The organism is Hydrogenophaga atypica (assembly GCF_042665215.1).
Lineage (GTDB): Bacteria > Pseudomonadota > Gammaproteobacteria > Burkholderiales > Burkholderiaceae_C > Hydrogenophaga > Hydrogenophaga defluvii_A.
This window is the reverse complement of the sequence record NZ_JBHTCA010000002.1, coordinates 217,044-326,476: the sequence shown is the minus strand read 5'-3', so window position 1 is coordinate 326,476 and position 109,433 is coordinate 217,044. Positions and strand designations below refer to the sequence as shown.

The window sequence follows — 109,433 nt, the reverse complement described above, 5'->3', positions numbered from 1 at the left end:
CCGGGCTGCGAGCGCACGGTGGACATGAAAGACGGCAAAACCGACTTCTGCCCACACTGTGGTCTGTGCCTGTTTGACCGCTGTGGTCACTGCAGCACACGCAAGAACGCGTTTGCTCGTTACTGTTTTTCGTGCGGTACCTTGTCCGAGGCGCCTGTCGCGGCGCGGGGCGTGTTGTCGACTGAGGATGCCAGCGCGGTTTGAGTGCGCCGGTTCGCAGCCCTCATTCAGCGGATACGAGGGGCTCTTCTGGGTGGGCGCGGTTGAACTGCGCCACATCGCGGATGTTCTTCTGCACCGCCACGGCGCCAAACAGCGCGAGCAGGAAGGCCATGGCGTAGAACCCCTTTTCGCTGGCGGCCAGCGTGGCGTTCCACAGCCCCACTGTCAGCAACAACAACGCAAGGGCCAGCGAAACCCAGCACAGGCCGTAGTAGATGCCGGTGACGGGGATGCCTTCGATGCGGTCGCGCACAGACTTTTGCAGCGACACCGCCGAGAACAGGCCATACATCAGCAAGGTGAAGTAGTAGCCTTTTTCGTTGAGCAACATCCGCGCATTCCACAGACCCGTGAGGTACACCACCGCGCCCACCAGCAGGGCGGCCCAGGAGGCCCCGATGAAAGCCCCGGTGGGGCGTTGGGCAACGTAAGCGGGTGCGGGCATGGATTTTTCCTCCTGATTTTTTTGAACGATGCGGGACTTTAGCGGATGCCAGCGCCCACCCACCGTGGCCACGCGCACTGGCACGTCGAGCGATGGTCCACAAAAGAGCGCTGTTTCCATGTGTGTCGGAAACAGACGCTCATCGGACCCGCCAAGTCAGTCCTCTGCGGCGGAAGCCAGTGCGGGTTCGCTCTGCGCCGGCTCGAACTTGAGGTGGCCCACATATTGCAGCGTCTGTTGGGTTCGCACCGAGGGCACATCGCCCTCGCGCATGTGCAGCAGGTCGGCGGGGTTGACCAGCAGCGGGTCCACCGTGGTCAGCGGCAATTGGGCCTGCTGGTAGGCGGCCAGCACAAACTGGGAGCAAAAAAACCGGTCGTTGCGCGCGGCCCCCAATTGCACCGCGGCGAGACCGCGCAGACAGAAATCACGCACCAGTCCTGGCAGGATGGGCAGCTCGCAGTACTGGCGTTGCAGCGTGAAGGGGGCCTGCAGCACGATGCCGAGGGTGTTGTACTTTTTACCTTCTTGGGCTTGGGCAAACCCGCGCATGGCTTGCGCGTGCTCTGGGCGCAAACCAGGGTGACGGAAGGCGACGATGGTCGATTCGTCGGCCATGAACGCACCAATGGGTCGTATGCGAACACCCGAGCCCACGGCTTCGGCGATTTGGCCATCACCCAGGTAGAGGGCCGCATGGCTCACGGGCGCCAGCGTCAGCAGCCGGATGCCAACCGACACCAGCCCGGCCGTGTTGGACAGGACCATATCGCCCGCCTGCAGTTCGGTGGGGGCAATGTGCTGGCCACCATTGGCGGGTGTGAGCAGCAAGCGTTTTTGCAGTTGCACCGGGGACTGGCCCTGGGCAAGGGCCCCGGGATCGAAGCGGCTGGCGCAGCCCGCCAGCGCCACAAGCACCAACGCCATCAGCGTGGCGGCGCTTTTTGAATACATGTTGTTGTCTCCCTGCCCTCGAAACTCAGATGCCGCGCGCGCGCTCCGCCTTGAAGCGCGCGCGGAAGGCGCTGAACTGGCCCGCATCCAGCGCCTCGCGCACCTCGCGCATGAGGTTGAGGTAGTAGTGCAGGTTGTGGATGGTGGTCAGCATGGGGCCGAGCATTTCGCCGCAGCGGTCCAGGTGGTGCAGGTAGGCGCGGCTGAAGCCGTCACGCCCGCCGTCGTTCCACGGCACGCCGCTGCCACCGGCGCAGGCGTGGCAGGTGCAGCTGGGGTCCAGCGGCTGCGGGTCGGCCTTGTGGCGGGCGTTGCGGATTTTCAGATCGCCGTGGCGGGTGAAGATGGTGCCGTTGCGTGCGTTGCGGGTGGGCATCACGCAGTCGAACATGTCGACGCCGCAGGCCACGCCCTCGACCAAATCCTCCGGCGTGCCCACGCCCATCAGGTAGCGCGGCTTGTGGGCCGGCAGCCGGTGTGGCGTGTGGGCCATGATTTGCAGCATCTGCTCTTTGGGCTCGCCCACGCTCACGCCGCCAATGGCGTAGCCGGGGAAGTCCATCTCCACCAGCGCGTCCAGCGATTCCTGGCGCAGGTTTTCGAACATGCCACCCTGCACGATGCCGAACAGCGCGTTGGGGTTGCCCAGGCGCTCGAACTCGGCCTTGGAGCGCACGGCCCAGCGCCGGCTCATCTCCATGCTCTTGCGCGCCTCGGCCTCGGTGGTGAGGTGGCCCTTGGTCTCGTAGGGCGTGCACTCATCGAGCTGCATCACGATGTCGCTGTTGAGGATGGTCTGGATCTGCATGCTGACCTCGGGCGACATGAACAGCTTGTCGCCGTTCACGGGCGAGGCAAAGTGCACGCCTTCCTCGGTGATCTTGCGCATGGCGCCCAGGCTCCAGACCTGGAAGCCGCCCGAGTCAGTGAGGATGGGCTTGTTCCATTGCTCGAACTGGTGCAGCCCGCCAAAGCCTTTCATGATGTCCAGGCCGGGGCGCATCCACAGGTGGAAGGTGTTGCCCAGGATGATTTGTGCGCCCATCTCGTGCAGGCTGCGCGGCATGACGCCTTTGACCGTGCCATAGGTGCCCACGGGCATGAAGATGGGCGTTTGCACCACGCCGTGGTTGAGCGTGAGGGTGCCTCGGCGGGCGTGGCCCTCGGTCTTGTGAACTTGGAACTGGAGCATGGTGTCGATTGTCCACCATGGCCCGCTCACGGTGGGGTCAGCGGGCCGGGTGGTCGGCGAACAGCTGAGCCACCTGGGTGCGCAGCCACTGGTGCCCTGGATCGCGGTGCTGGTGCTCGTGCCAGAGCTGGCAGATGGTGCTGTCGGGCAACCGCAGGCGCAACGGGCGCGCGACCAGGCCGAAGGGCGCGGCCGCCCGATCCGCAAACCGCTCGGGTACGGTGGCCACCAGCTGGGTGCTGGCCAGCACATGGCCCAAGGCCACGTAGTGCGGCACGGTGAGCTGGATGTCGCGCTGCAGACCCAGTTGTGCCAACGCATCTTCCACCCGCCCGTGGCCGGTGCCTTCGGCCACCACACGCACATGCGCGGCGCGCTGGTAGGCGGCTGCGCTCAGGGTGCTGTGGCGCGCCAGCGGATGTGTGGCGTTCATCAGCGCCACATAGCGCTGGCGGAACAAGGCCTGTTGGTAGAAGCCGGCCTGAAGCTGGGGCAGCAGGCCCAAGGCCAGGTCCACCCGGCCACTGCCCATGTCGTCGCGCAGGGTGGGGGTGCCCACCGGCACACACAACAGTTTCACGCCGGGCGCCTCGCGCGCCAGGGCGTCCATGAGCACCGGCAGGAAGTAGATCTCCCCCACGTCCGTGAGGGCCAGGGTGAAGCGCCGCGTGCTGGTGCTGGGGTCGAACGAGGCGCGCACGTTGAGCGCTGCGTGCAGGGCATCCAGCGCCTGAGCCACCGGCGCCGCGAGCTGTTCCGCATACGGCGTGGGCCGCATGCCCGTTGGTGTACGCACAAACAGCTCGTCGCCCAGCAGTTGCCGCAGGCGGCGCAGCGCGTTGCTCACGGCCGGTTGGCTCAGTTGCAGCTCCTGCGCGGCACGCGACACCTGGCGGGTTTGCAGCAAGCGATGAAACACCACCAGCAGGTTGAGATCGACGTCGGCCAGTTCCATGGCTCGCATTATTTCATCGGTGAATGAGGCGTATCACCGAGATTCGATTGATGGATGTGCGTCGGCCCGCCATCATCTGCGCTGGACACCCCTTGAGGAGACACACATGACCACCCACACCGGCGCAGCCGGCCCCGACGCCCTGGCCTGGGAGCGTGAGGACAGCAGCCGCATTCCGTTTGCCGTGTACACCGACGAAGAGCGTCACCGCCGTGAGCTGGAACGGTTCTTCTACCGTGGCCACTGGTGCTACGTGGGCCTGGAGGCGGAAATTCCGAACGAAGGCGACTTCAAGCGCACGGTGGTGGGTGAGCGCTCGGTCATCATGAGCCGCGCCGCCGGGGGCGAGATCCATGTCGTCGAAAACGTCTGTGCCCACCGTGGCATGCGGTTTTGCCGCGAACGCCATGGCAACCGCAAAACCTTTGTCTGCCCCTACCACCAGTGGAGCTACGCCCCCGACGGTGAATTGCGCAACGTGCCCTTCCGCCGTGGCCTGCGCCAGGGCGACCAGCTCAACGGCGGAATGCCACCCGACTTCGACATGTCACAACATGGGCTCACCAAGCTCAAGGTGGCGCGCCGGGGTGGGGTCGTGTTCGCGTCTTTCGACCACGAGGTCGAGTCGCTGGAAGACTACATGGGGCCCACCATCCTGGGCTACTTCGACCGGCTCTTCAACGGCCGGCAGCTCACCTTGCTGGGCTACAACCGCCAACGCATCCCGGGCAACTGGAAGCTGATGCAGGAGAACATCAAAGACCCGTACCACCCCGGTTTGCTGCACACCTGGTTTGTCACCTTTGGCCTGTGGCGGGCCGACAACCAGTCGCAACTGCGCATGGATGCCCATGGACGCCATGCCGCCATGATTTCCACCCGCGGCTCTGGCGGGCAGGCCGGTGGCGAGGCGGCTCAGGTGACACAAGTGTCCAGCTTCAAGGCCCGCATGCAACTGGAAGATGCGCGCTTTCTGGACATCGTGCCGGAGCCCTGGTGGAACGGGCCCACGGCGGTGATGATGACCCTGTTTCCCAGTGTGATCTTCCAGCAGCAGGTCAACAGCGTGTCCACCCGCCACATTCAGCCCGACGGGCACGGCCATTTCGATTTTGTCTGGACCCATTTCGGCTTTGCCGACGACACACCCGAGATGACCGAGCGCCGGCTGCGCCAGGCCAACCTGTTTGGGCCCGCCGGTTTTGTGAGTGCCGACGACGGCGAGGTGATCGAGTTTTCGCAGCAAGCCTTCGACAGCAAGCCCGGGCACCGGGCCGTGGCCGAACTGGGTGGCCGCGAGGCGGGCGACACCGAGCACATGATCACCGAAACGCTGATTCGGGGCATGTACGACTACTGGCGCAAAGTGATGGAGGCATGACGGTGGCTGATTTTCTGCAACTGGACTTCGACACCCACCAGGCACTGACGCGCCTGTACGCCGACTACGCCCACGCGCTGGACAGCGCTGAGTGGGACCGATGGCCCGGCTTCTTCACCGAACGCTGCCTGTACCAAGTGCAGCCGCGCGAAAACCACGAACGGGGCTTTGCGCTGGCCACCTTGTCGTTCGACAGCCAGGCCATGCTGCGCGACCGCATTTACGCCATCCGCGAGACGCTGTTCCACGACCCCTACTACCAGCGCCACGTGGTGGGCGCCCCGGTGGTGCGCCACATCGACGCGCGAGGCCTGCATTGCGAGGCCAACTACGCGGTGTTTCGCACCAAACTCGATGGTCCCAGCACCGTGTTCAACGTGGGCCGCTACCTCGACGTGGTGGTGCGCACGCCCGAGGGCCTGCGTTTTGCCGAGCGGCGTTGCATCTTTGACAGCGAGATGATCCCCAATTCGCTGATTTACCCGATTTGACGTCGCTTTACAATTCGGTCTTGCTTTACTTTGTGGATCGCTTTACATTGAGGCGGTTCAAGGAGTTTCACCATGCAAGCCGATCTTGTGGTTTCAGACGCCGTTGTGTCCAGCAAAGGGCAGGTCACGTTGCCGGCCGCCATGCGCGCGCAATTGGGCATAGGCCCGGGTTCGCACATCCGTTTTGAGTTGCGCGGTAAGGAACTGGTGATCAAGCCCGAAGTGCCCATCAGCGCCTACCGTGGCATTCTCAAGCCCTACAACCTGGACCCTGCCGACCTGGAGATCCCCAAGGAGAAAGACCGGGAGTTTCTGTGAACGTGGTGGATTCATCGGGCTGGATCGAGTATTTGCTGGACACGCCCCGGGCCAATCTGTTCGCTGAGCCCATTGAGCAGCGCGCCGATCTTCTGGTACCCGTCATCGCGCTGTACGAAGTCCACAAAATCCTCAGCCGCAAAGTGGCACCCGACATGGTGCGCACCTGTCTGGACGTGATGCGCCTGGGCCGCGTGCTGGCGCTGACCGACGCGCGTGCGGTGGCCGCCGCCGAGGTGTCGGCACGGCACAACCTGGCCATGGCCGACGCGGTCATGTACAGCCTGGCGCTGGAGCACGGCGCCACCTTCTGGACGCAGGACATCGACTACCAGGGCCTGCCCGGTGTTCAGTGTTTTGCGAAGTCCTGACGCTCCAGCAGCATCGCGTCGCCATAACTGAAGAAGCGGTAGCCCTGCGCGATGGCGTGCCGGTACAGCGCCATGATGTGCTCGTAACCCGCAAAGGCGCTCACCAGCATCATGAGCGTGCTTTTGGGCAGGTGGAAGTTGGTCAACAGCAGGTCAATCACCTGGAAGCGGAAGCCCGGCGTGATGAAGATTTGGGTGTCGCCGTCGGCTTGGCCGAACGCGGCCCAGCTCTCCAGCGTGCGCACGGTGGTGGTGCCCACGCCCAGCACGCGGCCGCCGCGCGCGCGGCAGTCGGCAATGGCTTGCTGGGTTTCGGGCGGCACGCGGTACCACTCGGCGTGCATGGTGTGTTCGGCGATGTTTTCGGTCTTGACCGGCTGGAAGGTGCCGGCGCCCACGTGCAGCGTGACCTCGGCGGTGTGGATACCACGCGCCTTCAGCTCGGCCAGCACGCTTTCGTCGAAGTGCAGCGCCGCCGTGGGCGCGGCCACCGCGCCGGGGTGCTTGGCGAACACGGTTTGGTAACGGCGCTCGTCCTCGGCGTCGTCGCAGTGGGTGATGTAGGGCGGCAGCGGCACGTGGCCGTGCGCGGCCATCAGGGCGTGGGGTTCGCCTGAGAACTGGAAGCGGAACAGCTGGCCGTCTTCGTTGGGCCAGCGCCCCACCAGCGTGGCCGTGAAGTCGCCCACCATGTGCAGCACACCGCCCGCCAGGGGCTTTTTGCTGACCTTCATGTGGGCCACCACCTCGTGGTTCTGCAGCACACGTTCCACCAGCAGCTCCACCTTGCCGCCGGTGGACTTTTCACCAAAGAGCCGGGCCTTGACCACCTGGGTGTTGTTGAAGACGACCAGATCACCTTCGCGCAGCAGGCCGGGCAATTCGCGGAACACGCGGTCCACCGGCGTGGCGGCGCGGCCATCGAGCAGGCGCGAGGCGCTGCGTTCGGGCGCGGGGTGTTGGGCAATGAGTTCGGGGGGCAGAGCGAAATCGAAGTCGCTCAGGGAGAAAGTGCGCGTTGCAGCGGTCATGTGCTTGAGGGCCGGACAGACCCGTTCCAAGAAATTCGGGAAGGCACAATTGTCCCATGCCCGATGTGTCCACCGCCCCCAAACCCCTGTCGCCAGCCCAGAAGGCGATGCGCAAGCTGGGCCTGGTGCGCGACATCGACCTGGCCCTGCACCTGCCCCTGCGCTACGTGGACGAGACGCGCCTGCAGCGCATTGCCGATGTGCGCGATGGCGAGATGGGGCAGGTGGAGGGCACGGTGGTGCACAGCGGTGTGATGCCGGGCGCACGCCGCCAGTTCAAAGCCTTGATTGAGGACAACAGCGACACGCTGGAGCTGCGTTTTTTCACTTTCTTCCCTTCACACCAGAAGGCGCTGGCCGAAGGCAACCAGGTGCGCGTGCGTGGCGAGATGCGCGGCGGTTTTGCTGGCCGCCAGATGCTGCACCCCACGGTGATGCCTGCGGGCGGGCCGCTGCCGCAGTCGCTCACGCCCGTCTACCCCACCAGTGCCCAGCTGCCCCAGGTCTACCTGCGGCGCGCCGTCGAGCGCGGTCTGAGTCGGGCCGAATTGTCCGAGACCTTGCCACCCGAAGCCCTGCGCGACCTGCCCGGTCGCGAAACGCGTGGCTGGAACCTGCGCGAGGCCTTGCGCTACCTGCACCATCCCACGCTCGACGTGTCGATGGCGGCACTGGAGGACCAGAGCCACCCGGCCTGGCAGCGCCTCAAGGCCGAGGAACTGCTGGCCCAGCAACTCTCGCAACTCACGGCCAAGCGCGCCCGCGATGCCTTGCGCGCGCCGGCCCTGCACACCCGCCCCGGTGGCCTGCACGAAAAGCTGCTGGCCGCCTTGCCCTTTGCGTTGACCGGCGCCCAGCGCCGCGTGGGCGAGGAAATCGCCCGCGACCTGGCCCGCCGGGTGCCCATGCACCGCCTGCTGCAGGGCGACGTGGGCTCGGGCAAGACCGTGGTGTCGGCCTTGGCCGCCGCCATCGCCATCGACAGCGGCTGGCAGTGTGCGCTGATGGCGCCCACCGAAATCCTGGCCGAGCAGCACTTTGCCAAGCTGGTGGGCTGGCTGGAGCCGCTGGGCATCACCGTGGCCTGGCTCACCGGCAGCCAGAAGACCAAGCAGAAGCGCGACATGCTGGCGCAAGTGGAGAGCGGCGCCGCCCAACTGGTGGTGGGCACCCACGCGGTGATCCAGGACAAGGTGAAGTTCAAGAACCTCGCTTTGGCGGTGATCGACGAGCAGCACCGCTTTGGTGTGGCGCAGCGGCTGGCTTTGCGGGAGAAGATGAGTGAAAACGGCCAAGAGCCGCACATGCTCATGATGTCGGCCACGCCGATCCCGCGCACGCTCGCCATGAGCTACTACGCCGACCTCGACGTCTCCACCATCGACGAGTTGCCGCCCGGGCGCACGCCCATCGTCACCAAACTGCTCAGCGACAGCCGGCGCGACGAGCTGATCGAACGCATCGGCGCGCAACTGGCCCAGGGCCGGCAGGTCTATTGGGTGTGCCCGCTGATCGAGGAAAGCGAGGCGCTGGACCTGAGCAACGCCACCGCCACACACGCTGAGTTGTCTGAAGCGCTGCCGGGTGTCATGGTGGGCCTCCTGCACTCGCGCATGCCGGTGGCCGAGAAAAAGGCGGTCATGCAGTTGTTCACCGAAGGCGTGATGGGCGTGCTGGTCAGCACCACGGTGATCGAGGTGGGCGTGGACGTGCCCAACGCCTCGCTCATGGTCATCGAACACGCCGAGCGTTTTGGCCTCAGCCAGCTGCACCAGCTGCGCGGCCGCGTGGGGCGCGGCGCGGCGGCTTCGGCCTGTGTGCTGCTCTACAGCACGCCCGACGGCGGCCGCCTGGGCGAAACCGCCCGCGAACGCCTGCGCGCCATGGCCGACACCAACGACGGCTTCGAGATCGCCCGCCGCGACCTGGACATCCGTGGCCCGGGCGAGTTTTTGGGCGCCCGCCAGTCGGGCGCGCCCCTGCTGCGTTTCGCCGACCTGGCCACCGACACCCACCTGCTGGAATGGGCCCGAGCTTGGGCGCCCCGGATGCTGGACCAGCACGCCCATTTGGCGCAACGCCACACGGAACGCTGGTTGGGGGGAAAATCCGACTATCTGAAGGCATAAGCTGATAGGCGGAGACATGACACTGACCGAACTGAAGTACATCGTCGCCGTGGCGCGTGAGAAGCATTTTGGCCACGCGGCCGAGGCCTGCCATGTCTCGCAGCCCACGCTGAGTGTGGCGATCAAGAAGCTTGAAGAAGAGCTGGAGGTCAAGCTGTTCGAGCGCAATGCCAGCGAGGTGGCCGTGACGCCCTTGGGCGAAGAAATCGTGCGCCAGGCGCAGACCGTGCTGGAGCAGGCGGCCAGCATCAAGGAGATCGCCAAGCGCGGCAAAGACCCGCTGTCGGGCCCGCTCAAGCTGGGCGTGATCTACACCATCGGCCCCTATTTGTTGCCCGATCTGGTGCGTCAGGTCATCGAGCGCTCGCCCCAAATGCCGCTGATGTTGCAGGAGAACTTCACCGTCAAGCTGCTGGAGCAGTTGCGCCTGGGCGAGATCGACGCCGCCATCCTGGCCGAGCCTTTCCCCGACACCAACCTGGCCCTGGCGCCGCTGTACGACGAGCCGTTTTACGCGGCGGTGCCGGTGTCGCACCCGCTGGCGCAAAAGGGCAGCGTGACGGCCGAAGAGCTGAAGCAGGAAACCATGCTGTTGTTGGGCAACGGCCACTGCTTCCGCGACCACGTGCTGGAGGTGTGCCCCGAATTCGCGCGTTTTTCCAACGAGGCCGAGGGCATACGCAAGAGTTTCGAGGGCTCCTCGCTGGAGACCATCAAACACATGGTGGCCGCCGGCATGGGCATCACCCTGGTGCCACGCCTGTCGGTGCCGCGTTCGGCCTTGTGCACCGACGGCGCACAGACGCAGGGCCAGGACTTTGGTGACTCGGCCTACGTGCGCTACCTGCCCTTTGCCGGTGAAGCGCCCACGCGCCGCGTGGTGCTGGCCTGGCGGCGCAGCTTCACCCGCTACGAGGCCATCGCTGCCCTGCGCAACGCCATTTATGGCTGCGAACTGCCTGGCGTCAAACGCCTTTCCTGATCAACATGCTGGACCGACTGAACCTGTACCTCGACCTGATTCGCTGGAACCGCCCCGCCGGCTGGCTGTTGTTGCTGTGGCCCACGCTGGCGGCACTGTGGGTGGCGTCCGGTGGCTTTCCGGGTTGGCATCTGCTGGCCGTGTTCACCCTGGGCACCATCCTCATGCGCAGCGCGGGCTGCTGCATCAACGACGTGGCCGACCGTGAGTTCGACAAACACGTCAAGCGCACCGCCCAGCGGCCCATCACCAGTGGCAAGGTGGGTGTAAAGGAGGCCCTGGCGGTGGGCGCGGTGTTGGCGTTGGCGGCGTTCGGGTTGGTGCTCACCACCAACGCCGTGACCATCGCCTGGTCGTTTGCGGCGCTGGCGGTCACGCTGGCCTACCCGTATGCCAAGCGGTTCGTTTCCATGCCACAGGCGGTGCTGGGCGTGGCCTTCAGCTTTGGCATCCCCATGGCGTTTGCGGCCACGCAGGGCGAGATCCCGCCGCTGGCCTGGGGCATGCTGCTGGGCAACCTGTTCTGGGTGCTGGCCTACGACACCGAATACGCCATGGTCGACCGGGACGACGACCTCAAGATCGGCATGAAGACCTCGGCCATCACCCTGGGGCGCTGGGATGTGCCTGCCATCACCGCGTTTTATGTGATCTACCTGGCGGTGTGGGCCGCGTTGCTGGCACCGCTGATGCCTTCAGCCGGCCGCTGGCTGATGTGGGCTGGCTTGGCTGTGGCCCTGGGCCAGGTGGTCTGGCACGTGTGGCTGATCAAGGACCGCAGTCGGGAAGGCTGTTTCAAGGCCTTCCGGCTCAACCACTGGCTGGGCTTGTCGGTGTTTGTGGGCGTGGCCGTGTCATCCGCCCTGGCTTGATCAGGCGCCGAACTCGTCGCCCAGTTCTTTGGCGCGCACCTGCGCCGCGTGCATGGCCGCCACAAAAGCGACCTTGATGCCCGCCGATTCCATGGACGTGAGGGCAGCAAAGGTGGTGCCGCCCTTGGAAGTGACGCGTTCGCGCAACACTTCGGGCGGTTCGTCCGAGGCGGCGGCCAGGGCAGACGCGCCGACAAAGGTGCCAATCGCCAGCTTTTGGGCGGTGGCTGCGTCCAGCCCCATGTGTATGCCCGCCTCGCGCATGGCTTCCAAGAAATAAAACACGTAGGCAGGGCCGGAGCCGGACAGGGCGGTCACGGTGTCCAGGTCACTTTCCCGCTGCAGCCACACATGGGCGCCGGTGGTGGCCACGACGGCCTCCACCTGGGCGCGGTCGCTGGCGCTGGCGCCGGGGCGGGCGTACAGGCCGGTCATGCCCTGGCCCACCAGGGCGGGGGTGTTGGGCATGGCGCGCACGATGCGCTCGGTGCCCAGCCAAGTGGCCATGCTGTCGCTGCGTATGCCGGCGGCCACGCTGAGGTGCAACGCGCGGGCGGTGTGGGGTGCAGAGGCCAAGGCGGCCTCTTTGAAGGTCTGCGGCTTGACGGCCCAGACCACCAGGCCGGCGCGCGCCAGCGCAACGCCAGGGGCCTCCAGCACGGTGATGCCCGGAAACTGCTCGCGCAGCTTGTCTCGCTGGGGGCCATAGGGCTCGACGACGTCAATCAGTGCGGCGGGCAGCCCTTGTTTGAGCAAGCCGCCGATGATGGCGCTGGCCATGTTGCCGCCGCCGATGAAGGCCAGGGGAGAGGGGGACGTTGGGGTCATGTGGTGTGTGGCGCAAGGGGTTGGAGCAGGCCGGCATTGTCGCCGCTGCACATTTTCTGCGCAGCCGCTTGACAGAGTCTTGACGCGCTGCAATAATCACAGGCTTCGTTCTGAAAAGACCGAAGTTTTCTGCCCACCGAAGCGTGTCGGGCTCGTCTGTTCTGAGTGAATGGGTGGGTGATGCGCAACGACGGGCCCAAGACTGATCGCCTGCGGCCGTGGTGGCTGCCGGGATTCAAGTTGGGACTTAAATCAAATGATTCAAACGCAATCTCGACTCGATGTTGCCGACAACACGGGTGCCAAGTCCGTGATGTGCATCAAGGTGCTGGGCGGCTCCAAGCGTCGCTACGCCAGCGTGGGCGACATCATCAAAGTGAGCATCAAAGAAGCCGCTCCGCGTGGCCGCGTCAAAAAAGGCGAGGTCTACAGCGCTGTGGTGGTGCGCACCGCCAAGGGCATCCGTCGCAGCGACGGCGCGCTCGTCAAATTCGATGGCAACGCCGCTGTGTTGCTGAACGCCAAGCTGGAGCCTATCGGCACCCGCATCTTCGGCCCGGTGACGCGCGAGCTGCGTACCGAGAAGTTCATGAAGATCGTGTCGCTGGCCCCTGAGGTCCTCTGAGGAATCGCCATGAACAAGATTCGTAAAGGTGACGAAGTCATCGTGATCGCGGGCCGCGACAAGGGCAAGCGTGGCAAGGTTGTCCTGCGCTCTGACGAAGAGCGTCTGGTGGTTGAGGGTGTGAATCTGGTCAAGAAGCACGCCAAGCCCAACCCCATGAAGGGCATCACCGGCGGCATCATCGACAAGACCATGCCCATCCACCAGTCCAACGTGGCCATTTACAACCCGGCGGCTGGCAAGGCTGACCGCGTGGGTATCAAGGTTCTGGCAGACGGCAAAAAAGTGCGCGTCTTCAAGTCCAGTGGCGAAGAGATCAAGGCGGCTTGAACATGACACGCTTTCAAGAAATCTACCGCGACAAGGTCGCGCCCTCGCTGGTCGAGAAGTTTGGTTACAAGTCGGTCATGGAAGTGCCGCGCATCACGAAGATCACCCTGAACATGGGTGTGAGCGAGGCTGTGGCTGACAAGAAAGTCATGGACAACGCTGTGGGTGACCTGACCAAGATTGCTGGTCAGAAGCCTGTGGTCACCAAGGCCCGCAAGGCCATCGCTGGTTTCAAGATCCGCGAGCAGCAAGCCATTGGCTGCATGGTGACCCTGCGTGGCGCCAAGATGTATGAATTCCTGGACCGTTTCGTCACCGTGGCCCTGCCCCGTGTGCGTGACTTCCGTGGTATCTCGGGCAAGGCGTTTGATGGCCGTGGCAACTACAACATCGGCGTCAAAGAACAGATCATCTTCCCCGAGATCGAGTACGACAAGATCGACGCCCTGCGTGGTCTGAACATCAGCATCACGACGACCGCCAAGTCCGACGACGAGTGCAAGGCACTGCTGGCTGGTTTCCGTTTCCCGTTCAAGAACTGAGGTAGCCTGTGGCAAAACAAGCTCTACTCCAGCGCGAAGTCAAGCGCGAAAAACTCGCCGCTCAGTTCGCCAAGAAATACACGGAACTCAAGGCCGTGTCCAAGGATGCCAAGCGCTCTGACGAAGAGCGCGACGCTGCCCGTCTGGCACTGCAAAAGCTGCCCCGCAACGCCAACCCGACCCGCCAGCGCAACCGCTGCGAGATCACCGGTCGTCCGCGTGGCACCTTCTCTCAATTCGGTCTGGGTCGCATGAAGATCCGCGAGATGGCGTTTGCGGGTGAAATCCCGGGCGTCACCAAGGCCAGCTGGTAAGCCCTAGGAGAACATCAAATGAGCATGAGTGATCCTATCGCCGATATGCTGACCCGCATCCGCAACGCCCAGATGGTGGCGAAGGAAGCGGTGGTCATGCCCGCCTCGAAAGTCAAGGCCGCCATTGCGCAGGTCCTGAAAGACGAAGGCTACATCGATGGCTTCCAGGTCAAGACCGACGGTGGCAAGAGCGAACTGCACATCGCCCTCAAATACTACGCCGGTCGCCCGGTGATCGAGCGCATCGAGCGCGTGAGCCGCCCTGGCCTGCGTGTGTACAAGGGCCGTGATGCCATCCCTCAGGTCATGAACGGCCTGGGGGTGGCGATCGTGACGACACCCAAGGGTGTGATGACCGACCGCAAGGCCCGCGCCACTGGCGTGGGCGGCGAAGTTCTGTGTTACGTCGCCTGACGCGGGCATTGAGGAGTTTTTGAAATGTCTCGTGTAGGAAAACTGGCTGTGGCAATTCCGCAAGGCGTGGAAGTTGCCCTGAATGCCAACACAATCAGTGTCAAGGGTGCCCTGGGTGCCCTGGAAATGAACAACAGCGTTCTGGTCAAGGTCGAAAACAACGCCGGTGCGTTGTCGTTCACCCCGGTGGATGCTTCGCGTGAAGCGAACGCCATGTCCGGCACCGTGCGCCAGTTGGTCAACAACATGGTGTTGGGTGTGAGCAAGGGCTTCGAAAAGAAGCTGAGCCTGATCGGTGTGGGTTACAAAGCCCAAGCCCAAGGTGCCAAGCTCAACCTGACGGTGGGTTACTCCCACCCGGTGGTGATGGACATGCCTGCTGGTATCAAAGTCGAAACCCCGACCCCGACCGAAGTGGTGATCAAGGGCGCTGACCGTCAGCGCGTGGGTCAGATTGCTTCGGAAGTTCGCGCCGTTCGTCCGCCCGAGCCCTACAAGGGCAAAGGCATCCGCTATGTGGACGAAAAGGTCGTGATCAAGGAAACGAAGAAGAAGTAAGGACCACAGATCATGTTGACCAAAAAAGAGCAACGTCTGCGTCGGGCCCGTCAAACCCGTGTGCGCATCGCGCAGCAAGGCGCCGTGCGCCTGACCGTGAACCGCACCAACCTGCACATCTACGCCAGCGTCATTTCTGCCGACGGCTCCAAGGTGTTGGCCTCCGCATCGACCGCTGAAGCCGAAGTGCGTACCCAGCTGGGTGCCGCAGGCAAGGGTGGCAACGCCGCCGCTGCCAGCATCATCGGCAAGCGCATCGCTGAAAAGGCGAAGGCTGCTGGCGTCGAGAAAGTCGCTTTCGACCGTTCGGGCTTTGCCTACCACGGCCGAGTCAAGGCCCTGGCAGACGCCGCGCGTGAAGCCGGCCTGCAGTTCTGATCAGACGGGATAAACGAAATGGCTAAATTTACGGCTAACGTTAAGAACGAAGCGAACGACGACGGCTTGCGCGAAAAGATGATCGCGATCAACCGCGTGACCAAAGTGGTCAAGGGCGGTCGCATCCTCGGTTTCGCAGCACTGACCGTGGTCGGTGACGGCGACGGCAAAGTGGGCATGGGCAAAGGCAAGGCGCGTGAAGTGCCGGTTGCTGTCCAGAAGGCCATGGAGCAAGCCCGTCGCAACATGATCAAGGTCGCGCTGAAGAACGGCTCGCTGCACCACGCGGTGCACGGTGAGCACGGCGCTTCCAACGTCATGATGCTGCCGGCGTCCAAGGGTACCGGCATCATTGCCGGCGGCCCGATGCGCGCGGTTTTTGAAGTGCTGGGCATCACCGACGTCGTGGCCAAGAGCCATGGCTCGAGCAACCCGTACAACCTGGTGCGCGCCACGCTGGACGCACTGAAGCAATCCAATACGCCTGCCGAAGTGGCTGCCAAGCGCGGCAAGTCGGTGGAAGAGATTCTGGGTTGATTGGAGCTGACATGACCCAAAACACCAACACCGTCAAAGTCCAGCTGGTTCGCAGCCCCATCGGCTGCAAGGAATCGCACCGCGCCACCGTGCGTGGTCTGGGCCTGCGCAAACTCAACAGCACCAGCGAACTGCAGGACACGCCCGCAGTGCGCGGCATGATCAACAAGATCAGCTACCTGGTCAAAGTGCTCTAAGCAGGACTGTAGAACATGGAACTCAATACCATCAAACCGGCCGCTGGCGCCAAGCACGCCAAGCGTCGTGTGGGCCGTGGCATCGGTTCGGGCCTGGGCAAGACCGCAGGTCGTGGCCACAAGGGCCAGAAGTCGCGTGCCGGCGGCTACCACAAAGTGGGCTTCGAAGGCGGTCAAATGCCTATGCAGCGTCGCCTGCCCAAGCGTGGCTTCAAGTCGCAGCAGATCAAGTTCAACGCCGACGTCACCCTGACCGACCTGAACACCCTGGCAGCTGGTGAAGTCGACCTGGCCACCCTCAAGCAGGCTGGTCTGGTGGGCGAACTGGTGCGCAAGGTCAAGGTCGTCAAAACCGGCGAACTGACCAAGGCCCTGACGCTCAAGAGCATCAACGCCACCGCAGGCGCACGCCAGGCGATCGAAGCCGCTGGCGGCAGCCTGGCCTGACCGGCCGCAACCGCACAACGGAACGGAAACACTCTGTGGCAACCGGAGCAGCAACACTGGCCAAAACAGGCAAGTTCGGCGATCTGAAGCGCCGGCTTGTGTTCCTGTTGTTGGCCCTGGTGGTCTACCGTGTCGGCGCACACATTCCTGTGCCCGGCATCGACCCTGCACAACTTGAACAGCTGTTCAAGGGCCAGCAGGGTGGCATCCTGAGCTTGTTCAACATGTTCTCCGGTGGCGCCTTGTCGCGCTTCACGGTGTTCGCGTTGGGCATCATGCCCTACATCTCGGCTTCCATCATCATGCAGCTGATGACGTACGTGGTCCCCACGTTCGAGCAGCTCAAGAAGGAAGGCGAGGCGGGTCGCCGCAAGATCACCCAGTACACCCGTTTCGGCACGCTGGGGCTGGCCATCTTCCAGGCGCTGGGCATTGCCATGGCACTGGAAGGTCAGGCTGGCTTGGTGATCGACCCCGGTTTCGCTTTCCGCTTCACGGCGGTGGTGAGTCTGGTGGCCGGCACCATGTTCCTGATGTGGTTGGGTGAGCAGATCACCGAGCGCGGTCTGGGCAACGGCATCTCCATCCTGATTTTTGCAGGTATCGCCGCTGGCTTGCCGAGCGCGATTGGGGGCTTGCTGGAGCTGGTGCGCACCGGTGCGATGAACATCCTGGTGTCCATCCTGATCGTGGCGCTGGTGATTCTGGTGACCTACTTCGTCGTGTTCGTCGAACGTGGTCAGCGCAAGATTTTGGTGAACTACGCACGCCGTCAGGTGGGCAACAAGGTGTACGGCGGTCAATCGTCGCACCTGCCGCTCAAGCTGAACATGGCTGGTGTGATTCCGCCGATTTTTGCCTCCAGCATCATCCTGCTGCCCACCACCGTGGTGAGCTGGGTGAGCACCGGTGACGGCACGCGCTGGTTGCGCGACATCGCCTCGATGTTGTCGCCTGGCCAACCCATTTATGTGGCGTTGTACGCGGCGGCCATCATATTCTTCTGCTTCTTCTACACGGCGCTGGTCTTCAACAGCCGCGAAACCGCCGACAACCTGAAGAAGAGCGGCGCGTTCATTCCAGGCATTCGCCCGGGTGACCAAACCGCGCGTTATATCGACAAGATCCTGTTGCGGCTGACTTTGGCCGGTGCGGTGTACATCACTTTGGTGTGTTTGCTGCCCGAGTTCCTGATCCTGCAGTACCAGGTTCCGTTCTACTTTGGTGGCACCTCGCTGCTCATCATCGTGGTTGTCACCATGGACTTCATGGCCCAGGTGCAGAACTACATGATGTCCCAGCAGTACGAGTCGCTGCTCAAGAAGGCAAACTTTAAGGCGGCACCAGGAGCCTGAGCGTGGCGAAGGACGACGTGATCGAGATGCAGGGGGAGGTCGTAGAGAACCTCCCGAATGCAACCTTTCGCGTGAAGTTGGAAAACGGCCATGTTGTCCTCGGCCACATATCAGGAAAGATGCGGATGCACTACATCCGCATCCTTCCGGGCGACAAGGTGAAGGTCGAGCTGACTCCGTACGATCTGAGTCGGGCCCGCATCGTGTTTCGATCGAAGTAAGATTTTTTCGAATTTTTAGGAGAGAGCAATGAGAGTTTCGGCGTCGGTCAAGAAAATGTGCCGCAACTGCAAGATCATTCGGCGCAAGGGCGTGGTGCGGGTCATCTGCACCGATCCCCGTCACAAGCAGCGCCAGGGCTGATTGAGTTTTAGAGGACCACCATGGCACGTATTGCAGGTATCAACATTCCGCCGCACAAGCACGCCGAAATCGGCCTGACGGCGATCTTTGGCATCGGTCGCACCCGCGCTCGCAAGATTTGCGAAGCCTGCGGCATCGACTACGCCAAGAAAATCAAAGATCTGTCCGACGCAGAACTCGAAAAGGTTCGCGACCAGGTGGGTCTGTTCACGATCGAGGGTGACCTCCGCCGTGAAACCACCATGAACATCAAGCGTCTGATGGACATTGGCTGCTACCGCGGCTTCCGTCACCGCCGTGGCCTGCCGGTCCGCGGCCAGCGCACCAAGACCAACGCCCGCACCCGCAAGGGTCCGCGCAAGGCCGCGCAGTCGCTCAAGAAGTAACCGGCTCGAAGGACACATATGGCTAAGTCTCAAAACAGCGCTGCTTCCGCCCGCGTTCGCAAGAAGGTCCGCAAGAACATTGCCGACGGCATTGCACACGTGCACGCATCGTTCAACAACACCATCATCACCATCACCGACCGCCAGGGCAACGCACTGTCGTGGGCTTCGTCGGGTGGTCAGGGCTTCAAGGGTTCGCGCAAATCGACCCCCTTCGCAGCCCAGGTGGCTTCCGAAGTCGCTGGCCGCGCCGCCATCGAACAGGGCATCAAGAACCTCGACGTCGAGATCAAGGGCCCCGGTCCTGGTCGCGAGTCGTCGGTGCGTGCCCTGGGTGCTCTGGGCATCCGCATCGTGTCGATCTCCGACGTGACGCCGGTCCCGCACAACGGCTGCCGCCCCCAGAAGCGTCGTCGCATCTGATTTCTCTCTGCTCTCTCCGTCGGTTGCCAGCGGAAACGCCGGCAACCCTTTTTCATTAAGCCCACCGCCAAGCTGAATTCTCGGCATGGCTCCTGCGGCAGACCCGCAGCAGATTCAAGGACAACACCGTGGCACGTTACCTCGGCCCCAAGGCCAAACTCTCCCGCCGTGAAGGCACCGACCTGTTGCTCAAGAGCGCACGCCGCTCGATCAGCGACAAGGCCAAATTCGACAGCAAGCCTGGCCAACACGGCCGCACCTCGGGCCAGCGCACCTCCGATTTCGGCGTGCAGCTGCGCGAGAAGCAAAAGGTCAAGCGCACCTACGGCGTGCTGGAGCGCCAGTTCCGCCGCTACTTCGCTGAAGCCGATCGCCGCCGTGGCAACACCGGTGCCAACCTGCTGTTCCTGCTGGAATCGCGCCTGGACAACGTCGTTTTCCGCATGGGTTTTGCCTCTACCCGTGCCGAAGCCCGTCAGATCGTGTCGCACAAGGCGATCGAAGTGAACGGCAAGAGCGTCAACATCCCGTCGTACTCGGTCAAGGCCGGTGACGTGATCGCTGTCCGTGAAAAGTCCAAGAAGCAGGCCCGCGTGATCGAGGCACTGGAACTGGCCAAACAAATCGGCTTCCCCGCCTGGGTTGAAGTGTCGGTTGACAAGGCCGAAGGCGTCTTCAAGAAGACCCCCGACCGCGACGAATTTGCCTCCGACATCAACGAGTCGCTGGTCGTCGAACTGTACTCGCGTTAATCCCCGTTCCCGGTGGTGGCTTTGCCGCCGCCGGGGTTCTGTGCTCCATCGGCCTTATCGGTGTAACGAGCCGAGGGTATTGAAGGAAGTCTGAATGCTGAACAATTTGCTGAAACCCAAATCCATCAACGTCGAGCAGGTGGGCGTCAACCGCGCCAAAGTCACGCTGGAGCCGTTCGAGCGTGGCTATGGCCACACGCTGGGCAACGCCCTGCGCCGCGTGCTGCTGTCGTCGATGACGGGTCACGCACCGACCGAAGTCACCATCGCTGGCGTGGTGCACGAATATTCGTCCATCGACGGCGTGCAGGAAGACGTGGTCAACATCCTGCTGAACCTCAAGGGCGTGGTGTTCAAACTGCACAACCGCGACGAAGTCACGCTGAGCCTGCGCAAGGACGGCGAAGGCCTGGTCACCGCCGCCGACATCCAGACGCCCCACGACGTCGAGATCGTCAACCCCGAGCACCTGATCGCCACCCTGTCGGCCGGTGCCAAGCTGGACATGCAGATCAAGGTCGAAAAGGGCCGTGGTTACGTGCCCGGTAACTTGCGCCGTGGCGATGAAGCTTCGCGCTCCATTGGCCGCATCGTGCTGGACGCCTCCTTCTCGCCCATCAAGCGCGTGAGCTACACGGTGGAGAGCGCCCGCGTCGAGCAGCGCACCGACCTGGACAAGCTGGTCATCGAAATCGAAACCAACGGTGCCATCGGCCCCGAAGAGGCCGTGCGTGCTTCCGCCAAGATTTTGGTCGAGCAATTGGCTGTCTTCGCCCAGATTGACCCTGGCTTCATCGACGACGTGGGTGCAGGTGCTGGTCAGAGCAGCCGCTCGCAGCAGTTCGACCCCATCCTGCTGCGCCCGGTGGACGAGCTCGAACTCACTGTGCGTTCGGCCAACTGCCTCAAGGCCGAAAACATTTACTACATCGGTGACCTCATCCAGCGCACCGAAAACGAGCTGCTCAAGACCCCCAACCTGGGTCGCAAGTCGCTCAACGAAATCAAAGAAGTGCTCGCTTCGCGTGGCCTCACGCTGGGCATGAAGCTTGAGAACTGGCCACCGGCCGGCCTCGACAAGCACTGATTTAGAATACTCGGTTTCCCGTAAAAAAAGACGTCCAGCGGTACCTGATCCGGCCGCTGCAATTCAAATCGAAAGGATAAAACTATGCGTCACGGACACGGCCTCCGCAAACTCAACCGCACCAGCGAGCACCGCCTCGCCATGCTGCGCAACATGATGAACTCGCTGCTCACGCACGAAGTCATCAAGACCACGGTGCCCAAGGCGAAAGAACTGCGCCGCGTGGTTGAGCCCATGATCACCCTGGCCAAGGAACCCACGCTGGCCAACCGCCGCCTGGCTTTTGACCGCCTGCGCGACCGCGACGTGGTCGTCAAGCTCTTCAACGAACTGGGTCCTCGCTTCAAAGCGCGTCCCGGTGGCTACACCCGCATCCTGAAGATGGGTTTCCGCGTGGGCGACAACGCGCCCATGGCTTTGGTTGAATTGGTGGATCGTGCTGAAGAAAAAGCAGCCGACGCGCCCGCAGCCGAATAAATAGGTTATACTTTAAGGCTTGTCGCGCGGTGGAGCAGCCTGGTAGCTCGTTGGGCTCATAACCCAAAGGTCGCAAGTTCAAATCTTGCCCGCGCAACCAACCATTCAGGCTTCGTGCCTTCAGCAAAACGCCCACTTCATGTGGGCGTTTTGCTTTGTGCGCTCAACGCTGTGCAACTGGCCAGTGCGTCTGACTTGTGCTGCAGGCAGACGCGTCACAATCGGGCAAGCACTCACACGTCCTGACCGCCCATGGACCTCCAATGGATTGAAGACCTCATGGCGCTGGCGCGCACTGGCAGCCTGACACGGGCGGCCGCGCTGCGGCATGTGACGCACCCTGCGTTCGGGCGTCGCATACGGTCGCTGGAGGCGTGGGCCGGTGTGGCTTTGATCGAGCGCGGCAGCAAGCCCCTGCGCCTGACGCCGGCCGGTCAGCGCATGTTGTCCCAAGGCGAGGAAAGCCTGCGAGGCTTGCTGGATGTGCGCGAAGAACTGCGCACGGCAAACACCGAGCAGCAGCGCGTGCTGACGCTGGCCACCGGCCGCACCTTGGCGCGCACCTGGGTGGCCGAATGGCTGCCCACTGTTGTTGCGCTGGGCCAACCGGCCTTTGTGCGCGTGAAAACCGGCGCGCTGGCCGACACACTCAACTGGCTGGAGCACGGTGAAGCCGATTTGCTGGTCGTTTACCACCACCTGTCCATCAGCGACCGGCCGCAAGGGCGCGGGTTTTTGCAGAAAACCCTGCAACAAGACCGCCTGCTGCCGGTGGCGCGGCGCCAGATTCACCCTGGTCGAGCCGGTCCACGGCAGGTTGACAAGCCCATGCCCTACCTCGCGTATGCGCCGAGCCTCGCTTTGTCGGGGCTGGTGCGCGACCACCTCCAACACAACCCGCCACCGATGCGCCTGCAGAAGGTGCTCGAATGCGACTCGGCGGATGCGCTGCTCGAATACGCGCTCAAAGGCATGGGCGTGTGCTGGCTGCCGGGCTCGTTGGTGGGCAACGCTTGCCGCCAAGGCGCGCTGGCGCCTTGCTGGGACGAGCGCATGGAGATACCGTTCCAGGTGCGCCTGGTGCGCCCGCGTCGCCGGTTGAGCGACGTGGCAGAGGCGGTTTGGCGCGGCACGCCCAGCAGCAGCAGCGTTTGATGGGGTGCTGAATTGGCACCTGTGTGTGCCCAAACGGCACAATGGGGCGCCGCCGGATTTCGACAATGGTTGGCGTCCATTCACCCTCAAGGAGCCCCCACATGACATCCTTTCCCTTGTGTCGCGTGCTGCGACCTATGGCACTCACTGCCCTGGCGTTGAGCAGCACCGGTCAGCTTGCCTTTGCGCAGACCGACTACCCCAGCAAGCCCATCACCATTGTGGTGGGCTACCCGCCCGGCGGCAGCACCGACCTGACCGGGCGGGTGGTGGCCACCGAGCTGGGCAAAAGCCTGGGTGCCAACGTGGTGGTGGAAAACATCGGCGGCGCGGGGGGCGCCATCGGCGCGCAGAAGGTGCTGAACGCCGCACCGGATGGCTACACCTTGCTGGTGGGCGCCAACAACGAAATTGCCATCAACCGCCTGGTCTCATCGGCCGTCAAATACCAGTGGCAGGACTTCACGCCCATCGGGCTGATCGCCTCTCAGCCGATGGTCTTGGTCGCGGCGCAGAAGACCGGTGTGAAGAGCACCGACGAGTTCATCAAGCTGGCCAAGGCCAACCCGGGCCGCTACAGCTACGGCAGTTCGGGCGTGGGCACGGCCTTGCACCTGGCGGGCGAAATGATCAAAGAGCAGTCGGGCCTGTTCATGACCCACATCCCCTACCGTGGCGTGGCGCCGCTGGCCAACGATTTGTTGGGCAACAACATCGAATTTGGTGTGTTCGTGTTGTCCAGTGGCCTGCCCCACATCCGCGCAGGCAAGGTGGTGGCCCTGGGCACGACCGAAAAAAAGCGGTCTGCGGTCACGCCAGACATCCCGGCCTTGGCCGAACACCCGGCACTGAAGCACATCGACATGAGCTCGTGGTTCGCGCTCATGGGCCCGGGCAAGCTGCCGGAGCCGGTGGTGGCCAAGCTCAAGAAGGCATTGGCCGACGCGCTGCAATCCCCCGAGTTGCGCAAGAAGCTGGAGGCCTCGGGCTCCGCCATCGCGCCGCTGAACGTGGACATGCCCCGGTTCTTACGCGACGAAACCGCCAAGTACCAGAAGATTGTTGACTTCGCCAAGATCCGCGAATGAGTGCGCCGGTGTTTGAACTCCCTCCCCCGGACATCAGCGCCTGGCGTGCCGGCAACACCGGCGTCGAAGGCGTGTGGCGATTCGATTCGGGTCGCCCCGGCCGCGACGTGATGATCAGCGCCCTGGTGCACGGCAACGAGCTGTGTGGTGCCTGGGCACTCAAGGGCCTGCTGGACGCTGGCGTGCGGCCGGCGCAGGGGCGGCTCACACTGGTGTTTGCCAACCTCGCCGCCTTCGACCGTTTCGACCCGGCCAACCACGACGCTTCGCGCTTCGTGGACGAAGACCTCAACCGCCAGTGGTCCGTCGAACGCATGGGTGCCGCCACCAGCCTGGAACGCCGCCGTGCTGCCGAACTGCGGCCGTTGGTGGAACAGGCGGACTGGTTGCTGGACATCCACTCCATGCACGAGCGCGCCGCGCCGTTGCTGCTGACGGGCATGCAGCCACGCAACCAGACGCTGGCGCGCGCCATGGGCAACCCCGAGCACATCGTGGTGGACGCGGGTCACAAAGACGGTGTGCGCATGCGCGACTACGGGCGATTTGGCTTGCCGGACGACCAGTCGCCAGACACACGTTCCTTGCTGGTGGAGTGTGGCTTCCATGGCGACCCGAGCAGCCGCACCGTGGCACACGACATGTGCGCGCGTTTTCTGGTCGCGTCAGCGGCGCTGTCGCAAGCCGATGTGGACCAGGCCTTGCCAGGTTGGACCCAGGCGGCTGCCGCGCGGCAGTGGGCGCTGGAGGTGACCGGGCCGGTGGTGGCGCGCAGCGCGGGGTTCCGCTTCAACCAGCCGTTTCAGGGTCTGGAGTGCATTGCGCGGGCCGGAACGGTGATTGGTGACAACGACGGCGAGCCTGTGGCCACGCCCTACGACAACTGCGTGCTTGTCATGCCGTCGGTGCGGCAGGCACGCGCCGGCGTGACCGTGGTGCGCTACGCGCGGCAACGGCCGCTGTGACCACGTGCCGCCTGTCCGTCTCGGGACCGACAGGCGGCAAGCATCGCGGCACAATGCGCGCATGACCGATCGCCCCACTCCCGACGGCCGCCCCGACGAGGCGGTGCCGGAAACCGCCTCAGCGGCCCCCACCCTGATCTACCCCTGCGGCGACGCACCCGAGCCTGGCAGCGTGCGCGAAATCGCGCCCGGTGTGTTGTGGTTGCGCATGCCGCTGCCGTTTGCGCTCAACCACATCAACCTCTGGGCCCTGGCCGATGAGGATGAACAGGGGCCAGGTTGGGCCATCGTGGACACCGGCACCAAAACGCCCGAGGCGCTGGCCGCGTGGCGGCAGCTGATCGCGCCTGACGGCCCCCTGGCGGCCACGCCACAAGGCGCCCGCATCACCCGGGTGATGTGCACCCACATGCACCCCGACCACGTGGGCATGGCGGGCTGGCTCACGCGCAAGTTCCAGTGCCGGCTGTGGATGACCCGTCTCGAATACCTGACCTGCCGCACGCTGGTGGCCGACACCGGGCGCGAGGCGCCGGTGGAGGCCATCCGCTTCTACTGTCAGGCGGGGTGGAGCGAAGAAGCGCTGGATGTCTACCGCACCCGCTTTGGTGGCTACAGCAAGTACATGCACGCCATGCCAGACGGTTTTCGCCGCCTGAGCGAAGGCGAGGTGCTGCGCATCGGCGCGCACGGCTGGCGCGTGGTGGTGGGCCGAGGCCATTCACCCGAACACGCCTGCCTGGTGTGTGACGACCTGGGGCTGATGATTTCGGGCGACCAGGTGCTGCCGCGCATTTCGTCCAACGTCAGCGTGTTCCCCACCGAACCCGACGCCAACCCGCTGGGCGAGTGGATCGAAAGCATCGCCCGTCTGCGCGCCACACTCAGCGACGACTTGCTCGTGCTGCCCGCACACGGCGAGCCCTTCCGTGGCTTGCACGCACGGCTCGATCGCTTGGCCCACGGCCACGAGCGGGGCCTGGAGCGCCTGCGACGCAGCCTGGCCGAAGCGCCCAAACGCGCCATCGACGTGTTTGGCGCCTTGTTTGCCCGCCCCATCGGCAGCACGGGTGACCTGCTGGGCATGGCCACCGGCGAGAGCCTGGCCCACCTCAACTGCCTGCTGGCCCTGGGCGAAGTGTTGGTGGAGCCCGACGCCGACGGCGTGCGGTGGTACCGGCTGCGCACGGCCTGAACCCACCCCGCACGGGGTGTTTGCCGAAAGTGTGAATTCGATGGTTTTCTTTTGTCACCTTTGCGCCCATCGAATGTGAATTTGCTGGGCTTTGTTTCGGACACTTCCTAGAATCAGTGTCAACGGATCGCCAAAAAACAGATCCGCAGGGAGTGTGAAATGAAAACAATGCAAAGGGCGGGTGCGCGGCCGGCGCAGCCATGGGCGGTGTGGCGCAGCTTGGGCGCGCGGCTGGTGCTGCTGGCGGGGCTGGTCAGTGTGGGCGTGGCGGCGGCGGTGGGCGTTACGCGGTATGGGGTGAGTGGCTCGGGGCCCGGCTGGCTCGACGTGCTGGTGAACGCGCTGGTACCGGCGCTGCTGTCGGCGGGTGCCGTGCTGGGGGTGCTGCATCACCAGGTGTTGCGCAGGCTGCGTGGTGTGGTGGTTGACATTCGGGACATGGCCGAACGCACCTTTCCGCACACGCGGCACTGGCCCGGCTGGGCCGCCGATTCCGGAGACGATGTCGATCTGGTGTCGCAGGTGGCGCGTTTCACCTCGGGGCAGGTCGCGTCGCTGGTGGGCCAGTTGCACGAAGCCAATGCCCACCTGCGTGAGCAGCTCGTCGAACAAGGCAAACACCTGCGCACCATGTCGCTGCTCGAAGAGGTGGTGGTCGAGCTCGACCCTCAGCTGGGCATCACCCAGGCGTCGGACGGCTGGGCCCGCGTGTTGCCGGTCCTGGCTCAACTCAGTGGCAAGAACCTGCGCTGTCTGCTGGTCCGCGACGAGGACCTTACGCGGCTGCGCGACATCGTGCGGAGCTTCGAACACGGCGAAACACAGGCGGAAAGCCGGCCCCAATCGCTGCGGTTTCTCTTCAGCGGTGAGGCCCAGCGGCACCGCTGGATCGAGTTACGCGTGTTGCCCCGTCTCGATGACGCGGGCCAGTTGCAGGGCTACATGGGTGTGTTGCAGGACGTGACCCAGCGGCAGGATTTCGAGGTCATGATCGCTCAGCTCACCCTGCGCGACCCGCTCACCGGCCTGCCCAACCGCGCCCTGTTGGAGGACCGCCTGCGCACGGGACTCAAGGCCAGCCAGCAGGGGCAGCGTCGCCTGGCGGTGCTCTCGCTGGACATCGACAACTTCAAGATCATCAACGACGCCCTGGGCCACAAAACCGGTGATCGCCTGCTCATGGCACTGGGCAAACGCTTGCAGAACGAGGCCGGCGGCGATGAAACCGTGGCCCGCTGGGGCGGTGACGAGTTTTCGCTGATCTGGCCCAACGTGACGTCCACCAGCGATCTGGCCGCTCGCGTGGACGCGTTGCAGCAGCACCTGCGGCGCGACTACGGCGTGTTCGGTGAACAGGTCACGCTCACCACCAGCCTGGGCGTGGCCCTGTACCCCGACGATGGCGACAGCGCCGAGGCCTTGTTGATGGCCGCCGACCGCGCCAAGCGCGCCGCCAAGGCACAGGGGCGCAACCAAGTGGTGTGGGCAGAGGAGCTGCGCGGCCAACACGCCCAGCGACAGACCGCGCGCATGCGCCAGCGCCTGATGAAAGCGGTGGAGCGGGGCGCCATCCAAGCGTGGTTCCAGCCCATCGTGCGCAGCGACTCGCGCCAGTGCGACATGGTGGAGGTGCTGGCGCGCTGGCACGACGAGGAACTGGGCTGGGTCAGCCCCGCCACCTTCATCCCCATGGCCGAGGAGTCCGGGCTGATCACCGCCATTGGGCAGTCGATTTGGGAGCAGGCGGTGCGCCAGCAAGTGGCCTGGCGCGCGCAGGGCATTCGCATCCGCGCGGCGGTCAATGTGTCCAGCCGCCAACTGTACCGGCAGGACTTCACCGACCAGATGCTGGCCACCTTGCGCCAGCACGGTCTGCCGCCCGACGCCTTTGTGCTGGAGATCACCGAAAGTGTGGCCTTGCAAGAGGTGGTCGACGCCCCCCAACGCCTGCAAGCGCTGCGGCAAGCGGGTTTCCGTTTGGCGCTCGATGACTTTGGCACCGGCTACGCGTCCTTGTCGCAACTGCACGACATGCCGCTCAACGAACTCAAGATCGACATGTCTTTTGTGCGCCGACTCGACACCGAGGTGGGCGCCTCCATGATCGCCGCCATCGTCAAGCTGGCCGAGGTGATGGGCCTGCAGACCATTGCCGAAGGTGTGGAGACCCACGAGGCCGCTGACCAGCTGGAGCAATTGGGCGTGACGCGCCTGCAGGGTTATGGATTTGGGCACCCCATGAACAGCCAGGCCATGAGCGCCTGGTTCACGCGGGAGGCGCTGGCCGAGACCTGCTGACCCTGTTCAGGCGGGCGGCGCCAGCGCTTCAGGAAACTGGCGCGGGCCCAAGGGTTGGAGGTTGACCACGCGGTTGCGGCCTTCGGCCTTGGCGCGGTACAGCGCCTCATCGGCCTCGATCATCAAATCCTCCACCAACGTGGCGCGGTTGGCCAGTTGGGTGGTGCCGATGGAGATGGTGAAACTCAGGGTGTCGCCGTTTTCCAGCTCAATGCGGATGGCCTCCACGGCGCCGCGCAGGCGCTCGGCGGTGTCGCGTGTGGCGCGCTCGCCGGCCAGTGGCAGCAGGGCCGCAAACTCCTCGCCCCCCAGGCGGCCCAACACATCGGCATCGCGCAGCGTGGCGCGCATGGCGTTGGCGCACGCGATGATGGCTTGGTCGCCCACCGCGTGCCCGTACCGGTCGTTGATGGATTTGAACCGGTCGATGTCCAGCATCAGCACGGCGCAATCCTGTTGGTGGCGCCGGCAGTGCTCCAGCAGGGCGGTGCTTTTTTCGAGGAAGGCGCGGCGGTTGTCCAGGCCACACAAAGGGTCGCTGGCCGCCAGCTCGCGCAGTTGGGCTTCCAGGCGTTTGTGGGGCGTGATGTCGAAACTCCAGATCAGGTGGCTGAGCCGGCCATCCACCTCGATGAGGCGGGCCGACACCGAACACCAGGTGGGCGGGTTGTGCCCCAGCAGCGCTTCCAGGCCCCCCACCTCGCCGTAGCGCTCCAGTTCGTCGCTCAGTTGCTGGCACTGCGCCGGGTCTTGCAGCAGCTCGCTTTTGGGCAGGTGTTTGGGCGGGGCCGCCAGGTTCAGGCGGCGGATGAGGCTCTGGTTGATGAAGATCACCTCGCTGTTGTCGGCGCCGATCAGCAACACGTCGCTGGGGCTGGCGTCGAGGATGAAGCTGAGCAACTGGCGGCCTTCCTCGATCTGCCGCGTGCGTTCGGCCACCCGCGACTCCAGCATCTGGTTGGCCTGGGCCAAGGTGCGCGAGAGGTGCCGCGCCCGCCGCGCCTCTTGCGCCAGGTGCCGGATCAAGGCCGCCGTGCCCAACAACAACCCGGCCAGCAGGGCGCTCAGCAGCACAAAACGCTGGTGGAGGCTTTGCCGCGTGGCGTCGTTTTCTTCGGTGACGGCCACATGCACGTCGGCCACCGCCATGCGTGTTTGTTGTTGCAGGCCGTCGGCCCAGCTCAGCACATCGCGCGCCACGCGCTCGCCAGATGCGCTCGGGCGGGGTGTGAGGGTGTGCAACCAGGCGTCCACGTGGTGCGACAGCTCGCGCATGGTGGCCGCGGTGTGGGGCAACTGGTGGTGCAGGCGGTCGCTCAACGAGGTCAGGGCTGAGGTTTTGTCCAGCACGCTGTACAACACCTCCAGGCGCAAGAGCAACTCCTGGGCGGAGGCCTCGCCGGCCAGCAGTTGGTGCGACACCTGGCGCACCCGCGCCAGTTCGGAGTTGACGCTGGCGACGTACCACAGGTCGGCGTGCTGGTTGGGGCGCCCCAGCTCGCGGGCCTGCTGCAGCGTCAGCCACAGCGCGGTGGCCGAGGCCACGGCCATCAGCACCACCAACAGCAACAGCCAGCGCACGGAAGGCAGGCGCAGCGGGTGTGCGCCACCCAGTTCCATGGCGTTCATGTCCGCCCTCACTTGAAGGTGATGGCCTGGATGTGCCAAATGGAACGGTTCAGGTACTGCTGGGTGTCCAGCGTGGGGTGGGCGTCAAACGGGTAGACCAACATCAGTGGCCCCTTTTCGCGCACGCTCAGCGGCACGCCGTTGCGCTGGTGGGCCACGATGGGGTCGTAGCGCTCCAGGTCGCTCCAGGGCACGGTCACGGCGTAGTCGTTGAGGGCGGCGAGCCGCAGGTCGTGGCCCGGCGTGGCGCCCATGCGTTGCGCCAGCAGACGCAGCGACACGCCTTGCCACCGGTGTGCGCCGGGTGGCCCCAGGCCCGTGGGCAGCGAGGTCACGAGTTCCCGCTGTGGCAAGGCCTGCAGGGCTGCGATGTCGCAGGTGGCCTGGCGGTTGGGTCCCAGGGCGCTGAGCCGCAGCACCAGCAGGCTGTTCGATGGCGGGCACAGCGCCATCTGGCGCTCCGCCTGATCAGCGGCGTGGCCGACAGACGTTGCCAGCACACTGATCACCAGCGCGCCGGTGACCACGCGACGCTGGTTGAGCCCGGATATTTCCATGGCCGACTCCCTGATGAACCGATTGTTGTGGATTCATTCTAGGACCAGTCGTCTGACGAAAACCTCGGGGCCTGCCCGCCCGCCATCCGTTGATCGGCCGATGTGTGGCCGAGGGCCTGTTCACACCCGGAAAAACAGTGTGAACAGGCCTTAGTCTTGTTGCGCCAGCAGCGTGAAGTCGCCCATGTGGTCGCGCAGCCGGGCGGCCACGTTGGCGCGTTGTGCGGGCGAGCTGCTGTTGTGCAGGGCGGCGATCAGAGCGCAGCCTTCGCGCTGCCACTGGCGCGACGCGTTGCGGTAGGTGCTGGACGGGGAGTCGAGCGAGCGTTGCACCACCGCTTGCACCAGGGCGGCTCCTTGTGCGGGTGTGGCTTGCAGGGCGGCGACGGTCTGCCGCACGTCGTTCTGCCGCCGTTCGCGTTCGGCCAGTGCCACCGCGCCATCGAAGCTGCCACGGGCGAGGTGCTCGCGCACCAGCTGCCGCTGCGTTGGGTCCAGCCTGCCGTAGAACATTTCAAGCCGGTCGATCAGGCGGTCGACACGCTGGTCCAGCCCGTTTTGGGGCGCCTCCACAAAATCCTGCCGAAAACGCTGGTTGTCCTTGGCCTGCTGGCGGCGCAGGTGATCAACTTGCGCTGGCGAGAGGGACTGCCCCAGTTGCGCCAAGGGCTGGGCGCTGCGTGTGGCGATGGGCATCAGCAAGGTGCGCGCCGCTTCAAATTGCTCGCAGGCCTGGGCGGGTGTGATGTCTTGTGCGGCCAGTTGTTCCCAGCGTTGCAACAGCGCGGCGTACTGTGGCAGGGCTTCGCGGCGGTGCCAGCGGTGCAGCGCGTCCAGGTCGGTGCGCAGTTGTTGGCTTTGGGCCTCATTCAGGTCCAGCTGGCTGTCCAGCCACCAGTAGCCCAGAGTGGCGGCGCGGTTGTAGCCCAGGGTCAGGGTGCTGCAGGCCTGCAGCAGCAACAGGGCCACCAGGCCCACGAACCCGATAATCCTCAGCTTGAGCGCCGCTGCATCGGTGCGGCGCTTGTCCAATGGAGCAATCATGAGTCAGGGTGTCAACGTGGATGTGGTGGTGATGGCGGCCGGCAAGGGCACACGCATGAAAAGTGCCCGGCCCAAAGTGTTGCACCGTTTGGGTGGGCGTGCACTGGCCGTGCATGTGCTCGACTGCGCCGCGCGGATATCGGCGCGCCAGGCGGTGGTCATCACCGGCCACGGCGCCGATCAGGTGGAGCCCGCACTGGCCCACGCCGTGCCCGGGCTGCCCCTGCGGTTTGCCCGCCAGGAACCCCAACTGGGCACCGGCCACGCGGTGCAACAGGCGCTGCCCTTGCTGGCCGACGACGGCGTGACCCTGGTGCTCTCGGGCGATGTGCCCCTGACCCAGCCCGACACCCTGCTGGCCCTGCTGCGCGCCTGCGATGGCCAGCACCTGGCCCTGCTCACCCTGGACCTGCCCGACCCCACTGGCTACGGCCGCATCGTGCGCAACGCCGCCGGCGACGTGCTGGCCATCGTCGAACACAAAGACGCCAGCGAGGCGCAGCGCGCCATTGGCGAGATCTACAGCGGCATCATGGCCGTGCCCACCCGGCTGCTGCGCGGCTGGCTGGCCCGGCTGGACAACCAAAACGCCCAAGGCGAGTACTACCTGACCGACGTGGTCAAGTTCGCCGTGGCCGATGGCATCACCGTCAAAGCCCACCGCATCACCGACGCCGTGCAGGTCGCCGGCGTCAACAGCCCGGCGCAACTGGCCGAGCTGGAGCGCGCCCACCAACGCCGCCTGGCCGAGGGCCACATGGCGGGCGGCGTGCGCCTGGCCGACCCGGCGCGGTTCGACGTGCGCGGCGAGCTGGTGTGTGGGCTGGACGTGGAGATCGACGTCAACTGCGTGTTTGAAGGCCGGGTGCTGCTGGGCGACGGTGTGCGCATTGGTGCGAACTGCGTCATCGCCAACGCCGTGATCGAAGACGGCGCGGTCATCCACCCCTTCACCCACATCGACGGCGAGAAGGCCGGTGTCACCGTGGGCACCGGCGCGCTGGTGGGGCCGTTTGCCCGGCTGCGCCCCGGCGCGCGGCTGGGTGCCGAGGTGCACATCGGCAACTTTGTGGAAGTGAAAAACAGCACCCTGGCGGCCGGTGCCAAGGCCAACCACCTGGCCTACCTGGGCGACGCCACCGTGGGCGAGCGCGTGAACTACGGCGCCGGCAGCATCACCGCCAACTACGACGGCGCCAACAAACACCGCACGGTGATCGAGGCCGACGTGCACGTGGGCAGCAACTGCGTGCTGGTGGCGCCGGTCACGCTGGGTGCGGGCGGTACCGTGGGCGGGGGCTCCACCATCACCAAAGACACGCCGCCCGGCGCCTTGAGTGTGGCGCGGGGCAAGCAGGTGAGCATCCCGAACTGGAGCCGCCCCCAGAAAAAGGGCTGAGCTGTTCGGGGCGGGGGCTTATTTTCCTTTCGCTAGCCACACGATGGCCGACAGCACCACCGCACCCCCCACCAACTGGATGGGCGCCAGCGTCTGCCCCAGCAGCCCCCAGCCCAGCAGCAAGGACGCCACAGGTTCGATGTTCATCACCGGCGCGTTCTCCGCCATGTTCAGGCGCGGCAGCGTCACAAACAACACGCTGAACGCCACCCCATAGAGCAGCATCAGGCTGGCCAGGCCCACCCAGCCCGGGGTGCCTTCTGGCCAGCTCATGCCACCAGGCACCAGGCCGGCGGCACCCGCCAGGCCCATGCTGCTGACCACAATGGCCATGGTCATGAAGCTGCGCACCGGGCCACGCAGGCTTTTGAGCTTGTGGTCGGTGATCCACAGGCCCAACGCAAACACCGTGGCCGCCACCATGGCAAAGGCCACACCCGCCCACCAGCGCGGGTCGCTGCCGTCCACACCGGCCAGGCGGGTGGGCAGGTCGAGCACCAGCACCAGGCCCACCAGGCACACGGCCATGATGGCGGCGGTGCGTTTGCTGGGCGGTTGCCCGCCCAGCACCCACGTGATGAGGGCCAGCAGGATGGGGAAGGTGTTGGAAATCAGCAGCGCCAGCGCCACCGGGATGCGCGCCACCGCCGAGTACAGGCACAGGCTTTGCACCGCGATCAGCAGCCCCAGCAGCAGCTGCCAGCCGGCCGTGCCGGGGGGCAGGCGCAGGGTTTCGCGTTGCCACCACACCAGGCCGGCCAGCACCAGCAGTGTGGCGCCCGAGCGGCACAGGATGGCGAGCAACAAACCGGCCCCGTGGTCGAAGGCAAAACGGGCCGCCACGTGGTTGGCGGCAAACGCGCAGGCCACGCCCATGATCACGAAGATGGCGATGTGGCGCGGAAACAAAGCGGGGGTGGCGTTCATTGGGGTGGGCGGTGCAGGGGCAGGCTGGGGGCGAACTTGGCGCGCTTGACGCTGAAAAAGGCCTTGACGTTGCGCACATTCGCATCGGCCGTGAACAGGCGCTGCGTGAGCGCCAGGTAGGCCGGCATGTCAGCGCAGTGCAGCACCAGCATGAAGTCGGGGCCGGGGCTCACGCGGTAGCACTGCTGCACGGCGTCGTCGGCCACCACGCGGGTTTCGAAGCGGTCCAGCGCTTCGGCACTTTGTTGGTCCAGGCTGATTTCCGCCAGCGCGGTCAGGCCGTGGCCCAGCACCGGGGCCAGGCGGTCGGGGTTGAGCAGGGCGATGTCGCGCTCGATCACCCCCAGCTCGCGCAGGCGCTTGATGCGCCGCAGGCTGGTGGGCGGCGAAACGTTGGCCATCTCGGCCAGGGCGTTGTTGCAGCGCGAGGCGTCGCGTTGCAACAAGTCCAGCAAGCGCATGTCGATGTCGTCAAGTTCCAAATGTTCCATAAATTGTCAAACAATGGAATAAAAATTCATCACAGCATCATACTGAAATAATCATTCATGAAAGTAAAAAACGAGATGATTAATTTCAACAAACCCTGTCTACCATCCGCCACCTCAAGACACGAAAGGGCCTGCTCATGTGTGGCATCGTCGGCGCGGTTTCCGCGCACAACAGCGTTCCGGTTCTGGTGCAGGGCTTGCAGCGGCTCGAATACCGGGGGTACGACTCCTGTGGCGTGGCGGTGCACACCGGCACGGGTTTGCTGCGCGCGCGCAGCACGGCGCGTGTGGCTGAGCTGCAGACGCAGGTGACGCAGGAGGGCCTGAGCGCCGGCACCGGCATTGCCCACACCCGCTGGGCCACCCACGGCGCGCCGGTGGTGCACAACGCCCACCCCCACTTCAGCCATGGCCCCGGCGATGCCGACCAACGGCCTGCCCGCGTGGCCCTGGTGCACAACGGCATCATTGAAAACCACGAGGCCTTGCGCGCCGAACTGCAAGCCAAAGGCTATGTGTTTGCCAGCCAGACCGACACCGAGGTGATTGCCCATCTGGTGGATGCCCTGTACGACGGCGACCTGGCCCACGCGGTGCAGGCCGCCGTGGCGCGCCTGCACGGCGCCTACGCCATCGCCGTGTTCCACAAAGACGAGCCGCAGCGTGTGTTGGGTGCGCGCGCCGGCTCACCGCTGGTGCTGGGCGTGGGGGCCGAAGGGGCGCATTACCTGGCCAGCGACGCCATGGCCCTGGTGGGCGTGACCGACCAGATCGTCTACCTGGAGGAAGGCGACGTGGCCGACCTGCAACTGGGCCGCTTCTGGATCACCAACACGGCGGGCCGTCCCTACACCGCCGAGCAACGCCCCGTGAAAACCGTGCGAGCCCACAGCGGCGCGGCCGAGCTGGGGCCGTACCGCCACTACATGCAAAAAGAAATCTTCGAGCAGCCGCGCGCCATTGCCGACACGCTCGAAGGCGTGCAAGGCATCGCGCCCGAGCTGTTCGACGGCGTGGGCCCCGACGGCGAGCCGGGCGAAGCCGCCTGGCGCGTGTTCAAAGACATCGACCGCGTGCTGATACTGGCCTGCGGCACCAGCTACTACAGCGGCTGTACGGCCAAATACTGGCTCGAAGACATTGCCCGCATTCCCACCCAGGTGGAGGTGGCCAGCGAATACCGCTACCGCCACAGCGTGCCCGAGCCGCGCACCCTGGTCGTCACCATCAGCCAAAGCGGCGAAACCGCCGACACCCTGGCCGCGCTGCGCCACGCCCAAAGCCTCGGCCTCACACAAACGCTGACCATCTGCAACGTGGCCACCAGCACCATGGTGCGCGAATGTAAGCTCGCCTACATCACCCGCGCCGGGGTGGAAATTGGCGTGGCCAGCACCAAAGCCTTCACCACCCAACTGGCCGGCCTGTTTTTGCTCACGCTGGCGCTGGCGCAAGCCAAAGGCCGGCTCACCGAGGCGCAAGAAGCCGAACACCTGCGCGCCATGCGCCACCTGCCCGTGGCCCTGCAAGCCGTGCTGGCGCTGGAGCCCCAACTGGTGGACTGGGCCGAACAGTTTGCCCGCAAGGAAAACGCGCTTTTCCTAGGCCGTGGGCTGCACTACCCCATCGCGCTGGAAGGTGCCTTGAAGCTCAAAGAAATCAGCTACATCCACGCCGAGGCCTACCCTGCCGGCGAACTCAAACACGGCCCGCTGGCCCTGGTGACCGCCGACATGCCCGTGGTCACCGTCGCGCCCAACGACACCCTGCTGGAAAAACTCAAAAGCAACATGCAGGAAGTGCGCGCGCGCGGCGGCGTGTTGTACGTGCTGGCCGACGCCGACACGCAGATACAGAGCAGCGAAGGCCTGCACGTCATCCGCATGCCTGGGCACTACGGCCAACTCAGCCCCTTGCTGCACGTGGTGCCGCTGCAACTGCTGGCGTACCACACCGCGCTGGCGCGCGGCACCGATGTGGACAAGCCACGCAACCTGGCGAAGTCGGTCACGGTGGAGTAGTGAGGCCGGTGGCCGCCGGTCACATGATTTCCTTTATTTGCCTTGTTGTTCCACTGGTTGGGCGGTGCGCTGCGTGCGCCCACCACCACCCTATTGCGCTTTCGATGATTCTGAAATTGACGCCTGCCGGTGAGCAGGCCATTTGGTCCTGGGTGTGCTCGGTCGCCAAAAATGCCGATGCCTTGAATCGCCAAGTTTGGCTGGCCGCTGCGCACAAGCAGGTCAACTTGAGCGGCAACGACTTTGATGGGCGCTATCGCATCTGGATCAGCGGCGCCGAGTCCGAGAGCGGGCATTTGCAGGCCCTGGTGTTGCAACACGGGTGGTTCCGCGTTTTGCCCAAACCACAACACGCGCCCACGGGCGGTTTGATGATGGTGTGATGGCGCCCGCCCTGCCGCCAGCAGCGGCAGCAGCGGCAGGCACCCACCGCTCAAGGCCGCAACTGCAGCATCGCCTCGCCCGACACCGGGTCGGTCACGCCCAGGCCGTTGCCCAGGTCTTCCAGCAAGGGGCGCAGGCGGTCGAGGTTGCCGATCATGGCCGCGCGGGCATTCACCAGGGCCGACAGGTCGTCCCACTCACCAATCACACAAAAGCTGCGCTCGCCGGTTTGCAGGAGGGAGAACTGCCGCAGGCCGGGCAAATTGCCGTCCATGGCCCGGTGGGTGTCGACAAACGCGGTCTCTTGGCCTGGCTTGACGCGAAAACGCACAACGTTGAATGCGGTCATGGTCGCCTCCTGCAAAAAAGGGGGCTGTGAGTGTGGCGCTGTTTGGGGCGGGCGTCTACGCCCAACGGGCGGGTGGCGCGGCTGGCTAGCCGAGCAGGCCGTCGAGCCCACCCGCATGCCACACCACAAACCCCGCCATGTTGAGCAACACCGTGGCCCAGAACAGGGCCACAAACGCCGGCTTGGCCGTTTTGTGCCGCATCAACTGCTGCGCCACCAGCCCGCCCGGCCAGCCGCCTGCCACGTCCAGCAGATGCAGCGTTTTTTCGGCCGTGCGCCAGCGCCCGCGCTCGGCGGCGGTCTTGTCGAGCACATAGGCAAAAAACGAGAGCACGCTGAGCCCCCCATACACCAGCAGCACGCGCGGCTGCAACCCCCAGCGCCAGAACACATAGGCCGCCAGCAGCCCAAACGCCGGGATGGCCAGCAGGCGCGGCCAGGTCCAACGAGCCGGCGCTTCCGCACGGGCGCGCGCCCTGGGCGCCGGGCGCGGCCGGGCGGCAAACTGTACCCCCGCCGCCCGCTTCTTGCCGTTGGGCCCCATTTCCACGCGAAAGTTGAGCGCCTGGCCCACTTGCGGCCGGCCCGTGCCGGGCGGAAAGGCCTTGATGTGCACAAAAATCTCTTGCCCACCTTGCGCCGGCGTGATGAAGCCAAACCCCCGGTCGTCGTGCCAGGTGCTCAGCGTGCCGGCGATGTGCGCGGTGGCGTGCGATGCGCGCACGCCGTCACTTGCGTGCCGCATCCGCTTCCTTTTTGTACGTGTCGTAAGACGTGTTCGCGTCTTTCAGGCAGCGGTCGCGCGCGGCGGCGTCGGCCTGCTTCAGGCACTCAGAACGCTGGTTGCTGCGGCCGGCTGCGTAGAACTGTTCGGTGGAGCAGGCGACAAGCAGCAGCGTGCCGAGGACGAGTGTGAGCGTGGTGCGCATGGGTGTGGTGGTTGGTTGGGTTATTCGGGTTGATGGCAGGCCACACACAGCTTGTTGCCGTCCGGGTCGCGAAAGTACGCGCCGTAGTAGTGGGCGTGGTACTGCGGGCGCAGGCCCGACGGCCCTTCGCAGGTGCCACCGTTGGCCAAGGCCAGGGCGTGAACGGCGTCCACCTGCCGGCGCGACGCCGCCAGAAAAGCCACCATTTGGCCATTGCCCGGCTGGTGGGCTTGTTGGTTGTGTGGGCGGCCAATGAGAAACAGCGGCCGGGGATCGGGCGCCGACTGCCAGCCCGCCCAGGGGCGGGTGTCGTCTTGAAACCGGAACTGGACGCCCAGCGCACCAAGCACGGGCTTGTAAAACGCCAGCGCGCGCTCGAAATCGCTGACGCCGACCATGATGTGTGAGAACACCGTCTGTTTCTTTCTCTGCGCGGGGTGGTACAGCGATATTAGCTGTGGGTTTGGCCTGTGTTGTTCGCGCGGTGCCACGGCAATGGTTTTCACGAGCAAGCGCTTGGGAGTAGTCCATAAGGCGGCTGTATTGCTGTTTGTTGGCTTCCTGCCGAGAACCCAGCTTGGTTACTGCATCAGTCCAATAACGTGTTTTTTATCATTTATGGCGTGATTGATATGAATCAAGGTGAAAAATATCGAAATTTGTTAAATTCGACGTGTTGTTTTTCACTTTGATGAAGTGCTGCTCCCTTCTGGGTAGTCCCTTGTTTCGTATGGGTATTGATAGGGCTCGATAGTTCGTCTCTAAAAATCTTGACGACTGATAGGGTTATTTCGCTGCATGGACCGTTTGTCAAAATTGCCGCACACGAAATCTGGCCGGTTTGCCGCATGGTTGATGGCTGGCAACGTGGCCGTGGCCGTGGTGTTGGTGTGGGCGACGTGGCACTACTTGTCGGACACCCGTCAAGCAGAAAGGCACCTGGCGGAGCAGATCGCAGACAACCTCGCCGTGAGTGTGAGCGCCGAGGTGGCGGCCGAGCTTCGATTGATCGACAACGCCCTGCAAAGCATCCAGCAGCGGCTGCCCGCGGTGTTGGACGTTGGTGACGCCGAGTTCAGGACCCGGCTCGGACTGGCCTTACGCGACCAATCCTTGTTGCTTCCGTTTGTTTACGCCATCCGGTTCGCCGATTTGCGCGGGCAGGTTAACGACGGGCGTGGGCAAGTGGACATCAACGTGGCGGATCGCGCGTATTTTCAACAGGCATTGACGTCAAACGGCGTGGTGGTGTCTGAGCCCATGGTGAGCCGGGTGTCCGGTGAATGGGTGATCATCCTGGCACGCCAAGTCAAGGGCGCAGATGGCAAGCCTTTGGGTGTGGTGTATGCCGCGGTGCTCTCCAAACACTTCAACACGCTGTTTTCCCGTTTTGCTTTGGGTTTGGGCGGTGCGGTGGCCCTGCGAACGGATCAGCTCACCCTGGTTGCGCGCTTTGCTTCGGGAGAGCCCGCCTCAGATGCAGAGCTCGGGACGCAGCGCGTTTCCCCGGCTTTGCATCAGGCCTTGGCGAACAACCCAGCGAAGGGGCTATTGACCACTCGCACGGCTCTGGATGGCATCGAGCGTGTGAACGCCTACCGTCGTATCCCAGAGATGCCCCTGGTATTGCTGGCGGGCTTGAGCACCGAGCACTTCGTCAGCAATTGGAGTCGCGACGCCACGCGCGTCTGGGGCATCGCCGCGCTGATCCAGCTCATGTTGATGGGGGGCTCAATTTACGCTTTTGTGCAGCATGGGCGAGAGCGACGGCTCAGTGCGGTTGCGACGGAGCTTGCCAAAGAGCAATCGATGGTGATTGACAACAAGTGGATCGGTGTCGCTCGCTTGAAAGATCGGAAGATCACATGGGCAAACGCCGCCATAGGCAACATGTTGGGCGTTCCTGCCTCGGAGATGGTGGGCAGGGAGAGTCGTGTCTTCTATGGCGATGCCGACGGTTACGCCAAAGTGGGGCAGGAAGGCTACGGGCAACTTGCTGACGCAGGCTCCTACCATGCCCAAGTTCAATTGAAGGCAGGGGATGGCGGCATCCTCTGGGTGGATATGACCGGGGTTGCGTTGTCCAATGGTGAATCCGCTTGGGTGCTGGTGGACATCACCAACCTCAAACATCGGGAGTCACAAGCCCAACACCAGGCCATGCACGATTCGCTCACGGGTCTGGCGAACCGCCGCTTGTTCAGCGAGCAGATGAAACTGGTTCGGGCGCAAAGCGAGCGCAGCCGTGCTGGCTGGGCCCTGTGTTTTCTGGACCTCGATGGCTTCAAGCCGGTGAACGACACCTTCGGACACGAGGCCGGCGACGAAGTCCTCAAAACGGTGGCAGACCGGCTGCGATCAGTCACCCGAACCAGTGACTTTGCCGCCCGCATGGGAGGCGACGAATTTGCCCTGTTGCTGACGGGCGTGAGTGATGCCGAGGAGGTCAAATCGACCGTTCAGCGCTGTTTGGATGCCATATCGCGTCCCATCGAGCTGGCGAGCGGCGTCACTGTGACAGTCGGCAGCAGCGCGGGTATCGCCATCAGCCATGACGGACAAGCCGACCCTCACGAACTGTTGGTCGCAGCCGACGAGGCCATGTACGAAGTCAAACGAAGCGCCAAGGGGCATCTCGCAGTCGTCACGTTCGGTGACGACGCAGTCAAACCTGGCATTTGATTGAATGTGCCGGCTGAGGTGGTTGCTCGGCGGCAAGGCGCTTCGAATTCATTGGCTGGGCCGACAGCCGGGATAATCCCCCCTTCCCCCAGACTTCCCCCCAAGCGGACCCGCCCGATGACTTTCGCCCCTCTGCAGAACGACACCTTCCTGCGCGCCTGCATGCGCCAGGCCACCGATCACACGCCCTTGTGGCTGATGCGCCAGGCCGGGCGGTATTTGCCGGAGTACTGCGCCACGCGGGCCAAGGCGGGGTCGTTCATGGGGCTGGCCACCAACGTGGACTACGCCACCGAGGTCACGCTGCAGCCGCTGGAGCGTTACCCGCTGGACGCGGCGATTCTGTTCAGCGACATCCTCACCATTCCAGACGCCATGGGCCTGGGCCTGTCGTTTGCGCAGGGCGAGGGGCCGAAGTTTGCCAAGAACGTGCGCGACGAAGCCGCCGTGGCCGAGTTGGCCGTGCCCGACATGGACAAGCTGCGCTACGTGTTCGACGCGGTCACCAGCATCCGCAAGGCGCTCAATGGCCGCGTGCCGCTGATCGGTTTTTCGGGCAGCCCGTGGACGCTGGCCTGCTACATGGTCGAGGGCGGTGGCTCGGACGACTACCGCGCCGTCAAGACGCTGATGTACCGCCGCCCCGACCTGATGCACCGCATGCTGGCCATCAACGCCGACGCGGTGGCGCTGTACCTCAACACGCAGATTGACGCCGGCGCGCAGGCGGTGATGGTGTTCGACAGTTGGGGTGGTGTGCTGGCCGATGGCAACTTCCAGGACTTCAGCCTGGCCTACACGCGCCGCGTGCTGGCGCAGCTCAAGCGCACGGGGGTGGACGGCCAGGTGGTGCCGCGCATCGTGTTCACCAAGGGCGGCGGCCTGTGGCTGCAAGACATGAAGCCGTTGGACTGCGAGGTGCTGGGCCTGGACTGGACGGTGAACCTGGGCGCCGCGCGCGCGCTGGTGGGCAGCGGCGAACACGCCAAGGCCCTGCAAGGCAACATCGACCCCAACGTGCTGTTTGCCGAACCGGCGCAAATTGCCGCCGAGGCCGAGCGTGTGCTGCGCAGCTTTGGCGCCCCGCACACCGACAAAACGACCACCGGCCCCACCCACATCTTCAACTTGGGCCACGGCATCAGCCAGTACACGCCGCCCGAGAGCGTGGCGGCCCTGGTGGAGGCCGTTCACCGCGTCTCCAAGCAGATGCGGGCGGGCGCATAGCACAAAAATGGGCCGTTTTGGAGACTTGACAACGCGACTTATGCACACTTTTGATGCTGCGGCGCGTCACAGTATCCATTTGTAAGTTGCTCACGTTTCATCCCGTGCAAAGCGGCTAAGTGGTTGATTTGTATAGGGTTTGAATGTTGCTTTTTTTGCGGGCAATCTAACAAAGTCCTTGATTTAAAAGGGCTTGCGGGCCAGAAAAGGCAACTATCAACAAAGTTATCCACAGAAAATTGGGACATCGTCCAAAACGCTGTCAAATCAACCACTTAAGCCACAAACCGCAAGTGCGACAGCAAAAAACCCAGCCAACATGAGCCACCTGCTCCCCGTGGTGGTGGCCACCCCGGCCTACGCCGGGCTGGGTGCCGCCCTGACCTACGAGCACCCCGAGGTGCTGGCGCCGGGCACCCTGGTGCGGGTGCCGCTGGGCAAACGCGAGGTGCTGGGTGTGGTGTGGGACGGCGCCCCCCTGGACACCGGCGCCGACCTGGCCACCCGCCCCATCACCGAGGTGTTCACCCCCCTGGCGCCGCTGCCGGCCAGTTGGCGGCAGTTGGTGGGTTTTGCCGGGCGCTATTACCAGCGCAGCCTGGGCGAGGTGGCCCTGGCCGCCCTGCCGCCGCAGTTGCGCGAACTCAACGGCGTGCAACTGGCCCGCCGCCTCAAGCGCCAGCCGGGGCCGGCCACCGCGCACACGCCGCCGCCCGTGCCCGAGCTGAGCCCCGAGCAGACCGAGGTGATGGTCCGCCTGCACACCGCCCGCCAGCCGGTGCTGTTGTTTGGCAGCACGGGCAGCGGCAAAACCGAGGTGTATTTGCGCAGCGTGCAGCGGTTGCTCGATGCCGACCCGCAGGCCCAGGCGCTCATCATGGTGCCCGAGATCAACCTCACGCCGCAGCTGGAAGAGCGCTTTGGCGAGCGTTTTGGCGCCGACGGTGTGGTGGCCATGCACAGCGGCATGACGCCGCCGCAGCGCCTGGCCAGTTGGCTGGCCGCGCACAGCGGCGCGGCGCGCATTGTGCTGGGCACGCGCATGGCGGTGCTGGCCAGCCTGCCGCACCTGCGCCTCATCGTGGTGGACGAAGAACACGACCCCAGCTACAAAAGCCAGGAAGGCGCGCGCTACTCGGCGCGCGATTTGGCCGTGTACCTGGCCAAGCAGGTCAACGACAGCCACCCCACCCCTGACGGTGAAGCCAGCCACTGCCGCGTGCTGCTGGGCTCGGCCACACCGTCGCTGGAAAGCTGGCACGCGTCCGAAACCGGCCGTTATCTGCGCCTGGCCATGCCCAGCCGCATCGGCGGCGGCAGCCTGCCGCGCCTGCGCCTGGTGGACATGAACCACCAGCCGCGCAAAACGCTGCTGGCCCAGCCCCTGCTGGACGCCATCACCGAGCGCATTGGCCGGGGCGAACAAAGCCTGCTGCTGCTCAACCGCCGAGGCTACGCGCCCGTGCTGGCCTGCCACGACTGCGGCTGGAAAAGCGAATGCGCGCACTGCAGCGCCCACCGCGTGTTCCACAAGATCGACCGCACCCTGCGCTGCCACCACTGCGGCTTCACCGAGCGCGTTCCGCGCGCCTGCCCGGCCTGCGGCAACCTCGACATCGCCCCGCTGGGGCGGGGCACCGAGCAGATCGAGGAGCACATCATCGAACGCCTGGCCGGCGTGTTGCGCCCCGACGGTCAGCCCGCCCAAGTGGCCCGCATGGACGCCGACAGCACCCGCCTCAAAGGCAGCCTGGAGCAGCACCTGGCCCGCATGCACAGCGGCGAGGTGGACGTGTTGGTGGGCACCCAAATGGTGGCCAAGGGGCACGATTTCCGCCGCATCACCCTGGTGGCCAGCGTCAACGCCGACGCCGCCTTGTTTGCCAGCGACTGCCGCGCGCCCGAACGCCTGTTTGCCCTGCTGATGCAAGCCGCTGGCCGCGCCGGGCGCGACGCCAGTCTGGGCACCGGCAGCGAAATGTGGGTGCAGACCGGCTACCCGCAGCACCCCCTGTTTGCTGCCCTGCGCCAGCACGACTACCCCGCCTTTGCCGCGCAAGAGCTGAAGGACCGCGAGGCCGCCGCCATGCCGCCCTTCGCCTTCCAGGCCCTGGTGCGGGCGGAGGCGCGCAGCCAGGAAACCGCGCAGGGCTTTCTGAATGAAGCGGCCGCACTGGCCACCGAGTTGCCCGGCGCCGATCAGGTGACGGTGTTCCCCGCCGTGCCCATGACCATCCAGCGCGTGGCCAATGTGGAGCGCGCCCAGATGCTGTTGGAAAGCCCCACCCGCGTGGCCCTGCAGCGTTTTCTGGCCGCGTGGCAGCCGGTGTTGCTCGACACCCGCCAGGGGCCGGCTGGCAAAGGCTTGATCCGCTGGGCGATTGACGTGGACCCGCTGAACCTCTGACCCTTCTCTGGCCGGCTTCAGGGTTGAAGCTGTGTCCAGCGGGGCAGCTGAAACCGGGCGAAATCGGCGTCGAACGTGACCAGTCGCAACCCCGCCGTTTGCGCAGTGGCGGCCAGCCAGGCGTCTGTCCACAGGCGCGGAGGCAAGTTCGCTGCCAACAGCTGGGGCAGAGCGGCGTCGACGGCTTCGGTATCCGACACAAAGGCCACGCCCGGCTGGGCGCGCAGGTCGCGGTACACCTGATGGGCTTGCACCAGGCTCAACGCCGCATCGCCCATCAGCTTGGGCTGGCTCAGCAGGCGCACCAGGCCCAGCATGGTGGGGCGGCAAAAACACAGGCGCTGGCCTTGGTTCATGGCGTCTGCCATGCCGTCCCAGTATCGGCGGGCGGCCGCGTGGTGCGGGTGTTCCGGGATGACCAGCGCCAGCCAGACGTTGAGGTCAGGCAAGTCGCCTTGCAGGGGCGGGTGGGTGTCTGTCAGCCAGGTGGCGGGCGGTTCGGCCACTCGCAGCGGTTTGGCCACCACGTCACTCCTCGGCCAAGGCGCTGAGGTCGGCGTGGTTGAGCTGCGCGGGCGCCAGCGCGAGGGGGCGGCCCAGCCTGACCACGGGCAACGGCGCGGGGGTGGGTTGGGCGGCAGGTGCCTGTAAACCCCGGGTGACCAGTTCCAGCACCAGGTCGCGCAGGCTGCGCCCCTCCAGCGCCGCACGGGCTTTGAGGTGGCGCATCAGCTCGTCGGGCAGGTCCAAGGTGGTTCGCATGAAAGCATATTTGTGCAGATGTGCCAGTCTGTCAATGCCGCTGACACAAAAAACCGCCCAGCGGCAGGTGCCGGTGGGCGGTGGTTGCGGCCGCAGTCAGGCCGGATGTCAGCTATCCATACCGCGAACGCGGCACCCGCGACGCATGAAACGGTCGAACCGGGAGACACCGCCGGGCCGGCTTTGCCGGACGGCTGGTGTCGCCCCTTGAGGGGGATGCGGCCACGCGAAGCGGGCAAGCGACGGGGTGGTCTGTTTCACTTCAGGCCAGGTCGAAGCGGTCCAGGTTCATCACCTTGGTCCAGGCTTTCACGAAGTCGCGCACGAACTTCTGGCCGTTGTCGCTCTGCGCGTACACCTCGGCAATGGCGCGCAACTGCGAGTTCGAGCCAAAGGCCAGGTCCACGCGGGTGGCGGTCCACTTCACGGCGCCGGTTTGGCGGTCGCGGCCTTCGTAGCTGTTGTCGCCTGTGGGCTTCCAGGCGGTGGACATGTCCACCAGGTTGACGAAGAAGTCGGTCGTCAACTGGCCGGGGCGTTGGGTGAACACACCGTGTTGCGAGCCGCCATGGTTGGCGCCCAGCACACGCAGCCCACCCACCAGCACCGTCATCTCGGGCGCGCTCAGGGTCAGCAGTTGCGCCTTGTCGAGCAGCATCTCTTCGGGCGAGACGCTGAACGCCTTTTTGCGGTAGTTGCGGAAGCCGTCGGCCACGGGTTCCAGCACGGCAAAGGAGTCGGCGTCGGTCTGCGCCTGGGTGGCGTCGGTGCGGCCGGGGGCGAAGGGCACGTCCACCTTGTGGCCGGCGGCCAGGGCGGCTTGTTCCACACCCACGTTGCCGGCCAACACGATCAGGTCGGCCAGCGACACTTTTTTGCCACCAGCGGCGTTGAAGCCGCGCTGTACCTCTTCCAGCACCGCCAGCACTTTGGCCAGCTGGGCCGGCTGGTTGGCCTCCCAGTCTTTTTGAGGGGCCAATTGGATGCGGGCACCGTTGGCGCCGCCCCGCATGTCCGAACCCCGGAAGGTGGACGCGGACGCCCAGGCGGTGGACACCAGTTCGGCCACGCTGAGGCGGGACGCAGTGATGCGGTCTTTCAGCTCGGCGATGTCGCGGGCGTCGATCAGCGGGTGCTCGGGCGCAGGCACCGGGTCTTGCCAGATCAGGTCTTCGGCCGGCACCTCGGGGCCCAGGTAGCGGGCCTTGGGGCCCATGTCGCGGTGGGTCAGCTTGAACCAGGCGCGGGCGTAGGCGTCGGCAAACTCGTCGGGGTTGGCCAGGAAGTGGCGCGAGATTTTTTCGTAGGACGGGTCGAAGCGCAGCGAGAGGTCGGCCGTGGTCATCACGGGCGGGTGTTTCTTGCTGGGGTCGTGGGCGTCCACCACCATGTCTTCGGGCGCCACGTTTTTGGCGCGCCACTGAATGGCGCCGGCGGCGGTGGTCATCTGCTCCCACTCGTACTTGAACAGCACCTTGAAGTAGCCCATGTCCCACTGCGTGGGGTTGGGTTTCCAGGCGCCTTCAAAACCGCTGGTGGTGGTGTCGCCGCCCTTGCCCGTGCCGTGTTGATTGATCCAGCCCAGGCCCATTTCTTCCATGGGCGCGCCTTCGGGTTCGGGGCCCACCAAGGCGGCGTCACCGGCGCCGTGCATTTTGCCGAAGGTGTGGCCACCTGCCACCAGGGCCACGGTCTCGTAATCGTTCATGGCCATGCGGGCGAAGGTTTCGCGCACGTCCTTGCCCGAGAGCACGGGGTCGGGGTTGCCGTCCGGGCCCTGCGGGTTCACGTAGATCAGGCCCATCTGCACGGCGGCCAGCGGGTTTTCCAGCTCGCGCTCGCCGCTGTAGCGGCTGTTGGGTTTGTCGCTGGTGGCGAGCCATTCCATTTCGGCGCCCCAGTAAATGTCTTCCTCGGGTGCCCAGATGTCGGGACGGCCGCCAGCAAACCCGAAGGTCTTGAAGCCCATGGTCTCCATGGCCACGTTGCCGCAGAGGATGAACAGGTCGGCCCACGAGATGGCGTTGCCGTATTTCTGCTTGATGGGCCACAGCAGGCGGCGGCCTTTGTCGAGGTTGCCGTTGTCGGGCCAGCTGTTGAGCGGCGCAAAACGCTGGTTGCCGGTGTTGGCGCCGCCCCGGCCATCTGCCGTGCGGTAGGTACCGGCCGCGTGCCAGGCCAGGCGGATGAACAGGCCGCCGTAGTGGCCGTAGTCGGCCGGCCACCAGTCCTGGCTCTGCGTCATCAGATCAGCCAAGTCTTTTTTGAGCGCCGCGTAGTCCAGCTTCTTGAAGGCCTCGGCGTAGTCAAAGTCCGGGTCCATGGGGTTGGACACGGCCTGGTGCTGGTGCAGGATGGACAGGTTGAGCTGGTTGGGCCACCAGTCGGCGTTGGACTGGGCGCCATGGGTGGCACGGGCGCCGCCTGCGGCGTGGAAGGGGCACTTGGCTTCAGAGGATGCTTGTGTCATCGCGGGTCTCCTGTGGGTGACAAAACGGCTCAGCTGGCAGACGCCAGCGCGGCGAGGCGCTCCAGCCACTCGGCCGGCAGACACAGCGTGGAGAAGGTGTTTGACGCTGTCATGTCGGGCTCCGGTGGGTGGTGGAGTCCTCACTTTAGGTTGGTGCAAAGAATTGCGCAAACCAATTGTCGGTATCTTTGCAATAGCAATTGGCTATTCGATGGGGCATTGACGACTCAAGCGACACGGCCCAGCCGGCCCCGGTGTGGGGTCGGCTGGGCCGGGGTGGTTGGGTGGCGTGAGGCTCAGTTGGTGGGCACGGGGGCGCCGTTCACCCGGCTGCTGGCCAGCAGTTCCAGCACCGTCTGCACCCCGTTGCCATCGGCAGTCAGCGAGCGCACAGGTGTGCCGGAGGTTTTGGCGATCCAGTTGGTGCTGGTGCCGTTGGCATCGGAGCGCTCGAACTTGCAGGCGTTGAAGGTGCCCGCCGGCACGGTGATCGATTCCTGACCCCGGTAGGTGATGGTGTAGGTGATGGCGGTGTTCTGGTCGGGCACGGGCACGCCCAACCCACTGATGGAGGTGGTGGTGTTTTGTGTGACGGTGAAGGACTCGTCCAGCCCCAGGCTGTACTGGCGGTCGCGCACCGGCGGGCTGATGACATTGGTGGTGGTGACGGTGGCGCCACCGGCGGTGGCGGTCTGGCGCGAACCGTAGAAGATGAAATCGGTGCCGTCCACATCCTCAAAGATGCTGTTGGTGGCGGTCACGGTGCCAGCGGCCGCCAGCGTGGGTGGTGCGCTGTAGTTGGTGGTGATGGTCTGGGCGATTTCAATGAGGTTGTTTGTGCCGGCAAAGCTGGTGCGGGGTTTCACCACGCTCTCGCTGCTGGAGCTGCCAGTGGCTGCTCCGCTGATCTGGTAATCCAGCTTCCAGCTGGTGCCCTCCGTGGCGTACACCAGGTTGACGCATTCGCTGGCCGAACCCGCGCTGGGCGCGGGCGCAGGCGTCGGTGCTGGGGCCGGCGAGGGCGAGGGCGAGGGCGAGGGCGAGGGTGCCGGCGCTGGCGAAGGAGCCGGGCTGGGCGATGGGGTGGCAGTGGTGTCGCTGCCACCACCACACGCGCTCAAGGCAACGGCGGCAAACAGGGCGCTCAGGAGCGGGAGGCGGGGGTTCGTCATCTGGGGTTCCTTGCGGTGCAGGCGACCCAGCGGCGGTGGGTCGGCGGATCGATGGGGGTTTGCGGCTGCAAACGGCAACCCGACGGGTTGCCGAAACAAAATGTAATAAAAATGTGAAGCTGCCGCAAGCCGCTGCGGCCTGCACCCGCCCGGGACGATCCGCCCGACGCTTCAGGTGAGCAGCGACACCGCGCCCGAGAACGTAAGAAAGGCCGCCGCCGTGGACACCAGGATGATGCGGGCGATGCGCCCGTTGTCGGCGCCCAGGCGTTCGGCCAGCAGCGACACGTTGCTGGCGCTCGGCAAGGCCGCCACCAGCACCATCACCTTGAGCGCGAACGGGTCCAGCGGCACGCCCAGCTGGATGGCGCTCAGGCCCGCCAGCAGCACCAGCAGCGGGTGCAGCAGCAGCTTCATCAGCGCCACCGGCAGGTAGTCGCTCAGGGGCATGGGGTGGTTGGACGTCATCTGTGAGCGCGCCAGCACCGCGCCGATGGTGAACAGCGCCACGGGCGAAGCCGCATCCGCCAGCAGCCACACGGTTTTTTCCACCGGGCCGGGCAGTGTGAATTCCACGGCCGAGGCCACCGCGCCCAGGATGATGGCCCAGGGCATGGGGTTGGCCACCACGCCCTTGAGCGCGTTTTTGCCCGCTTGTGCCGCGCCACCCGGGCTGTCCAGCCGCGAGAGCGCCACACACAACGAGCTGGTGATGATCATGTCCACCACGATGGTGACGATGACCGTGCCCACCGCCTGCGATCCCAGCAGCGCGGCAATCAGCGGCACGCCCATGAAGCCCGTGTTGGGGAAGGCCGCCACCAAGGCGCCCAGCGAGGCGTCGTTCCAGCGGATGCGCCGGTTCAGGCTCATGGCAACGGCAAAACCCACCATGACCAGCGCGCACACCAGGTAGATGCCGGCCACCGAGCCATCAAGCAGCGTGGCAATCGGCGTGGTGGAGCCGAAGCGGAACAACATGCAGGGCAGGGCGAAGAACAGCACAAAACCGTTCAGGCCCGGGATGGCCTCCAGCGGCAACATGCGACGGCGAGCCGCGATGTAACCGGCCAGCACGAGGGCGAAGAAGGGGAAGGTGACGAGGAGGACTTGCAGCACGCGGGGGATTGTCGCAGTTGCGCGAAGCTGACTTTCTCCGTCGAAATGTTTATACTCAGTTTAAACATCAGGAGTTAGCCATGCCCGAAGCCGTGCTGTCCATCAAACACTGGGGCAACAACCTCGGGGTGCGTTTGCCGCAGAGCGTGGCGCGCGCGGCGCAACTGCACGCCGATCAGCAGGTACGTGTCACTGTAGAGGCGGGCCGCGTGGTGATAGAACCCTTGCCGACGACCCCCCTGAGTCTGGCCGAGCGCCTCAAACGCTTCGATCCGCAGCGCCATGGCGGCGAGGCCATGCCCATCCAGCCGATGGGTGCCGAGCGGTGGTGACGCGCCGGCCCACATCGCAACCGGCTTCTCGGTCTGCTGGCTGGGTACCGCAGCGACAGGACATCATCTGGATCGACTGCAACCCCCAGGCAGGGCGGGAAATGCGCGACGTCCACCCCTTCCTGGTCTTGTCGCCCGCCGCCTTCAACGAGCGCACCTCACTGGTGATCGGTCTGCCCATGACCACGGCGGCCTACAACGCCGACAACCCGTTTGCCGTGGTAGCCGGTCAGGCGGGTGGGGCCAAGGCGGGGCTGACCAGCTATGTTTTGTGCCACCAGCCCAAGTCGTTTGACTGGCGGGTGCGGCAAGCGGCGCCACACCCGATGAAACGCCTGCACGACGCAGCCTTTGCCGAGGTCTGCGGCGTGCTCAACCAGATCATCGCGCTGGCCTGACCCCGTCACTTCAACGACAGAGCGGCGGCCTCGGCCGCGCAGTCCTTGGTCGTGGTGGGGCCGTTTTTGCGCAGTGCTTGGAGCTCTGCTCTGGCCAGTTGTTGCTGCGCCTGGAAGATGGGGTCGCCTTGCAACATGGCGTAAGTGGCCGCACCCATGGTGCGGCCCGCTTCCACGTCGCTGGCCCAATGCACGCCGCAGACCAGGCGGCTGTCGCCGTAGGCATAGGCACGGGTCAGCACCGCGTCGGCACGGTCTGGCGCCAAGCTGGCCAGCACCAGCCCCCACACCCAGCCCAAGGCCGCGTGCCCCGACGGGTAGGCGCCGTCCTTGAGCAGACGGGCTTCGCCAGCAGGGTCGCAGGTGGCCTCCTTGTGTTGCACAAAGGGCCGAACCCGCTGGTAGTGGTCTTTGGCTTTGTAGGTGGCCAAGCCGGCATCGGTCATGCTGCGGCGCATCAGCGTGGCCAGGTGGGGCGCGCGTTTGGCATCGATGTCCACGCCGAGTGCGCAGGCGAAAACCTGCCCCGCTTCGGGGTAGATGTAGTTGGCGTCCTCGCGCGCCAGCGCGCCGCGTGGGGAATCCTTGAGGCGGCGTGTGCGGCGGTGGTGCGCTTCATCGGCTGCGGCCTGCGCGGAGCCGGCCGCCGGTGCCGGGGGCAACAGGCTCAGGCTGTTGGGCAGCGACTCGCGCGGGAGGTAGCCTTTGAGCACACGGCTGCCCGCCCGGACCTCGCCGATTTCGGCATCGACCGTGCTGGGTGGCGGTGTGGGTGTGGCGCAGGCCATGGCGGTCAGGCCCAACAGCACCGCGGTGAGGGCCTGTGTCAGCCGCCGGGCAGGACCGTGGTCGACCGCTGTTGGATGGGCTGGCGCGCTGCGGGCGCAGGTGTGCGGCTGTTGTGCCATGTGATGTCTCCCTGTGTGTTGTGTTTCGGACAAGTCCGCGTGAATTCTCAAACGGTTGCGGCGCGTTTGCCAAGCGTGCAGGGGATGTGGCGTGTCGCTTATGGGACGACGGCCCCACGCCCATCGGTATGATCGGGCGCTTTGCCCAAAGCCCCCATGTCCGCCGGCCTGAACATCGCCCAACAAGACGCCGTCAACCACCTGGGCGGCCCCTGCCTGGTGCTGGCCGGTGCCGGTTCGGGCAAGACGCGGGTCATCACCCACAAGATCGGCAAGCTGGTGCAGGCCGGGCTGGAGGCCAAGCGCATCGCGGCCATCACCTTCACCAACAAGGCGGCGGCCGAGATGCGCGAGCGCGCCAAGGCCTTGATTGGCAAGCCGGCCAAGGACGTGCTGATCTGCACCTTCCACGCGCTGGGTGTGCGCCTGTTGCGCCAGGACGGCGCGGTGCTGGGGCTCAAACAGCAGTTCAGTATCCTCGACACCGACGACATCACCAGCATCCTCAAGGACTGCGGCGCCACCAGCGACACGGCCACGGCGCGCCAGTGGCAGTGGGCCATCAGCGCCTGGAAAAGCGCGGGCCTGAACGCGGCCGAGGCGCTGGCGCAAGCCACCAACGACAACGAGCGCCACATCGCGGTGCTGATGGGCCGCTATGAGGAACGCCTGAGCGCCTACCAGAGCGTGGACTTTGACGACCTGATCTCGCTGCCACTCAAGCTGCTGCGCGATCACGCCGAGGTGCGTGAGAAGTGGCAGAAGCAGATGGGCCACGTGCTGGTGGACGAGTACCAGGACACCAACGCCACCCAGTACGAGCTGCTCAAGCTGCTGGTGGGCGAACGTGCGCGTTTCACGGCCGTGGGCGACGACGACCAGAGCATTTACGGCTGGCGCGGCGCCACGCTGGACAACCTCAAGCGGCTGCCGCAGGACTTCCCCGAGCTGCGCGTCATCAAGCTGGAGCAGAACTACCGCTCCACCAGCGCCATCCTGCGCGCGGCCAACAACGTCATCGGCCCCAACCCCAAGCTCTTTCCCAAGACGCTGTGGAGCGACCTGGGCGAGGGCGAACCGGTGCGTGTGGTGGACGCCGATCACGAGGACCACGAGGCCGAGCGCGCGGTGGCGCGCATCCAAAGCCTGCGCGCCAATTCCAGCCACAAGGAGTTCAAGGACTTCGCCATCCTCTACCGCGCCAACCACCAGGCGCGGCCCTTCGAGACCGCGCTGCGGCGCGCGCAGATTCCGTACAAAGTCTCAGGCGGGCAGAGCTTTTTTGACCGCGCCGAGATCAAGGACCTGTGCGCCTGGCTGCGCCTGATCACCAACAACGACGACGACCCGGCTTTCATGCGCGCGGTCACCACGCCCAAACGCGGCATCGGCCACACCACGCTGCAGGCGCTGGGCAACTTCGCGTCGCAGTACAAGCTCAGCCTGTTCGAGTCGCTGTTCTCACATTCGCTGCCCAGCGCGGTGTCGGCGCGCGCCGTGGGTGGGCTGCACGAGTTCGGCCGTTACCTCAACGAGCTGGAGCACCGCGCCCGCCACACCCTGGGCACCGAGGCGGCACGCACCTTCCTGAACGATTGGCTCAAGGACATCGGCTACGAAAAACACCTGTACGACGCCGAGGACAGCGAAAAGCTGGCCGCCGCCCGCTGGAACAACGTGCTGGAGTTTTGCGACTGGATGGCCGGCCGTTGTGGTGGCGAGGTGGACGAGAGCACAGGCATCGCCGACGAGCGCAAGAGCATGCTGGAGGTGGTGCAGACCATCGCACTCATCTCCACGCTGAGCGAACGCGAGCAGGACCAGAACGTGGTCACGTTGTCCACCCTGCACGCCTCCAAGGGCCTGGAGTGGCCACATGTGACCCTGGTGGGCGTGAACGAGGGTTTGTTGCCTTTCAAGCTGGACGATGCCGACAACGACCTGAGCGCCGAGGCCTTGGCCCAGCGCCTGCAGGAAGAGCGCCGCCTGATGTACGTGGGCATCACCCGGGCCCAGCGCACACTGGCGGTGAGCTGGCTCAAGCGCCGCAAAAAGGGCCGCGAGACGGTGCCCGGCACACCCAGCCGCTTCATCAAGGAGATGGCGCTGGACCAGACAACCATCAAGGAAGACCCGCGCGAAAAACTCAAGGCCTTGCGCGCCGAGTTCGCGCAACGCGCGCAGGCCGCAGCGGCAGCTGACAAGCCCTGATTCAGTGCGCCCCGCAGTGGGCAAACAGGTTGCGCGCGTCGCTGCGCACCTGTGTCTCCACATCGGCCAGGCCCAGCAGGCTGTGGAACAGGTGGTCGTGTGAGAGCGGCTGCTTGGCTTGGCTGGCCAGGCAATCGTGGACCCAACCGCGCGTCTGGCGCAACGCCGGCGACACCCACGTGACCATGGGCACGTGTTTTTGCGTTTCGGGTGCCATCGCGTAAGGCAGGCCGTGCAGGTAGAGGTTGTTTTCGCCCAGCGACTCGCCGTGGTCGGACACGTAGACCATGGCGCTCGGTTGTGCGTGCTGCTTGAGCCAGGTCACGGTTTGGGCCAGCACGTGGTCGGTGTAGCGGATGCTGTTGTCGTAGGCGTTGACCACCGCTTGCCGCTCGCACTTCTGCAGGGCATTGGTGTCGCACTCGGGCGTGAAGTGTTTGAGCGCGGCCGGCGTGCGTTTGAAGTAGGCCGGCCCGTGGCTGCCCATCTGGTGCAACACCACCACCACGCCGCGCGCGCGTTTGACCGGGTCCAGCGCGGCGATGCGTTCGTCGAGGCCGTGCAGCATGACCTCGTCAAAACACGCGCCATCCGGGCACAGGCCGGGCAGGTTCAGTGCGCGGGTGTCCACGCTGGGCACGCGATCACACACACCTTTGCATCCGGACTGGTTGTCCACCCACAACACGGCCAGCCCGGCGTGTTGCAGCACATCCAGCAGGTTCTCAAAGCGGTCCTGGCTGCCCACAAAGGCCTCGCGTCCCAGGTGCGAAAACATGCACGGCACCGACGCCTGGGTGCTGGTGCCACACGATGTGACCTGGCTGAAGTAGGTCAGGTCGCCTTCTTGTGCCAGGCGCGACAGCTCGGGGTTGGTGTCGCGTGGGTAGCCACCGAGCGCGAAGTTGGCCGCGCGCGCGGTTTCGCCCAGCACCAGCACCAGCAGCGGGGCGGGTGCACGCGGGTTGCTCGGGTGGGCGTCGGTGCCCAAGGGCTGCAGGGGCGCCAGCGTGGCCGGCCCGGCCAGCGCCCGGCTGGTGGACCAGGCGGCGTTGAAGGGGTTGACCATGTAGCGCAGCGACTTGTGGTTGCGCATCAAGGGCGCCAGGTCTTGAAACCCCAGCACCAGCAAGCCGCCGGCCACCAGCAGCGCGGCCCCCAAGGCCAGCAGGTTGTGTTGGAGCTGGCGTGGCCACGGCAGGCGCGCCACCGGCTGGCGCAGCAGCCAGACCCCCGGCAGCAGCAGGCCCCAGGTGAAGGTCCACAACAAGCTGGGCGAGAGCAGGTCGCGCACTTCGCGCAGGTCGGTCTGCAGGGTATTGGTCATCATGCCGGGGTCGATCACCACCCCATAGGCCAGCATGAAGTGGCTGCTGCTGGCGGCGGTGGCCAGGCACAACAGGGCCAGGGGCTTGGTCAGGCGCGGCCAGCTCAGCGGGGCCAGCACCAGCCACAGGGCGGCGGCGATGAACAGGGCGGTGCCGGCGATGAACAGCCCACCCCGCCAGCCGGCCAGATCGGGCAGTGCCCACAGCGCGCGCCACAGCGGCAGGTTGCCCAAGGTGGCCAGCCACAGCGCCAGGGCGCCACTGAGCCACAGGGGGTGGCGTGCCGGGCGGGCGGGCGGGTGCGCGGTGGGCGATGCGGATGTCATGAGCGCAGTGTCTGGCGCTCAAATTAACCTTCCCTTAACCGTTTGCCGCCGCCGGGGTGGGCCAGGTGATGCGCCAGCCGTGTGACCATTCGGCGGTGGGGGGCGCGGGTTGCAACTCGGCGTCGTGTTCGGTGGCGATGCGCCGCACCAGGGTCAGGCCAATGCCGAGGTTCTGGCCAGGCTGCGCCGGGGCGGATGCGTTTGTGGGACCACCCCCGTCATCAAGCACATCGATGCCGTAGGCGTTGGCGCTGCGCCAAACGCGCACCAGCACCTGGGTGCCGCGCGGTGTGTGGCGCAGGGCGTTGTCCACCAGGTTGCGCAGCGCCAGTTCCAGCATCAGCGGGTGGCCGTGGGTTTGTTGGCCCGGTGCGTCGTCTTGCAGGCCCAGCTCGCGCCCACCTTCAAACGCGGCCTGGGCGTGGTCGGCGATCACGGCGGAGGCCAGTTCGGCCAGTCCCACCGCCACCATGCCTTGCCGGTTGAGGCCCTGGGCACGCGCCAGTTCCAGCAACTGCGACAGGATGCGGCCGGCGCGCAGGGCGTCGCGTTCCACCTGTGCCAGCGCCTGCGCACGTTCGGTGGCGTCGCCGCTGCTGCGGGCCAGCTGGGCCTGCCAGACCAGGGCGGTCAGTGGCGTGCGCAGCTCGTGTGCCACGTCGGCCGCAAAACCGCGCTCGCGCCGCACCTGGTCTTGCAGGTTCTGCACCAGGGTGTTGATGGCGTGCACCGTGCCCTGGAGTTCCACAAAACGGCGTTCATCGGGCAGGTGCTTGCCGCTGTGCAGATCGAGTGCTGCCACCTGGCCCGCCAGCCGGCGCAAAGGGCTGAGGCCCCGCTTGAGGGCCCAGGCCAGCAGCAGCGCCACCAGTGGCAGCAACACCAGGGCGGGGCGCACGATGTGTTCAGCGATGTCGCGGCCCAGCGCCGCGTGCGCTTGTGTGGGCACCAGCACCACGGCGCGGCGCGGCGTGCCGTGGTCGGTCGCGTCCTGCACCCACATGCGCCATTCGCCGGGCAGGCCGGGCAGGCGCAGGCGTTGCAGGCCGGCGCGCAGGTCGGTGGGCAGTTGGGCCTGCAGGCCGTGGCTGTCCAGGCGCAGGCTGGGGCCGCTCCAGAGCAGCACGGCCCACTCGGTGGTGTAAGCCTCTTTGTGTCGGGTCAGTGCGGTGGCGTCGCGCGGGGGGCTGGTAGACGCGGCTTCGGGCCACTGTGCCGCCGGCAGCGCCAGCCAGTGGCTGGCCACCGATTTCAGCTGACCCTCTGCGATTTCCTCGGCTTCGTGGTGGCCGGTGTAAAAGGCCACGCCCGCGAGGGTGAGCCACACGGCGGTGGTGGTGCCCAGCACCCACCACCACAGGCGAAGCCACAGGCTCTGGGGGCGCGACGTCATCCCACGTCCTTGGGCATGAAGTAGCCGACGCCGCGCACGGTTTTCACGATGCCCTCGCCCAGCTTGCGCCGCAGGTGGTGGATGTGGACCTCCAGCGCGTTGCTCTCCAGCCCTTCGTCGAAACCGTAGAGCGATTGCTCCAGCCGGTCGCGGCTGAGCACCTGGCCACGCGCCTGCCACAGGGTCATCAGCACCGCCCACTCCTTGGTGCGCAGTTCCACCGGCTGGCCGGCGCGCGTCACATGCCGCGTGGCGGGGTCGATGGCCACCTCGCCGATGTGGATGAGCGGGTTGGCGCGGCCGGCGCTGCGCCGCAGGGCCACGCGCATGCGGGCCAGCAGTTCATCGGCGTCGAAGGGTTTGACCAGGTAGTCGTCGGCGCCCTGGTCAAGGCCGGCAATGCGGTCGGGCACGGCGTCGCGGGCGGTCATGATCAACACCGGCAGGTCGGGGTGGGGCAGGCGCTCCTGCCCAGGGATGGGCGGCGGTTGGCGGCGCAGGCGTTGCAGCAGGTCGCCGCCGTCGCCGTCGGGCAGGCCCAGGTCGAGCAGCATCAGGTCAAAGGCCTCGGTCTGCAGTGCCGACCACGCGTGGGCCACGGTGGCGCAGTGGTCCACCGCATAGCCCACGCCCTTGAGCATGGCCACCAGGCCGCCGGCAATGCCGGCATCGTCTTCCACAATCAGCACGCGCATAGGGGCAAAGGGTAGGCGTTGTAGGGTGTCAGTGTAGTCACCCGGTATTCGAGCCTGCCTGGGTTAAGCCCGGCTTAATCGCGGTCGCTTGCAATCCGCGCATGCGTTGGAATTCCTTCTTGTCTGTGCCCGTGGTGCGTGCCGGTGGGCTGCTGTTGGTGGCCGCCTTGCTGTGGGATCTGGGCGGGCAGGACGTGGCCGTGATGCACTGGTGGGGCGACGCCAGCGGCTTCGCCTTGCGCCACCACCCCTGGCTGGAGCGCTATGCCCACGATGGTGTGCGCCGGCTGCTGGTGGCCGTTTTGCTGATCGGCCTGGTGGTGCTGGCGCTGGGTCGTGGGCCGGTGCGCGGCTGGTCCGGCCGCGAGCGCCTGTCGGTGGGCCTGGGCGTGCTCGCGGCTTTGTTGGTGGTGAACGTGATCAAACGCGCCAGCCTGACCAGTTGCCCTTGGGACCTGGCCGAATTCGGCGGACCGGCGCAGTACGTGTCGCACTGGATGCTGGGCCTGGCCGACGGCGGCGGGGCGCACTGCTTTCCGGGCGGGCATGCCTCGTCGGCGTTGGCCTTCGTGGGCGTGGCCTTGCCCTGGCTGAGCGGCCGGCGTGGCACCGGCTGGACGGGGGCGCTGCTGCTGGTGGCGCTGTTGTTGGCCGGCGCTGCGCTGGGCGCAGTGCAGACGTTGCGTGGCGCCCACTACCCCAGCCACACCCTGTGGACCATGGTGATTTGTTATGCCGCCAACGCTGCCGTGTGGTGGGCGGTGCATCGCGGTGCGGCCGCCCGCGAACAGCGTTACCAGCCCAGCCCGATGTGAAGGGGCAGGTAGACCGCCATGCCGCTGAGGATGGTGCCCAGCACCCCACCGCGCCAGAAAAACCAGGCCGCGCCCACGGCCGCTGCGTACAGGCGGGCGTCTTGCCAGGTGTTGACCAGCACGCCGTGTGTGGTCAGCACCTCAGGGGCCACCACGGCTGACAGGGCCGCCACCGGCGCGTAGCGCAGACCGCGCTGGGCCCAACCGGGCAAGGTCCAGGGGCTGTCGGAGATGAAGAACAGCGAGCGGGTGACCACGGTGATCACCGCCATGCCGACGATGCTCATCAGCGAGGTCCAGGTGATGTCAAACATGGCGGGCCTCCTCATGCGGGCCGGTTTTGCCCGTGGCCTCCAGCACCAGGCAGATGGCCACCGCACTGGCGATGGCGACCAGGATGTTGAGTTTGAGCGGCAGGGCATAGGCCACCACCGCCGCGCTGGCCGCCACACCGGCCGACACCGCGCGCAGCCGGGACGTGACCAGCGAACAGCCCACGCCCAACAGGGCCAGGATGCCGGCAAAGCCCAAACCCCAGGCCGTCGGAATGACGTTGGCCAGCGCCACACCCAGCAGGCTGGACACCATCCACGCACCGTAGTTGATGGCGCAGTTGCCGGCCAGGTAGGCGTGTTGCGCCACCTGCTGCGCTTCGTTCTGCGGGGCGTGGGGGTAGCGCCTGGCAAAGTACACGTAGGTCAGGTCACCGGTGAGGTAGCCCGTGACCAGGCGCTCCCAGCGGGGCAGGTGCATCATGTGTGGCCGCAGGTGGACCGAAAACACGATGAAGCGCAGGTTGACGCAGAAGGCCGTGGCCAGGATCACCCAGATGGGCGCACCGGCGCCCAGCAACGGGATGGCGGCGAGCTGCGCGCTGCCGGCGTAGACCAGCAGCGTCATCAGCGAGGCCTCCAGCGGGCTCAGGCCCGACTTGACCATGGCCACCCCCGTCATCAGCCCCCAGGCGGCGATGCCCATGGCCACCGTGGCCTGGTGTTGCAGCCCCAGCCGGTACTCGGGGTGCTCGCGGTAGATGCGCTTAAGAAACATGGTCGGGCCCGGTGGCGCCCAGGCGTTGGCCAGGGTGCAGGTCGGCCCCTTGCAGGAAGGCGGTGGCGGGCAGGCGTTTGCCGCCGGCGCGCTGCAGTTCCGTCAGCCGCAGCACACCCTGGCCGGTGGCCACACGCACCCCTTGTGCGCTGGCTTCGAGCACGGTGCCTGGGGGGGCGTCGGATGCGCCGGGTTCAGCGAAGGCCGCCCAGATCTTGAGGTTTTCTTGGCCTTGGTGGGTGAGCGCGCCCGGAAACGGGTCGAAGGCGCGCACCCGGCGCGCCAGCACCTCCGCCGGCAAGGTCCAGTCGATCAAGGCCTCGTGTTTCTCAATCTTGTGTGCGTAGGTCACGCCTTCGGCGGGCTGGGGCGTGCGCCTCAGCTGATCCAGGCGCGCCAGCGCGTCCACGATCAGGCGGCCACCCAGCGCCGCGAGCTTGTCGTGCAGGCGGGCGGTGTTGTCGTCGGCGGCGATGGGCAGGGTTTCCATCAGCAGCATGTCGCCGGTGTCCAGGCCAGCGTCCATTTGCATGATGGTGACGCCGGTTTGGGTGTCACCGGCTTCGATGGCGCGGTGGATGGGCGCCGCACCCCGCCAACGCGGCAGCAGCGAGGCGTGGATGTTCAGGCAGCCTTTGGCCGGGGTGTCCAGCACCCATTGGGGCAAGATGAGCCCGTAGGCGGCCACCACCATGGCGTCCAGGCCGGCGTCGCGCAACAGCCACTGTGCGGCCTGGGCGTCGTCGGGGTATTTGCCGTCCAGGCGCAGGCTGCGCGGTTGGGCCACTTGCAGGCCGTGGTCCAGTGCCAGCAGTTTCACGGCCGATGCCTGCAGCTTCATGCCCCGGCCAGCCGGGCGGTCGGGCTGGGTCAGCACCAGCGGGACTTCGTGGCCGGCTTCCAGCAAGCGCTGCAGGGCCACGGCGGCAAATTCCGGCGTGCCGGCGAATGCGATTTTCATGGGGCGTTGGTTTGACAGCTCACTCGACGAAGCGCTCGGACGGCTCGAATTCGGGTTCGTCGGTGGTCAGCAGCTGGCGCACAGTGCCACCCGGATCCAGGTGCACATGCAACTGCCTGCGGCGCATATTGTCCAGGAAGCGGTAGGTCCAGATTTCCCCTTCGAAGCGCGCCACGCGCTCGACCAAGGCCGGACGACCGTAGCGCATCAGCACGTCATCGCGGCGCCAGCTACCGACTTGAATGTGGGCGAAGTCGTTGGGTTCCAGCACCTGTTGCGTGTGGGTCAACCGGCCGTTGGCATCGAAGTCGAGGTTGTGCACCCAGGGGCCGGCGGGCTGGTAAGAGTATTGCAGGCGCTCGCCATCGGGCAGGCGGTGCACCGCGCTGGGCGGGCCGAGTCGGGCCAGGGTGTCGTCGCGGCTGCTGCCCAGGGGCATGCGGTCTGGCGTGGCGCAGGCGGCCAGCAGCGCGGCGAGCATCGCCAGCACAGGCCACAGCAGCCAGCGCCTGGGCGTCATTCGCGGGCCTCGCGTTCGGCCTTGAGCAGCTTGGTTTTGATGCGGTTGCGCTTGAGCGGCGAGAGGTATTCAACGAAGACCTTGCCCATCAGGTGGTCCATTTCGTGCTGAATGCACACGGCCAGCATGCCTTCGGCCTCGATGGTGCGCGGCTGGCCTTCGCCGTCCAGCGCGCGCACGCGCACCGCGGTGGAGCGCTCCACGCCGTCGTAAATGCCAGGCACCGACAGGCAGCCTTCCTCGCCCTTGCGGGTTTCGGGGCTGGCCCACTCGATCTCGGGGTTGATGAGCACCAGGGGCTGGTCGCGTTCTTCGCTGACGTCGATCACGATCAGGCGCTGGTGCACGTCCACCTGGGTGGCTGCCAGACCGATGCCGTTGGCTTCGTACATGGTGGCCAGCATGCGCGGGATGAGCGCACGCACGGACTCGTCCACTGCGGCCACGGGTTTGGCGACGGTGTGCAGGCGGGGATCGGGGTAACGCAGGATGGGGAGCAGGTCGGCGGACGGCATGGTGAACAAGGCAAAAAAGTGTGAGCGCGCCAGACGGCGGTTCCCTTCAAATGGGGACGCTGGCGCGGATTTGTAGCTATTTTCGCCACTTTTGAGTCTGGCCGAGTGGGCGCTCGGGCCTAATCATTGCCTAATCAAGGGCTTGGGCGCAAAATCAAACGCAAATTGTCAAGAAATGGTGGGCGCCGACGTGCCTGGGTGCCGCCCGCCAGCAACAGGGCTTCAACATGCCGTTTTCCCCTTTTTGTACGCGTCCGACCGCCCGCCATGCGGCGCTGGCCCTCGGCACGGCGGCTTGGCTGGCTGCCGGTGTGGTGCAGGCCCAGTCGGCCACCCAGCGTTATCCCATCACGCCACAACAACGCGACACCGCGCAACAGGTGGCGCAGGCCGGCGTGGCGCTGAGCGAGTTGGCGCCCAACGCGCCCAGCAGCCACACGGTACAACGCGGTGACACCTTGTGGGGCATTTCGGGCCTGTTCCTCAAGAGCCCCTGGCGTTGGCCCGAGCTGTGGGGTATGAACCTGCAGGCCATCCGCAACCCGCACCTGATTTACCCTGGCCAGAAGCTGGTCCTGGACACCTCCAGTGGCCGCGCCATCCTGCGTTTTGCCCAAGACGGCACGGGTGGTGTGCCCACAGTCAAGGTGTCACCGAGGGTGCGCTCCGAGAGTTTGGCCGACAGCGCCATCCCTGCGCTGTCACCGCAGCAGATCGAGCCCTTCCTGACCGAAGCCATCATCGCCGATCAGGACTCGCTGGGCGACGCACCGCGCATCGTGGCCGCCCAGGAGGGCCGCGTGTTGCTCAGTCGCGGTGACCGGGCCTATGCCCGTGGCCTCACCGGCTATGGCACACAAGGCACGGCGCTGAGCATGGACCCGGGTGAGCCGCGCGCCTTCCGCGTGTTCCGCAACGTCACGCCCTTGAAAGACCCCACCACCGGCGACGTGCTGGGTTATGAGGCCAAGTTCCTGGGACGTGCCACGTTGGTGCGGCCCGAGGAAATGCGCGAGACCCCGGGCAGCGGCGGCAAGTCCACGCTGGAGCTGGTGCCCGCCACCATCGACATCGTGCAGACCAAGGAAGAAATCCGCGCGGGCGACCGATTGCTGCCCGAGCCGCCGCGCGCTTTCCGCAACTACGTGCCCACCGCAGCGCCAGCCGATGTGAATGGCCAGGTGGTGTCGGTGTATGGCAACGCCGTCACCTACGCCGGCCAGAGCCAGGTGGTGGTGATCAACCGTGGAACAGAACACGGCCTGCAGCCGGGCCACGTGCTGGCGGTGTTGCTCAACAGCACCAAGGTCACCGACACCACCGACAAGCAGCGCGTGCAAATCCAGTTGCCCGGTGAGCGCAATGGCCTGATGATGGTGTTTCGCACCTTCGAGCGCGTGTCGTACGCGCTGGTGCTGGAAATCGCCGACGGTGTGACCGTGGGCGCCCGGGTGATCAGCCCCAACCCCAGTCCCTGACAGGGCAGGCTGAGCGCACAAGACAAAAAAGACATCGCAGGGAGGCGCCGTGGAGCGCGACGAACTGGGCGCCTGGTTGCGCCTGCTGCTCACGCCTGGCGTGGGCAATGCCACCGCACGCCAGTTGCTGGCCGCTTTGGGTGGCCCCCATCAGGTCTTTGAGCAATCCCCCGCCGTGCTGGCTTCGCTGGTCGGGCCGCGTCTGGCCGATGCGCTGTTGGCGCCACCGCCCGAATGGGGCCGCCAGCTCAGCACGACCTGGGCTTGGTTGCAAGCCGGTCCGGCCCACCATGTGCTGAGCTTGGCGGACGCAGGCTACCCTCCCGACTTGCTGCAGATGCCCGATCCGCCCACGCTGCTCTTCGTGCAGGGCAGCCTGGCCGCGCTGGCCCACCCGCAGCGGGTGGCTGTGGTGGGCAGCCGCAACCCCACACCCCAGGGCCAGCTCAATGCGCGCGAGTTCGCGCGCGCCTTGGGCCACGCTGGTGTGTGTGTGGTGTCGGGCCTGGCCCTGGGGGTGGACGGCGGCGCCCACGAAGGCGCGCTCGATGCCGGCGCCCCCACCGTTGCCGTGGTGGGCACCGGGCTGGACCGCGTGTACCCCGCACGGCACAAGGCGTTGGCGCACCGCATTGCCGCCACTGGCGCGCTGATCAGCGAGTACCCGCTGGGCACGCCGCCGCTGGCACCCCACTTTCCCAAGCGCAACCGGCTCATTGCCGCGCTGGGGCAGGGCACGCTGGTGGTGGAGGCGGCGCTGCAGTCGGGTTCGCTCATCACCGCCCGTTTGGCGGCCGACATGGGGCGCGATGTGTTTGCCATTCCCGGCTCCATCCACTCGCCGCAGTCGCGCGGCTGCCATGCACTGATACGCCAGGGCGCCAAGCTGGTGGAGTCGGCGCAGGACGTGCTGGAAGAGTTGCACGTGTTGCCGCCGGCCGATGCCGCTGCCCCCGCCGATGAGCCCCCCGAGGTGCCCGCAACAGGCGATGCGGCTTTGCTGGCGGCACTGGGTCACGACCCGGTGGGCCTGGACGCGCTGCAAGCTCGCACCGGCTGGCCCACGGCGCAGCTGCAGGCGGCGCTGTTGGAACTGGAGTTGGTGGGCGAGGTCGGGCGCTTGCCTGGCGGGCTGTTTCAACGCGTGGGCCGCGTCTGAGCCGCTGTTTAAGAAATTCTTAGGGAAGCGTTAAGCGCAATTTAGCAGCGCGCTGGGGGCCACATTTTTAGACTGCATGGCAGGCACGGAGGCGCACGGTGCGCCACCGCCCACCCGGAGTTTTTCATGCAATTCAACGCCCTCGAAATCAGTGCCGTGGCCCTGTCGGCCGCCACCGCCACCGCCACCGCCCCCCGGCTCGACCTCTACGCCGGTATCCACAAGGCCTTGCGCGCCGCCATGAGCGATGCCTTGCTCACCCTTGGCCGCTGCGACACGCAGGACCCCGTTGAGGTGTCCGCCATGGCGACCACCCTGCGCGAACTGCTGTTTTTCTGTGAACAGCACGTGCTGCACGAAGACCGCTTCATGCACCCCGCCCTGCACGCCCGCGCGCCGGGGGTGAGCGACCACGCCGCCGACGACCACCACGGCCACCTGGAGCACATTGCCATGCTGCGCGCCGAGGTCGACGCGCTGCTGGCGCGTGCGCCCGCCCACCGCGAGTCCGCAGCCCTGGCGCTGTACCGCCGGCTGTCGCTGTTCGTGGCCGAGAACTTCGAGCACATGCTGATCGAGGAGACCCGCCACAACGCCGCCCTGTGGGCGCACTACAGCGACGCCGAGCTGGCCGCTCTGCACGACGCGCTGCTGGCGTCGGTTCCGCCGCAAGAGATGATGGCCACGTTGCGTTGGCTGGTGCCCTTCGTGGCGCACGCCGAGCGCTGCGCCTTGCTGGCCGACATGCGTGCCCACGCGCCGGCGCCGGCCTTCGAGGCGGCGTTGGGTGTGGTGCGGCCGCACCTGAGCGAGCGCGACTGGGGCAAGCTGGTTCAGGCCCTCGGCCTGCCCGCCTGAGCGCCATCACCCCTGGGTCAGCACCACCTGCCCTGACACGCAGAGGCGGAAGCGGCCGCGGCCGGTTTTCTCCAGCCGCAGGCCCACGTTCTGCTCCAGCAGGCGGCGTTGCAACAGCAGCAGCCGCGCCTCCAGGTTGTCCACCACATCGGGCAGGCCCAGGCTGGGGTCCAGCCGCAACTCGCGGTTGGAAAACTCGGTGCGGCCGTGCGCGGCATGGTCGCGCAGCAGCTTGCACAGGATGGCGCCTGCCACCCCTTTGATGAGGTAGCTGCCGTTGACGAACACGCTGTGGTGGGCCAGAAAGCAACGCACCTGCAGCACCGCCGGTGTCTGTGGGCAGGGGCCGGTGTCGGTCGGGGGGGCTTCCGGCGCATCGCCATGGGCTTGGAGGTGGGCCAACGTGGCGCCCACCTGGCCGGCCAGCGCCACCAGCATGTCTTCGTCTTCAAAGCTGAAGCGCATGTCCTGCCCGCTTTCCACGAACAGCACGCCCAGCAGCCGGCCCGCGCAGCGCATGGGCACCGCCATCTGACTGCGCGGCTCGGGCAGGCCGGGGTAGGGGATTTCCTGGCCCGGCGCCGCATCGGCTTCGCCCAGTCCGCTGCGCACCGCCTGGCTGTAGCGGTAGGCGCTGGTCAGGTGGTTGACGCGCACGGCGGTTTGCTCCTGCGCGGCCACGCCGATGACGCCGTCGCCCAAGGCAATTTCTGACCCCACACCGGACAGCGGGTAGCCACAACTGGCCACGGTGTAGAGCGAGCTGCCCGCTTCGTCGCACAACAACACCATGGCGTGGGGCATGTCCAGCGGGCCACGCAAGGTGTCGATCAAGGTGTTGAGCAGCGCGTCCAGCGAGGTGCTGCGGCTGAGCTGGTCGCTCGCGCGCCGCAGCAGCGCCAGTTGGCCGCTGCGCTCCGGTGGCGCAGGCAGGGGCTGGCCGTCCACGGCTTCGATGCCCAGCACCGCGTAGATGTCGGACCCGCGCAGGCGGAACACCTCGGCCAGGCCTTCGTGTGAGGCGATGCCGGCCAACTGCGCCTTCATGCCTTCGAACACCGGGCCGCTGGTTTCGGTGCGCAGGTAACGAAGGTGCAGGCGGTAGAACTGCGCGGTCTGCGGGTGCAACACCAGCACCGTGGCCTGGGGCTGGGCCAGGATGTTCTGGCGCGTCTTGTTGAAAAACTGGAAGGACAGCGCCACGTGCGCCTCGTCCACGTAGAACACCTGTGACAGGTAGGCCACGTTGGGCGTGCCGTCGGCCGAACAGGTGGCCATGGTGGCGGGGACCGCACCTTCCATGCAGGGGCGCAGGGCGCTCAGCGTCAGGCTCATGTTCCCACCCCCGGCGTCATCAACGGTATGCCGGCGCGTGGCCCGGGGCTTTGGTCGAAGGCCTGTTCGGGGCAGAAAACGATGGCCACCACATCGTCGATGCGGTGGGCCAGCATGGCCTGGGTGAAGGTGGGCGGGAAGCCCACCGCACCGACCTCACGTTCCATGGATTCGCGGTAGCGCTGCAGGATGGGCAGGTCGCTCACCGCCATGGGGCGCAAGTTGACCTGACGGCTCTTGAGCTGCAGCGTCTGGTGGCTGGCCGGTGAACTGAAGACCACCGCCACCTGGCCGGTGTGGGCGATGTCATCGAGCAACTGGCCGGCCTGACTGCGCGACACGTAGACCGTGACCTCGCGCCCACCGTCGGCCACATGGCTGCCCACCGCACGCATGAGGCTGGGCACACGTGTCGCACTGGCAGATGCGACGATCACCGACACCCCCCGTGCCATCAGTGCGAGGTATTCAGGGGGCAGCAGGGGGGTGGCGTCGGTCATGGTGAGGGACGCTCGGTGGCTCAGGCGAGCAGGCGTTCGGGGTTGGCGTCGAGCTTGTTGAGTGCGTCGCGGGTGGCGCGCAGCGTCAGCGTTTCGGCTTCGCAGGGCTTGAGCAGGCCGGCTTCGAGGTAGCTGGCCACACGGCCTTGCTGCAGCAAAAAGCTGCGCCGCTCGGGGCCGGCAAACAGGAAGAGCTGCTTGTGTGGGCTGCGCCACGAGAGCTGCACCAGGCTGGCAAAGCCGTTGTGACTGAGCTCGAACCAGGCGCCGCGCTCCAGGCCCTTGGCCCAGGCCCGCAGCGCGGACGAGACTTTCTGTTCGGTGTCCGGCACCACCACGATGTCCGAGGCGTCCACGCCGGTGATCATCTCGATGCTGTACTGGTCGAGCTTGATCTGCTCGACCTCGGTGTCGGCCAGGTAGGCGTCGAGGCTGCCCAGGCGCTGGGTCATGTCTTGCAGCCACTGGTCGGACAAGGGTTGGGTGCGGGCCATGAAGGCCTCCACCAGCGCGTCGCTCACGTGTTTGATGTGTTGGTCCTGCAGCGCGGCCGTCAGCCCCAGCAACGTCATGCCTTCGCGCAGCCGCGCCATCAGGCCGGGCAGGCGGCCAATCACCTTGGCGCGTTCGGCGCGGGTGGGCTTGGCGCTGGCCATCCACAGCAGTTCGCCGGCCACGGCACGGAAACCGGTGGACACGGCGTGCTGCGCCCCATGACGCACCGTGGCCACCGCCAGCACCTCGGTCCAGACGTGGAACAGGAAATCGCGCACCGGTTCGGCCACCGGCGCCTGGCCCAGCAGCTTGCGCAGCTCGATGGTGAACTTCACCGTCAGCGTTTCCTTGAGCTCCACCTGCTCGGCCAGGTTGGCCAGCTTCTGGGTTTCGCCGCGCTCCAGCAGGTGCTGCGAGAGGAAAGCCTCGAACTCCTTGTGAACGATCTCGAACACCTTGCGGCCGGTCTCGGGGTATTGCTCCACCACCTGCACGATGCGGCGCATCTCCGCTTCCAGCGGCTCCAGCGAGACGCTGGCGTCAAAGCCCATCACGCAGGCGCCCATGCGGTCGAGCAGCAGGCGCGCCGGGTGGTCGGTGCTGCCCAGGAAATCCGCGTCCACCAGGGCCACGCGCAGCACCGGCATCTGCAGCCGCGCAAACCACACGCGGATGCTGGGCGGCAGGCGCTCCTCGGCCAGGATGCTGTCGAAAATCAGCGCCACCACTTCGATGACGGCTTTGTCCTGCTGGCTGGACGCGGCCTGTTTGAGCGCGCGTGTCTGCTGCCGCAATTCGGCCACGCCGGCCTGGTAGGCCTCGGGTGCGATGGCACCGGCGTCGGCCGCACGCAAGGCGCCTGGCGTGGGCGGGTGGGGCATGGCCACCATCAGGGTGGTGGCGTCGGCACGGGCCTTGTGGGACGGCGCCGAACCGCCGCCACCCGGTGCGCCAGCGCCAGGCCCGCCCGCAACACCTGGTGTGGGGGTGCCCGCGCCCATCCAGCGCGCCGCCGCCGGGATGTGATCGGCCAACAGCTGGCGCATGCGCTGCGTCATGTCCTGCAGCTTGGCGGCCACCGGGCTCATGCCCGCAGCGGGCGCGCCCGGCGGTGGGTGGGTGGGTGCTGGCCCGGTGGCGGCCGCGGCCCCATGGGCGGGCAGGGGGGCGCCGTCACGTCCACGCCGCACCAATGCACGCAAATCGATGTGAGGCAGCACCCCTTGCTGCAACAGCCAGGCGTTGGCCAGGTGGCAGGCTTCGTTGAACACCTGGGCCAGGCGGCGCTCCACCACTGGCTGGCAGTGGAGCCAGTCGTCGCGCGTCAGCCCGACGTCCGACCACGCCCCGAGCATGGCCTGTGTGATGTGTGCGGGCTGCACCGTGTCGTTGTGGGCCAGCTCGTGGGTTTGCTCCAGGTGTTGCAAGCGCAGCCGCAGGTCGTTGAACTCGTCCTGTGCTGGGGCCGCCAGCGTTTGGGCCAGCCGCCCCGCGAGGATTTGTATCTCCATGTCCTCTTCTTCGAGCAGGCGCAATTCGCTGCCCAAAGGTGTGCCCGAGGTGGAACTGGGTGCCTGCTCGAGCAGGCGCTGCCCGGCGGCGCGCTGCCAGGGTAGGGCGAGTGTCAGCCAGCTGCGGCGCAGGTTGTCTGCCAGCTGGACTTTGTCGCTGCTGGCACCCGGTTCGGGCAGCTTGTCCAACAGGGTGGCGATGTCCTTGACCACATCGGGCAGCGCCTTGAGCACATGGCGCAGCAGCAGGCGCCTGGCCTGCTGTGCGTGGGATGTGTGTGTGGCGGCGTCTGACACTTCAGCTGTGGTTCAGGGTGTGGGCCTCGATTGTCCCCGAGAAGCGCGAGCGTGCGCCGCCCCCGTGTGTCAGACCACGGCGCCCGCGTTCGGGTCGTTGGGGTCTTCCTTCTTGCCGCCGCCGCCGCCGCCACCCTTGATCAGGTCTTCGCGCTTGATGCCCAGCCACATGGCGATGGCGGCGGCCACAAACACCGAGGAGTAGATGCCGAACAGGATGCCGATGGTCAGCGCCATCGCGAAGTAGTGCAGCGTGGGGCCGCCGAACAGCAGCATGGACAACACCATGATCTGGGTCGAACCGTGGGTGATGATGGTGCGGCTGATGGTGGACGTGATGGCGTGGTTGATCACCTCCACCGTGTTCATCTTGCGGTACTTGCGGAAGCTTTCACGGATGCGGTCGAAGATCACCACCGACTCGTTGACCGAGTAGCCCAGCACCGCCAGCACGGCGGCCAGCACCGCCAGCGAGAACTCCCACTGGAAGAAGGCAAAGAAGCCCAGGATGATGATGACGTCGTGCAGGTTGGCGATGATGGCCGAGACCGCGTACTTCCATTCGAAGCGGATGGCCAAGTAGATCATGATGCCCAGGATCACCATGCCCAGGGCCTTGAGGCCGTCTTCCACCAACTCCTGGCCCACCTGCGGACCCACGAATTCGGTTCGACGCAGCTGCACCGCCGGGTTCTGGGCCTTGAGCGCGGCCAACATCGCCTCGCTCTGCTGGCCCGATGTCTGACCCTGCATGGCCGGCAGGCGCATCAGCACGTCGCGCGAGGTGCCGAAGTTCTGCACCGGCACATCGGCGTAGCCCAGGCCCTCGACCACTTTGCGCACCGCTTCCAGGTCGGCCGGTTGTTCGTAGGCCACCTCCATCACCGTGCCACCGGTGAATTCCACTGACAGGTGCAGGCCACGCGTGACCAGGAAAAACACCGCCAGTGCGAAGGTGACAAATGAAACCACGTTGAAAACCAACGCGTGTTTCATGAAAGGGATGTCCTTGCGGATCTTGAACAGTTCCATCGCGTGTGCTCCGCTTCAATCGGCCTTGACGGCAGGGGTCTTGACGGCGTCGTCCGAAGGTTTCCACACGGTGCCGATGGACACCGACTTCAGGCGCTTTTGGCGGCCATACCAGAGGTTGACCAGGCCACGCGAGAACAACACGGCCGAGAACATGCTGGTGAGGATGCCGATGCAGTGCACCACCGCAAAACCGCGCACCGGGCCGGAGCCAAACGCCAACAGCGCCACACCGGCGATCAGGGTGGTGATGTTGGAGTCCAGGATGGTGGCCCAGGCGTGTTCGTAACCGGCGTGGATGGCCGCCTGCGGCGACGCGCCGTTGCGCAGTTCTTCGCGCACACGCTCGTTGATCAGCACGTTGGCGTCGATGGCCATGCCCAGCGCCAGCGCCATGGCGGCGATACCGGGCAGGGTGAGGGTGGCCTGCAGCATGGACAGGACGGCCACCAGCAGCAGCAGGTTCAGCCCCAGCGCCAGGCTGGAGAACACGCCGAACAGCGCGTAGTAGACGCACATGAACAACACGATGACGGCAAAGCCCCACATCACGCTGTTGAAGCCTTTTTCGATGTTCTCGGCGCCCAGGCTGGGGCCGATGGTGCGTTCTTCGATGATCTCCATGGGCGCGGCCAGCGAGCCGGCGCGCAGCAGCAGGGCGGTGTCGTTGGCCTCCACCGTGCTCATCTGGCCCGAGATCTGCACCCGCCCGCCGCCAATTTCGCTGCGGATCACCGGTGCGGTCACGACCTCGCCCTTGCCCTTTTCGAACAGCAGGATGGCCATGCGTTTGCCCACGTTCTCGCGGGTCACGTCGCGGAACACGCGCGCGCCTTTGGCGTCCAGCGTCAGGTGTACGGCGGCTTCCTGGGTCTGGCTGTCAAAGCCGGCCTGTGCGTCGGTGAGGTTCTCGCCGGTCAGCATCGCTTCGCGTTTGGTGATGACGGCGCGCCCTTCGCGGTCTAGGTGGCGTTCCGAGCCAAACGGCACCGGCCCGGTGCCACGCTCGGCGGCGCGGCCTTCGGCGCTTTCGTCCACCATGCGCACTTCCAGCGTGGCGGTGCGGCCCAGGATGTCTTTGGCCTTGGCCGTGTCCTGCACGCCCGGCAACTGCACCACGATCCGGTCGGCGCCCTGCTGCTGGATCACCGGTTCGGCCACGCCGAGTTCGTTGATGCGGTTGTGCAGGGTGGTGATGTTTTGTTTGAGCGCCTGTTCCTGCACACGGCGGGCCGCTTCGGGGCGCATGCTCACCCGCACCACCAGGTCATCGCCAGGGGTGGCTTCGGCCACCAGCAGGTCGGGGAAGGTGTCTTGCAGCAGGTTGACCACCGGCTGGCGCGTGTCGGCTTCGCGCAGGCGGATTTCAATTTGCTGGCCGCTGCGCGAGAGGCCACCGTGGCGCAGGCCCTTGTCACGCATGGCGGTGCGCAGGTCGCCCACCAGGGTTTCGACGCGCCGGTCCAGCGCTGCCGCCATGTCCACCTGCAGCATGAAGTGCACGCCGCCACGCAAATCCAGGCCCAGGTACATGGGGGCGGCGTGCAGCGACGCCAGCCAGGCGGGGGTGCGCGGCAACAGGTTGAGTGCCACCACATGGCTGGGGTTGGCCGGGTCGGTGTTGAAGGCCCGTTCCAGCGCATCGCGCGCCTTGAGCTGGTCGTCGGTGCTGTTGAAGCGCGCCTTGACCGAGTTGCCGTCGAACTGCACCAGCGCGGCTTGCAGGCTGTTCGCCGCCAGCGCCTCTTCCACCTTGGTGACGGTGCCGGTGTCGACCTTGACCGTGGCCTTGCCCGCCGACACCTGCACCGCAGGCGCTTCACCAAAGAAGTTGGGCAGGGTGTAGATCACACCGATCAACAGCGCAACCACCAGGATCGCGTATTTCCAGAGCGGATAACGATTCATAAGAGAGCAAACCTCAAAAGCCGGCGCGCGGGGAATTCATCCAAGGGCACCGCAGATCCGGCTCCGCCGGTCTGCCAGTGCCGCCCCCTTGAGGGGGTGACGCGCCGCAGGCGCGGCGCGGGGGGAGTCAGAATTTGACGGTGCCTTTGGGCAGCACGGTGGCCACCGCGCTGCGTTGCATCTGGACCTCAACGCCGCTGGCAAGTTCCACACTGATGTAGGTTTCGCCAATTTTGGACACTTTGCCCAGCATGCCACCGGCGGTCACCACCTCATCGCCCTTGGCCAGCGCGTCCACCATGGACTTGTGCTCTTTTTGTTTCTTCATCTGCGGGCGGATCATGACGAAGTACAGCACCACAAACATCAACACCAGGGGCAGCATGCCCAGCAGCGTGTCTTGGGTGCTGCCGCCAGCGGCGGCTTGGGCGTAGGCAGAAGAAATGAACACAGCGGATCTCCAGTTCGAATCAATGAGGGCTCAAGCGAAACGCACGGCCCAGCCGCTGCCCCGCTTGAAGGCAACCGGGGATTGTATTCGGCTGGGTTGTCGGTGGCCGAATGACCCCGCCAGGGCGCGGCGGGGTCACGGGTTTGTCGCTTGTCAGGCGGCCTGGCGCACCGCCGGGTCACGCCACTGGGCCATCAGGCCGTCCCACCGGCTGCGGGCGGCGCGTGCGTTGCGTTCCTTCACATGGCCAAAGCCCTTGATCTGTTCGGGCAGGCGGGCGATGTCCAGGGCCAGGGCGTGGTTGCCGGCGTTCAGGCCACGCAACACCTCTTCGATGCTGGCGCGGTAGTCGGCAATGAGTTGGCGCTCCATGCGGCGCTCCTCGGTTTTGCCGAACACGTCCAGCGCGCCACCACGCAGGCCCTTGAGCTTGGCCAGCCATTTGAACGCGGTCAGCATGGCCGGGCCGTACTTTTGTTTCTGCAGCTCGCCCTTGTCGTTTTTCTTGGCCAGCAGGGGCGGCGCCAGGTGGTAGTTGAGCTTGTAGTCGCCCTCGAACATCTGGGCAATGCGCTCATGGAAGGCCGGGTCGGTGTGCAGGCGGGCCACCTCGTACTCGTCCTTGTAGGCCATGAGTTTGAACAGGTTCTTGGCCACGGCCTCGCTCAGCGTGGTCTTGCCCAGGGCGTTTTCGGCCTGCTGCACCTGCGCCACGAAGCTGCGGTAGGTGTCGGCGTAAGCCGCGTCCTGGTAGCCGGAGAGGAACTCGGCGCGGCGCGCCACGATGCTGTCCAGCGTTTCGCGCTTTTTCAGTTCGATCACCTGGGCCGGCGTCAGCAGGGCCTGCACGCGCGCCCAATCGTGGGCGGCCTGGCGGCCCCACTCGAAGGCGGTCTTGTTGGCTTCCACCGCCACGCCGTTGAGTTCGATGGCGCGGTAGAGCGAGGCGCGCTCCAGTGGCACCCAGCCCTTTTGCCACGCGTAGCCCAGGATCATGGGGTTGACGAAGATGGTGTCGCCCATGAGTTTGCTGGCCACGGCGTCGGCGTCGAACAGGCCCAGGTTGGCCGGTTCACCCACGGCCTGCGCCACGTTGGACACACACTGCTCGGCCGGGTTCTCCCAGTTGCCGTTCTTCACGAAGGCGGCGGTGGGCGTGCTGTGCGTGTTGAGCGCCACGTGGGTGCGGCCGGCACGGATGCGCAGCGTGGTTTCCTTGTTGGCGGCCACGATGGGGTCGCAGCCGATGATGAGGTCGCCCCCGGCCATGCCCACGCGGGTGGTGCGGATGTCGTCCTGGCGGTCGGCGATCAGCACGTGGCTCCAGGTGGCGCCGCCCTTTTGGGCCAGGCCGGCAGCGTCCTGCGTGACGATGCCTTTGCCTTCCATGTGGGCGGCCATGCCCAGCAGCTGGCCGATGGTGATGACGCCGGTACCGCCCACGCCCGCCACCACAATGCCCCAGGCCTGTTCGGTGGGGGGCAACACGGGCTCGGGCAGGGCGCCCAGTTCCACGGGCGAGGCTTTGGCCGCGCCTTTGGCTTTCTTCTTGAGTTGGCCACCTTCCACCGTGACGAAGCTGGGGCAGAAGCCCTTGGTGCAGGAGTAGTCCTTGTTGCAGGTGCTCTGGTTGATGGTGCGCTTGCGGCCGAATTCGGTTTCCAGCGGCTCCACGCTCAGGCAGTTGCTCTGCACGCCGCAGTCGCCGCAGCCCTCACACACCAGCTCGTTGATGACCACACGCTTGGCCGGATCGACCAGGGTGCCGCGTTTGCGGCGGCGGCGCTTTTCGGTGGCACAGGTCTGGTCGTAAATGATGACCGTGGTGCCCTTGATCTCGCGGAACTCGCGCTGCACCGCGTCCAGCGTGTCGCGGTGCTGGATGGCGATGCCGGCGGGCAGGCCGCTCACGCCGGCGTATTTCTCCGGCTCGTCGGTGACGATGGTGATCTTGGCCGCGCCTTCGGCCCGCATGCTCTGCGCGATCTGCACCACGCTGTGGCCTTCGGGGCGCTCGCCCACCTGCTGGCCACCGGTCATGGCCACGGCGTCGTTGTAGAGGATTTTGTACGTGATGTTGACGCCGGCGGCGATGCTCTGGCGCACCGCCAGCAAGCCGCTGTGGAAATAGGTGCCGTCGCCCAGGTTGGTGAACATGTGCTGGTCGTTGCTGAAGGGCTGCTGGCCCACCCAGGGCACACCTTCACCGCCCATCTGGGTGAAGCCCACGGTGTCGCGGTCCATCCAGATGGTCATGAAGTGGCAGCCAATGCCGGCCATGGCGCGCGAGCCTTCGGGCACGCGGGTGCTGGTGTTGTGCGGGCAGCCGCTGCAGAACCAGGGCTGGCGTTCGGCGCTGCTCAGCACCGGCACCGCTTTCATGGCGTTTTCCTTGGCCTCCAGAATGGCCAGTTGGGCGTCGATGCGGGCGGCCATGTCGCCGTCCACGCCCAGCTTTTTCAGGCGCTTGGCGATGGCGCGCGCGATGATGGCCGGTGTCAGGTCGGCGTTGGCGCGCAGCAAGGTGTTGGCGCTGGGGTTGGGCACGCTCCATTCGCCGCCCGAGAAGTCGCCCTCCACCTCGTCGAACTTGCCCAGCACGTTGGGGCGCACGTCGCCGCGCCAGTTGTACAGCTCTTCCTTGAGCTGGTATTCGATGACCTGGCGCTTCTCTTCCACCACCAGGATCTCGCGCAGGCCGGTGGCGAATTCGCGTGTGGTCTGTGCTTCCAGCGGCCACACCACGGCCACCTTGTGCAAGCGGATGCCCAATTGGCGGCAAGCGTTGTCGTCCAGGCCCAGGTCCAGCAGGGCCTGGCGGGTGTCGCTGTAGGCCTTGCCGCTGGCGATGATGCCCAGGCGGTCCCCTTTGCCGCCGTTATGGCCTTCAATCACGTTGTGGTTCAACCGGTTGGCGCGGATGTAGGCCAGGGCCGCGTACCACTTGTAGTCGAACAGGCGGGCTTCCTGGTCCAGCGCGTGGTCGGGCCAGCGGATGTGCACACCGCCCGGGGGCATTTCGAACTCGGGCAACACGATCTGCACCCGCTCCGGGTCGATCATGGCGGTGGCGCTGGATTCGACGATTTCCTGGATGGTCTTCATGCCCGCCCACACGCCCGAGAAGCGGCTCATGGCAAAGGCATGCAAGCCCAGGTCAAGGATTTCCTGCACCGAGGCTGGGAAAAACACCGGCAGGCCGCAGGCCTTGAAGATGTGGTCGCTCTGGTGGGCGGCCGTGCTGCTTTTGGAGATGTGGTCGTCACCGGCCACCGCGATCACACCGCCCCAGGGTGTGGTGCCGGCCATGTTGGCGTGTTTGAACACATCGGAGCAGCGGTCCACGCCTGGGCCTTTGCCGTACCAGATGCCGAACACGCCGTCGAACTTGTTGCTGCCGGGCGGCGCAAAACCCAGTTGCTGCGTGCCCCACAGCGCGGTGGCGGCCAGTTCTTCGTTCACGCCCGGCTGGAACACGATGTTCTGCTGCTTCAGGTAGGGCGCGGCCTTTTGCAGCGCCTGGTCGTAGCCGCCCAAGGGCGAGCCCCGGTAGCCGCTGATGAAGCCGGCGGTGTTTTTGCCCACCAGAGCGTCGCGCTGGCGCTGCAGCATGGGCAGTTTCACCAGGGCCTGCACCCCGCTCATGAAGGCGCGGCCGTGGTCCAGGCTGTACTTGTCGTCCAGCGTGACGGTTTCCAGGGCTTTGCGGATGTGTTCGGGCAGCGGTGCGTTCAAGACAGTCTCCTGCGTGGGCGCCAGCCTTGTGGGCCGGTGTTTTTTGGGGGGCTTGGCCTGGGTGTGGCCGGGTTGAAATTGAACGCAAAGTGTATGTCTCGTTGCCAGATATGTCTTTGCGTTTCATGCCTCCAAAAACGCGACTTGACAAAGATTCTTGCGCCTCCATTGACAAATTGACAAATTTCTACAGAATTCGCGCACCTGGGGCCTGGGTGATCCGGGCCCCTTCTTTTTGCCTGTCATTTTTGCGCTCTCTGTCCTTGCCTCCTTTGTTTGTGATGCCCGCCCTCGCGCTGGCGTATGCCGCGCTGGGCTGGTTGTCCCTGCGGGTGACCATCGCGCCCGACCACGTGTCGCTGGTGTTTGTGCCGGCCGGCCTGGCGTTTGTGGCGGCGCTCACCTGGCGCCGCACCGGGCTGGTGGGGGTGGCCCTGGGCTCCCTGCTGCTCAACGGACTGACCAATGGGCAAAGCGGTGGCGATGTGCTGAACTGGAACCTGCTGGTCACGCCACCGGCCGCGGCGCTGCAGGCGGGGTTGTCGGCCTGGATGGTGCGGCGGTGGGTGGGCTACCCCAACGCACTTGACAACCCGGGCCGCGCGCTGGCTTTGTTGGCGCTGGGCGGCCCCGTGGCCTGCCTGATCAACGCCAGTGTGTCGGTGCCGGTGCTGGTGGCCTTGGGTGTTGTGCCCGAGCCGGAGGCCTGGTTCAGCTGGTGGAACTGGTGGTTGGGCGACGCGCTGGGGGTGGTGTTGAGCACGCCCTTGTTGCTGGTGCTGTGGGGCCAACCGCGCGAGGCCTGGGTGTCGCGGCGCACCACCGTGGCCTTGCCCATGTTGGTGGCCATGGCCCTGGCCAGCGCCACCGTCTACCAGGTGCGCGACGGCGAGGAGCGCGCGCTGCGCGACCAGTTCGAGGTGGAAAGCCGCGAGCTGGCCCGGCAGCTGCAACGCCGGCTGGATGCCCAGTCTGACAGTGTGATGGCGGTGGCCAAGCTGATGGAGCTGGCCTCGCTGACCCGGCCGGAGGATTACCGCGAGGCGGTGATGCCCTGGCTGCGGCGCTACAGCGGCACCCAGAATTTTGGCTGGAGCCCCCGAGTGACCGAAGCGCAGCGCGCGCAGTTCGAGGCCGAACAACGCGCCGCCGGGCGGGCCCACTTCAGCATCCTGGGGCGCGATCCGCAGGGCGCGACCTTCCCCGCCTTGCCGGCGGCCGACCATTTGCCCATCACCCTGGTGGAGCCCCTGGAGACCAACCGCAGCGTGCTGGGCCTGGACGTGCTGGTGCTGCCGGCCACGTCCGAGGCCGTGATGGCCACCCAGATCTCGGGTCGCCCGGAGGTGACGCAGGCCATCCGGCTGGTGCAAGAGACCCGCCAGCAGCGTGGCGTGGTCATGTACCAAGCGGTGTTCCACCCGCGGCCCGACGGCCGACCGTATGGCGAACTCAAGGGCGTGGTGTCGGCCGTCTTCCGCATGGACGATGTGTTGACCGCCGCGCTGGGCCCCGTGGCCCCGCAGCGCTTGCAACTGTGTCTGATCGACCCGCAGGGCCGGGCTGGCAACCAGCGGCTGGTGGGCGCGGAGGGCTGCGAGCTGCAGGCGGTGGCCGGGCGCACCATGTCCATGGAGTTGCCGGTGCGTTTCAGCGACCGTTTCTGGGAATTCCGCCTCACCGAAGGGCCAGGCTACCGCGCGGAACAACGCAGCTGGACCGCCTGGGCCACGGTGGCGCTGGGGATGGGGGCTGTGGGCATGTTGGGTGTGTTCCTGGTGGTCATCACCGGCCACGGGCGGCGCACCCAGCTGCTGGTGCAACAGCGCACCGAGGAGCTGGCCGGCAGCAACGCCCGCCTGGTGCAGCTGGCGCATTTCGACCCGCTGACTGGGCTGGCCAACCGCAAACACTGGATGGACCAGGCCCAGGCCACGTTGGAGGCGGCACGTCGGCACGGCGACCGGCTGGGGGTGATGTTCATCGATCTGGACCGGTTCAAACACGTCAACGACAGCCTGGGCCACAGCGCAGGCGACCGCCTGTTGGGCACGGTGGCGCTGCGGCTGCGCGAATGCCTGCGTTCGCGCGACGTGCTGGCGCGTTTGGGTGGCGATGAATTTGTGGTGCTGCTGCCACGGCTGAAGGAGCGTGACGGTGCTGCGGTGGCGGCGCGCAAAATCATGCAGTTGCTGGTGGCGCCGGTGTTCATCGACCAACACGAAGTGACGGTGTCGGCCAGTGTGGGCCTGGCCTGCTACCCCGAAGATGGCGACAGCATTGAAACCCTGCTGCGCCACGCCGACACCGCCATGTACGCGGCCAAGGACGCCGGACGCAATGGCTGGCGTTTCTTCTCCTCCGAGATGAACGAGCACCTGTCGCAGCGCATGTTCATCGAAACCGGGTTGCGCCGCGCGCTGGCGCAAGGCGAGCTGTTTTTGCAGTACCAGCCGCAGGTGGACACCCGCAGCGGCCGGCTGGTGGGGGCCGAGGCGCTGGTGCGCTGGGCGCACCCAGAGCGCGGATTGATCGCGCCCGACCAGTTCATTGCCGTGGCCGAAGATTGCGGCCTCATTGAGCCGCTGGGGCGCTGGGTGTTCACCGAGGCCTGCCGGCAACTGCGTGCCTGGGAGGACGAAGGTCTCAGCGGCCTGCAACTCGCGGTCAACATCTCGGCGCTGGAGTTCAACCGGCCTGGGTTTTTGCCGCAGGTGCGCGACATCCTCAGCGCCTCGGGTGTGAACCCCGCGCAGATCGAACTGGAGATCACCGAAAGCCTGCTCATGCAGTCGTTGCCCGAGCTGAGCGAGCGCCTGGGCGAGCTCACCGCGCTGGGCCTCAAGCTCGCCCTGGACGACTTTGGCACCGGCTACTCCAGCCTGGGCTACCTCAAGCGCCTGCCGCTGTCGCGCCTGAAGATCGACAAGTCGTTTGTGGCCGGCGTGCCCGGCAGCCCGGAGGGCGAGGCCATCATCCGGGCCAGCCTGTCTATGGCACACGACCTGGGGCTGGACGTGGTGGCCGAAGGCGTGGAGGCCGAAGACCAGCGCGACTTCCTGCTCAGCCACGGCTGCGACCGCCTGCAGGGCTACCTGATCGCCCGGCCCATGGGGGCCGACGCCTTTGGTGACTGGTGGCGCCAACACCTCCACGTCCACGGCAAGGCCATGGCACCCTCGCCCTGAACATCCCCGGGTCAATTGCATGGAACACCTCGACAAATTCGACATCGCCATCCTGCGTGAACTGCAGGCCGACGGCCGCCTGACCAACGCCGAGCTGGCTCAGCGCGTGGGCTTGTCGGCCGCGCCCTGCTGGCGGCGGGTGCGTGCGCTGGAGGAGTCTGGCTACATCCGGGGCTACCGCGCCGAAATCGACCGCCACAAGATCGGCCTGGGTGTGCTGGCCTTTGTGCGTCTGCACGCCGAGCGCAACAACGGCGACAACATCCGTGCGTTGGAAGAAGCGGTGCGCGCCCTGCCCGAGGTGGTGGCCTGCCACTACATCAGCGGCACCGGCACGTTCGAGCTGCAGGTGGTGGCGCAAGACCTCGACAGCTTTTCGCGCTTTGCCCAGCAGCGGCTGGTCAACCTGCCCAATGTGAAAGACCTGCAGACCAGCTTTTCATTGGGGGAGGTGAAGGCGGGCGGGGCGCTGCCGTTGGGGCACCTCAGCGGGCGCTGATCGGGCGCTGACTCAAGGCCTCAAGGGCGTGCTGGCAAGCCGAACAAGCGTGCGCCATTCCCCCAAGCAATGGCACTGGCCACATCCGTGGGCAGCCCGCCCAGCCACACGCGGTAACCCTGCATCAGCGCGTCGTATTGTTCCCAACGTCCATTGACCCAGGTGTCCGATCCGATCAGAAAACGCCCCGGGTACTTGAGCATGAGCGCGCGCCATTCGGGGCACAGCTGCCCACCCTCGCAGGTCAGGCCGGGGCGGTAGGAGAGTTCGCCCATCAGGCCGGGGTAACGCGCCAGCAGCGCCTCCACCCGCGCCACCGGCGTGCCGCCAATGCCGGTGTGGGCCCAAATCAGTCGCAGCTTCTTGCCTTGGCTGGGGGTGTGTGCCATCAGCAGGTCGATGGCCGCGTCGTCCACATGGGCCAGCACCACCAGGTCGCGTTCCTCGGCCAGGCGCAACAGGCGCCGAGCCGTGGGGCCGTTGGCGGCGGGGCTCTGGTACAGGTGGAATTCGCCCAGGCCTTGGTACGGCCCGGCTGCGGTGCCGGCGGCCAGTTCGGTGTTCACCATGTCCACGATGCTGGCGTCGGTGGGCCAGCCTTCGTAGTCGGCGCGGTTGCGGTAGAGGCGAACGAAGGGCACCACGGTGACGCCGGCTTTCTGCGCCGCCTCGGTGGCGGCGGCCAGCGCCTTGGTGCCGTCGTTGGGGCGGCTGTTGGCCAGCACCGCGCGCACGCCGTTGCGCTGCAAACGCGCCAGCACGTCGGCCAGCGGGTAGGGGCAGGCGGCGCTGGCCTGGTGCACACAGGCCTCGTCGTTGTAGTGCAGGTGGGCGTCGAACAGCGGGCCGCTGTAGGGCGCGGGTTGGGCGAGCGCCGAGCCGGCGACTGCCAGTGCAATGAACGCCAGCCAGTGCCACATGGCCGTCAGCCCAGGTGCTGGGCGAAGAAGGCCAGCGTGCGTTCGCGCGCCAGTTCGGCCGACGGCTGGTGGTACGAGCCACGCTGGTCGCAGTTGAAGCCGTGGTTGGCGCCGTACACGTGCACCGTCACGCCGGGCTGGGCGGCGCGGAAGGCCTCCACCGTGTACAGCGGGATCCAGTGGTCCTGGTCGCCAAAGTGGGCCATCACCGGGCACAGCGGCTTGCGTCCGGCATCGCCCTCTGCGGTCATGCCGCCGCCGTAGTAAGGCGCGGCAGCGCTGATGCCGCTCAGGCCGCAGGCCGCGCGCCAGGTCAGCAGGCCGCCCCAGCAGTAGCCGACGATGCCGACCTTTTTGCCACTGACCGCTGCTGCGTGGTCAACGGCCGCCTGGATGTCCTGCATCACGCCCGGGGCGGGCAGGGCTTCGACCGCCATCTTCAGGCCGAAACCGGCCTTCATGTCGTCTTCGGTGTAGCCCAGTTCAACGCCTTGCTGCACGCGGTGGAAGGTGCTGGGCGCCACGGCCAGGTAGCCGGCGGCGGCGTAGCCATCGGCCACCGAGCGGATGTGGCTGTTGACGCCAAAAATCTCTTGCAGCACCACCACGGCGCCCTTGGGCGCGCCTTGTGGTTGGGCCACGTAGGCGGGGAAGCTGAAGCCGTCGGCGGCTTTCAATTCAACAAAAGAACCCATGTCACTTTGCTCCGAGTTGGTGTTGCAGAAAATCGAGCCGGTCCTGGCCCCAGAAAATTTCGCCGTCGAGCACGTAGCTGGGCGCACCGAACACGCCGCTGTCGATGGCGGCCTGGGTGTGGGCCTGGCAGGCAGCGGCCACGGCAGGTGTTTGCGATTGCGCCAGCCGCTCGGCCGGCAGGCCACAGGCGTGCAGCAGGTCGGCCAGCGTGGTGGGGTCGGCGATGTCGCGGTCCTGCGCCCAGCAGGCGGCCAGCACCGCGCCGGTGAGGGCCAGTGCGGCGTCGCTGCCGTCGAGTTCGTCCACCGTGACGATGAGCTGCGACGAGGCGTCGCCCTTGACCGGGAAAAACGCCGGCTGCAGGTTCAGGGGCAGCTGCAGCCTGTCGGCGAATCGGCGCAGTTCCACCAGCCGGTAGGCCTGGCGCTGGGGCGCGCGTTGGGGCAGTGGCAGGCCGCCCGACACCGGGAACACCTGGCCCAGGTCCATGGGCCGCACACGCACGGTGGCCCCGGCCTCGCGGGCGATGCGCACAAACCGCGCGTGGCCCAGGTAGGTCCAGGGGCTCATGGGGGCAAAAAAGTAATCGACGCAACGGGGCGCTTCGGTCATGCTGTCTCCGGTTTTGGTTTAATCGGGCGCCTTCAGGCGAGCTGCGAAGCTTAAGCCTCCTCCCGTTTGTTTGCTGAAAGGTCTGTGCATGTCCCGAGTTCTGTTGGTCACCGGTGGCGGGCGCGGCATCGGCGCGGCCACCTGCCTGCTGGCGGCGCAGCGTGGGTACGCGGTGGCGGTGAATTACCAGGCCAATTCGCTGGCGGCTGACGAGGTGGTGCGGCAGATCCGCGCCAGCGGCGGCACGGCGATGGCGGTACAGGCCGACGTGGCCGACGAGGCCCAGGTGCTGCGCATGTTTGCCCAGGTCGATGCCAAGCTCGGCCGGCTCGATGCCCTGGTCAACAACGCCGGTGTGGTGGACGTGGCGCAGCGGGTGGACGAGATGGACGTGGCGCGCTGGCAGCGCATGTTCAACACCAATGTGATCGGCAGCATGTTGTGCGCGCGCGAGGCGGTGCGCCGCATGAGCACGCGGCATGGCGGCCAGGGTGGCGCCATCGTCAATGTGTCGAGCGTGGCCGCCAAGCTGGGCTCGGCCGGGCAGTACGTGGACTACGCCGCCAGCAAGGCCGCCATCGACACCTTCACCCTGGGCCTGGCGCACGAAGTGGCCACCGAAGGGGTGCGGGTGAACGCGGTGCGCCCCGGCATCATCGACACCGAGATCCATGCCAGCGGCGGCCAGCCCGACCGGGCACAACGCCTGTCGCACCTCATTCCCATGCAACGCCCCGGCACGGCGCAGGAGATCGCGGCGGCCATCATGTGGCTGCTGTCGGACGAGGCCAGCTACACCACCGGCGCCGTGCTGGATGTGGGCGGCGGGCGCTGAAAGCTGACCATGGACCTGAAACCCCTCATCACCCTGCTGGCGCTGGTCAATCCGCTGGCCATCGTGCCCTTCTTCATCCACTACACCCAGGGTTTCTCGCCCGCACAACGCCAGCGCACCATCACCATCGCGTCCATCAGCGCGTTTGCGGTGATCGCCCTTTGTGCGCTGGTCGGCCTGCAAATCCTGGACTTCTTCAGCATCTCGCTGGCCAGCTTTCAGGTCGGCGGCGGGCTGCTGCTCATGACGTCGGCATTGTCCATGCTCAACGCCCAGCCGGCCGAGGCCAAAACCACGCAGGGCGAGGTGGAGGACGCGTCCTCGCGCGCGTCGATTGCGGTGGTGCCGCTGACCATCCCCTTGCTCACCGGCCCGGCCACCATGTCCACCGTGGTGATTTACGCCGACCGCGCACAGACCTTCTGGCAACACGCGGCCCTGGTGGGGTACGGCGTGGTGATCGCGGCGGCCACGGCCGTGTGTTTCACCCTGGCCGAGCCGATCGCGCGTTTTTTGGGGCAGACCGGCATCAACGTGATGACGCGGCTCATGGGCCTGATCCTGGCCGCGCTGTCGGTGGAGGTGATGGCCAGCGGGCTCGTGAAGCTGTTCCCCGCTTTGGCTGGCTGATCAGTACAGGCCCTTGGCCTGCGCATGCACGCGCGCCAAGCCCATCAGCGCCCGGGTGAAGGGCATGGCGGTGGTGGTGAGCTGGCCCAGCTCGATCACCGCACCCAGCAAGGCGTCCAGTTCCACTGGCCGGCCGGCTTCCACGTCTTGCAGCATGGAGGTTTTGAACGCGCCGAGTTTGGCGGTGACCGCGTGCCGGTCCTCCGGTTCCTGCTCGATCGGCAGGCCGATTTTTTCGCCCACGGCGCGGGCCTCCAGCATCACGGCCGAGACCATGGCGCGCAGATCGGGGTCGCCCAGGATGCGGTCGGTGGTGGCGCCGGTGAGCGCCGACATGGGGTTCATGGTCATGTTGCCCCAGAGCTTGAACCAGATGTCGCGCTGGATGCGCGACGAGGTTTCCAGCTCCAGCCCACTGCGTTGCAACAGGGCCTCCAGGGCTTGCAGGCGCGGTGAGGTGCCGCCCGCCGGCTCGCCGATGATGAGCTTGTTGCCGAAGTGGCGCCGCACCACACCGGGCGCATCGGTGGAACAACTGGCGTGCACCACACCACCGATCACCCGTTCGGGTGCGATGGCCGCTGCGATGTCGCCCGTGGGGTCCACCGAGCGCAGCGCGCGCTGTTTCAATGGCGTGTTCAGCCCGTGCAGAAACCACCAGGGCACGCCGTTCATGGCGGTCAGCACCACCGTGTGGGGCCCCAGCAGGGCTTGCACCTGGGGTGCAACCGCCGCCAGCGCCGGTGCCTTCACCGCCAGCACCACCAGATCGGGTGTGCCCAGGTCGGCCGGCTGGTCGCTGGCCCGCAGTTCGTGGCTGACTTCCTTGTCGGCCTCGCGCAGCCGCAGGCCATGGCGTTGCAAGGCCTGCAGGGTGGCGCCTCGCGCCAACAGGCCCACATCGGCACCCGCCTTGTGCAGCGCCGCCGCCAGCCAGCCGCCAATGGCGCCAGCACCCACCACCACCACCCGTTGAATCACCACGTTGTCTCCCATGCTGTGCTGTGCCGGCTGTGACACCGGGCTCTGGTTCACGCGGTTCCGTCGGCTTCGCCGGTCTCGAAGTCGTTGTCCAAAGCGGTGTCCTCGCTGGGTTTGACCAGCGTCACCGGCACCGGCGCAGCGTGCACCATTTCCACGGTGACCGAGCCCAGCAGCGCCTGGCGCACCATGCCCTTGCCGTGCGCGCCCATGACCACGCCGTCGCAACCGTGTTGCTCAATCAGTTCGACCAAGGTGTGCGCCGGGTCGCCGCGCGCCACCACCGCCTCAAACGGCACGCCCGAGGACTCGACCAGCGACACCGCCGGGGCCAGCACGTGCAGGCCCGCGCCCTCGCTCACTTCGTCCAGCACCGCCGGGTCGTGGGCCACCACCATTTCATACAGGCTGGCCGACTCCTGCACATTGGCCAGCAGCAATTCGACGTCCAGACCGGCTTGAGACAGCTTGAGCACGTGGCGCACTGCCTCCAGGGACAGCGCCGAGCCGTCCACCGGGATCAGGAATTTCATGAAGTCTCCTCGAAAAGATCGGGTGTTTGGCACCATGATAGATCGGTTTTTGACAAACCACGCGCTTCGCACGCCCGGTAGACAATAGCCCATGCCCGACGCCAAGCCCCCCGAGTCACCTTCACTGGACCCCGATCAGGACAAGTCGACCTTGGCGCCGCTGCGCCGCCCGGTGTTCCGCATGTTGTGGACCACCTGGCTGATGGCCAACGTCTGCATGTGGATGAACGATGTGGCAGCGGCGTGGCTCATGACCTCGCTGACCACCAAGCCCATCTGGGTGGCGCTGGTGCAGACAGCGGCCACGCTGCCGGTGTTTCTGCTGGGCCTGCCCAGCGGCGCGCTGGCCGACATCCTGGACCGGCGCCGCTACTTTTTGATGACACAGATCTGGATCGCCGGTGTGGCCATGCTGCTGTGTGCGGCCATCGTGCTCGATCTGGTGACGCCGCCCTTGCTGCTGGCCCTGGTGTTTTTCAACGGCATCGGGCTGGCCATGCGCTGGCCGGTGTTTTCGGCCATCGTGCCCGAGCTGGTGCCGCGCGCCCAGCTGCCGGCGGCGCTGGCGCTCAATGGCGTGTCCATGAACGCCTCGCGCATCATCGGCCCGCTGGTGGCAGGCGCGCTCATCGCCAGCGTGGGCAGCGAATGGGTGTTTGTGCTCAACGCGGTGCTGTCGCTGGCCTCGGCCGTCATCATCTGGCGTTGGAAGCGCGAGCACGTGCCCAATCCCCTGGGCCGCGAAAAGCTGTGGAGCGCCATGCGCGTGGGCGTGCAGTTCGTGAGCCAGTCGGCCCGCCTGCGCGCGGTGTTTCTGCAGGTGTTCCTGTTCTTTTTCCATTCCACCGCCTGTGTCTCCATGTTGCCGCTGCTGGCACAAGGGCTCGAAGAAGGGGGCGCTGGCACCTTCACCTTGCTGCTGGCCACCATGGGGATGGGCGCCATCCTGGCTGCGCTCGCCTTGCCCCGCCTGCGCCAGCGCCTGTCGCGCGATCACCTGGTGCTGGGGGGCACGGCCCTGCAGTCGGCCGGCATGTTGGTCATGGCCATGACCTCGCACCTGTATTTCGCCGTACCGGCCATGTTCGTTTTTGGCGTGGCCTGGATCAGCACCGCCAATTCCCTGTCGGTGTCGGCCCAGTTTTCCCTGCCCGATTGGGTGCGCGCGCGCGGCATGTCCATCTACCAGATGGCCATCATGGGCGGCAGCGCCATGGGCGCAGCCTTGTGGGGGCAGCTGGCCACCGTGACCGATGTGCATCTGGCGGTGGGTGTGGCTTCTGTCTCCGGCGTGCTGCTGGCCGCGCTGGCCCAGCGCCACAACCGCGACCGTGGCATCGAGGAGGACATGACGCCTTCGCGTGTCATCCAGCGCCCGGTGGCCGAGGCGCCGCCCAGCAGCGGGCACCTGATGGTGCACATCGAATACCTGATCGACCCGGCACGCAGCGACGACTTTCGCGCGCTGATGCAGGAGAGCCGCCGCAGCCGTTTGCGTCAGGGCGCGCTGGCGTGGGAGTTGTTGCACGACATCACCGAGCCGGGGCGTTTTGTCGAACAGGTGATCGACGAGTCGTGGACCGACCACCTGCGCCGCTTCGACCGCGTGACCGGCGCTGACGTGGCGCTGCGCGAACGCAAGCTGGCCTTCCACATTGCCGAAGCGCCGCCGCGCGTGACGCGTTATGTGCTGGAGAGCACGGCCCACACCTGACGCTAGGATGTCGGCTGGCAGACAACACACCAGGAGGAGCCCCATGACCGACACCTACCCCCAAGCGCTGGCGCAGAGCCTGCACAAAAACCAGATCAGCCGGCGCCAGGCCTTGTGGCTGATGGGCGCCAGCACCGCCGCCACGGTAGGCTTGCAAGGCTGCGCGCAGTCGCCGGTCACTGGCGAGCGCATCGTGGTGGGCATGAGCGAAGCGCAGGAGCGTGCGGTGGATGCCGAGGTGGCGCCGCACCAGTTCTCACAAGACCTGGGGCCGGTGCAGGACCGTGCCGTCAACGACTACGTGAGTGGAGTGGGCCAGCGCCTGCAAGGCCTGTCGCACCGGCCGCAGATGCCTTACTCCTACCGCGTGCTCAACGCCAACTACGTCAACGCCTACACCTTCCCCGGTGGCGCCATGGGGGTCACGCGCGGCATCCTGGCCGATCTGCAGGACGAGTCCGAGCTGGCGGCCTTGCTGGGCCATGAGATCGGCCACGTCAACGCCCGCCACGCCGCGCAACGCCAGGGCCAATCGATGTTGGCCCAGGTGGCGGTGCTGGGTCTGAACATCGCTGCGGGTGATTCGCAGTGGGGTGGCCTGGTGGGTCTGGGCAGCCAGGTGGGGGCCAGCGCGTTGCTGGCGGGTTACTCGCGCGAACATGAGCGCGAGGCCGATGCCCTGGGGCAACAGTATCTGGTGAAAGCGGGCTACCCGGCGAGTGGCATGACGCGCCTGCACAGCCTGTTGGTGTCGGAACAAAAAGAGCAGCCGGGCCTGCTGGAGACCATGTTCTCCAGCCACCCCATGAGCAGCGAACGCCTGGAGACCGCCCGCCGCGCGGCCGATACCACTTACGCCGCCAGCGCCCGTGCGCCCGCACAGCGCGAGCGTTTCATGGACCACACGGCCAGCCTGCGCCGCATCAAACCCACCATCGCCGACTGCCAGCAGGGCGAGCTGGCGATGGCCACCAAAACCTACCCCGCCGCGCAAGCCGCGTTTGCCAGCGCCATCAAGCGCACGCCCCAAGACTACGCGGCCAACTTCCGCATGGCGCAATGCCTGCAAGCCCAGAACCAGGCGCAACAGGCGCGGCGCTATGCCGAGGCGGCGCAGGCCATCTACCCACAGGAGGCGCAGGCCCACAAGTTGTCGGGCGTGCTGGCCCTGAGCTTGCGTGACCCCGGCGCGGCCTTTGCCCACCTCGACCGATTCGACCGCCAGTTGCCCGGCGACCCGGGCGTGACCTTCCTCAAAGGCGTGGCGCTGGAGGGGAGTGGCCAGCGCCCGCAGGCGGCCGCGCAGTACCGGCGCTTTCTGCAAATGGGTGCCAGCGGCCAGGCTGCGCAGTACGCCAACAGCCGCCTGCAGGCCTGGGGCGCTTTGCGCTGAGCGCCCAGGTCAGGCCGCTTGCCGCAGCCGCCAGGCCGTCCACCAGCCACCGGCCTGGTTGACCACCAGGCCCAGCAACACCAGGCTGGTGCCTAGCCACTGCTGGGCCAGCGGGCGTTCGCCAAAAAACACCCACGCCGCCCACAGGCCGACCACCGGGACGAGCAGCGAAAACGGCGTCACCTTGGCGGCGGGGTGGCGCTGCAGCAGGCGTGTCCAAAGGGTGTAGGCCAGCAGGGTAGCGAGCAAGGCCAGGTAAAGCACGGCGAGGAAGGCGTTGAGCCCCAGGCCTTGCAGTTGTGTGCTCACGGTGTCGGGGCCGGTGGTCCACAGTGCGAGGCCAAAGAAGGGCAGGATGGGGAACAGGCTGCTCCAGACGATGAAGGGAAAGGGCTGGTAGTTGGCCACGCGGCTGGCCAGGCGCGCCACCAGGTTGGACACGGCCCACATGAACGCGGCCGAGAGCGTGAGCACAAAGCCCACCAGGGTCATTTGCCCTGGGCCCTCGCCGTGTGCGGTGGCGATCATGAGCAGCCCGCCCAGCGCCACCGTCAGCCCCAGCCACTGGGCCGGCTTGCCACGTTCGCCCAGCAGCGGCGCGGCCAGCAGCAGGGTGAAGAAGGCCTGCGTCTGCATCACCACCGAGGCCATGCCCGCCGTCATGCCCAGTTGCAGGCCCAGGAACAAAAAGCCGAATTGGCCGAGGCCCTGCGCCAGCCCGTAGGCCGCGACAAAGCGCCAAGGCAGGCTGGGCCGCCGCACGAACAGCAGAAAAGGCAACGATGCGAGCGTGAAGCGCAGCGCGCCCATCAACATGGGGCTCAGGCCTTGCAGGCCCACCTTCATGACCACAAAGTTCAGGCCCCAGATCACCACCACCGCAAGGGCGCGCAGCAGGTCGCCGTGGCTCAGATGCGTGGTGCTCATGCGGCTGTGACCGGTTTGCCCTGTGCGGCACGCGCCGCCACAAAAGCGTCGAAGGCCTGGGCGCTGGTTTGGGCGGGTGTGTAGCCAAAGCGGGTTTTCAGCGCGGTGTTGAGCAGCACCGGGCGGTAGCGCAAAAAGTCGAGCTGCTCAGGGCCGTAGCGGCTGATGCCCAGAGCCTTGCCCACGGTGAGTGCTGCCTGCAGCAGCCCAGCGGGCAGCACACGCGTGCGTTTGCCCAGGCGCTGCGCGATCTGGTGGATGGTGAGGGCGCCATCACCGGCCAGGTTGTAGCAACCGGGCGGCGCGTCCCCGCTCAAGGCGTGGCAGATGGCACCGGTCACGTCCTCGTTCCAGATGAACACAAACGGGCTGTCGCTGCCGGCGATGGCGATCAGTCGGGGCTTTTCGAACAAGGCGGTGATCTGGTTGTCCACCCGCTCGCCCAGGATGGTGCCGATGCGCAGCACCGTCTGCGCCAGCGCGGGGTGCTGTGCGCGGTACTGGGCCAGCATTTCTTCGACCAGGCGTTTGTGGTCGCTGTAGGCAAACACCGGGTTGCCACGCAGCGGGTGGTCTTCGGTCAACCAGGCCGGGTTGTCGGCGTGGTAGCCGTAGGCCGCGCCACTGCTGGAGACGATGAGGTGTTTCACGCCCTGGGCCACACAGGCGTCGAGCACATTGCGGGTGCCGCCCACGTCCACCGAATGTTCGAAGGCGCGGTTGGAGCCTTTGCCCGGCGTGACGATGGAGGCCAGGTGCACCACGCTGTCGATCCGGTGTTCGGCCAGCAGGGCGCCCAGGCCGCTGTCGCGCACGTCCAGCACCCGGTAGGTGATGCCGGGCAAACGTCGCGCCTGCGGCACTTCGCGCACGTCGGTGGCCACCACCGCGTCGGTGTTGTTGCGGCGGGCCAGTTCGGCGATCAGGCCTTGGCCCAAAAAGCCGTCGGCGCCGGTGACGAGAATGCGGCGCGCCCTCATGACTGGGCCACCGGTTTGCGGGCCCACCAGCCGGCCAGCAGCAGGCCGGCGATGATGTCCCAGAAGCCCCAGACGCCGGCCACCACGGCCATGCCGCCCAGGCCACCGAAGAAGCTGAAGATGAGGACCAGGCCCAGGCCGGCGTTGCGTATGCCCACCTCGATGGCCAGGGCGCGGCGGTCGTAGTCGCTCAGGCCAAAGGCGCGCGCGCAGGCCCAGCCGGTGCCAAAGGCCAGCGCATCGTGCAGGGCTACAGCGAGGATGACCATGCCCACGTAGTCGAGGAAATAACGCCAGTTGCCCGCGATGGCGCCGACGATGAAGCCGATCAGCGTGAGGAAACTCAGGATGCGCATGGGCTTCTTGAAGCGCTCGGTCCAGACCGGAAAGTGATGGGCACAGGCCAGGCCCAGCACAAAAGGTAGGCCGATGATGAGCAGGATGTGGCCGGCCATCTCCAGCGGGTCCAGCGAGATGGTTTTGAGCAGGCTTGACGCCGTGGGATGCAGCCCACCCCAGAAGGCGAAGTTCAGCGGCATGGCCACGATGGCGATGGCGTTGGACACCGCCGTCATGGACACACTCAGCGCCACATTGCCCTTGGCGCGGTGGGTGAGGACGTTGCTCACGTTGCCCGGCGGGCAGCAGGCCACCAGGATCATGCCCAGCGCGATGCTGGGTGCCACGCCCAGCAACAGCGTGAGCGCGTAGGTGATGGCCGGCAGCACCACAAACTGCGCGCCCACGCCCACCGCAAAGGCCACAGGCATGCGCGCCACGCGCTTGAAGTCTTCGATGCGGGTGTCCAGCGCGATGCCGAACATCAGAAAGGCCAGCACGCCGTTGAGCACTGCCAGCGAGGCGGGGTTGAAGTTCAGGCGAATCTCGTCAATCGGCAACATGGTGTGTCCTCAGGCGAAGGCGGCGGCGGCCTGGCGCACCGCCTGGCGGTAGGCGTCTTTGTTGACGTAGTAGGCCATGCGTTCCAGCTGCAGGTACTTGTAGCCGCCGCTCAGGTCGGGCGGCGGGCCTGCCTTGGCGGTTTTCAGCGCATCGGCCTTCGGGCTGCCGCTGTCCAGTGCCTTGAGGTAACGCGCCACTAGTTCGGCCTGCTCGTAGCGGCCTTGCCAGCCCAGGCCGCTGGCTTCCACCATGCCCAACACCGCCAGGCGGTCGTGGCGTGGCGCGAAGATGTTGAGGTAGAGGCTGGGCGCCATGCCCTGCCAGTTCAGGTGGGCGCGGTCCAGGAAGGGGTAGTGCAGCTTGTAGCCGGTGGCCGCGAGGATGAGGTCGTAGTCGCGCGCGCTGCCGTCCTTGAAGTGCACGGTGTGACCGTCCAGTCGGGCGATGTCGGCGCGAACGCCCACGTCGCCGTGGCCGATGTGGTACAGGATGAGGGAGTTCACCACCGGGTGCGATTCGTACATCTTGTAGGCCGGTTTGGGGAAGCCGAAGCGCACCGGGTCGCCGGTAAACCACTTGAGGATGGTGCCGTCCACCCTTTGTTTGAGCCAGGGCGGCAGCGTGACCTTGCCGCCCAGCGAATCGGCCGGTTTGCCGAACACGTATTTGGGCACGAAGTAGTAGCCCCGACGCACCGAGATGTCCACGCTGTGTGCGTGGTGCACCGCGTCCACCGCGATGTCGCAACCGGAGTTGCCCGCGCCCACGATCAGCACCCGTTTGCCCTTGAACTGCTCCGCGCTTTTGTAGGCGCTGGTGTGTTTCAGCTCGCCGTCGAACTGGCCCTCAAACGTGGGCATGTTGGGTTCGGCCAGTGTGCCGTTGGCGATCACCACGCCTTTGAAATCGGCCGACTGCGTGTCGCCGGCTGCGTCGCGCCAGGTCACGCGCCACAGGCTGTCAGCGGCCTCGCTCAGCGGCTCCACCTGCAGCACCCGCACCCCGAAGTGGAAGTGGCGTTTGAGGTCGAAGTGGTCGGCAAAGGCGCGGAAGTAGGCCAGCAGCTCGCGGTGGCTGGGGTAGTCGGCCACGCTGTCGGCCATGGGGAATTCGCTGAACTCCGTCATGCGTTTGCTGGAGATCAGGTGGGCCGATTCGTACACCGTGGAGCGTGGGTTCTCGATGTTCCACAGGCCGCCCACGTCGGTCCAGGCCTCGAAGCCCTGGAAGGGGATGCCGAGTTTCTGCAGGTTGCGCGCGCCGGCCAGGCCCGAAGGGCCGGCCCCGATGAGGGCGATCTGGTCTTGGGTGTTCACTGGGGAAGGACGGGTCATTTTTTCAGTCCGGGAATGTGCGTGGCGCCGGCCTCGCCGGGGCGGGGTTTGCGTGGTTGTTTCAGCAGCAGGCCATCGTGCCAGCGCGCCGGCAGGCACATGAGGGCCCGCGCCAGCCACCCCGTGCGGCGTGGCAAAACGATGTGCTCGCGCCCGGCGGCCACACCCGCCAACAGCGCACGCGCGGCGGCGTCGGGTTCCAGCAGACCGGGCATGGCAAAACGGTTGCCGGCGGTGAGTGCGGTGCGCAGGTAGCCGGGGCTCACCGTGTGCACCGTCAAGGGTGTGGGTCGCAGTTCGGCGCGCAGGCTTTGCAGGTAGGCGATCAGCCCAGCCTTGCTGGCGCAGTAGGCGCCATTGCCCGGCAAGCCGCGCCAGCCGGCGATGCTGGCCACGCCCACCAGTGCGGCAGGTTGTTGCGCGGCTTGCATGGCGGGCAGAAAGGGGGCGAACGTGGTGGCCACGCCCAGCAGGTTGATTTCCAGCATGCGGCGCATCACCGCCAAGTCGCCCGGTTGTGCGGTGTCGAAGCCGCCGGCCACACCGGCGTTGGCGATCACTAGGTTGGGCGTGCCGAAATGGCCCATCCAGTCCTGCGCCATGGCCGCCATGGCGGCCGCGTCGCTCACGTCGGGTGTGTACACCGCGCAGCGGCCCGGCGCGGTGGCGGCCAGGTCTTGCAGCGCGCTGCGGTTCAGGCCCACCAGTGCCACGCGGGCCCCGCCGGCCAGCAGCACGCGGGCCAGGGCCTGGCCCAGGCCGCCGCAGGCACCGGTCAGCACCACGTTGTTGAAAGTGCGTGTGGACACGCGTTGTCTCCGTTGGTTCTTTGACGCCGCACTGTAGGCGGAACTAGAATTTGTCTCGAAAAAATTTATTGAATCGTCTCATTTTTCGAGATTTATGCGATGTATGGGCAAAGATGACGCCCCTGGCCTGCGGCTCTTGGCGCTGCTGGAACACCTGGTGACCCAGGGCGAGCCGCAGGCTTTGCCCGAGGTGGTGGCCCTGACCGGTTGGCCCAAGCCCACGGTGCACCGCATGCTGGCCCAACTGGAAAGTGGCGGCTGGTTGCAGCGCGAACCCGATGGGCGGCGCTACGCGCTGACACCCCGTCTGCACGGTTTGGCCGAGGCCACCTTGAGCGCCAGCACGCAACACGGTGTGCGCCACGCGGTGTTGCGCCAGCTGGTGGCCGACCTGGGCGAGAGTTGCAACCTCACCGCCTTGTCGGGCGCCGAAGTGGTGTACCTCGATCGCGTGGCGTCGGCCTTCCCGCTGCGGCTGGAGTTGCGGCCCGGCACGCGCGTGCCGATTCATTGCTCGGCCAGCGGCAAGCTGTTCCTGGCCTTTTTGCCCACCCGCCAGCGCAACGCCTTGCTCGACGGTCTCACCCTGACCCGCCACACCGCCACCACCCTGACCACCCGCGCGGCGCTGCTCGCGGAGCTGGACACCATTCGCCGCGAGGGCTATTCGGTGGATGCCGAGGAGTTTGTGGACGGCCTGGTGTGTGTGGCCGTGCCGGTGCGGGCACCTGGAACGACAACTGGGCCGGTGCGTTGTGCCCTGGCCTTGCAGGCGCCTTCGGCCCGCATGGACCTGGTCCAGGCCCGTCTGCAGTTGCCGCGCTTGCGCGAGGCAGCCCTGGCCTTGGCGCGCACGTTGTGAAAGCGTGGGCATTTGTGAAAGAGTGGGCTTGCGTTGCAGCCCCATGTGTCCCTACAATGTAAAAACGGCAGGGCAATTTTTGACGGTTTGACCGGTCAAAATGGCGCTCTAAGCCGAAATAACAAAACGCTCATCAGGGCGTGCAGGGAGTAAAAAATGAAGTCATCCAAACCTCGTCTGGGGTGGGTGCCGCTCGCGTGGGTGGCGCAGTGGGCCTTTGTCTCAGGTGTCGCGGCTCAGCCCGTACCCGCCTGGAATCCTTCTCATGGTGTGATGGGCCTCATGGCCCCGCCATCGGTGCGTGCCACCGATCCGGTGGGCGCGGCTGCGGTGGCCCAAGGGCTGGGGGCGGCCGGTGGCGCGAGCGCACTGTCCAACCCGCGTCCGGCCCTGGCGGGGTCTGAGCTGGACCTGCTGCAGGCGGTCAAGGTGGCGGTGGGCTGGCAGCCGGTGGTGGCCGCCGCCGTGGCCCAACTCAGGCAACAAGGCAGCGTCGTCGAGCAGATGCGGGCCGGCTACCTGCCCGTCATTTCCGGTGGCATCAACACCGGGCGCCAGTCGGCCACGTCGCGTGGCACCAGCTTCACCCTGGCGGCCTCCCAAATGTTGTACGACTTTGGCAAGGTGGGCAGCCAGGTCAGCGAAGCCGAGGCCGGTGTGCGCCGCGCGCAAGCCGACGTGTTGCAGCAGATCGACACCGTGGCACTGCAGACCGCGCTGGCGGTGGTGGAGTTCAGCCGCTACCAGGCGCTGGAAAACATCGCCCAGACGCAGTTGAACGCGGTGCGCGATGTGGCGCGTGTGACCGAGCTGCGAGCCCGTTTGGGTGCCAGCACCCGGGTCGATCCGGTGCAGGCGCAGGCGCGGGTGGAAGCCGCGCAGATTTATGCCCACCAGTTGCAAACCCAGATGCGGCAGTGGCGCTCGCGGCTCAAGACCTTGCTGGGCATGGACGTGCCCGAACGCGTGGCGCCGCTGCCCACAGAACGGCTGGAGGCCGCCATGCAACCGCAGGCCGACCGCCTGTTGTGGCCCTCGGTGTTGGTGGCCGAGGCCGACCGCCAGGCGTTGGAGGCCCGTCTGGCCGGTGCCCGCGCCGCCCGCATGCCCACGTTGACGCTGGAGGCCTCGCTGAACCGCCTGGGCAGTGGCGCCAGCAACGGGCGCAGCACCGACCACGGTGTGTATTTCAAGCTCAACAGCAATGTGTACCAGGGCGGGGCGATGCAGGCACAAGAGGAAGCTGCGCGCCTGGGCGTGCAGGCGGCGCAGTCGCGTGTGTTGGTGGCGCGCACCGAGGTGGAAGACCGCATGGCCAACCTCAAGGAGCAGTTGCAAGGTTTGGTGGCTCTGCAGGGCCCGTTGAGCGTGCGCCAGCGCAGCATCACCGACACCCGCGCGCTGTACCGCGAACAGTACCTGGCACTGGGCACCCGAAGCGCGCTGGACCTGCTCAACGCCGAACAGGAAATCGCGCAGGCGGCCTTTGATGTGGTGCAAAACCGCCACGACGCGTGGGCGGCCCAAATCAACTTCATCGACGCCAGTGGCCAGGCCCGAGCGGTCTATGGCCTTGAGGGGACACAGGTTCACGGTTTGGAGGTGCTGCCATGACAACAACGACAACAACCACAGGTACAACCAACGAGCAAGCCGCCGAGCCGGGCAAGGTGGCGCCTCAGCCCCACCCGGGGGGCTTGGAAGCGTCTGCCTGGCTCGATGCCTTGCTGGCGGTGGCCCGCCACTACAGCGTGGAGAGCTCGCCCGAGCGTGTTCGGGTGGAGATGGAGTGGCTGGCCAAAGACGTGCCGCTGGACGGGCTGGTGGACCACATGGGGCGGCAGCTGGGCTTGGCCGTGGCCTTTGCACGGTTCACACCCAACCTGCTCGACCCGTGGCGACTGCCGCTGGTGGTGGACCTGGAAGGCGGGCAGGTGGCGGTGATCGAGCGTCTGGGTGAAGGCGGGCAGGTCAGCGCGCGCCTCAGTGGCGACCAGGGGCTGGTCACCACCTTGAGCATCGACGAGCTCACACCCCGGATCAAACGTGTGTTGTTCGTCAAGCCGCTGGCTTCGGTGGCCGATGCGCGGGTGGACGACTACATCAAACCCTACCAGGCCAACTGGTTCTGGCGCATGGCCTTGCGCGACTGGCCACGTTACATCGACGTGATGGTGGCGTCGCTGGTGGCCAACCTGCTGGCGCTGGGCTCCATGCTGTTCAGCATGCAGGTTTACGACCGCGTCATCCCCGCGCAGTCCGAGCACACGCTGTGGGTGTTGTTCGGGGGCTTGTTCATCGCCCTCACCGTGGCGTTCATGATGCGGGTGGCGCGCACCCACATTACCGATTTGCTGGGCAAACGCGCGGACCTGCGTATTTCCGACCGCGTATTCGGCCATGCGCTGCGCCTGCGCAACGACGCCCGACCCCAGTCCACCGGCAGCTTCATTTCGCAGATCCGCGAACTCGAACAGGTGCGTGAGCTGATCACCTCCACCACGGTCACCGCCGCGATGGACATGCCGTTTTTCCTGCTGTTCGCATTTGTGATGTGGGCCATGGGCGGTTCGCTGGTGTGGGTGCCCTTGGCTGCGGTGCCGCTGCTGGTGATCCCGGGGCTGCTGGCGCAGCGCCCCCTGGCGCGCATGGCCATCGAAGGCATGCGCGAAACCTCGTTGCGCAGTGCCATGTTGGTGGAGGCGGTGCAAGGCTTGGACGACATCAAGCTGCTGCGGGCCGAGCCGCGTTTCCAGGGCCAATGGAACCACGCCAACGATGTGGCCGCCACCATTGGCACCCGCCAGCGTTTTCTCACCGGCCTGCTCGTGAGCTGGACCCAGGAGGTGCAGACGCTGGTGTACGCCGGTGTGGTGCTGGTGGGGGCCTATCAGGTGATTGCCGGCGATCTCACCACGGGTGTGCTGATTGCCTGCTCCATCATGTCCTCGCGCATGATCGCGCCCCTGTCGCAACTGGCGCTGGTGATGACCCGCTGGCAGCAGGCCAAGGTGGCTCTGGACGGGCTGAACACGCTGATGCAGCGGCCGGTGGACCAGCCCCCGCGAAGCCAGCAGGTCAGCCGCTCGATGCTGCACGGCAATTACGAACTTAGCAGCGCCGTGTTCCGCTACAGCAAGGACGACCCCGACCCGGTGCTCAACATCGACAAGTTGCAGATTCGGCAGGGCGAGAAGGTGGCCATCCTGGGCCGCAACGGCGCTGGCAAGTCCACCTTGCTGCAGCTGCTGGCGGGCATGCAGACGCCGCAGCAGGGGCACGTCTTGTTGGACGACTTCAAGATGACCTTGCTCGACCCCTCCGACGTGCGCCGCGATGTGGCCTTGTTGAACCAGAACGCCAGCCTGTTTTTTGGCACGGTGCGCGACAACATCACGCTGGGCATGCCACACGCCAGCGAAGAAGAGTTGATCCGGGCCTTGAAGCTCAGTGGTGCGACCGCGCTGGTGCAAAGCCTGCAGCGTGGCCTGGACCACCCCATCATGGAAGGTGGCAAAGGCCTTTCAGGGGGGCAGCGACAAACGCTGTTGCTCGCACGCACCCTGATCCGAGAACCCCGGGTGCTGCTGATGGACGAACCCACGGCCTGGCTGGACGACACCGCCGAGCGGCAGCTGATCCAACAGCTTTCCCCCTGGCTGCGACACCGCACCCTGGTGGTGGCGACCCACCGACCGGCGGTGCTGCAATGGGTGGACCGCATCATCGTGCTGGACGGCGGGCGTGTGCTGGCCGACGGCCCGCGCGATCAGATCATGGGTGCCCGCAGCGATGCGCCACCGCCATCGACGGCGCCGGTGGCGCCATCCCCGGCGATGGGTCAGGCCTCCGGCCAGGTGGTGGCGCGGCCGGTCGGGAAGGTGGCCGTCAAGCCGGTCATGGGCCGGCTGAGCGCTGGCCTCGCGCCGCCTGCGGCGGCCAACCAGAAAGGGGGTGAGGTATGAACCCCAAGCTGAAATTGCCCAAGCAAGGCCGCCGCCGTCGCCTGGCCCATCTGTTGTCGCCCGGCGAAAGCGTGTTTCCACGCACCTCCGTGGTGGTCTGGTTGACCTTGTTGATGGTGCTTGCGCTGGGCACCTGGGCCTACTTCGGTCGGCTCGACGAGGTCACCGTGGGCAGCGGCAAGGTGGTCCCCTCCAGCCGAGAGCAGGTGGTGCAGTCGTTGGAGGGTGGCATTCTGGACGAAATCCGGGTGCGTGAGGGCGACGAGGTGCGCACCGGTCAGGTGTTGGCGCGGCTGGACAAAACCCGCATTGAAAGCAACGTGGGCGAAAGCGCAGCAAAATTGCAGGCTGCTCTGGCCACGGCGGCGCGTTTGCAGGCCGAGGTGGGCGGCACACCGCTGGTGTTTCCGCTGTCGGTGGCCAAGGACACCGCGCTGGTGCGGGCGGAGACGGCCCTTTACCAATCCCGCCAGAGCAGCTTGCGCGAGTCGGTCAAGGGCTTGGAGGAAACGCTGGAGCTGATCCAGCGCGAACTCAAGCTCACCGAGTCGCTGGTGGCCCAGGGCGCGGCCAGCGGCGTGGAGGTGCTGCGTTTGCGCCGTCAGTTCAGCGACCTGCGCGCCAAAATCAACGACACCAAAAGCCAATACCTGGTCAAGGCCCGTGAGGAACTGGCGCGGGCCAACGCGGAGGTGGAGACACAAACGTCCGTCACCCGTGGGCGGACCGATGCCCTGAGCCGTACCGTGATACTGTCGCCCGTCAAAGGCATCGTCAAAAACGTCGAGGTCACCACCGTGGGCGGTGTGATTCCGCCCAACGGCAAGCTGATGGAAATTGTGCCGGTGGACGACCAGTTGCTGGTGGAGGCGCGCATCTCACCACGTGATGTGGCCTTCATCTACCCCGGCCAGCGGGCGGTGGTCAAGGTCACGGCCTACGACTACGCCATCTACGGCGGCTTGGAGGGCCGGGTGGTCAACATCTCGCCCGACACCATCCAGGACGAGGTCAAGCGCGATCAGTTCTATTACCGCGTGTACGTTCGCACCACGCAGGACCACCTCAAGAACGCCGAAGGCCGGCGGTTTCCGATTGCGCCGGGCATGGTTGCGACGGCCGACATTCACACCGGCAGCAAGACTGTGTGGGAGTACCTGGTCAAGCCGTTGAACCGCGCCAAAGAGGCGCTGCGCGAACGCTGAACCTGGTCACGGGCATACACTGGAGGCCGGAGCGCATGGCGCTTCGGCCTTTTTTGTTTGTCACCATGCACCTGCCCTCACGCTATTGGTCTGAACTCGGCACCCGCGACTTCGCTCGCCTGGCCGCCGCGCCCGATGTGGGTGAGGTGGTGGCCGTGTTGCCACTCGGTGCCACCGAACAACACGGCCCGCACCTGCCCACGGGCGTGGACACAGTGTTGGTGGACGGTGTGGTGCGAGCCGCGCTGCCCTTGTTGCCGCCCGAACTGCCGGTGCTGGTGCTGCCCACCCAAGCCGTGGGCTTGAGCCCGGAGCATGCGCGGTTTCCCGGCACGCTCACCTTGTCGTCGCAGACGCTGATGGCCTTGTGGCGCGAGATCGGCGCTGGTGTGGCACGCACGGGCATCCGCAAGCTGGTGCTGTTCAATGCACACGGCGGGCACGTGGGCGCCATGGACATCGTGGCCCGCGAACTGCGCGCCGAGCACAACCTCATCGTCTACAGCAGCAGCTGGTACAACCTGCCATTGGGCGAGGCGGTGAACGGTTTGTTTCCGCAGGAAGAACACCGCTTTGGCGTGCATGCGGGCGACATGGAAACCTCGATGATGCTGGCGCTGGCGCCGCAGACGGTGGACATGGCGCAAGCCCAGCACTTCGTATCGGCCTCACAGACCCGCGCGCCCGATTACCCCATCCTCGGCAACGGTCGCAGCGCCAAGCTGGGCTGGCAGATGCAGGACTACCACCCGCAAGGGGCGGCCGGCAACGCACGCGCCGCCACCGCCGACAAAGGCCAGGCGCTGGTCGAGGCGGCGGCTCAGCAACTTGCGCTGATGCTGCAAGAGGTGTCGCGCTTGCCGCTGTCCACCTTGCGCGATGGACCTGATCAGGCGTAGGTCACCCAACTCGCATGTTCTGAGCTGTCCAGGTGCGGCAGCGTGTTGTAGGTCAGCAGCGTGTGGCGTTTCGGGTTGAAAGCGAACTCGGTCACGGCGCTGTTGCGTATGCGCATGTTGAGTTCGATGGTGGTTTCTGCAGGGGTCCCGAGGATGTGGCCCACCGCCGTGCTGATGGGCCCGCCGCTGGAAACCAGCAGCACCTTGTGGCCCACATGCTCGCGTTTCACATGGTCCAGGGCGCTGGTGATGCCGGCCACAAAGTCCACGTAGCTGGGCATGCCTCGGGGCGTGACGGTGCCCGCCATCCATTGCGTCAGGCCGTCGCGCAGCAAACGAAAGTGCTGGCGGTATTTTTCGGGCGTGTCGGGCTTGGCCAGCGGTGTGGGGTGCACGGTGTGGATCACCGCTTCGCTGTCGTATTCGTTGAGGCCGGGCCAGACCATCGGGGTGGGTGTGCCCCCCAGGCCGTCGCTGATGCCTTGCCAGGTTTGTGCGTGGCGTTTGAGGCTGCCCATGAGCACGGCGTCGAACACCAGGCCCTTGGCGCGGAAGTACTCGCCCAGGCGCCGGCTCTGGCGTTGGCCAAGTTCGCTGAGCTGATCGTAGTCGTCGGCACCAAACGAGGCCTGGCCGTGGCGCACAAGGTAGAGCTGTCCCATGGCGCCGATTGTGGCCAAAGCCCGGCGCGGCCTCCAGTGGGCGCTGTCGCTCAGGTGGCTGTTCAGGTGGCCGTTTGGGTGGCCGTGCTGGTCAGCACTCGGGCGAACACGTCGGCATCCACGTTGCCACCACACAGCGTCACGCCCACCTGCTGGCCACGCAATCGCTCACGCTCCTGCCACGCAGCAGCAAACGCTGCCGCGCCCGCACCTTCGGCCACGTTGTGGGTGTCCACAAACAGGGTGCGCATGGCTTGCGCCACCTCGGCGTCGCTGACCACCACCACGTGGTCCAGGTGCTGTTGCAGGATGGCCAGCGCGTTGGCATCGGCCACGCGCACCGCCATGCCGTCGGCCAGTTGGGTGCTCACGGCGGCGGGCACCACGTGGCCGGCCGAGAGCGAATCGGCGTAGGTGGTGGCGCCGCTGCTGACCACCCCCACCACCCGCGCCCGGTGGCCCAGCGCCAGCTTGGCGGCGATGGCCGAGCACACGCCCGAGCCCAGGCCAATGGGCACATAAACGACGTCCAGCGTGGGCACGGCGCGCAGCAGCTCCCACCAGTAGGTGGCCACGCCGCTGAGCAGGTGGGCATGGAAGCTGGGCACCATGAGCGCGCCGGTTTCTGCCGCGAGTGCGATGGCGTGTTCGCGGCTGGCCTGGAAGTCGTCGCCGTGTTCGATCAGCGTGGCACCCAGGCTGCGCATGGCGGCGTTCTTTTCAGTGGAGTTGCCGTGGGGCACAACGATGGTGCAGGGCACGCCGTGGGCGCGTGCGGCCCAGGCCACGCTCTGGCCGTGGTTGCCCCGCGTGGCGCTGATGACGGCGCGGGGCATCTGGCCCTGGCGTTTCAGCACGTCGAAGTAGGTGAGGCCGCCGCGGATCTTGAAGGCACCCACGGGGGTGTGGTTTTCGTGTTTGATCCAGCAGTCCGTGCCCAGGCGCTGGCTCAGCGTGGCCCAGCGGTACTGGGGCGTGGGCGCGAAGGCGCGGTACACCACCTCGGCGGCAGCTTCGATGTCTGGCAGGGTGGGCAACATGGGGTCAGGGGTGTGAATGCAAGGTGGCTTCGCCACGGGGGGTGTGTATGTCGGCACGCAGACTGGCGGCACCGGCCTCCACCCTGGCGGTGTTCAGGCCGATGGTGGTCAACGCACGCTGGAGCAGTTCCGCTTGCGGGTGGCGCAGACACAGCGCGTTCAGCCGCAGGCCGCTGGGGGGCATGGTGCGTGCAGGGTGCTGCTCACCCCATTCGATGAGCGTGGGCAGGCAACCATCGAGCAGGCGTTGGCCGTCGTCGCGCACGCTCAGGCGCCATTGCAACAAGCCGGTGGGTGTGGGGCGCGACGCGGCGATGGCGGGGCCACGGTCCAGTCCCAGTTCGGACCAAGACGCCAGTGCGGCGCTCAGGTAGGGCACGCGCGCCACCCAGTGGATGAGCTGCGGGCCGTTGGTCAACAGGTTGTGTTGCAGGGCCGTGTCATCCAGGTCGAACCAGCGTTTGAGCGGCGCCGCGCGGGTGGGCGTGGCGGCCGGGTCGATGGCGATGATCTCCAGATAAGCGGGCGGGTCTTGTTCCGGGCCGTCCAGCCGCAGCAGCCGGTTGTGGGTGCCGAACAGCGGGTGCGCGCCACCCGGCCCAGGGGTGACGCCCAGCGTCTGTTCGCACCAGGCCACCCCGTCGGCCAGTGTGGCGGCGGCCACCACCAGGTGGTCGAGTGCGGCGGCGGGTGGGCTCACAGCGTCACCTGTCCGCTGATGCAGCTCACGCTCTCGCCGCCCACCCAGATGCTGCCCTCGTCGTCGCGCTCGATGTGTACCCGCCCCGCACGGCCCAGCGCCGTGCCCTGCGCGGCCACGTAGCGTGCCGGGGCCAGTCCTGCGCCCATGAGCCACTGCGCGAGTGCGGCGTTCAGGCTGCCGGTGACCGGGTCTTCGGCCATGCCGTTGTTGCCGGGGAAAAACGCGCGCACTTCGAAGTCGGTGTCACCGCCCGGGGCTTGGGGCGCGGTCACACCCACCTTGCCACGTGGCCCCACCACCCCCACGTCCAGACCGGCCAGCACGGCACCATCGGGCTTGAGGGAAAGCACCTGCTCAGCCGAACGCAACATCACACCGCGCCAGTTGGGGCCGTTGTCGCACCAGGCGTGCGCCACGATGGCCTCGCGTGCCAAGCCCAGGCCACGTGCGATCAGCGCCACGTCGGCTTCAGGCAGCGGGCCGCTCTTGAGCAAGGGCGGCGCGGCAAAGGCCAGGCGTTGCCCGTCGCGGCGGATCTTCACCAGGCCCACGCCACATTCCTGCACGATGTGTTTGCCCTGGGGCAGTCCGCCCGCCAACAGCCAGGCGTGGCAGGTGCCCAGGGTGGGGTGGCCGGCAAAGGGCAGCTCGCGGCCGGGGCAGAAGATGCGCACCTTGTAGTCGGCGCCCGGCTGTGCGGGCGGCAGCACAAAGGTGCATTCCGACAGGTTGGTCCAGTGGGTGAAGGCCTGCATGGCCTCGGTGCTCAAGCCGCTGCCGTCCAGCACCACGGCCAGCGGGTTGCCCAGGTAGGGGGTGGCGGTGAAGACGTCAACTTGTTGGAACGGGCGTGTTGTCATGACAACTCCAGATGCAAGACGGTGGCGGCCGGGCGCTCGCGCATGCGCGCGTACCAGGCCTCGATGTGGGGATAGGGTGGGCGGGGTTGTGGCAGGCCCCACCAGCGGTGGATTTCGCAGGCGATCGGGATGTCGGCCATCGTGAAGGACTCGCCGGCCATGTGGGCGTGTTGTGCGAGGTGGGTGTCGAGCTGGGCCAGCAGGGGCTCGGTGGCGGCCACCGAGGCGGCGATGGCCGCCATGTCGCGGCGCTCTGCCGGGGTGCGTATCCACTGCACAAATGCGGCCCCACCGGCGCGGTTCAGTGTGGTCTGTTGCCAGTCCATCCAACGCTCGGCATCGAAGCGCTCGCGCAGGTCGCTGGGGTACAACGGGCCGGGCGCATAACGTGCCAGCACGTAGCGCACGATGGCGTTGGACTCCCACAGCGTGAAGTCGCCGTCTTGCAGCGTGGGCACCAGCGCGTTGGGGTTGAGGGCCTGGTAGGCGGGCGTGTTCACCACGCCGTGGGCCAAACCGGCGTCCAGGCGCTCAAACGGTAGGGCTGCTTCCTGCAAGGCCCAGACGGCTTTGCGCACGTTGATGGAAGACAAACGTCCCCACAGGCGAAGGGGGGCGTTGTTCATGCGAGGGTCTCGTGATGGGCGGGGGTGTGCCGCGCCGCGCGCTGCCAGGGGCGCTGGCCCAGCCACAGCAGCGCACCCGGCAGTTGCAGCACCAAGGCCAGGCACCAGGCCGCGCGGTAGGCGGCTTGAGGGTAGCTGCCGTCGCTGGCGGGCGTCCATTGCCCAATCACGCCGCCCAGGCCCCACTGCAGGCCAAAGGCCGCCAGAAAGATCAGCAGGTTGAAGCTGGTGCTGGCACGGCCGGTCAGTTGGGGTGGCAGGGTTTGCGCGACGATGGCGTAGTTCATGGCGCAGGCGGTGCCCGTCACGCTCAAGGCCACCGCCAGCACCGTGGCCGAGCCCGGTGATTGCGGCAGCAGCATGAGGCCCTGGCAGACCATGAAGGCCAGCATGCCCAAGCCACAAACGGTGACCGGGCGCACCCGGTGGCGCTGCAAGCGGTCGGTCAGGCCGCCCCAGGCGAGCGATCCGGCGACCATGCCCGCCGCGCCCCAAAACAACACCTGTGCGGCGTCGCCGCGCGAGAGATGACCCACGTCGCGCAGCCAGGGGCCCAGCCACAGACCCTGGATGGCCATGTAGGCGCCATTGGCCATCAAGGTGCACGCGGCGGCACGCCAGAACGCGCCGTTGCAGTAAATGTGGCCCACCGAGCGCACCATGTCGCTCAGCCGCGTGTCCGATGGGCTGGCTGTGTGTTCGGGCACGCGCACCGCGATCAGCACCGCCACCGCCAGCGCGCCGGCCGCGATGCCCACAAAGCCCGCGCGCCAGCCCACGGTGTCGATGGCCCATTGCATGGGGGCGGTGGACGCCATGGCACCCAACCCGCCCACCGCCAGCAACACGGCGGTGGACAGCGGCAGCCGGTGCGCCGGCAACCACAACGAGCTGGCTTTGATGGCGGCCATCAGCGAGGCCGACACGCCCAGGCCGATCAGCGCCCGCGCCACCAGCAAGCCCTCGAAGCTCTGAGCGCGGGCGAACAGCAGCCCGCCCAGCGCCGCCACACACAACATGGGCAATTGCACCCGGCGCGGGCCGTAGCGGTCCAGCGCCATCCCCACGGGCAGCTGTGCCAGCGCAAATGCGCCCATGTAGGCGCCGGTCAGCAGGCCCAGGCCGCTGGCGTCCAGACCGATGTCACGCACCAGGTCGGGGTAGACCACGGTGTTGACGTTGCGGTAAAGGTAGGAGACGAAATGTGCGAGCGAGAACGGCAGCAACACACCCAGCAGCACTTCCGCCAGCGCCAATGGGCGTGTGGGACGGGCGTCGGGGCGTGTGGCAGCCGGCGGACTCATGGCCGTTGTTGCATTTGGCGGATGGCGGTGGCCAGCGCGGCAATGCCGGTGTGAATCTGTTCTTCGCTCGCGGTGACGAAGGACAGGCGGATGCTGCGGGCATCGGCATGGTCGGCGTAGAAAGCGGCGCCGGGCACAAAGGCCACGTTGTGTTCCACCGCCAGGGGCAGCAGTTGCACCGCGTCCACCCCGGCGGGCAGGCGGCCCCACAGGAACATGCCGCCATCGGGTGCGTTCCATTCCAGCAGGCCGGTGCAGTGCTCGCTCAACGCGGTCAGCATGGCTTGGCACTGGCGCTTGTAGAGCGCGCGGATGGTGGGCACATGGCGGTCGATGAAGCCATCTTTCAACACCTCGGCCACGATGCGTTGGTTGAAGCTGGGCGTGTGCAGGTCGGCCGCCTGTTTGGCTTGCAGCAGTTTGGGCATCACGGCCTTGGGCGCCACGATGAAGCCCAGGCGCAGGCCGGGGGCCAATATCTTGGAGAAGGAACCCAGGTACACGCTGTTGTCGGGTTCGGACGACGACAGGGCGGGTGGTGGCGGGGTGTCGAACCAGAGGTCGCCATACGGGTTGTCTTCCACCAGCGGCACGCCCGCTGCGGCCGCTGCCTTGGCCAGCGCCATGCGCCGCTCGGCGCTCATGGTGCGGCCGGTGGGGTTCTGGAAGTTGGGCAGCACGTACATGAAACGTGCGTCTTTGGCTTTGGCGGCGAAGTCGGCCACGTCCACACCTTCGGCGTCGCTGTTCACGCTCACAAATTCAGGCTCCATGGGCGTGAAAGCCTGCAACGCGCCCAGGTAGGTGGGCGTTTCCACCAGCACGCGGCTGCCAGTGTCGATCAACACCTTGGCAATGAGGTCCAAGCCCTGCTGCGAGCCGGTGGTGATCAGCACCTGATCGGGGTGGATGGCCATGCCCAGCTTTTTCAAATCGTTCGCCACCCAGTCGCGCAGCGGGCCGTAGCCTTCGCTGGACGAGTACTGCAGCGCGGCGCGGCCGTCTTGCGCAAACACGCGCGCAGTGGCTTCGGCCATGGCTTCGATGGGGAAAGTGCTGGGCGAGGGCAGACCCCCCGCAAAACTGATGATGCCCGGCTTCTCGGTCACCTTGAGGATCTCGCGGATCACGGAAGGGTTCATCTTGTGGGCGCGTTGCGCCAGGGTCCAGCTCATGTGAGGCTCCTCTTTGTGTGTTCAGGGGTGGAAATGGGGTGTGGTGTGTTGACTGGCATGCGTTTGCCGATGAACACGGTGGCCACGACGGCCAGCCCAAAGGCGACCGTGGTGAAGTCCAGCGATTCTCCCAGCAGTGGCACGGCGAACAACATGGACAAAAAAGGTTGGGCCAGTTGCACCTGGCTCACGCGCACCGTGCCGCCCAAGGCCAGGCCACGGTACCAGGCAAAAAATCCCAGCCACATGGAAAACACCGCCACGTAGGCGAAGCCACCCCAGGCACTGGACGGCAGGGGTTGTGCAGGCCAGGACCACAAGGCCAGCGGCAGCGTCACGGGCAGGGCCAGCAGCAAGGCCCAGCAGATCACTTGCTCGGCCGGCATGTGTTGCGACAGCCGGGCGCCGTAGCCGTAGCCCACCGCCGCACAGGCCATGGCGCCCAAGAGCAGCAGGTCCGCCGGGTGCAGGTGCAGGCCTGCCTGGCCGGAGTGCAGCAGGGCAAAGGCCACCACCAGCGCGCTGCCGGCCACGGCGCAAGCCCAGAATCCAACAGAAGGGCGCTGGCGGTGCAGCAGCGCGCCCACGGTTGCCGTGGCCAGGGGCAACACCCCGACGATCACGCTGGCGTGCACCGCCTGCACCTGGCGCATGGCGATGGAGGTGAGCAGCGGAAAGCCCAGCACCACGCCAAACGCCGTCATGGCCAGGGCCGGCCAGTGCTGCCGCTGGGGCCACGGCGCGCGCGCCCACAACAGCCAGGCGGCAGACAGCGCCGCCGCCGCCACCGCCCGCCCCATGGCCACAAACAGGCCCGACATCAGCGGGGCGTCGGTGGTGCCCACCGCCAGGCGGGTGAACGGCAGGGTGAGCGCAAAAATGGCCACGCCCACAAAACCCAGCCACATGCCGCGGCGCTGCGCGCGGGTGCCGGTGCCGGTGCCGGTGCCGGTGGTGTCGTGATTGGTGGGTGTCATGCGCGCACCTTGGTGGCGTGACGCCACAGGCCGAAAAGCCGGGCGGAGGGTGTCAGCGGGGCAGCGCATGTGGGGCGAGTCATGGGCAACAATGTACCGTCTTGCCCATTACAGTATCAGTACAAATAAGGGTTCACGCCAGATTGCTGTGCTGGTTTTTCGGGCAATACAGAGAAGGGCCGGCCATTTCGAGTGGAGAGCGGGCAACGCGCGATGATGCACTGGATATCAACGGGCGGCATTGCGTCGCTGGATTGGCCGACCCACTGACCCGGGCCGTCAACCAGTGCCCGATCAATTTTTTTCACCGCGGGCGCGGCTGCGATCAGTGGCTGGCTGCCATCCACACCACTGTGCTCACCAACACCAAGGCCATGGCCCGGTTGAACCACAGCAGCCGGCGGCCTGATGCGAGCCAGCCGCGCAACAGCGCCCCGGCGCTGGCATACAAGAAATTGCTCACGAACGCGTAGGCCAGCATGACGGGTAGCACCACGGCCATGCGGGCCAACGCGTCGTCGCGCCCCGCGATCCACCCGGCCACGATGGTCAGTGCCAGCATCCAAGCCTTGACGTTGACAAACTGCAATGCCGCGCCCTGCCAGAACCCCACGGTCAGCGCCCCACTCTGCGCCGAGCCCAGTTTGCTGTTTTGGCTCAGTTTGAAGGCCAACCACAACAGGTAGGCCAGGCCGGCCCATTGCAAGGCCAAACGCAAGGTGGGCCATGCCAACAGCACGGTGCCCAGGCCCGCCGCGCTCAAGATCAACAACGCCCCCCAGCCCACCGGAACCGCCAAGACAAACGGCAGGGCGCCGCGCAGCCCACGGTTGGCCGCCAGCGCGGTGGACAAGGTGGTGTTGGGGCCGGGCGTGAAGCTCATGGCGGTGGCCAGGGCCAGCAGTGCGGTGAATTCTTGCCACGTCATGCGCAGGACTGTAAGCGACCGATGGTGGGCCCGTCGGCGGTGGCGCGTTGGAGCATGGGTTGACTCAGATGCCGAGGCCCTTTTTCGCTTCAACTTTGTTGACAAATAGGTGGGCAAACCCTATTCTTAACAAAAATTAAAAATTGACAGGGGGGATCGTATGCTGTCACGCATATCACGCGAGGGTTTGTGCGCCCTCGCTCCCGACGTTCTCGGGTGTATCCGGCGGGTCCGCGCTCACCTGCTTTTGTATGGTTTTGGCGAAAGCGCCTGGACGATCTCGGCACTGCTTCGAGATCAGTTTTGTCAATCCTGTAACGACCTGGTTTCACAATTGTTTGGGTTTTCGCCAGCCGGGCGTGAGCGTGTCTCAAGTACGATCTCGAACGTCAATTTTAAGCCTGTGTTGTTTTGGCATTTTTGGCCAAACGGGTGGTTGAGTGTGGGGATTTCGCCCAAGTCTCGCGGTCAGGCGTCGCTGCTTGGTGTGGGGTAAGTGCAAAGTCCGGGGTTAAAAAAATTACAAGTCAGGGAGTTTTATGAAACAAATCAATCGATGGGTCGCCCGTGGTGGGCGTTGGGTGTTGGCGGCTACCGCAGCGGTGGTCCTGGGCGGATGTGCTGGTGGGAAACTGCACGGCCCCGCAGGGTCCTTTGCCGAGCTCCAGCCAACCCAGGCCAACGAGGCCATCCTGGTTTTCTTCCGCGAGTCAGGCACCGAGGGCCGCGTGCCCTTGGTTCTGGCCAACGACCGTGTGGTGGGATCGTTGCTGGCCGGCCGATACGCACAGGCCCGCGTGTGTGCTGGTGCCTTCATGGCGGGCGCCGCCGACCGTGCCGACGTGGTGGGTGTACCCCAGTACCAACCTGTGACGGTGCAGGCCGGACAAGCCGTCTATCTGCAAGTGACGGAGGGCGCCCAAGGGCAGTTCGAGCTCAAGCCGCTGGATGCGGCTCTGGCGCGCGAGCGTCTGGGCAAACTGCAAGCCGCGTCTCACATCATCAACCGTCACGTGCCCGATTGCACCCCAAAAGTGGTGTCTGCGGTGGCTCCGGTGGTGGTGCCTGAGGTGGTTCCCGCTGTGCCAGTGCCCACTGTGCCGGTGCTGCTCAAGCGCGTTGAGCTGGGCGCCGACGCCCTGTTCCGTTTCGACCGCTCTGGCGCCGACGACATGTTGCCCCAGGGCCGTGCTGCGTTGGTCAAACTGGTCGATGACATTCAGCGCCACGACGTGGCAGTCGAACGGCTGCGCCTGACGGGCCACACCGATCGTCTGGGCACAGACGCCTACAACAACCGCTTGTCACAGCAGCGCGCCGCCACGGTGGGCGACTTCCTTCGTCGCGCAGGCCTGACCATGCCCATGGAGGCTGTTGGCAAGGGAGAGCAGGAGCCCATTGCCACCGGATGCGTGGGCGAAAAGGCCACCCCGGCA

The 109,433-nt window shown here is 66.3% G+C and carries 111 protein-coding genes and 1 tRNA gene (2 of these 112 cut by a window edge); 57 read left to right on the top strand and 55 right to left on the bottom strand.

Features of this window, described 5'->3' with window-relative positions:
- Window positions 1-204, top strand: partial view of a serine endopeptidase gene (locus ACFQPB_RS03920; protein ID WP_382219911.1) — the 3' portion only. 882 nt of this gene lie to the left of the window's left edge; 204 of the gene's 1,086 nt are visible here — the last part of the coding sequence; its start codon lies beyond the left edge, outside the window; its stop codon occupies window positions 202-204.
- A 19-nt stretch (window positions 205-223) separates the two neighbouring features.
- Here ACFQPB_RS03920 and yiaA read toward each other — a convergent pair whose 3' ends face one another.
- From yiaA to ACFQPB_RS03900, 4 genes are all read right to left on the bottom strand, one after another.
- Entirely contained in the window at window positions 224-667 is a 444-nt protein-coding gene (gene yiaA / locus ACFQPB_RS03915) for an inner membrane protein YiaA (RefSeq protein WP_382219909.1), read from the bottom strand.
- 156 nt (window positions 668-823) lie between these two features.
- On the bottom strand, window positions 824-1,621 hold the full coding sequence (locus ACFQPB_RS03910; RefSeq protein ID WP_382219907.1) for a C40 family peptidase: 798 nt from the start codon (window positions 1,619-1,621) through the stop codon (window positions 824-826).
- Window positions 1,622-1,646: 25 nt separating this feature from the next.
- Window positions 1,647-2,813 carry a tRNA guanosine(34) transglycosylase Tgt gene (tgt, locus tag ACFQPB_RS03905; protein WP_382219905.1) on the bottom strand — a complete coding sequence of 389 codons (1,167 nt, stop codon included), beginning with the start codon at window positions 2,811-2,813 and terminating at the stop codon, window positions 1,647-1,649.
- Window positions 2,814-2,850: 37 nt separating this feature from the next.
- Window positions 2,851-3,768, bottom strand: coding sequence for a LysR family transcriptional regulator (locus ACFQPB_RS03900; RefSeq protein ID WP_382219903.1), 918 nt, complete (start codon window positions 3,766-3,768; stop codon window positions 2,851-2,853).
- A 106-nt stretch (window positions 3,769-3,874) separates the two neighbouring features.
- Here ACFQPB_RS03900 and ACFQPB_RS03895 point away from each other — a divergent pair, with 106 nt between their 5' ends.
- The 4 genes from ACFQPB_RS03895 (at window position 3,875) to ACFQPB_RS03880 (ending at window position 6,329) form a co-directional block, all read left to right on the top strand.
- On the top strand, window positions 3,875-5,149 hold the full coding sequence (locus ACFQPB_RS03895) for an aromatic ring-hydroxylating dioxygenase subunit alpha (protein WP_382219901.1): 1,275 nt from the start codon (window positions 3,875-3,877) through the stop codon (window positions 5,147-5,149).
- Window positions 5,150-5,151: 2 nt separating this feature from the next.
- On the top strand, window positions 5,152-5,640 hold the full coding sequence (locus ACFQPB_RS03890) for an aromatic-ring-hydroxylating dioxygenase subunit beta (RefSeq protein WP_382219899.1): 489 nt from the start codon (window positions 5,152-5,154) through the stop codon (window positions 5,638-5,640).
- Window positions 5,641-5,712: 72 nt separating this feature from the next.
- Window positions 5,713-5,958: an AbrB/MazE/SpoVT family DNA-binding domain-containing protein gene (locus ACFQPB_RS03885; RefSeq protein WP_382203063.1), complete on the top strand. Its 246-nt coding sequence runs from the start codon at window positions 5,713-5,715 to the stop codon at window positions 5,956-5,958.
- Window positions 5,955-6,329, top strand: a complete 375-nt coding sequence (locus ACFQPB_RS03880; RefSeq protein ID WP_382203064.1) for a type II toxin-antitoxin system VapC family toxin — start codon at window positions 5,955-5,957, stop codon at window positions 6,327-6,329. The genes ACFQPB_RS03885 and ACFQPB_RS03880 overlap by 4 nt, the downstream gene beginning before the upstream one ends.
- Here the strand turns inward: ACFQPB_RS03880 and queA are convergent.
- Window positions 6,308-7,360: a tRNA preQ1(34) S-adenosylmethionine ribosyltransferase-isomerase QueA gene (gene queA / locus ACFQPB_RS03875; protein ID WP_382203065.1), complete on the bottom strand. Its 1,053-nt coding sequence runs from the start codon at window positions 7,358-7,360 to the stop codon at window positions 6,308-6,310. The two genes, ACFQPB_RS03880 and queA, sit on opposite strands and share 22 nt — an antisense overlap.
- 56 nt (window positions 7,361-7,416) lie before the next feature.
- Here queA and recG point away from each other — a divergent pair, with 56 nt between their 5' ends.
- From recG to ubiA, 3 genes are read left to right on the top strand one after another with little or no spacing between them, the layout of a single operon-like run.
- Window positions 7,417-9,489 carry an ATP-dependent DNA helicase RecG gene (recG, locus tag ACFQPB_RS03870; protein WP_382219897.1) on the top strand — a complete coding sequence of 691 codons (2,073 nt, stop codon included), beginning with the start codon at window positions 7,417-7,419 and terminating at the stop codon, window positions 9,487-9,489.
- Between the two features lie 16 nt (window positions 9,490-9,505).
- A complete protein-coding gene (locus ACFQPB_RS03865; RefSeq protein WP_382203067.1) occupies window positions 9,506-10,471 on the top strand; it encodes a LysR substrate-binding domain-containing protein in 966 nt (321 codons plus the stop codon).
- Window positions 10,472-10,476: 5 nt separating this feature from the next.
- On the top strand, window positions 10,477-11,343 hold the full coding sequence (ubiA, locus tag ACFQPB_RS03860; RefSeq protein WP_382219895.1) for a 4-hydroxybenzoate octaprenyltransferase: 867 nt from the start codon (window positions 10,477-10,479) through the stop codon (window positions 11,341-11,343).
- On the opposite strand, the gene proC is transcribed toward ubiA, so the two are convergent.
- Entirely contained in the window at window positions 11,344-12,171 is an 828-nt protein-coding gene (proC, locus tag ACFQPB_RS03855; protein ID WP_382219893.1) for a pyrroline-5-carboxylate reductase, read from the bottom strand.
- 256 nt (window positions 12,172-12,427) lie between these two features.
- Here proC and rplN point away from each other — a divergent pair, with 256 nt between their 5' ends.
- The 24 genes from rplN to ACFQPB_RS03735 all read left to right on the top strand — a co-directional run bounded on the left by rplN (window position 12,428) and on the right by ACFQPB_RS03735 (window position 28,057).
- Window positions 12,428-12,796 carry a 50S ribosomal protein L14 gene (gene rplN, locus ACFQPB_RS03850; RefSeq protein WP_382202479.1) on the top strand — a complete coding sequence of 123 codons (369 nt, stop codon included), beginning with the start codon at window positions 12,428-12,430 and terminating at the stop codon, window positions 12,794-12,796.
- A gap of 9 nt (window positions 12,797-12,805) precedes the next feature.
- A complete protein-coding gene (gene rplX / locus ACFQPB_RS03845; protein WP_382202478.1) occupies window positions 12,806-13,126 on the top strand; it encodes a 50S ribosomal protein L24 in 321 nt (106 codons plus the stop codon).
- A 2-nt stretch (window positions 13,127-13,128) separates the two neighbouring features.
- Window positions 13,129-13,668 (top strand): 50S ribosomal protein L5, encoded by a 540-nt coding sequence (rplE, locus tag ACFQPB_RS03840; RefSeq protein WP_382202476.1) that lies wholly within the window; start codon window positions 13,129-13,131, stop codon window positions 13,666-13,668.
- An 8-nt stretch (window positions 13,669-13,676) separates the two neighbouring features.
- Window positions 13,677-13,982, top strand: coding sequence for a 30S ribosomal protein S14 (gene rpsN, locus ACFQPB_RS03835; RefSeq protein ID WP_382202474.1), 306 nt, complete (start codon window positions 13,677-13,679; stop codon window positions 13,980-13,982).
- Window positions 13,983-14,000: 18 nt separating this feature from the next.
- On the top strand, window positions 14,001-14,396 hold the full coding sequence (gene rpsH / locus ACFQPB_RS03830; RefSeq protein WP_382219891.1) for a 30S ribosomal protein S8: 396 nt from the start codon (window positions 14,001-14,003) through the stop codon (window positions 14,394-14,396).
- A 24-nt stretch (window positions 14,397-14,420) separates the two neighbouring features.
- Window positions 14,421-14,954, top strand: a complete 534-nt coding sequence (gene rplF / locus ACFQPB_RS03825; protein WP_382202470.1) for a 50S ribosomal protein L6 — start codon at window positions 14,421-14,423, stop codon at window positions 14,952-14,954.
- Window positions 14,955-14,966: 12 nt separating this feature from the next.
- Window positions 14,967-15,332: a 50S ribosomal protein L18 gene (rplR, locus tag ACFQPB_RS03820; protein ID WP_382202468.1), complete on the top strand. Its 366-nt coding sequence runs from the start codon at window positions 14,967-14,969 to the stop codon at window positions 15,330-15,332.
- A gap of 18 nt (window positions 15,333-15,350) precedes the next feature.
- Complete coding sequence (gene rpsE, locus ACFQPB_RS03815; RefSeq protein WP_382202466.1) at window positions 15,351-15,869, top strand: 30S ribosomal protein S5; 519 nt, start codon at window positions 15,351-15,353, stop codon at window positions 15,867-15,869.
- A gap of 11 nt (window positions 15,870-15,880) precedes the next feature.
- Window positions 15,881-16,066 carry a 50S ribosomal protein L30 gene (gene rpmD / locus ACFQPB_RS03810; RefSeq protein ID WP_382202464.1) on the top strand — a complete coding sequence of 62 codons (186 nt, stop codon included), beginning with the start codon at window positions 15,881-15,883 and terminating at the stop codon, window positions 16,064-16,066.
- 15 nt (window positions 16,067-16,081) lie between these two features.
- Window positions 16,082-16,513 (top strand): 50S ribosomal protein L15, encoded by a 432-nt coding sequence (rplO, locus tag ACFQPB_RS03805; protein WP_382202462.1) that lies wholly within the window; start codon window positions 16,082-16,084, stop codon window positions 16,511-16,513.
- Window positions 16,514-16,548: 35 nt separating this feature from the next.
- On the top strand, window positions 16,549-17,868 hold the full coding sequence (gene secY, locus ACFQPB_RS03800; protein WP_382219889.1) for a preprotein translocase subunit SecY: 1,320 nt from the start codon (window positions 16,549-16,551) through the stop codon (window positions 17,866-17,868).
- A gap of 2 nt (window positions 17,869-17,870) precedes the next feature.
- Window positions 17,871-18,089, top strand: coding sequence for a translation initiation factor IF-1 (gene infA / locus ACFQPB_RS03795; protein ID WP_382219887.1), 219 nt, complete (start codon window positions 17,871-17,873; stop codon window positions 18,087-18,089).
- A gap of 28 nt (window positions 18,090-18,117) precedes the next feature.
- Window positions 18,118-18,231 carry a 50S ribosomal protein L36 gene (gene rpmJ / locus ACFQPB_RS03790; protein ID WP_013106894.1) on the top strand — a complete coding sequence of 38 codons (114 nt, stop codon included), beginning with the start codon at window positions 18,118-18,120 and terminating at the stop codon, window positions 18,229-18,231.
- Window positions 18,232-18,251: 20 nt separating this feature from the next.
- Window positions 18,252-18,617, top strand: a complete 366-nt coding sequence (gene rpsM, locus ACFQPB_RS03785) for a 30S ribosomal protein S13 (protein ID WP_382202456.1) — start codon at window positions 18,252-18,254, stop codon at window positions 18,615-18,617.
- A gap of 18 nt (window positions 18,618-18,635) precedes the next feature.
- Window positions 18,636-19,040 (top strand): 30S ribosomal protein S11, encoded by a 405-nt coding sequence (rpsK, locus tag ACFQPB_RS03780; protein ID WP_382202454.1) that lies wholly within the window; start codon window positions 18,636-18,638, stop codon window positions 19,038-19,040.
- A 128-nt stretch (window positions 19,041-19,168) separates the two neighbouring features.
- Window positions 19,169-19,792: a 30S ribosomal protein S4 gene (gene rpsD / locus ACFQPB_RS03775; RefSeq protein WP_342131863.1), complete on the top strand. Its 624-nt coding sequence runs from the start codon at window positions 19,169-19,171 to the stop codon at window positions 19,790-19,792.
- A 94-nt stretch (window positions 19,793-19,886) separates the two neighbouring features.
- Window positions 19,887-20,879 carry a DNA-directed RNA polymerase subunit alpha gene (locus ACFQPB_RS03770; RefSeq protein ID WP_382202451.1) on the top strand — a complete coding sequence of 331 codons (993 nt, stop codon included), beginning with the start codon at window positions 19,887-19,889 and terminating at the stop codon, window positions 20,877-20,879.
- 84 nt (window positions 20,880-20,963) lie between these two features.
- On the top strand, window positions 20,964-21,356 hold the full coding sequence (rplQ, locus tag ACFQPB_RS03765) for a 50S ribosomal protein L17 (RefSeq protein ID WP_382202449.1): 393 nt from the start codon (window positions 20,964-20,966) through the stop codon (window positions 21,354-21,356).
- Window positions 21,357-21,379: 23 nt separating this feature from the next.
- Window positions 21,380-21,456, top strand: a tRNA-Met gene (locus ACFQPB_RS03760).
- 152 nt (window positions 21,457-21,608) lie between these two features.
- Window positions 21,609-22,511 (top strand): LysR family transcriptional regulator, encoded by a 903-nt coding sequence (locus ACFQPB_RS03755; protein ID WP_382219885.1) that lies wholly within the window; start codon window positions 21,609-21,611, stop codon window positions 22,509-22,511.
- Between the two features lie 101 nt (window positions 22,512-22,612).
- Window positions 22,613-23,599 (top strand): Bug family tripartite tricarboxylate transporter substrate binding protein, encoded by a 987-nt coding sequence (locus tag ACFQPB_RS03750; RefSeq protein WP_382219883.1) that lies wholly within the window; start codon window positions 22,613-22,615, stop codon window positions 23,597-23,599.
- The gene (locus ACFQPB_RS03745; protein ID WP_382219881.1) at window positions 23,596-24,564 is read left to right on the top strand and encodes a M14 family metallopeptidase; all 969 of its coding nucleotides are present in this window, start codon (window positions 23,596-23,598) and stop codon (window positions 24,562-24,564) included. Before ACFQPB_RS03750 ends, ACFQPB_RS03745 begins: the two co-directional genes overlap by 4 nt.
- Before the next feature lie 61 nt (window positions 24,565-24,625).
- Window positions 24,626-25,759, top strand: a complete 1,134-nt coding sequence (locus ACFQPB_RS03740) for an MBL fold metallo-hydrolase (protein WP_382219879.1) — start codon at window positions 24,626-24,628, stop codon at window positions 25,757-25,759.
- A gap of 159 nt (window positions 25,760-25,918) precedes the next feature.
- A complete protein-coding gene (locus ACFQPB_RS03735) occupies window positions 25,919-28,057 on the top strand; it encodes a putative bifunctional diguanylate cyclase/phosphodiesterase (protein WP_382219877.1) in 2,139 nt (712 codons plus the stop codon).
- 6 nt (window positions 28,058-28,063) lie between these two features.
- Here the strand turns inward: ACFQPB_RS03735 and ACFQPB_RS03730 are convergent, their stop codons facing one another.
- From ACFQPB_RS03730 to ACFQPB_RS03720, 3 genes are all read right to left on the bottom strand, one after another.
- The gene (locus ACFQPB_RS03730) at window positions 28,064-29,686 is read right to left on the bottom strand and encodes a GGDEF domain-containing protein (RefSeq protein ID WP_382219875.1); all 1,623 of its coding nucleotides are present in this window, start codon (window positions 29,684-29,686) and stop codon (window positions 28,064-28,066) included.
- Window positions 29,687-29,694: 8 nt separating this feature from the next.
- Window positions 29,695-30,243, bottom strand: a complete 549-nt coding sequence (locus tag ACFQPB_RS03725; protein WP_382219873.1) for a putative pterin-binding protein — start codon at window positions 30,241-30,243, stop codon at window positions 29,695-29,697.
- A gap of 150 nt (window positions 30,244-30,393) precedes the next feature.
- Window positions 30,394-31,287 carry a DUF6279 family lipoprotein gene (locus ACFQPB_RS03720; RefSeq protein ID WP_382219871.1) on the bottom strand — a complete coding sequence of 298 codons (894 nt, stop codon included), beginning with the start codon at window positions 31,285-31,287 and terminating at the stop codon, window positions 30,394-30,396.
- On the opposite strand from ACFQPB_RS03720, the gene glmU reads away from it, so the two are divergent.
- Entirely contained in the window at window positions 31,286-32,686 is a 1,401-nt protein-coding gene (gene glmU, locus ACFQPB_RS03715) for a bifunctional UDP-N-acetylglucosamine diphosphorylase/glucosamine-1-phosphate N-acetyltransferase GlmU (protein WP_382219869.1), read from the top strand. The genes ACFQPB_RS03720 and glmU overlap by 2 nt on opposite strands.
- A gap of 18 nt (window positions 32,687-32,704) precedes the next feature.
- Here the strand turns inward: glmU and ACFQPB_RS03710 are convergent, their stop codons facing one another.
- Window positions 32,705-33,613, bottom strand: a complete 909-nt coding sequence (locus ACFQPB_RS03710) for an EamA family transporter (RefSeq protein WP_382219867.1) — start codon at window positions 33,611-33,613, stop codon at window positions 32,705-32,707.
- Window positions 33,610-34,104: an Lrp/AsnC family transcriptional regulator gene (locus tag ACFQPB_RS03705; protein ID WP_382219865.1), complete on the bottom strand. Its 495-nt coding sequence runs from the start codon at window positions 34,102-34,104 to the stop codon at window positions 33,610-33,612. The genes ACFQPB_RS03710 and ACFQPB_RS03705 overlap by 4 nt, the downstream gene beginning before the upstream one ends.
- A gap of 137 nt (window positions 34,105-34,241) precedes the next feature.
- Here ACFQPB_RS03705 and glmS point away from each other — a divergent pair, with 137 nt between their 5' ends.
- Entirely contained in the window at window positions 34,242-36,125 is a 1,884-nt protein-coding gene (glmS, locus tag ACFQPB_RS03700) for a glutamine--fructose-6-phosphate transaminase (isomerizing) (protein WP_382219863.1), read from the top strand.
- Between the two features lie 104 nt (window positions 36,126-36,229).
- A complete protein-coding gene (locus tag ACFQPB_RS03695) occupies window positions 36,230-36,508 on the top strand; it encodes a hypothetical protein (protein WP_382219861.1) in 279 nt (92 codons plus the stop codon).
- Window positions 36,509-36,558: 50 nt separating this feature from the next.
- Here the strand turns inward: ACFQPB_RS03695 and ACFQPB_RS03690 are convergent, their stop codons facing one another.
- The 4 genes from ACFQPB_RS03690 to ACFQPB_RS03675 all read right to left on the bottom strand — a co-directional run bounded on the left by ACFQPB_RS03690 (window position 36,559) and on the right by ACFQPB_RS03675 (window position 38,200).
- Window positions 36,559-36,858 (bottom strand): antibiotic biosynthesis monooxygenase family protein, encoded by a 300-nt coding sequence (locus ACFQPB_RS03690; RefSeq protein WP_382202422.1) that lies wholly within the window; start codon window positions 36,856-36,858, stop codon window positions 36,559-36,561.
- Window positions 36,859-36,943: 85 nt separating this feature from the next.
- Entirely contained in the window at window positions 36,944-37,603 is a 660-nt protein-coding gene (locus ACFQPB_RS03685; protein ID WP_382219859.1) for a DUF1294 domain-containing protein, read from the bottom strand.
- Entirely contained in the window at window positions 37,587-37,787 is a 201-nt protein-coding gene (locus tag ACFQPB_RS03680; protein WP_382202418.1) for a hypothetical protein, read from the bottom strand. The genes ACFQPB_RS03685 and ACFQPB_RS03680 overlap by 17 nt, the downstream gene beginning before the upstream one ends.
- Window positions 37,788-37,807: 20 nt before the next feature.
- The gene (locus ACFQPB_RS03675) at window positions 37,808-38,200 is read right to left on the bottom strand and encodes a VOC family protein (protein WP_382219857.1); all 393 of its coding nucleotides are present in this window, start codon (window positions 38,198-38,200) and stop codon (window positions 37,808-37,810) included.
- Window positions 38,201-38,585: 385 nt separating this feature from the next.
- Here ACFQPB_RS03675 and ACFQPB_RS03670 point away from each other — a divergent pair, with 385 nt between their 5' ends.
- The 3 genes from ACFQPB_RS03670 to priA all read left to right on the top strand — a co-directional run bounded on the left by ACFQPB_RS03670 (window position 38,586) and on the right by priA (window position 44,103).
- A complete protein-coding gene (locus ACFQPB_RS03670) occupies window positions 38,586-40,469 on the top strand; it encodes a sensor domain-containing diguanylate cyclase (protein ID WP_382219855.1) in 1,884 nt (627 codons plus the stop codon).
- A gap of 117 nt (window positions 40,470-40,586) precedes the next feature.
- The gene (hemE, locus tag ACFQPB_RS03665; protein ID WP_382219853.1) at window positions 40,587-41,696 is read left to right on the top strand and encodes a uroporphyrinogen decarboxylase; all 1,110 of its coding nucleotides are present in this window, start codon (window positions 40,587-40,589) and stop codon (window positions 41,694-41,696) included.
- A 319-nt stretch (window positions 41,697-42,015) separates the two neighbouring features.
- A complete protein-coding gene (priA, locus tag ACFQPB_RS03660) occupies window positions 42,016-44,103 on the top strand; it encodes a replication restart helicase PriA (RefSeq protein WP_382219851.1) in 2,088 nt (695 codons plus the stop codon).
- 17 nt (window positions 44,104-44,120) lie between these two features.
- On the opposite strand, the gene ACFQPB_RS03655 is transcribed toward priA, so the two are convergent.
- The 5 genes from ACFQPB_RS03655 to ACFQPB_RS03635 form a co-directional block, all read right to left on the bottom strand.
- The gene (locus tag ACFQPB_RS03655; RefSeq protein WP_382219849.1) at window positions 44,121-44,627 is read right to left on the bottom strand and encodes a TA system VapC family ribonuclease toxin; all 507 of its coding nucleotides are present in this window, start codon (window positions 44,625-44,627) and stop codon (window positions 44,121-44,123) included.
- A gap of 4 nt (window positions 44,628-44,631) precedes the next feature.
- On the bottom strand, window positions 44,632-44,865 hold the full coding sequence (locus tag ACFQPB_RS03650; RefSeq protein WP_382219847.1) for a hypothetical protein: 234 nt from the start codon (window positions 44,863-44,865) through the stop codon (window positions 44,632-44,634).
- A gap of 262 nt (window positions 44,866-45,127) precedes the next feature.
- Window positions 45,128-47,335, bottom strand: a complete 2,208-nt coding sequence (katG, locus tag ACFQPB_RS03645) for a catalase/peroxidase HPI (protein ID WP_382219845.1) — start codon at window positions 47,333-47,335, stop codon at window positions 45,128-45,130.
- A 296-nt stretch (window positions 47,336-47,631) separates the two neighbouring features.
- Window positions 47,632-48,507 carry a hypothetical protein gene (locus ACFQPB_RS03640; protein WP_382219844.1) on the bottom strand — a complete coding sequence of 292 codons (876 nt, stop codon included), beginning with the start codon at window positions 48,505-48,507 and terminating at the stop codon, window positions 47,632-47,634.
- A 171-nt stretch (window positions 48,508-48,678) separates the two neighbouring features.
- Window positions 48,679-49,626, bottom strand: a complete 948-nt coding sequence (locus tag ACFQPB_RS03635) for an AEC family transporter (protein ID WP_382219842.1) — start codon at window positions 49,624-49,626, stop codon at window positions 48,679-48,681.
- A gap of 80 nt (window positions 49,627-49,706) precedes the next feature.
- Between ACFQPB_RS03635 and ACFQPB_RS03630 the strand changes: the two genes are divergently transcribed.
- Both ACFQPB_RS03630 and ACFQPB_RS03625 read left to right on the top strand, forming a co-directional pair.
- Entirely contained in the window at window positions 49,707-49,958 is a 252-nt protein-coding gene (locus tag ACFQPB_RS03630; protein WP_382219840.1) for an AbrB/MazE/SpoVT family DNA-binding domain-containing protein, read from the top strand.
- A complete protein-coding gene (locus ACFQPB_RS03625; RefSeq protein ID WP_382219838.1) occupies window positions 49,952-50,356 on the top strand; it encodes a type II toxin-antitoxin system PemK/MazF family toxin in 405 nt (134 codons plus the stop codon). The genes ACFQPB_RS03630 and ACFQPB_RS03625 overlap by 7 nt, the downstream gene beginning before the upstream one ends.
- 5 nt (window positions 50,357-50,361) lie before the next feature.
- Here ACFQPB_RS03625 and ACFQPB_RS03620 read toward each other — a convergent pair whose 3' ends face one another.
- Entirely contained in the window at window positions 50,362-51,264 is a 903-nt protein-coding gene (locus tag ACFQPB_RS03620; protein WP_382219836.1) for an acid phosphatase, read from the bottom strand.
- Between the two features lie 156 nt (window positions 51,265-51,420).
- On the opposite strand from ACFQPB_RS03620, the gene ACFQPB_RS03615 reads away from it, so the two are divergent.
- Window positions 51,421-53,475 carry an ATP-dependent helicase gene (locus ACFQPB_RS03615; protein WP_382219834.1) on the top strand — a complete coding sequence of 685 codons (2,055 nt, stop codon included), beginning with the start codon at window positions 51,421-51,423 and terminating at the stop codon, window positions 53,473-53,475.
- Between the two features lies 1 nt (window position 53,476).
- On the opposite strand, the gene ACFQPB_RS03610 is transcribed toward ACFQPB_RS03615, so the two are convergent.
- Genes ACFQPB_RS03610 through ACFQPB_RS03600 form a run of 3 tightly spaced genes read right to left on the bottom strand, consistent with a single transcriptional unit; the run spans window position 53,477 to window position 57,217 of the window.
- The gene (locus ACFQPB_RS03610; protein WP_382219833.1) at window positions 53,477-55,129 is read right to left on the bottom strand and encodes a phosphoethanolamine transferase; all 1,653 of its coding nucleotides are present in this window, start codon (window positions 55,127-55,129) and stop codon (window positions 53,477-53,479) included.
- Window positions 55,130-55,163: 34 nt separating this feature from the next.
- Entirely contained in the window at window positions 55,164-56,522 is a 1,359-nt protein-coding gene (locus ACFQPB_RS03605) for a histidine kinase dimerization/phospho-acceptor domain-containing protein (RefSeq protein ID WP_382219831.1), read from the bottom strand.
- Entirely contained in the window at window positions 56,519-57,217 is a 699-nt protein-coding gene (locus ACFQPB_RS03600; RefSeq protein WP_382219829.1) for a response regulator, read from the bottom strand. Before ACFQPB_RS03600 ends, ACFQPB_RS03605 begins: the two co-directional genes overlap by 4 nt.
- Before the next feature lie 101 nt (window positions 57,218-57,318).
- Here ACFQPB_RS03600 and ACFQPB_RS03595 point away from each other — a divergent pair, with 101 nt between their 5' ends.
- On the top strand, window positions 57,319-58,032 hold the full coding sequence (locus ACFQPB_RS03595) for a phosphatase PAP2 family protein (protein ID WP_382219827.1): 714 nt from the start codon (window positions 57,319-57,321) through the stop codon (window positions 58,030-58,032).
- Here ACFQPB_RS03595 and ACFQPB_RS03590 read toward each other — a convergent pair.
- The 5 genes from ACFQPB_RS03590 to def are packed head-to-tail and all read right to left on the bottom strand — an operon-like array spanning window position 58,011 to window position 61,078.
- Window positions 58,011-58,346: an AzlD domain-containing protein gene (locus tag ACFQPB_RS03590; protein ID WP_382219825.1), complete on the bottom strand. Its 336-nt coding sequence runs from the start codon at window positions 58,344-58,346 to the stop codon at window positions 58,011-58,013. The two genes, ACFQPB_RS03595 and ACFQPB_RS03590, sit on opposite strands and share 22 nt — an antisense overlap.
- Window positions 58,339-59,082 (bottom strand): AzlC family ABC transporter permease, encoded by a 744-nt coding sequence (locus ACFQPB_RS03585; RefSeq protein ID WP_382219823.1) that lies wholly within the window; start codon window positions 59,080-59,082, stop codon window positions 58,339-58,341. The genes ACFQPB_RS03590 and ACFQPB_RS03585 overlap by 8 nt, the downstream gene beginning before the upstream one ends.
- Entirely contained in the window at window positions 59,072-60,043 is a 972-nt protein-coding gene (fmt, locus tag ACFQPB_RS03580; RefSeq protein ID WP_382219821.1) for a methionyl-tRNA formyltransferase, read from the bottom strand. The genes ACFQPB_RS03585 and fmt overlap by 11 nt, the downstream gene beginning before the upstream one ends.
- A gap of 19 nt (window positions 60,044-60,062) precedes the next feature.
- Window positions 60,063-60,563, bottom strand: a complete 501-nt coding sequence (locus ACFQPB_RS03575) for a hypothetical protein (protein ID WP_382219819.1) — start codon at window positions 60,561-60,563, stop codon at window positions 60,063-60,065.
- Window positions 60,560-61,078: a peptide deformylase gene (def, locus tag ACFQPB_RS03570; protein WP_382202381.1), complete on the bottom strand. Its 519-nt coding sequence runs from the start codon at window positions 61,076-61,078 to the stop codon at window positions 60,560-60,562. Before def ends, ACFQPB_RS03575 begins: the two co-directional genes overlap by 4 nt.
- Before the next feature lie 227 nt (window positions 61,079-61,305).
- On the opposite strand from def, the gene ACFQPB_RS03565 reads away from it, so the two are divergent.
- The 3 genes from ACFQPB_RS03565 to ACFQPB_RS03555 all read left to right on the top strand — a co-directional run bounded on the left by ACFQPB_RS03565 (window position 61,306) and on the right by ACFQPB_RS03555 (window position 64,573).
- Window positions 61,306-62,556, top strand: a complete 1,251-nt coding sequence (locus ACFQPB_RS03565) for a LysM peptidoglycan-binding domain-containing protein (RefSeq protein ID WP_382219818.1) — start codon at window positions 61,306-61,308, stop codon at window positions 62,554-62,556.
- Between the two features lie 49 nt (window positions 62,557-62,605).
- The gene (gene dprA, locus ACFQPB_RS03560; RefSeq protein ID WP_382219816.1) at window positions 62,606-63,715 is read left to right on the top strand and encodes a DNA-processing protein DprA; all 1,110 of its coding nucleotides are present in this window, start codon (window positions 62,606-62,608) and stop codon (window positions 63,713-63,715) included.
- Window positions 63,716-63,841: 126 nt separating this feature from the next.
- On the top strand, window positions 63,842-64,573 hold the full coding sequence (locus ACFQPB_RS03555) for a hemerythrin domain-containing protein (protein ID WP_382219814.1): 732 nt from the start codon (window positions 63,842-63,844) through the stop codon (window positions 64,571-64,573).
- Between the two features lie 6 nt (window positions 64,574-64,579).
- Here the strand turns inward: ACFQPB_RS03555 and ACFQPB_RS03550 are convergent, their stop codons facing one another.
- The 7 genes from ACFQPB_RS03550 to ACFQPB_RS03520 form a co-directional block, all read right to left on the bottom strand.
- A complete protein-coding gene (locus ACFQPB_RS03550; protein ID WP_382219812.1) occupies window positions 64,580-65,908 on the bottom strand; it encodes a GAF domain-containing protein in 1,329 nt (442 codons plus the stop codon).
- Window positions 65,905-66,408, bottom strand: a complete 504-nt coding sequence (locus tag ACFQPB_RS03545) for a hypothetical protein (RefSeq protein ID WP_382219810.1) — start codon at window positions 66,406-66,408, stop codon at window positions 65,905-65,907. The genes ACFQPB_RS03550 and ACFQPB_RS03545 overlap by 4 nt, the downstream gene beginning before the upstream one ends.
- Window positions 66,409-66,428: 20 nt before the next feature.
- Window positions 66,429-68,711 carry a DUF1631 family protein gene (locus ACFQPB_RS03540; protein WP_382219808.1) on the bottom strand — a complete coding sequence of 761 codons (2,283 nt, stop codon included), beginning with the start codon at window positions 68,709-68,711 and terminating at the stop codon, window positions 66,429-66,431.
- Window positions 68,712-68,780: 69 nt separating this feature from the next.
- Window positions 68,781-69,743 carry a protein translocase subunit SecF gene (gene secF, locus ACFQPB_RS03535; protein ID WP_382219806.1) on the bottom strand — a complete coding sequence of 321 codons (963 nt, stop codon included), beginning with the start codon at window positions 69,741-69,743 and terminating at the stop codon, window positions 68,781-68,783.
- A 15-nt stretch (window positions 69,744-69,758) separates the two neighbouring features.
- Window positions 69,759-71,651: a protein translocase subunit SecD gene (gene secD, locus ACFQPB_RS03530; protein WP_382219804.1), complete on the bottom strand. Its 1,893-nt coding sequence runs from the start codon at window positions 71,649-71,651 to the stop codon at window positions 69,759-69,761.
- Between the two features lie 127 nt (window positions 71,652-71,778).
- The gene (gene yajC, locus ACFQPB_RS03525) at window positions 71,779-72,102 is read right to left on the bottom strand and encodes a preprotein translocase subunit YajC (protein WP_382202365.1); all 324 of its coding nucleotides are present in this window, start codon (window positions 72,100-72,102) and stop codon (window positions 71,779-71,781) included.
- Between the two features lie 153 nt (window positions 72,103-72,255).
- Window positions 72,256-75,837, bottom strand: a complete 3,582-nt coding sequence (locus ACFQPB_RS03520) for an indolepyruvate ferredoxin oxidoreductase family protein (RefSeq protein WP_382219802.1) — start codon at window positions 75,835-75,837, stop codon at window positions 72,256-72,258.
- Window positions 75,838-76,118: 281 nt separating this feature from the next.
- Between ACFQPB_RS03520 and ACFQPB_RS03515 the strand changes: the two genes are divergently transcribed.
- Window positions 76,119-79,025 (top strand): bifunctional diguanylate cyclase/phosphodiesterase, encoded by a 2,907-nt coding sequence (locus tag ACFQPB_RS03515; protein WP_382219800.1) that lies wholly within the window; start codon window positions 76,119-76,121, stop codon window positions 79,023-79,025.
- A gap of 19 nt (window positions 79,026-79,044) precedes the next feature.
- A complete protein-coding gene (locus tag ACFQPB_RS03510; protein ID WP_382202360.1) occupies window positions 79,045-79,524 on the top strand; it encodes an Lrp/AsnC family transcriptional regulator in 480 nt (159 codons plus the stop codon).
- A gap of 20 nt (window positions 79,525-79,544) precedes the next feature.
- Here ACFQPB_RS03510 and ACFQPB_RS03505 read toward each other — a convergent pair whose 3' ends face one another.
- The 3 genes from ACFQPB_RS03505 to ACFQPB_RS03495 are packed head-to-tail and all read right to left on the bottom strand — an operon-like array spanning window position 79,545 to window position 81,752.
- Window positions 79,545-80,444 carry an amidohydrolase family protein gene (locus ACFQPB_RS03505; RefSeq protein ID WP_382219799.1) on the bottom strand — a complete coding sequence of 300 codons (900 nt, stop codon included), beginning with the start codon at window positions 80,442-80,444 and terminating at the stop codon, window positions 79,545-79,547.
- A 5-nt stretch (window positions 80,445-80,449) separates the two neighbouring features.
- Window positions 80,450-81,139 (bottom strand): dienelactone hydrolase family protein, encoded by a 690-nt coding sequence (locus tag ACFQPB_RS03500; protein WP_382219797.1) that lies wholly within the window; start codon window positions 81,137-81,139, stop codon window positions 80,450-80,452.
- A 1-nt stretch (window position 81,140) separates the two neighbouring features.
- The gene (locus ACFQPB_RS03495) at window positions 81,141-81,752 is read right to left on the bottom strand and encodes a 2-hydroxychromene-2-carboxylate isomerase (RefSeq protein WP_382219796.1); all 612 of its coding nucleotides are present in this window, start codon (window positions 81,750-81,752) and stop codon (window positions 81,141-81,143) included.
- Between the two features lie 88 nt (window positions 81,753-81,840).
- Here ACFQPB_RS03495 and ACFQPB_RS03490 point away from each other — a divergent pair, with 88 nt between their 5' ends.
- Window positions 81,841-82,587, top strand: a complete 747-nt coding sequence (locus tag ACFQPB_RS03490; RefSeq protein ID WP_382219794.1) for an SDR family oxidoreductase — start codon at window positions 81,841-81,843, stop codon at window positions 82,585-82,587.
- A 9-nt stretch (window positions 82,588-82,596) separates the two neighbouring features.
- On the top strand, window positions 82,597-83,217 hold the full coding sequence (locus ACFQPB_RS03485; protein WP_382219792.1) for a MarC family protein: 621 nt from the start codon (window positions 82,597-82,599) through the stop codon (window positions 83,215-83,217).
- On the opposite strand, the gene ACFQPB_RS03480 is transcribed toward ACFQPB_RS03485, so the two are convergent.
- Together ACFQPB_RS03480 and ACFQPB_RS03475 are read right to left on the bottom strand one after the other, a co-directional pair.
- Window positions 83,218-84,213 (bottom strand): 2-dehydropantoate 2-reductase, encoded by a 996-nt coding sequence (locus ACFQPB_RS03480; RefSeq protein WP_382220121.1) that lies wholly within the window; start codon window positions 84,211-84,213, stop codon window positions 83,218-83,220.
- A gap of 35 nt (window positions 84,214-84,248) precedes the next feature.
- A complete protein-coding gene (locus tag ACFQPB_RS03475; protein WP_382219790.1) occupies window positions 84,249-84,731 on the bottom strand; it encodes a universal stress protein in 483 nt (160 codons plus the stop codon).
- Between the two features lie 91 nt (window positions 84,732-84,822).
- Between ACFQPB_RS03475 and ACFQPB_RS03470 the strand changes: the two genes are divergently transcribed.
- Both ACFQPB_RS03470 and ACFQPB_RS03465 read left to right on the top strand, forming a co-directional pair.
- Window positions 84,823-86,445, top strand: coding sequence for an MFS transporter (locus ACFQPB_RS03470; RefSeq protein WP_382219788.1), 1,623 nt, complete (start codon window positions 84,823-84,825; stop codon window positions 86,443-86,445).
- A gap of 43 nt (window positions 86,446-86,488) precedes the next feature.
- Window positions 86,489-87,838 carry a M48 family metalloprotease gene (locus ACFQPB_RS03465; protein WP_382219786.1) on the top strand — a complete coding sequence of 450 codons (1,350 nt, stop codon included), beginning with the start codon at window positions 86,489-86,491 and terminating at the stop codon, window positions 87,836-87,838.
- Between the two features lie 9 nt (window positions 87,839-87,847).
- Here the strand turns inward: ACFQPB_RS03465 and ACFQPB_RS03460 are convergent, their stop codons facing one another.
- The 5 genes from ACFQPB_RS03460 to ACFQPB_RS03440 are packed head-to-tail and all read right to left on the bottom strand — an operon-like array spanning window position 87,848 to window position 92,791.
- Window positions 87,848-88,765, bottom strand: coding sequence for an EamA family transporter (locus ACFQPB_RS03460; RefSeq protein WP_382219785.1), 918 nt, complete (start codon window positions 88,763-88,765; stop codon window positions 87,848-87,850).
- Window positions 88,762-89,745: an SDR family oxidoreductase gene (locus ACFQPB_RS03455; protein ID WP_382219784.1), complete on the bottom strand. Its 984-nt coding sequence runs from the start codon at window positions 89,743-89,745 to the stop codon at window positions 88,762-88,764. Before ACFQPB_RS03455 ends, ACFQPB_RS03460 begins: the two co-directional genes overlap by 4 nt.
- Window positions 89,742-90,647: a bile acid:sodium symporter family protein gene (locus ACFQPB_RS03450; protein ID WP_382202335.1), complete on the bottom strand. Its 906-nt coding sequence runs from the start codon at window positions 90,645-90,647 to the stop codon at window positions 89,742-89,744. The genes ACFQPB_RS03455 and ACFQPB_RS03450 overlap by 4 nt, the downstream gene beginning before the upstream one ends.
- 9 nt (window positions 90,648-90,656) lie before the next feature.
- On the bottom strand, window positions 90,657-91,982 hold the full coding sequence (locus ACFQPB_RS03445; RefSeq protein WP_382202333.1) for a flavin-containing monooxygenase: 1,326 nt from the start codon (window positions 91,980-91,982) through the stop codon (window positions 90,657-90,659).
- The gene (locus ACFQPB_RS03440; protein WP_382219782.1) at window positions 91,979-92,791 is read right to left on the bottom strand and encodes an SDR family oxidoreductase; all 813 of its coding nucleotides are present in this window, start codon (window positions 92,789-92,791) and stop codon (window positions 91,979-91,981) included. The genes ACFQPB_RS03445 and ACFQPB_RS03440 overlap by 4 nt, the downstream gene beginning before the upstream one ends.
- A gap of 103 nt (window positions 92,792-92,894) precedes the next feature.
- Between ACFQPB_RS03440 and ACFQPB_RS03435 the strand changes: the two genes are divergently transcribed.
- From ACFQPB_RS03435 to ACFQPB_RS03415, 5 genes are all read left to right on the top strand, one after another.
- Complete coding sequence (locus ACFQPB_RS03435; RefSeq protein WP_382219781.1) at window positions 92,895-93,653, top strand: IclR family transcriptional regulator; 759 nt, start codon at window positions 92,895-92,897, stop codon at window positions 93,651-93,653.
- A gap of 156 nt (window positions 93,654-93,809) precedes the next feature.
- A complete protein-coding gene (locus ACFQPB_RS03430) occupies window positions 93,810-95,267 on the top strand; it encodes a TolC family protein (protein WP_382219780.1) in 1,458 nt (485 codons plus the stop codon).
- Complete coding sequence (locus ACFQPB_RS03425) at window positions 95,264-97,618, top strand: type I secretion system permease/ATPase (RefSeq protein WP_382219779.1); 2,355 nt, start codon at window positions 95,264-95,266, stop codon at window positions 97,616-97,618. The genes ACFQPB_RS03430 and ACFQPB_RS03425 overlap by 4 nt, the downstream gene beginning before the upstream one ends.
- The gene (locus ACFQPB_RS03420; protein ID WP_382219777.1) at window positions 97,615-98,823 is read left to right on the top strand and encodes an HlyD family type I secretion periplasmic adaptor subunit; all 1,209 of its coding nucleotides are present in this window, start codon (window positions 97,615-97,617) and stop codon (window positions 98,821-98,823) included. The genes ACFQPB_RS03425 and ACFQPB_RS03420 overlap by 4 nt, the downstream gene beginning before the upstream one ends.
- 65 nt (window positions 98,824-98,888) lie before the next feature.
- The gene (locus tag ACFQPB_RS03415; protein ID WP_382219775.1) at window positions 98,889-99,722 is read left to right on the top strand and encodes a creatininase family protein; all 834 of its coding nucleotides are present in this window, start codon (window positions 98,889-98,891) and stop codon (window positions 99,720-99,722) included.
- On the opposite strand, the gene ACFQPB_RS03410 is transcribed toward ACFQPB_RS03415, so the two are convergent.
- The 9 genes from ACFQPB_RS03410 to ACFQPB_RS03370 all read right to left on the bottom strand — a co-directional run bounded on the left by ACFQPB_RS03410 (window position 99,713) and on the right by ACFQPB_RS03370 (window position 107,997).
- Window positions 99,713-100,384 carry a histidine phosphatase family protein gene (locus ACFQPB_RS03410; protein WP_382219773.1) on the bottom strand — a complete coding sequence of 224 codons (672 nt, stop codon included), beginning with the start codon at window positions 100,382-100,384 and terminating at the stop codon, window positions 99,713-99,715. The two genes, ACFQPB_RS03415 and ACFQPB_RS03410, sit on opposite strands and share 10 nt — an antisense overlap.
- 62 nt (window positions 100,385-100,446) lie before the next feature.
- On the bottom strand, window positions 100,447-101,424 hold the full coding sequence (locus tag ACFQPB_RS03405; RefSeq protein WP_382219771.1) for a threonine dehydratase: 978 nt from the start codon (window positions 101,422-101,424) through the stop codon (window positions 100,447-100,449).
- Between the two features lie 4 nt (window positions 101,425-101,428).
- On the bottom strand, window positions 101,429-102,124 hold the full coding sequence (locus ACFQPB_RS03400; RefSeq protein WP_382219769.1) for a VOC family protein: 696 nt from the start codon (window positions 102,122-102,124) through the stop codon (window positions 101,429-101,431).
- Window positions 102,121-102,987 (bottom strand): PhzF family phenazine biosynthesis protein, encoded by an 867-nt coding sequence (locus tag ACFQPB_RS03395; protein WP_382219767.1) that lies wholly within the window; start codon window positions 102,985-102,987, stop codon window positions 102,121-102,123. Before ACFQPB_RS03395 ends, ACFQPB_RS03400 begins: the two co-directional genes overlap by 4 nt.
- Window positions 102,984-103,613, bottom strand: coding sequence for a glutathione S-transferase family protein (locus ACFQPB_RS03390; RefSeq protein WP_382219765.1), 630 nt, complete (start codon window positions 103,611-103,613; stop codon window positions 102,984-102,986). Before ACFQPB_RS03390 ends, ACFQPB_RS03395 begins: the two co-directional genes overlap by 4 nt.
- Complete coding sequence (locus tag ACFQPB_RS03385; protein WP_382219763.1) at window positions 103,610-104,917, bottom strand: MFS transporter; 1,308 nt, start codon at window positions 104,915-104,917, stop codon at window positions 103,610-103,612. Before ACFQPB_RS03385 ends, ACFQPB_RS03390 begins: the two co-directional genes overlap by 4 nt.
- Complete coding sequence (locus ACFQPB_RS03380) at window positions 104,914-106,092, bottom strand: aminotransferase-like domain-containing protein (protein WP_382219762.1); 1,179 nt, start codon at window positions 106,090-106,092, stop codon at window positions 104,914-104,916. Before ACFQPB_RS03380 ends, ACFQPB_RS03385 begins: the two co-directional genes overlap by 4 nt.
- Window positions 106,089-107,000: a DMT family transporter gene (locus ACFQPB_RS03375; RefSeq protein ID WP_382220119.1), complete on the bottom strand. Its 912-nt coding sequence runs from the start codon at window positions 106,998-107,000 to the stop codon at window positions 106,089-106,091. The genes ACFQPB_RS03380 and ACFQPB_RS03375 overlap by 4 nt, the downstream gene beginning before the upstream one ends.
- A gap of 394 nt (window positions 107,001-107,394) precedes the next feature.
- Window positions 107,395-107,997 (bottom strand): LysE family translocator, encoded by a 603-nt coding sequence (locus ACFQPB_RS03370; RefSeq protein WP_382219760.1) that lies wholly within the window; start codon window positions 107,995-107,997, stop codon window positions 107,395-107,397.
- A 539-nt stretch (window positions 107,998-108,536) separates the two neighbouring features.
- Between ACFQPB_RS03370 and ACFQPB_RS03365 the strand changes: the two genes are divergently transcribed.
- On the top strand, window positions 108,537-109,433 hold the 5' portion of the coding sequence (locus tag ACFQPB_RS03365) for an OmpA family protein (RefSeq protein WP_382219758.1). 105 nt of this gene lie beyond the right edge of the window; the window shows 897 of its 1,002 coding nt (coding positions 1-897); its start codon is at window positions 108,537-108,539; its stop codon lies beyond the right edge, outside the window.

What these genes read in the sequence shown, in the direction of transcription:
- yiaA (WP_382219909.1), bottom strand. Translation starts at nt 667, where the DNA reads ATGCCCGCACCCGCTTACGTTGCCCAACGCCCCACCGGGGCTTTCATC.
- ACFQPB_RS03910 (WP_382219907.1), bottom strand. Translation starts at nt 1,621, where the DNA reads ATGTATTCAAAAAGCGCCGCCACGCTGATGGCGTTGGTGCTTGTGGCG.
- tgt (WP_382219905.1), bottom strand. Translation starts at nt 2,813, where the DNA reads ATGCTCCAGTTCCAAGTTCACAAGACCGAGGGCCACGCCCGCCGAGGC.
- ACFQPB_RS03900 (WP_382219903.1), bottom strand. Translation starts at nt 3,768, where the DNA reads ATGGAACTGGCCGACGTCGATCTCAACCTGCTGGTGGTGTTTCATCGC.
- ACFQPB_RS03895 (WP_382219901.1), top strand. Translation starts at nt 3,875, where the DNA reads ATGACCACCCACACCGGCGCAGCCGGCCCCGACGCCCTGGCCTGGGAG.
- ACFQPB_RS03885 (WP_382203063.1), top strand. Translation starts at nt 5,713, where the DNA reads ATGCAAGCCGATCTTGTGGTTTCAGACGCCGTTGTGTCCAGCAAAGGG.
- queA (WP_382203065.1), bottom strand. Translation starts at nt 7,360, where the DNA reads ATGACCGCTGCAACGCGCACTTTCTCCCTGAGCGACTTCGATTTCGCT.
- recG (WP_382219897.1), top strand. Translation starts at nt 7,417, where the DNA reads ATGCCCGATGTGTCCACCGCCCCCAAACCCCTGTCGCCAGCCCAGAAG.
- ACFQPB_RS03865 (WP_382203067.1), top strand. Translation starts at nt 9,506, where the DNA reads ATGACACTGACCGAACTGAAGTACATCGTCGCCGTGGCGCGTGAGAAG.
- ubiA (WP_382219895.1), top strand. Translation starts at nt 10,477, where the DNA reads ATGCTGGACCGACTGAACCTGTACCTCGACCTGATTCGCTGGAACCGC.
- proC (WP_382219893.1), bottom strand. Translation starts at nt 12,171, where the DNA reads ATGACCCCAACGTCCCCCTCTCCCCTGGCCTTCATCGGCGGCGGCAAC.
- rplN (WP_382202479.1), top strand. Translation starts at nt 12,428, where the DNA reads ATGATTCAAACGCAATCTCGACTCGATGTTGCCGACAACACGGGTGCC.
- rplX (WP_382202478.1), top strand. Translation starts at nt 12,806, where the DNA reads ATGAACAAGATTCGTAAAGGTGACGAAGTCATCGTGATCGCGGGCCGC.
- rplE (WP_382202476.1), top strand. Translation starts at nt 13,129, where the DNA reads ATGACACGCTTTCAAGAAATCTACCGCGACAAGGTCGCGCCCTCGCTG.
- rpsH (WP_382219891.1), top strand. Translation starts at nt 14,001, where the DNA reads ATGAGCATGAGTGATCCTATCGCCGATATGCTGACCCGCATCCGCAAC.
- rplF (WP_382202470.1), top strand. Translation starts at nt 14,421, where the DNA reads ATGTCTCGTGTAGGAAAACTGGCTGTGGCAATTCCGCAAGGCGTGGAA.
- rplR (WP_382202468.1), top strand. Translation starts at nt 14,967, where the DNA reads ATGTTGACCAAAAAAGAGCAACGTCTGCGTCGGGCCCGTCAAACCCGT.
- rpsE (WP_382202466.1), top strand. Translation starts at nt 15,351, where the DNA reads ATGGCTAAATTTACGGCTAACGTTAAGAACGAAGCGAACGACGACGGC.
- rpmD (WP_382202464.1), top strand. Translation starts at nt 15,881, where the DNA reads ATGACCCAAAACACCAACACCGTCAAAGTCCAGCTGGTTCGCAGCCCC.
- rplO (WP_382202462.1), top strand. Translation starts at nt 16,082, where the DNA reads ATGGAACTCAATACCATCAAACCGGCCGCTGGCGCCAAGCACGCCAAG.
- rpmJ (WP_013106894.1), top strand. Translation starts at nt 18,118, where the DNA reads ATGAGAGTTTCGGCGTCGGTCAAGAAAATGTGCCGCAACTGCAAGATC.
- rpsM (WP_382202456.1), top strand. Translation starts at nt 18,252, where the DNA reads ATGGCACGTATTGCAGGTATCAACATTCCGCCGCACAAGCACGCCGAA.
- rpsK (WP_382202454.1), top strand. Translation starts at nt 18,636, where the DNA reads ATGGCTAAGTCTCAAAACAGCGCTGCTTCCGCCCGCGTTCGCAAGAAG.
- ACFQPB_RS03770 (WP_382202451.1), top strand. Translation starts at nt 19,887, where the DNA reads ATGCTGAACAATTTGCTGAAACCCAAATCCATCAACGTCGAGCAGGTG.
- rplQ (WP_382202449.1), top strand. Translation starts at nt 20,964, where the DNA reads ATGCGTCACGGACACGGCCTCCGCAAACTCAACCGCACCAGCGAGCAC.
- ACFQPB_RS03755 (WP_382219885.1), top strand. Translation starts at nt 21,609, where the DNA reads ATGGACCTCCAATGGATTGAAGACCTCATGGCGCTGGCGCGCACTGGC.
- ACFQPB_RS03750 (WP_382219883.1), top strand. Translation starts at nt 22,613, where the DNA reads ATGACATCCTTTCCCTTGTGTCGCGTGCTGCGACCTATGGCACTCACT.
- ACFQPB_RS03745 (WP_382219881.1), top strand. Translation starts at nt 23,596, where the DNA reads ATGAGTGCGCCGGTGTTTGAACTCCCTCCCCCGGACATCAGCGCCTGG.
- ACFQPB_RS03740 (WP_382219879.1), top strand. Translation starts at nt 24,626, where the DNA reads ATGACCGATCGCCCCACTCCCGACGGCCGCCCCGACGAGGCGGTGCCG.
- ACFQPB_RS03735 (WP_382219877.1), top strand. Translation starts at nt 25,919, where the DNA reads ATGAAAACAATGCAAAGGGCGGGTGCGCGGCCGGCGCAGCCATGGGCG.
- ACFQPB_RS03730 (WP_382219875.1), bottom strand. Translation starts at nt 29,686, where the DNA reads ATGAACGCCATGGAACTGGGTGGCGCACACCCGCTGCGCCTGCCTTCC.
- ACFQPB_RS03725 (WP_382219873.1), bottom strand. Translation starts at nt 30,243, where the DNA reads ATGGAAATATCCGGGCTCAACCAGCGTCGCGTGGTCACCGGCGCGCTG.
- glmU (WP_382219869.1), top strand. Translation starts at nt 31,286, where the DNA reads ATGAGTCAGGGTGTCAACGTGGATGTGGTGGTGATGGCGGCCGGCAAG.
- ACFQPB_RS03720 (WP_382219871.1), bottom strand. Translation starts at nt 31,287, where the DNA reads ATGATTGCTCCATTGGACAAGCGCCGCACCGATGCAGCGGCGCTCAAG.
- ACFQPB_RS03710 (WP_382219867.1), bottom strand. Translation starts at nt 33,613, where the DNA reads ATGAACGCCACCCCCGCTTTGTTTCCGCGCCACATCGCCATCTTCGTG.
- ACFQPB_RS03705 (WP_382219865.1), bottom strand. Translation starts at nt 34,104, where the DNA reads ATGGAACATTTGGAACTTGACGACATCGACATGCGCTTGCTGGACTTG.
- glmS (WP_382219863.1), top strand. Translation starts at nt 34,242, where the DNA reads ATGTGTGGCATCGTCGGCGCGGTTTCCGCGCACAACAGCGTTCCGGTT.
- ACFQPB_RS03695 (WP_382219861.1), top strand. Translation starts at nt 36,230, where the DNA reads ATGATTCTGAAATTGACGCCTGCCGGTGAGCAGGCCATTTGGTCCTGG.
- ACFQPB_RS03690 (WP_382202422.1), bottom strand. Translation starts at nt 36,858, where the DNA reads ATGACCGCATTCAACGTTGTGCGTTTTCGCGTCAAGCCAGGCCAAGAG.
- ACFQPB_RS03685 (WP_382219859.1), bottom strand. Translation starts at nt 37,603, where the DNA reads ATGCGGCACGCAAGTGACGGCGTGCGCGCATCGCACGCCACCGCGCAC.
- ACFQPB_RS03680 (WP_382202418.1), bottom strand. Translation starts at nt 37,787, where the DNA reads ATGCGCACCACGCTCACACTCGTCCTCGGCACGCTGCTGCTTGTCGCC.
- ACFQPB_RS03670 (WP_382219855.1), top strand. Translation starts at nt 38,586, where the DNA reads ATGGACCGTTTGTCAAAATTGCCGCACACGAAATCTGGCCGGTTTGCC.
- hemE (WP_382219853.1), top strand. Translation starts at nt 40,587, where the DNA reads ATGACTTTCGCCCCTCTGCAGAACGACACCTTCCTGCGCGCCTGCATG.
- priA (WP_382219851.1), top strand. Translation starts at nt 42,016, where the DNA reads ATGAGCCACCTGCTCCCCGTGGTGGTGGCCACCCCGGCCTACGCCGGG.
- ACFQPB_RS03650 (WP_382219847.1), bottom strand. Translation starts at nt 44,865, where the DNA reads ATGCGAACCACCTTGGACCTGCCCGACGAGCTGATGCGCCACCTCAAA.
- katG (WP_382219845.1), bottom strand. Translation starts at nt 47,335, where the DNA reads ATGACACAAGCATCCTCTGAAGCCAAGTGCCCCTTCCACGCCGCAGGC.
- ACFQPB_RS03640 (WP_382219844.1), bottom strand. Translation starts at nt 48,507, where the DNA reads ATGACGAACCCCCGCCTCCCGCTCCTGAGCGCCCTGTTTGCCGCCGTT.
- ACFQPB_RS03630 (WP_382219840.1), top strand. Translation starts at nt 49,707, where the DNA reads ATGCCCGAAGCCGTGCTGTCCATCAAACACTGGGGCAACAACCTCGGG.
- ACFQPB_RS03620 (WP_382219836.1), bottom strand. Translation starts at nt 51,264, where the DNA reads ATGGCACAACAGCCGCACACCTGCGCCCGCAGCGCGCCAGCCCATCCA.
- ACFQPB_RS03615 (WP_382219834.1), top strand. Translation starts at nt 51,421, where the DNA reads ATGTCCGCCGGCCTGAACATCGCCCAACAAGACGCCGTCAACCACCTG.
- ACFQPB_RS03610 (WP_382219833.1), bottom strand. Translation starts at nt 55,129, where the DNA reads ATGACATCCGCATCGCCCACCGCGCACCCGCCCGCCCGCCCGGCACGC.
- ACFQPB_RS03605 (WP_382219831.1), bottom strand. Translation starts at nt 56,522, where the DNA reads ATGACGTCGCGCCCCCAGAGCCTGTGGCTTCGCCTGTGGTGGTGGGTG.
- ACFQPB_RS03600 (WP_382219829.1), bottom strand. Translation starts at nt 57,217, where the DNA reads ATGCGCGTGCTGATTGTGGAAGACGATGCCGGCATTGCCGGCGGCCTG.
- ACFQPB_RS03595 (WP_382219827.1), top strand. Translation starts at nt 57,319, where the DNA reads ATGCGTTGGAATTCCTTCTTGTCTGTGCCCGTGGTGCGTGCCGGTGGG.
- ACFQPB_RS03590 (WP_382219825.1), bottom strand. Translation starts at nt 58,346, where the DNA reads ATGTTTGACATCACCTGGACCTCGCTGATGAGCATCGTCGGCATGGCG.
- ACFQPB_RS03585 (WP_382219823.1), bottom strand. Translation starts at nt 59,082, where the DNA reads ATGTTTCTTAAGCGCATCTACCGCGAGCACCCCGAGTACCGGCTGGGG.
- fmt (WP_382219821.1), bottom strand. Translation starts at nt 60,043, where the DNA reads ATGAAAATCGCATTCGCCGGCACGCCGGAATTTGCCGCCGTGGCCCTG.
- ACFQPB_RS03575 (WP_382219819.1), bottom strand. Translation starts at nt 60,563, where the DNA reads ATGACGCCCAGGCGCTGGCTGCTGTGGCCTGTGCTGGCGATGCTCGCC.
- def (WP_382202381.1), bottom strand. Translation starts at nt 61,078, where the DNA reads ATGCCGTCCGCCGACCTGCTCCCCATCCTGCGTTACCCCGATCCCCGC.
- ACFQPB_RS03565 (WP_382219818.1), top strand. Translation starts at nt 61,306, where the DNA reads ATGCCGTTTTCCCCTTTTTGTACGCGTCCGACCGCCCGCCATGCGGCG.
- ACFQPB_RS03555 (WP_382219814.1), top strand. Translation starts at nt 63,842, where the DNA reads ATGCAATTCAACGCCCTCGAAATCAGTGCCGTGGCCCTGTCGGCCGCC.
- ACFQPB_RS03550 (WP_382219812.1), bottom strand. Translation starts at nt 65,908, where the DNA reads ATGAGCCTGACGCTGAGCGCCCTGCGCCCCTGCATGGAAGGTGCGGTC.
- ACFQPB_RS03545 (WP_382219810.1), bottom strand. Translation starts at nt 66,408, where the DNA reads ATGACCGACGCCACCCCCCTGCTGCCCCCTGAATACCTCGCACTGATG.
- secF (WP_382219806.1), bottom strand. Translation starts at nt 69,743, where the DNA reads ATGGAACTGTTCAAGATCCGCAAGGACATCCCTTTCATGAAACACGCG.
- secD (WP_382219804.1), bottom strand. Translation starts at nt 71,651, where the DNA reads ATGAATCGTTATCCGCTCTGGAAATACGCGATCCTGGTGGTTGCGCTG.
- ACFQPB_RS03515 (WP_382219800.1), top strand. Translation starts at nt 76,119, where the DNA reads ATGCCCGCCCTCGCGCTGGCGTATGCCGCGCTGGGCTGGTTGTCCCTG.
- ACFQPB_RS03510 (WP_382202360.1), top strand. Translation starts at nt 79,045, where the DNA reads ATGGAACACCTCGACAAATTCGACATCGCCATCCTGCGTGAACTGCAG.
- ACFQPB_RS03505 (WP_382219799.1), bottom strand. Translation starts at nt 80,444, where the DNA reads ATGTGGCACTGGCTGGCGTTCATTGCACTGGCAGTCGCCGGCTCGGCG.
- ACFQPB_RS03500 (WP_382219797.1), bottom strand. Translation starts at nt 81,139, where the DNA reads ATGGGTTCTTTTGTTGAATTGAAAGCCGCCGACGGCTTCAGCTTCCCC.
- ACFQPB_RS03495 (WP_382219796.1), bottom strand. Translation starts at nt 81,752, where the DNA reads ATGACCGAAGCGCCCCGTTGCGTCGATTACTTTTTTGCCCCCATGAGC.
- ACFQPB_RS03490 (WP_382219794.1), top strand. Translation starts at nt 81,841, where the DNA reads ATGTCCCGAGTTCTGTTGGTCACCGGTGGCGGGCGCGGCATCGGCGCG.
- ACFQPB_RS03485 (WP_382219792.1), top strand. Translation starts at nt 82,597, where the DNA reads ATGGACCTGAAACCCCTCATCACCCTGCTGGCGCTGGTCAATCCGCTG.
- ACFQPB_RS03480 (WP_382220121.1), bottom strand. Translation starts at nt 84,213, where the DNA reads ATGGGAGACAACGTGGTGATTCAACGGGTGGTGGTGGTGGGTGCTGGC.
- ACFQPB_RS03475 (WP_382219790.1), bottom strand. Translation starts at nt 84,731, where the DNA reads ATGAAATTCCTGATCCCGGTGGACGGCTCGGCGCTGTCCCTGGAGGCA.
- ACFQPB_RS03470 (WP_382219788.1), top strand. Translation starts at nt 84,823, where the DNA reads ATGCCCGACGCCAAGCCCCCCGAGTCACCTTCACTGGACCCCGATCAG.
- ACFQPB_RS03465 (WP_382219786.1), top strand. Translation starts at nt 86,489, where the DNA reads ATGACCGACACCTACCCCCAAGCGCTGGCGCAGAGCCTGCACAAAAAC.
- ACFQPB_RS03460 (WP_382219785.1), bottom strand. Translation starts at nt 88,765, where the DNA reads ATGAGCACCACGCATCTGAGCCACGGCGACCTGCTGCGCGCCCTTGCG.
- ACFQPB_RS03455 (WP_382219784.1), bottom strand. Translation starts at nt 89,745, where the DNA reads ATGAGGGCGCGCCGCATTCTCGTCACCGGCGCCGACGGCTTTTTGGGC.
- ACFQPB_RS03450 (WP_382202335.1), bottom strand. Translation starts at nt 90,647, where the DNA reads ATGTTGCCGATTGACGAGATTCGCCTGAACTTCAACCCCGCCTCGCTG.
- ACFQPB_RS03445 (WP_382202333.1), bottom strand. Translation starts at nt 91,982, where the DNA reads ATGACCCGTCCTTCCCCAGTGAACACCCAAGACCAGATCGCCCTCATC.
- ACFQPB_RS03435 (WP_382219781.1), top strand. Translation starts at nt 92,895, where the DNA reads ATGGGCAAAGATGACGCCCCTGGCCTGCGGCTCTTGGCGCTGCTGGAA.
- ACFQPB_RS03430 (WP_382219780.1), top strand. Translation starts at nt 93,810, where the DNA reads ATGAAGTCATCCAAACCTCGTCTGGGGTGGGTGCCGCTCGCGTGGGTG.
- ACFQPB_RS03425 (WP_382219779.1), top strand. Translation starts at nt 95,264, where the DNA reads ATGACAACAACGACAACAACCACAGGTACAACCAACGAGCAAGCCGCC.
- ACFQPB_RS03420 (WP_382219777.1), top strand. Translation starts at nt 97,615, where the DNA reads ATGAACCCCAAGCTGAAATTGCCCAAGCAAGGCCGCCGCCGTCGCCTG.
- ACFQPB_RS03415 (WP_382219775.1), top strand. Translation starts at nt 98,889, where the DNA reads ATGCACCTGCCCTCACGCTATTGGTCTGAACTCGGCACCCGCGACTTC.
- ACFQPB_RS03410 (WP_382219773.1), bottom strand. Translation starts at nt 100,384, where the DNA reads ATGGGACAGCTCTACCTTGTGCGCCACGGCCAGGCCTCGTTTGGTGCC.
- ACFQPB_RS03405 (WP_382219771.1), bottom strand. Translation starts at nt 101,424, where the DNA reads ATGTTGCCCACCCTGCCAGACATCGAAGCTGCCGCCGAGGTGGTGTAC.
- ACFQPB_RS03395 (WP_382219767.1), bottom strand. Translation starts at nt 102,987, where the DNA reads ATGACAACACGCCCGTTCCAACAAGTTGACGTCTTCACCGCCACCCCC.
- ACFQPB_RS03390 (WP_382219765.1), bottom strand. Translation starts at nt 103,613, where the DNA reads ATGAACAACGCCCCCCTTCGCCTGTGGGGACGTTTGTCTTCCATCAAC.
- ACFQPB_RS03385 (WP_382219763.1), bottom strand. Translation starts at nt 104,917, where the DNA reads ATGAGTCCGCCGGCTGCCACACGCCCCGACGCCCGTCCCACACGCCCA.
- ACFQPB_RS03380 (WP_382219762.1), bottom strand. Translation starts at nt 106,092, where the DNA reads ATGAGCTGGACCCTGGCGCAACGCGCCCACAAGATGAACCCTTCCGTG.
- ACFQPB_RS03375 (WP_382220119.1), bottom strand. Translation starts at nt 107,000, where the DNA reads ATGTGGCTGGGTTTTGTGGGCGTGGCCATTTTTGCGCTCACCCTGCCG.
- ACFQPB_RS03370 (WP_382219760.1), bottom strand. Translation starts at nt 107,997, where the DNA reads ATGACGTGGCAAGAATTCACCGCACTGCTGGCCCTGGCCACCGCCATG.